The organism is Vibrio sp. CJQ_6, assembly GCF_043106745.1.
Taxonomy (GTDB): domain Bacteria; phylum Pseudomonadota; class Gammaproteobacteria; order Enterobacterales; family Vibrionaceae; genus Vibrio; species Vibrio furnissii.
The window spans coordinates 1-111,727 of record NZ_JBICMV010000007.1; the positions used below are offsets into that span (position 1 = coordinate 1).

Consider the following 111,727-nt stretch of genomic DNA (forward strand, 5'->3'; position numbering starts at 1 on the left):
ATCTATTGATTCGCAACAACAGTGGAATCAACGCAGTGAGAGCACCATTTCAGGTTCTGATATTTCCATATAAATTTAAAATTTCAGAACCTATCTTCTTGATTGCTTGCCGTACAGACAATGGTGAATGGCAGGCAATTTCTGGTGGTGGAGAAGATCAAGAGTCTTTGTTCGATGCCGCAAAAAGAGAATTGTATGAAGAGACGTCGTTAACAGGTAGTGACTGGGTTCAACTTGATTCTATGTGCATGTTACCTAGAGTGTTTTACTCTGGTCATGAAAAATGGAGCGATCACCCTTATGTGATACCAGAATACTCATTCTCAGTGCAGGTTTCGGGGGAGCCACAGTTATCTTCGGAACACACTGAATTCCGTTGGTGTAACGCAACTGAGGCGAGCGAACTTCTCAAGTATGATTCAAATCGAATAGCTTTATGGGAGTTAAGCGAACGACTTAAAGCCCATCAAATGAAGAATTAAAATCGAATCTGCCCCATTGTTTGTTATCACTGAAGTTAATTAACTTCTTTTGGATGAAAGTTTCCCTTACCTGTAGTTATCCGAGCGAGCGTCGTCGTGAGCTTTTTAAAATTATGCGTCATTTTGCAATCTAATACCCATTCCCTCTCATTAACCTTTTGATTGTAAATTGAACTGTAATTGGAAAGATTGCATGATGGGAGTATGAAAAACGGCTAAAAGCCGTTTAGAAAGCGTTATACCCCATTGGAGGATTAATACTTGAGTATTGGAAATGAATGGCTGATCTTCGAAGAAGACCACTTGCCTTTGAGAGATGAATTGATCGAAAGTGTTTCAACAATAATTCAGTTCAGTTTGCCTCAAGATTACGTTGAGTGCGTCAAGTATTATCACGGTGGACAACCGAAAAACGGAAGTTTGTCGATTGATGTCGATGGTTCATCTTGGGGTATTGGCTTTGGTGAATTATTAACTCTTGACCCGCTAGAAAGTTGCACAAACGTTATTTCATCACTTTCAAAGTTGCGCAAAATACACGGTATATCAAAGAACTACTTGCCAATCGCTATTGGTGCTGGAGGTGACTATCTTTGCTTAGACTATTCGTACAGTATTACTAATCCAACAGTGGTGTTTTGGTTTCATGAGCTTGAAGGGGAAGACGCAATATTTCCTGTTGCAGATACATTCACACAAGTATTGGATATGTTAAAGCCATATGATGAATAGGGTATAACAAACGACTATGGCCTCAACATATTTTTCCTAATCTGACAGAAAAGCTATAGCGCATCAGTTCTAAAACGTTTCTGTCGAGTAGACGACACTTGTTACCAAGTGCCGTCCCTCTAAGAACCGTACGTGCAACTTTCACTGCATACGGCTCAAGCCTCCACTAAGGCATCGCTTGATACCCAGCAACTCATAAAGCAGTTGGAACAGGCTCAACCCAAGAGTTACGTGCTTGCCTTTTTGACTTTCGTTTAGCCAAGTATTCTTGGTAATCGGGGTCATAAGGAGTCGCAGCACTTCGGATTTTCACATGTCGCTCTATTGGCACTTTCGCAATTTGGAACAGATTAAACTGACAATCCATATTCATGATCTTCTGCCAACCGTGAAATTGCCACTGGCCATGACGGTTGATGAAGTATTTAAGGGCGACCCAAGTTTTAGATTTTGTTGGGTGACGCCTTCTAGCCCAGTGCCATAGAGTTTGGAATAGTTTGTGGCCTACATATCCGAACACTTGCTTAGCAACGCAGTGGCGGTAGTAATTCGCCCATCCTCTAAGTTTCGGATTTATCAGTTTGATAAGATCATTAACGGGGATAGTTGCGTGCTTTTTGATAAGCTCACGTAGATTCCTCAAGAATAACAGAGTGTTAGACTTGCTCGGTTTAATGAACAGTTTCCCTTTGTACTTCCTATGGTTGAAGCCTAGAAAGTCAAAACCATCGTCAATATGAGTAATCTTCGTTTTCTCTTCGGATAGGGTTAACCCTCTTTCAGCCAAAAAGTCAGCAATCAACGGTTTGATATCGTTCGCTAGCACTTCCTTTGAAGAGCAAGTGACCACGAAATCGTCAGCGTAACCAATGAAGTTAGCCCTAGCTCCATTTCTGAGTGCTGTGGATCTTATGCGTTGCTCTAGCCCTGCGAGGGTCATTAGCATCAAGGTTGGGGATATTATCCCTCCTTGTGGTGTACCCTCATCGGTGTCGTAGAACAGGCCTTTATCCACAAAACCAGACTTTAGCCATTGCTCTAACATTCGTTTATCTACAGTGATATTGTCCATAAGCCATTGATGCCCGATTTTATCGAAGCAAGCTTTAATATCACCCTCAAGAACCCATTTTGCTGATTTCTTCAGAGCCAAGCATTTAAAGCACTGACTGATGGCGTCAGCGGTGCTGCGGTTTGGTCTGAATCCATAGCTGTTGAGGTCGGCTAGTGTTTCAGAAACAGGCTCTAGTGCAAGCAGGTGGAGCGCTTGTTGCGCTCTATCTATCATGCACGGAATACCTAGAGGTCTGAGTTTGCCATTCTTTTTGGGGATGTAGATACGTTTGAGTGGTTTTGCTTTGTAAGTCTTGCGACTCAGTTGATTCACTGCTTTCATGCGGCGCATATCTGTGTTCCAGATAACGCCATCTATTCCAGACGTTTTACTGCCTTTGTTTTGAGAGACTCGCTTAACAGCAAGCAGTTTTGCTGAGCGAGAATGAGTTAAGAGCCACTGTAAGGATTTAACCTTACCGTATTTCTTTTCTCTCGTTGCTTTTGCGATACGCATTTGAAGCTTTAATACGTGCGCTTCAGCGGATTTCCAGTCAATAGACTGCCACAGAGCACCGTTAGAAGATGCACTAATCTCTTTCGAGATCATCATTTGCTTTTCTCCTTAAATAAAGTTCTTCAAATTTTCTCGCAATGGGAGACCAGTCGGAAGTGGGCTCACTTTCGTGGTCAGGCACAAGCCTGTATCTGCATCATTACAATGCAGCTTTCGCTTTTTCCGACCTCCTATACCTGCATCACTATCGGTCGCAGAGACTTTCCCATAAGGAGTGATACAGGCTTACCGTGTTCCGTATGTCACGCAATATCAGGTTAGATGCCCGCTATGGTGCGGAGAGTTCAATGATCACGAAAGAGTACTGGACAACCTCTTTCCTACTCTCGTTGCCTTTTGGCTACAGCGTATTAACCACTTTCGCTGTTTCATCGTATGACGCACCTTAAACGGATTCACATTCGTTCATCATACTGACTACCTAGCACTTACCCAATTTGTGGTTATCAGGAGGATTGTCCTCTCACGATTTTAATCCCGATTGGCCAATGCCAACCTTCGTTACATTGTCAGACTCGCTACTTTATTCAGAGTCCTAGGTTCATCTGGTGATACAGATGGTTCACTCTTGAAGCGGTGAACAGCGCCTCATACGACTTCACGTCGCACGTCCAGAAACGTGCTAGCACGGATGCGCAAAAAGCGTTTTATACCGCAATTAAGTAGCCATGTACTATCATGGCACCTAAAGCATCAGATCGGGGGTATGAGCCAGTACAGCTCCGTTTCGTGGTGATTTCCTAGATGGTTTAAGAACTCTTTAACCATCTAAGAATAGATAAGAAATGTACTCCGCAACGCTCTACTGCAAGTCTCTCCTAATCTGCTCGGAAAAGGTTACAACTTTTCTTTTTTTATCAAAAGAGGTTGTCTTTGCGTCATTCTCAACGCAGAAAGCATCATAGTGACTATTTGTAAGCGTTGATGAAAGACACCTGACTTCTATGGTTACAACTCTTTGATCTCTTAAACAAAGTAATGACATAAGAGAGCTTCGTGCGTCATAAGTTATCAACTGATACCGATCAGCAATTAACGCCGCCCCAACCAATGCAGCTTCTTGATCACTAGATGGAATTGCAACAGATTCTTCACAGGTTATGGGAATTGATTGAAGCTGTAATCCATCAGCAAACTGAACAGTAAGATTGCAGAGAAGCCAACTTTGGATAGAGCCATCACTGGTTTTGATTGAACTTGCGTAACGTAAATAATCTGAATACGTTAAGCAAAGTCCTTGCTGTTCATGCGCCATACCGTTTTTTGTATGCGGGATAAAGTCGCTTTCATCAATTCCCATAGCGAGTTTAACCGATGACAGGCCCCCTAGCTTACGCAGAAGTGTTACTTCAGACTGTTCGAGGAGTTCTCGCTCATCGAGCGAGGGAGCGGCCTTAAGTTGACGTATGATGCTTTTAAACGCCATCAGGTCATTTTGAGTAAAGCCAATATTAAACATGGCTGAGTAGTCATAGTCTAGAGATTGCTCAGACTCTGCCAGTACTTCGATAATGCATGTGAGCTCAGAAAGTGACAGTGAAATCATAATACTTCCTCCAAAGTCAGCTTGTTGAGTGTCTCTAGCATCTTTGAGAGTTGCGCTTTTTTACCGTAGCGCCCAAAGGTCATGTTCGGGTTTGAGTGCCCGACAATATCCGCCACAAGATGCTCAGGTACATCTTGCATCTTGAGCTCATCAATAAAGGTATGCCGAAGGCTGTACGCAGTGGGACGAGCTTTAGGTTTCATACCAAGCTTGGTCTGAAGCTTACCAAACTGCGTTCGATACAATTTTGACCAATCATGGTCTTTACCTTGCGGTGTGTAGTTAAACAATGGCTTATCTGTATTTGAAGAACGAGATTCGACAAACTCGGCAAAGCCACACTCAAGCAAGTAAGGGTGGATTGGCACTGAGCGAACAGCTTGTTGATTCTTTAAGTGCTGTAACTGATAACGGTCTGAGATAGAAATAAAGGGAATAGCATCCTCAAGATGGACATTGCTGATATAAAGCTGGCACGGCTCCTGAGTGCGCATTCCCATAAAGAGCTGAAGATACGTTATCCACTTGAAGTCAGCCGTGTGCCCAAGAAATTCAGGTGAATGAAAAAAGCGTTTTAATTCTGCAACAGACCAGCGATGGCGCTCTTCACTGACATGCTTTGTTTTCTTGAACGATGGTTTAAGAGATTGTGCAGGGTTTTTCTCTAGGTAGTTCTTTGCATGTGCCCATGTGAGGAACTGTTTCGTTGCAGCAAAGTAGTCTTTGTTAGTCTTCGCTGAACGTCCTTCTGTTCGCAGAAAATCAATATATGCCAGCATAGAACCGCTATCAGGACAATCTATGAGGTTTGCATCTAAATAATCAAGAAAGTGGCTGATTCTTGTTGTGAGCTGGTGTGCGGTTAGCGCTGTAACATTCTCGTGGGTTTTCGTTTGAATGAACTCTCTGAGCCAGCCTCGAAAATCGTAATACTCATTTTTTGCGCTGTGTAATCCTACAGCATGCTGAGGTGTATCAAATACAGGTTGAGTAATTTGAGGAATAGGCAAACCATTTGAACGGTCATCATCGGGTGTTTCATACCCAGAACGGAGTGTCTCTATGATGGATTCAATTGCTGTTGAGCATAAAGCAATATCAAATGACTCATCTTGAGCTAAATCGATAAACAACCGCTTCAAGTGCGATGTCATTTCCAAATTGCGGACAATAGCCAGAGGGCGATTTTTCGTTTGGAGCGAAACTCTTCGCTCACTTGGATAGCCTAAGCTTCTTAAGGAAGAAGGGAAGATTACGCGGGTATAAAACACGCCTGAAGGATGTTTCAACAGGTACATATGTATCACCTTTATGTATCAGTGACTTTTGTACCGCAGAAATGAAAGAAGCTGTTGAAAATCAACAGCTTCGTTCAAAAAGTGGCGGAGAGATAGGGATTTGAACCCTAGGATAGCTATTAACCATCGCCGGTTTTCAAGACCGGTGCTTTCAACCACTCAGCCATCTCTCCGTAAGTGCGAAGAACTATACTCGCGGATAACCATGTTGTAAATACGTCATTGTGCTAACTGACTAGTCTATAACCATTTTTACGAATTTTGTTTTGAAAGCAAGGTTGGCGCGAGGCCGGTGGGGCTGAACACAACAAAAAGGCCGACGTCATCGTCGGCCTTGGCTTGGTTCTTTTGGGGCAGATTAACGCAGAATCATCTGCGCGCGTTCTGGACCCACTGAAATCATTTTCACGGGCACACCCATGAGCGCTTCAACACGCAGTACGTATTTTTGCGCTGCAACTGGCAAGCTTTCAAAGGTGCGACAACCGGTGATGTCTTCGCTCCAGCCTTCCATTTGTTCGTAAACTGGCGCAAGGGCAGACGTTTGTGGCCAAATTGGGTTTTCGCTATGGTCGCCGTCGTAGTTCACGCAGATTTTCAGATCTTGCATGCCGCTTAGGCAGTCCAGTTTAGTCAGTGCAACTTCTGTTGCAGCTTGTAGTTCAACGCCGTTACGTGTTGCCACTGCATCGAAATAACCCATATCACGTGGGCGACCGGTGACCGCGCCGTATTCATTCGCAGCTTCACGGAAGCTGTCTTGCTCTTCCATGGCGGTGATCAATGTGCCTGTACCGACAGAAGAGCTGAATGATTTGGCAACCGCAATGATGCGCTCTGGGCGAAGTGCTGGTAAACCACTACCCAAACCTGCGTATGCTGCTGTCACGTTTGAAGAAGTTGTCCATGGGTATTCACCGTAAACGAGGTCACGACCGGCGCCCAATTGTGCTTCAAACAGTAGGTTTTCGTCTTTCGCTTGCAGCGCTTTCAATGGCTCGCTGACGTTACAAATCGCATCGCGCCATGGGGCAGAAACTTCCAACAACCAGTCTGTCATTTCTTGTGCGGTTTGCGTAAATTCGAAAGTTGGGTAAAGCGCTTTTAATTGCGGCAGTTTCCAGTCCAGCATGAATTGAATACGTTCACGCAGTACTTCAGGTTGTTTCAACCAACCAACCAGAATCCCTTTCTTCATGACACGGTCACCGTATGCAGGTGCGATGCCTTGACGCGTTGAACCGTAAGCGCCATCACCAAGGCGTAATTCTTCTAGCGTATCTTCCAGTGCGTGAATAGGCAGACACAGCGTGGCGCGGTCAGAAATGCACAGGTTGACGTTCACGCCAGCTTCTTTGACTTCTGCGATTTCTTGAGACAGTGGCGCAGGGCTGATCACCATGCCAGGGCCAAGCACCGCAATACAGCCTGGGTTGAACACGCCGCTTGGCAGTTGGTGCAGTTTGAATGTACCAAAATCATTCACAACGGTATGACCGGCGTTATTACCGCCTTGGAAACGGATGCTGGCTGCGGCGCTATCTGCTAAATAGTCCACGATACGGCCTTTACCTTCATCACCCCAGTTAGCACCAACTACAACGATAGACGACATGTTTTGATCTCCTTAAAAGTTACCTTTTTATCCTATGGGGGGATCGGGAATAAGAAAAATTAATAATCATTATGAGCTTGATAAGGAATTCATATCGAGATAATTTGACCGCGTTCAATGATCACACCACCATTTTCGGCATCATAGATGGTTTAGGAGCGGATATGCTGGATCTCAACTGGCTCAACACGTTTGTCACGCTGGCTCGTTTGGAGCATTTTGGCAAGGCGGCCAACGAACTGCACATGACTCAGCCCAACGTGAGTTTGCACATCAAACAGCTGGAACAAAGTACGCGCGTCAAACTGATTGAACGTAATCCGTTTCGTCTGACGCAAGCGGGTGAACGCTTGTTGCAAAGTGCGCAAAATACATTGATGGAACTACAAAGCTGTCAGTCGGACCTCAATGCGATTAACGATTTGTGCCAAGGCACGCTCACGATTGCTGCGAGCGATATTATTTCGCGTTGGTTACTGATTGGGCCGTTTCAATCATTTAAAGCCGAGTTTCCCGGTATTGATTTAACGTTGCTGAACACCACATCGACACAGGCGTCAGATTCAGTGAAGAGTGCGAAAGCCGATCTCGGTTTTGTGATGGCGCAAAAGGAGAGTCAACCGCTGCATTTCACGGAGCTGAAACAGGTCACATGGTGCGCGTTAGGAAACGGCCTTGAAGCGTGGCAAAAAGGGGAGCAGGTCGATAACCTTGAAGCGCCGACATTGATTCTTCTGGGTCACGATACGCGAACGCGGGATTTGATGGATCCTGCGCTGCCTGATCTAAAACTGCCCAAGTATCGCATTATGGAAGTCGATAGTGTGGACGCACAGATTGATTGGGCAGAAGCCGGCTTTGGCATCGCGATTGTGCCTGACTTTTCGCTCCATCCGAAGCTCAACCTGCAATCGACGATCACGCCGTTGCCGACATTTCCTTCTGCTAGTTTGGGTTACATTGTGCGCCAAAACCAAGTGTTATCGAAAGCGATTAAGAAGTTACTGCGTTGGGTGGAAGAAGAAATTGTGCGCTCACCGCATGTTCAGTAAACCAGCGGGTACGCCTGTGTTGAGCGTGTCATTGACCAACAAAAATAAAGGGCAAAAAATGCCCATTTGGCCAATGTTTGCGCAGTTTTAGCCATCAAAATGCAGAACTTGGGTCGTTAACTGTGTCGAAACTTTGCACAAAAGAATGGTGTATTTACTCTAATTTGTGAAGTGCTAATAAAATAATGTTTTATTGCTAATATATTGATATATAAAAATAAATTAAGGTTGAGAATACGACTGTACGCCCGAAAGTGTTTGCGACTTACTGTGAAGTACTTCAAAATTAGGACATTAGCATTTCTTCTTAGTTAAGAATGAGGTTTTATGAAAGTCGCGGATCTATTTAAACATCGTGCAGAAAATCTTGTTAAACACGCTGAATTTAAGCAGTGGGTTTCTCCTGCTATGCGTGAATACTGGGACGAATTCTTAGGCAAAGCCAATAATCGCCAGCTGTTCACTTGGGTGAAAGATTTCCATCAGCCGGCAAATGAAGACGTACAAATCCCCGAGCCTATCGTGTTAAAACCCGAAGCGCAGGTGGTGTACGATGAATTGGTGCCACAAATTGGTGACGTGATCCATACCGGTGACTGGATTCTCGTTGATCAGGATCGTATTAACCAATTTGGTGCTGTCACGGAAGATATGCAATGGATTCACACTGACCCAGACAAAGCACAAGCTGAGTCACCATTTAAAACCACCGTCGCACACGGTTTTTTAACCTTGGCGTTACTGCCTAAGTTAACCGATAGCGTGGATGCGGATAACTCACTGTTCCCGACCGCAAAGCTGGTAGTGAACATTGGCCTCAACTCTGTACGTTTCCCTTATCCGGTGAAATCTGGCAGCCGAGTTCGTGCAGTGAGTACGTTGTCTAAAGTCACACCGATTAAGAAAGGCCTTGAGATTGAACGTGAAATCAAGGTGGAGATCGAAGGTGTTCGCCGCCCTGGGTGTGTTGTGGTCTCAGTGATTCAACTGCATTTTTAAGTGCGTCGAGCATTAAAAAAGGAGAGCATTGGCTCTCCTTTTTTGTGCCTGTTATTTGTATTCCCCAACGGGAATGTAGCCGTATTCAACGATCAATGCTTTCGCGCGTTCAGAATGCAGAAAGTCGAGGAAGGCTTTGGCTTCTTTGCTGGCTTTCTCGCTGTAATGCAACACCAAAAATGGGCGAGACAAAGCGTATTTGTGTTCGGCAATCGTTTTTGATGTCGCATCGATGCCCTCGAATTGGATCGCTTTGACCGATTTATCAACAGATCCTGTGGACACAAAACCGATGGCTTGCGAGTTGTGATTAATCAGCGTTTTGACCATGCTGTTGCTGTTCACCACCAAGTTGTTTGGACTGATATCAGACACCAAACGGTCTTTGATGATTTTGGTCAGCCCCAGTAGGCTTTCGAAACTGTAACGTGTGCCAGAAGAGGCTTCACGCGTAACCACTGCGATTTTTTGGTCGCTACCACCCACTTGTTTCCAGTTGGTGATGGTTCCTTTGTAAATCTCATACAACTGTTCACGCGATAAGTTATTGACAGGGTTGGCGCGGTTCACTATCACGGCGAGGCCATCGTAGGCGAGTAGGAAAGAGTTGAGCGATTCCTCCTCTTCATTTTCGGTGAGGTAACGTGAACTCATGGCGATTTGAGCAACGCCTTTTTTCAGCAATGTAATTCCGGCTGTGGAGCCAACACCTTGAACAGCGACGTAGCTGTCCGGATGAGTGGCATTGTATTCTTCGGCCAATACATCCATGATGCGAGCAACAGATGTAGAACCAGAGACATTAATCTCGCTCGCTTGCGCAAAAGAGGTCAAAAGTGAGAGTGAGCAAAGAGCAGCAAGCGCGACCCGTAGCATAAGTGAACTCCAAAATAGGTAATCGAACAAAGCATTATGTTATGTCGCTTAGATTACAATTTTGTGAATCGTCGTCTTGTGCAAGCTTGATAGTGTGAAATGCCTCCAGTTTAAACGGGATGGGTTATACTCAAAACACATTGAGATCATAGAAAATTCAGTTCTTTCAGGAGATACTGAGTCGGTTAGCTGGTTGAGAAAGACGTTGAGGGAGTTATGGCGGTCATTAGTTTACTGCAGCGTCAGATAGAGCGAAGAGCGGCACTGGTGTGCGACAATCGAAATCAGAGCTTGCCGGCTGAATTGGGTAAGTCCGGTTTTGAATCCATCGAAAATGGCGTCCAGTTTATGCAGAGCCACTTTAAGTTGGACTCTGCGCATTGCGATTACACCAGCCCAGTGGCGAAAGTGATCTGGGAAGAAGAGTCGAACTTGTGGGCGTTGTATGTGCCATCGGGTTCGGGCGAAACGCCGGAATGGGTTCCGTATCCGTATCTATCCAAAAGTGGTGATTTAACCGCGTTGATTCGAGAAGTGGAAAAGGACCCGAAAGCGTACTTTTGGTCTTGAGGGTTTACGAATCTATTTCAGGCAATAAAAAAGGCATTCATGATGAATGCCTTTTTTGATCGTGTCGCGCTTACGCTTGGCTTGGCTCTTGTGAAGCTTCTGGCGCTTTCGGCGCTTCGGCAAACACTTGCGTTGGTTTGGCCACGACACTGCGGTTTTCTTGGTTCACTTCGGTCAACACGACTTCCAGTGTGTCGCCCAGTTTGTAAACCACATTTTTATCGATAGACACCGTGCCATCTTCGCCGTTGCACTCGATACGTTCTTTGTTGTTGACAATCAATGCGCCAGGAATGAAGGCCATTGCGCCGTTCTCAAGCAAACGTACACGCATGCCGGCGCGGTTGATGTCGAAGATTTCCGCAGTAAAGCGTGTCTCTTTTGCTGGCTCTTCAGCCAGCGTGCGTGCATACAACCAGTCTGCGACGTTGCGTTCAGCAATCTTGTGGTGTTTACGATGCAAAGCCAACTCTTCGCCCACAGTTTCGTCTGGCTTTTGGACCGATTCTTTACCCAGAATGTGTGCTTTCAGCATTCGGTGGTTGATCATGTCGCCGTATTTACGAATCGGCGACGTCCACGTGGCGTAAACATCAAGGCCCATAGCGAAGTGTGGCAATGGTTGATTGCCGATTTCGCTGTAGCTTTGGCTCTTACGAATGCGGTTGTCCAAGTAAGATGTTTCTTGAGTCGATAACCAACGACGCAGCGCGGCGAAACCTTCTACGGTATTCACGCTCTCTTCGCTGCATTCCGCGCCATGCGAATTCATCAGCGCAACGATATCGGCAACTTTTTCTGGCTTAAAGCCTGCGTGTGTGTTGAATACGCCCGTGCCAAAGGCCGCTTGCAGTGTTTTACCGGCGCAGATATTCGCGGTGATCATCGATTCTTCAACCAAGCGATTTGCGGTGCGACGCGAGTCGGCATGAATTGCCACTACGTCGTTATCTTCGCTCAGTTCGAAACGGTAGTCGGGACGATCGGGGAAGACGACCGCGTGTGTTTCACGCCAGTTGGCACGCGCTTGAGAAAATTCGTAGAGGTCGCGTACCACTTGCGCGATTGCATCAGTCGGTTGCCAAGCGTCGCTTGAACCGGTTTCTAACCAATCGGATACGTGGTCGTAAACCAGACGCGCGTGCGATTTAATGTTGGCAGCAAAGAAACGAATGTCGTCGCCAATCACGCCATCTTTATCAACAGTGACGGTGCAGCACAGGGCAGGGCGAACTTCGTTTTCGATCAGCGAACAGAGTTCGTCAGCCAGATCGCGTGGCAGCATTGGAATATTGCGCCCCGGTAAATAGATAGTGAAGCCGCGCTCGCGCGCTACTTTGTCCATATCATCTTCTGGGGTGATGTAGGCGGTCGGGTCGGCGATAGCAATGGTCAGGGCGAAGCTGCCATCGTCTAGTTTTTTCGCGTATAGCGCATCGTCCATATCTTTGGTCGATTCACCATCGATGGTGACAAATGGGACATCTGTCAAATCGACACGCGTGAGATCAGCGTCGTCTTTTAATTCCCAATGTTCGATACCGGCCGGTTCGCAGTTTGGCAAATCGTTTTCTGCCAGCGTGACCCACCAAGGTGCAATCTTGTCATCGGCGTCAGTGATTTTCTCAGAAATCTCAGCAAAGAAGCCATTGTCGTCTTTCAGCGGGTGACGAGTCAGGTGAGCAACGACCCAGTCGCCGTCTTGAAAGTGTTCTGGATTCAAACCCTTTTTCGTTTTTGCCTTGATTGGCATCTTTTTCAATTGTGGGTGATCCGGTGCAACGTTCAGTTTGCCTTTGTGAAGTTTTACGCGGCCAATAAAACGTGTCAGAGATTGTTCGATTAGTTCTTGAGGTTCCGCTACTTCACGCTCTTTCTCTGTGCGGATGATGGCAACCACTTTGTCACCATGCATGCATTTTTTCATGTACGGTGGTGGAATAAAGAAGCTGGTTTTGCTGTCAACTTCGAGGAAACCAAATCCTTTATCGGTCGCTTTAATTTGACCTTCTTTTTTCGGCAGGTTTTCTTGAATCTGTTGCTTTAATTGGGCAAGTAGTGGGTTATCTTGAAACATCTTTTAATATCTGACTCGATTAACTGGGCACACTATAATCATTGGCTATGATTATTACTACCGGAAACGTGTATAGCAGTGCCAAATAGACCAGGCTAAATTGCTGATTAAATCAGCGAATTTCTTGGAAATAAGGTGTTTAGCACGTTATTGAGGCGGCATTTTATCACTACTGAGAAAAAATTGTGATGAATTTCAATTTTTTCTAGCTTTTTTTATGTGTTTAGGGAATAATCCGCCTCCCTTAGATGTCCCTAGTGGCTTGATGCTTTTTGATACTCGTCCGCATCTGAACGGATTCAGCAACTTTCTTGGATTAGTTGGAATGGTAAAGCACGTGGGACCTTGGTTATTCATTATTTTAGTGGGATCCCCATGCAAGAATCTGTCATTCAATTCAGTGACTTAGCACTTAACAGTGCCATCCTTTCTGCCCTAACCGATATGGGCTTCGTTTCTCCAACTCCAATTCAGGCTGCTGCAATTCCTCTTCTTCTGGAAGGCCGCGACGCACTAGGTAAAGCACAAACAGGTACGGGTAAAACTGCAGCGTTCTCGCTGCCACTACTGAACAAATTGGATTTGAATCAGTACAAACCGCAAGCAATCGTAATGGCTCCAACTCGCGAACTGGCTATCCAGGTTGCGGCAGAAGTTAAAAATCTGGGCCAAAACATTAAGGGCTTGAAAGTTCTAGAGATCTACGGTGGTGCATCTATCGTTGATCAAATGCGCGCTCTGAAATCTGGCGCACACATCGTTGTGGGTACACCAGGCCGCGTAAAAGACCTGATCAGCCGTGAACGTCTGCACCTAGACGAATGTCATACATTCGTACTGGATGAAGCAGATGAAATGCTGAAAATGGGCTTCGTTGACGACGTGACTTGGATCATGGAACAAGCACCAGAAACAGCACAACGCGTTCTGTTCTCTGCAACCATGCCACCGATGGTAAAAGACATCGTTGATCGTTTCCTACGTGATCCAGCACGCGTTGACGTTGCCGGTTCAAACCAAACTGTTGCGAAAGTAGAGCAGCAGTACTGGGTTGTAAAAGGCGTAGAGAAAGATGAAGCAATGGCTCGTCTTCTTGAAACTGAAGAAACGGATGCATCAATCGTATTCGTACGTACTCGTCAAGACACCGAGCGCCTAGCGGATTGGTTGTGTGCACGTGGCTTTAAAGCAGCGGCACTGCACGGTGATATTCCTCAGTCTCTGCGTGAGCGCACTGTTGATCACATCAAACAAGGTGTGATTGATATTCTGGTTGCGACTGACGTTGTGGCGCGTGGTCTTGATGTGCCACGTATCACGCACGTATTCAACTACGACATTCCGTTCGATGTAGAATCATACATTCACCGTATCGGTCGTACTGGCCGTGCTGGTCGTAAAGGTAAAGCGATCCTGTTGGTTCGTACTAACCAGATCCGCATGTTGCGTACCATCGAGCGTGTGACACGTTCTTCAATGGAAGAAATCCAACTTCCACACCGCGATAAAGTGGCTGAAGCACGTCTAAGCCAACTGGCGATTGAGCTGGAAGCTGAGAAAGAGCACGCTTCTCTAGAGAAATTTGCTGAGTTGGTTGAGAAACTGCAAGCGTCTCTGGAAATTGATGCAAACACGCTGGCTGCGATTCTGCTGAAACGTCAACAAGGCAAACGTCCTCTGTTCTACGTAGGTGAAGATCCAATGATCGAAGCTGTAGAGCGTGACAAACAGCGTCGTCGTGAACGTCGTGAAAACGGTGGTGATCGTCGTGATGGTCGTCGTGAATATACTGCAAACACAGACTGGGAAACTTACCAGCTGCAAGTAGGCCGTGATCAAGGCGTACAAGTGAAAGACATCGTTGGCGCACTCGCGAACGAACTGGGCCTGACAAAAGGTTCTATCGGCGCGATCAAACTGGCGCAAGGCCACACGTTTGTTCAGCTGCCTAAAACAATGTCTGCAGACGTGACTGGCAAACTACGCAAACTGCGTATTCGTCAGAAAGAAGTTGGCGCAGTTGTGTGTGACTTCGATGACTTCCGCGAATCACGTGGTCGTCGTGATGGCGGTAACCGTCGTGACGGTGGTTTCCGTGGCAACCGTGAAGGCGGAAACCGCGAAGGCGGCCGTCGTGAAGGTGGCTTCCGTGGTAACCGTGAAGGCGGTAGCCGCGAAGGTGGTGAACGTCGTTTCGACCGTAATCGTGGTGGCGATAACCGTGGTAACCACCGTGGTGAACGTGGTCACAGCCGTCGTCGCACTGAAGCATAATTTGCTTGTATCGCGATAAATAAAGAGAGCCCGCATTGTTGATGCGGGTTTTTTCTTTCTCTTGAAATATTCTTACTTTACATTCGTTATGTGAGCTAGGTACAATTCGTTCTCCGTCGATAATCCGGTATTCGTGTTACCGAGTGATCATCGACGGCTCACACTTAAATAAACTGAACATGTGTTGCTTAGTGTGCAACACCACTGTAAGGATATCTCATGCCTATTATTACTCTTCCTGACGGCAGTCAGCGTCAATTTGACAACCCAGTTTCTACTCTAGAAGTGGCACAATCTATCGGCCCTGGTTTGGCGAAAGCCACCATCGCAGGTCGTGTAGATGGTGTTCGTGTTGATGCGTGCGATCTGATCGAAAACGACGCAAGCCTTGAAATCATCACCGCGAAAGACGAAGTAGACGGTTTGGAAATTGTTCGTCACTCTTGTGCTCACTTGCTCGGTCATGCACTGAAGCAACTTTACCCACAAGCGAAAATGGCGATTGGTCCAACCATCGACAACGGCTTCTACTACGACATCGATCTTGAAGAATCTCTGTCACAAGATGACATTGAGAAAATCGAAGCTCGCATGAAAGAGCTGGCGAAAACCAAGTATCAGGTTGTTAAAAAGAAAGTCAGCTGGCAGGAAGCGCGTGACACATTTGAAGCGCGTCAAGAACCATACAAGATGGAAATCTTGGATCAAAACGTCGCTCGCGATGATCGTCCTGGTCTTTACCACCATGAAGAATACATCGACATGTGTCGTGGCCCGCACGTACCACACATGGGTTTCTGCCAACACTTCAAACTGTTGAATGTGGCAGGCGCATACTGGCGCGGCGACAGCAACAATAAGATGCTACAACGTATCTACGGTACAGCTTTCCACGATAAGAAAGCACTTCAAGCTCACCTGACTCGTCTGGAAGAAGCTGCGAAGCGTGACCACCGTAAGATCGGTAAGCAACTTGACCTGTTCCACATGCAGCAAGAAGCACCGGGTATGGTGTTCTGGCACCATAATGGCTGGTCTATCTTCCGTGATTTGGAAGTGTTCATTCGTCACAAACTGAATGAATACGGTTACCAAGAAGTGAAAGGTCCTCTGATGATGGATCGCGTTCTGTGGGAACGTTCAGGTCACTGGGACAAATACGCAGATGCGATGTTTACAACATCCTCTGAGAACCGCGATTACGCGATTAAGCCAATGAACTGTCCAGGTCACGTTCAGATCTTTAACCAAGGTCTGAAATCTTACCGTGATTTGCCGCTGCGTATGGCGGAGTTCGGTTCATGTCACCGTAACGAGCCATCAGGTTCTCTGCACGGTATCATGCGTGTTCGTGGCTTTACTCAAGACGATGCACACATCTTCTGTACTGAAGATCAAATTCAAGAAGAAGTCACATCATGCATCAAGATGGTGTACGACACATACACCACATTTGGTTTTGACAATATCGCAGTGAAACTGTCTACTCGCCCAGAAAAACGCGTAGGTAGTGATGAGATTTGGGACAAATCTGAAGAAGCACTGAAACACTCTCTGGAAGCGATGGGTATCGCATACGAAATCCAAGAAGGAGAGGGTGCATTCTACGGTCCTAAGATCGAATTCACACTGTATGACTGTTTGGACCGTGCATGGCAATGTGGTACTGTACAGCTCGATTTCAACCTGCCAACGCGCTTAGGCGCAACTTACGTCGGTGAAAACAACGAGCGTCTTGTACCTGTGATGATTCACCGTGCGATTTTAGGCTCACTCGAGCGTTTCATCGGTATTCTTATCGAAGAATACGCAGGTTTCTTCCCGACTTGGTTGGCTCCAGAGCAAGCAGTTGTCGTAAATATTACTGACAAACAAGCTGATTACGCTCAGGAAGTGGCTCAAAAGCTACAAAAATGTGGTATTAGAGCAAAAGCGGACTTGAGAAATGAGAAGATAGGCTTTAAAATCCGCGAACACACTCTAAAGCGTGTTCCGTATATGCTGGTTTGTGGCGACCAAGAAATGGAAGCCGGAGAAATCGCAGTACGTACACGTAAAGGTAAAGATCTTGGTAAGTTTAAACTGGATGACTTCGTATCGCATATCCAGACCGAGATTGCTAGCCGTAAGTTAAATCTGGAGGAATAAACTATTAAAGGCGGAAGACGTGGCCAAGTACCGGCCAAACAAAACCAGCACCGTTTGAACGGTGAAATTCGTGGCGTTCGTGAAGTTCGTTTAACAGGCGCTGATGGTGAATCTGTTGGTATCGTTTCGATCCAAGAAGCACTAGCAGCAGCCGAAGAAGCTGGTATGGATCTTGTCGAGATCAGCCCTAACGCCGAGCCACCAGTCTGTCGTGTGATGGACTATGGCAAATTCCTCTTCGAAAAGAGCAAAGCTGCTAAAGAGCAGAAGAAGAAGCAAAAGCAGATCCAGATTAAGGAAGTTAAATTCCGTCCTGGGACTGATATTGGAGACTATCAGGTAAAACTACGCAACCTGACTAGCTTCCTTGAAGAAGGCAACAAAGTGAAGGTAACAATTCGCTTCCGTGGCCGAGAGATGGCTCACCAAGACATCGGTGTTGACGTTCTGAATCGTTTGAAAGAAGACACAGTAGAATTTGCTGTTGTGGAATCTTTCCCAACGAAGATTGAAGGTCGCCAGATGATCATGGTTCTAGCCCCTAAGAAGAAGTAATTAACGGCTTGCAAGTAATCAACCTGGCCGAGTTACTTGAAGTAACGCGGTTGGGTTTATTCGCCCTAATTACGTTGTTTATTAAACTACTACAATGCGGAGTTATTCATCATGCCTAAGATGAAAAACAACAAAGGTGCTGCTAAGCGTTTCAAGAAAACTGCTGGTGGTTTTAAGTTCAAACACGCTACCAAACGTCACATCCTGACTAAGCGTACAACTAAGAACAAACGTCAACTACGTCCAAACTCAATTCTTCCTAAATGTGAAGTTGCGGGTATCGTTCGTTGTCTGCCATACGCTTAATTTGTTTTTAGTTTTTAATTCGTTTAGTTTAGGAGAAGCATAATGCCTCGCGTAAAACGTGGTGTACAAGCTCGTGCACGTCATAAGAAAGTTCTGAAACAAGCTAAAGGTTACTACGGTGCACGTTCACGTGTTTACCGCGTAGCTTTCCAAGCAGTTACCAAAGCTGGTCAATACGCTTACCGTGACCGTCGCGCTAAGAAACGTCAGTTCCGTCAACTGTGGATTGCACGTATCAACGCAGCATCTCGTCAAAATGGTCTATCTTACAGCCGTTTCATCAACGGTCTTAAGAAAGCATCTATCGAGATCGACCGTAAGATCCTGGCCGACATCGCAGTATTCGACAAAGCAGCATTTGCTGTTCTTGTAGAAAAAGCGAAAGCTGCTCTGTAATTAGCAGTTCAGGTTTAAGAGGAAGGAGAGCATATGCTCTCCTTTTTTCTTGCCTGCCATTTCCTCACACACATGTTTTTGGCCGCCTTGTCATGGGCCTTCGTGGTCATCGACGAATCTCGCTCCATTTCTCTATTTGCCCCATTGTTCTGTTCAAAGTCATGTCTTAAAGTGAGCCAACCCCACCTTCAGTTTTTCTGTGTTTGACCAACGTTTTCGTCCAACCGATTGCACATTCAACGCTCTCAAGATATATACGCTAGCAATAAAAATGGCCCCAAAATCAGGAGCCATAAACATGTGATAAATCGTGAAGCGTTATGCTTTGCTTTGGGGTGGAGCCGAGCGGCTTGCCCAGCGCATGCCTACAGCAATGACGAGAATCGTCACCACATAGAACACCAATTGAATTGCGGTTGGGCGGGCTTGATAACCGACTAAGATATGCAGCAATTGGCCCAGCATTGAACGCTCCGACAAAATCGCATTCGAATTCCACAGTGGTGCCTGCGCGGTGAGGATTCCTGCTTGCATCAAATAACCGGCTGCAGAAGCGGCTAGGCCTGCGGCTAAGAAAAGAATCATCCAGCCTGTGACTCGGAACAACCAACGTGTCGGAATGCGGAGTAACCCAAAATAGAGTAGGGAACCGGCAATCACACCGGCAATGACGCCCAATGCGCCGCCCGTTAGCATGGATAAACCGGAGTCACCTCCCGCGGCAATACCATACAGGAACAGAACCACTTCCGAGCCTTCACGCAGCACCGCTAATCCTGTTGCGACGGAAAGAAAATACAATGGCAGTGAGCCGTCGTTGATTTGCGAACTGACCTGTTTCAAATGGGCAACCAGCTCGCGTGCGTGTTTCGACATCCAGATGTTGTGCCAAGCGAGCATGAGAACTGCGGTGAGCAAGATCCCAGCGTTAAATAGCTCTTGGCCCATGCCTTCGAACGTCGATGCAATGGCGCCAGCAGAAAATGCGACGGTCAAAGCGCCAAACAAGCCGGCAGTGACACCACCGAAAATCCAACGCGTACGACCGGGTAAGCCTTTTGTTGCGGCCATCAGAATGGTCACAATCAATGCCGCTTCCAACACTTCACGAAAGACGATAATGGCTGAACTCAACATGAGTTGTCCTCGCTTATTTTACAATCAGTGAACCTTGAGCGGTGTCTTCATGGAACTCACCAAAGAATTCGAATTCGCCTGGGCCGAAAGGACCCACTAAGACGGTGATTTGGCTATTGCCCGCAACCACTTTTTCCGCGTGAAAATCTTCGCCTTCAAACTCTTCGGCCGTATCATCGAGGTTTTTAACGACCAGCTTGACCTGTTGATGCGCTGGAATTTCGAGGTGCGCCGGGTTGAACTGATGGTCTTTAATGGTGATTTCAAACGTTGGGGTATCAGCCAAAGCCGGTAGGCTCGCGCTCAGCAGAAGTGGGAGAAGAAGGAACTTTTTCATCAATGAATATCTCTGTTACATCAAATAAGAATGGTTATTATATTTATTGTTAGTAAATGTAACAAATGATTTAATTTAGTAAATGCATGGATAAGAGTATGGATGTGCTGAGTTGAATTCGCTGATGCCAATACTGGAGTGACGTGACGTGCACAATGTGTCGCTTTGTACTGATGCCTCGGCACTAGCGCTGTGGTTTGGTCGGGGCCGCTCTGTTTGAGTCAATGAATGTCGTTACGCCCGTTGGCCGCTCATAAAAGACATGAGGTGGACGCGCGGGATCTGTTAGACTGCCGCCTTGTCCCGTAGCATTGCGCTGCGGCTGATTTGACGATTGGAATAGAATTGATGAACCAAGCACAACCGAACAATCCATTGCATGGATTAACCCTTGAAAAAATCCTCACGCGTTTAGTCGAGCATTATGGTTGGAGCGGGTTGTATCGCGAAGTCCGTGTTAACTGTTTCGATAACGATCCATCAATCAAGTCGTCCTTGAAGTTTCTACGTAAAACGCAATGGGCCAGAGACAAAGTTGAAGCGTTGTACATCAATACGTTCTCCTGATCACGCCCCTGACCTGATTGGTTCAGGCGCGTTGTGGTCTGAATACGCACTTGGTGATGGGGTGGCTGAAAACGATGACACTTTGCCGCACAGTTAACGTTGTTGGCTCGTTTGCTTTGTTATGATGACGCCCCGCGACCCAATCTATTGGTTTGTCATGATTGAATCTATCTACCAACACATGTGGGACAACTTTTGTGACGCGATGCGTCATAACCGCTATGTCCAAGACCCTTATCTGACTCATCAAAGCGATACGCGCCGAGGCATAACGGCGTTGGCGTATTTGCACTCCAACAGTCAGTTTCATCACCGGCGGGTATCACATGATGAGTCACGACATTATCAGTTACGGCAGAATCGATTACGAAACGTGTCGCCACTTGAGTACCTGTCTTTAACGGCAAATATCGAGGCGTTTCTTGACCAAGTCAGAACGCTGGAACCTGAGCAGTATTATTATCCTCAAAATGAACTTCATATCACGCTGTTGTCGGTGATCTCTTGTGCAGCGGGCTTTCAGCTCGCCGATATTGACGTTGCCCGTTACGCTGCGGTTTTTCAACACGCCTTACGTGATATCGAACCCATCGACATTGAATTTCGTGGGGTGACCGCCTCGCCTGAATGCATTGTGATTCAAGGGTTTCCGCAAGGAAACGGGCTGAACGCCTTGCGCGAACGCCTTAAAGATGAACTCCAGCGTTCAGGGTTACCAACGACGGCTGACAGCCGCTACAAACTTGTGACGGCCCATGCGTCTGCTGTGCGTTTTCGCGCGCCTCTCAACGATACCGAGGCGTTGCTTCAACTTTGCCAGCGCTATCGTCACCATGTGTTCGGCCGAATGACACTGTCTGCGTGTGAATTGGTGTTTAACAATTGGTATCAACAGCGCTCCGTCACGCAATCACTCGCGCAGTGCGTGTTGCTGGCTCCCGTTGGCGCCGAAAAATAGAGCAATCAAACTGACGGAGCGATCCCATACGCTGGAATGACGTATTAAGAACGTTTGTAGCATCGGCCAACACGGGAGCCCAAGCGTGAATATCTTTATTTTGGATAACGACATCAAATTGTGCGCGCAATATCATTGCGACCAACATGTGGTGAAAATGATTCTTGAGAGCGTGCAATTGCTATGTACCGCTTTGAACAAGAAGGGATTTGAAACGCCTTATAAATCGACCCATATGAAACATCCGTGTGTATTGTGGGTTGAAGAGTCTTACGACAATTTCTTATGGTTAACGGAGTTAGTGCGCGAGCTGAACGCGGAATATCAGTTCCGGTATGATAAGTCAGCAGACCACAAATCCATGGCAGTATTAGCGCAGATACAGCAGCACACCTATCCGGCGTTGGGCTTGACTGAGTTTGCTCAAGCCATGCCGGATGAATACAAAATACCGGGTGATGCCGTTCATGCGTATCGACGATTCTATGCGGGAGAGAAAATGGGCTTTGCACGTTGGACCAAACGCGAGTTACCAGCGTGGTTGAGCGTGTAAATGCCCGGACTTGAGGAGCATGTTTACCAAAGCGCTAACGTCACGTGAACATTCACCGGACTTTCATTGGTTATAGTTTTCAATATCAAATATCGATATAAAACTCACTAGCGAGTCAGGTCCGATGAAAAACTATCTTTTAATTGCTGCTGTGTCTTTCACCCTGTTTGGCTGCCAACTCACGCGTGTTGAAGGGCGCGTTGATGACGTCGACGTGAAAGTCCATTCTGGTGATTCACACAGCAAGGATCGTGGTCATTTTTGCCCGCCAGGTCAGGCCAAAAAAGGCAACTGCTAAATTGATTTACTCTCAAAAAGCCAGCGTTGATCGTCTGGCTTTTTTTATGCGCAGGTGGCATGGTATCTCGATGAATTGCAACGCGAATATAACGTGATCAGGAAGTGAATATGCCAGTGACCATCACCACGACACCAACGGAAGCCGAAATAGAGATCATCCGAAATGGCTTACGTGAACACAATTTTCCTCATTTAGGCGATGTGTACCGTACCGATATTGCCTGTTTCACAGAAGATGAACACGGTGTCAAAACGGGAGGGCTTTATGGTGAAATTTTTGGCCATTGGCTGATGGTGAAGTTTCTTTGGGTCGACAAAAACGGCAAAGGTCGCGGACTGGGTAGCCAATTGTTGTTGCAAGCAGAAGCGTTTGCCCGTGAGAAAGGGTGCCACGCTTGTCTGCTGGATACATTCAGTTTTCAAGCCAAACCGTTTTATGAAAAGCTGGGTTACGAAGTGCAGATGATCCTACACGATCATCCGGTGTCCACTGAACGCTATTATCTGACCAAATCGCTGGTTTAATCGCCATGGCAAACACTGAGCCCGAATCGGCTGTTCCGTCTCCCTGTATCCGTAACTGTTGCCTAGATGATAACGATGTCTGTCTGGGCTGTTTTCGTACACTAGAAGAAATTTTGGCCTGGAACCGATCAAGCGAGCCTGAAAAGGCGGAGATTTTATTGCGCTGTGCTGCCAGGAAACGCGCCAAATTCAACCGCCGTTGAACTATGCCACTATGCGCTCAAGCCTTGCCGTGACTGGTCTGTCAACTGATGAACGCGGGATCGCTGGTCTATACTTACCGGGTACAAACAGGAGGTAAGTATGCCTAAATATGTTATTGAACGGGATCTTGCGGGGGCGGGTAGCCTGACGCAGGACGATCTCAGAGCCATTTCACAGAAATCATGTAACGTATTGGAAGTTTTGGGCCCGAGAATTCAGTGGGTTGAGAGCTACGTGACGCCGGATAAAGTGTATTGTGTGTATATTGCACCTGATGAAGCGCTGATTCGCAAGCATGCGGAGATGGGAGAGTTCCCGGTCAGTGCAATCTACCCGGTGAATGCGGTAATTGACCCTACCAGTGCGGAAGCCTGAAAAAAACAGCGACTCATGCAGTGTAATGAGTCGCTGCTATTGAATTATCCATGAAAACCTTACTCCTGCTGGTGTGTTCCGGTTTAGCGCTGATACCATGGATTCTCTAGAGAGTAACAAGTTCGTTGAGCGTAGAACTTGGTACTCTGTACATCGAGATTTGCAATCATTCCCCGAAGGCAATAAACCCACGTCATCATGAGTCGATGACGAGATTGTTGTTCTCATCTGTGTACAGGCATGCCTGATTACGTTGGATCAACTGAACGGCATACGAAGGCGACACAGCGTGTAGCTGGCCTTTCATATGAAGTGCTGGTGATTCCCAAGCATCATCTTTGTACATGCCGGTTTGTGTGTACTGAATCAATACTTTCATGGAACTTCCTTACATAATTATCATTATTCGCATTTTTAAAATATGGCGAGAATTTAAGTTGTGCATCTGTTAAAAATGAAACATTATTTTTACCAATTGGCCGTCGCTCATTTTTGTAGGGTGAGTAATGATGACGTGCTACACACTTTCTTTGGTGTTTGAGCTCCGCTTAAACATCGAAAATGCGCTTTAACCTTTATCGATAGGAAATACGTATGGACTACCCAATTGAAGCGTCTTGTCAGTGTGGACAGGTAAGCTACAAACTCTTTACTGCGCCCAAAAAAGTGATCGCGTGTCATTGTCAGGAGTGTCAGAAACTCTCGACGGCACCTTTTAGCGTGACCGCGATGGTTCCTGCAGATGCCATTGAATTTAGTGGCGAGATGAACAAATGGGGGCGAGTTGCGGCCAGCGGAAATCAAAATGACGGCTATTCGTGCCGCACCTGTGGGAATCGCATTTATCAAATCAACCCGGCGCAACCTGACCTTATCAAACTCAAGCTCAAACCGGTGGGTCTCAAAAACGATGCGTTGTTTGAACCCCAAGCTCATGTTTGGGTGAGTGAGAAGCTCAGTTGGGTCGTGCTCCCCGAAGGGGTTCCTGCGTTCGACAAGCAAGTATGAAGCAGGTTGGTTGGTTGACAACGGCGAGGTGAACCGGTCGGTTCACCCCAATGTATGTCGATTCAAAATCATGACCACCAATCCGACGATAAACAACGTTTGCGTTTCTGTCAGGCATCGCGCTCTCGATACCGTGCATTCACCAGACCTCGTTGTTTTTCTCACCTCATCTATGAGCAGTGACACTGCGCCCACGATCCGATTGAACGAGGCTCCCATGAATATCAAAGCATTTTCCGAACTCACGGGTTTGAGCGCCTACACGCTGCGCTATTACGAAAAAATCGGACTACTAAAAAATGTCCAGCGCACACCAAGTGGCCGACGTGTCTACACCACGAAAGAGGTTGAATGGGTGCGCTTTATTGTGCGTTTGAAAGAAACTGGAATGCCATTGAGTGACATTTTACGGTATGCAGAGCTACGCGCTTGTGGCACAGTAAGCCACTTTGAGCGCCAACACCTGTTGGAAGAGCATCGAAAACAGCTTAAAGCGCATCTTGATGTGCAGCTGAATCACCTGAAAGCGCTGGATACCAAAATTGAATGGTACAAAACGCAGGATGGCCATTGACTTAGAGTTGACTCTAACATGTAAGGTTCTTTTGTTGTCTACACAGGAGAATCAACATGGAACATACACGCTTTGCGGCCGGTTTGGCCAAGCTCAAAGAGATCGATGGTGAAGCTGGTCAGAAGGTGATGGAAAGCTTGCAGGACATCTGCCCGGATTTGGCGCGCTACACGGTTGAGTATCCGTTTGGTGATATTTATCGTCGTGACGGTTTGGATCTGCGGTCGCGTGAAATTGCCACAGTGGCGGCACTCACCGCCCTTGGGCATTGCACGCCGCAATTAAAGGTTCATCTGAATGCTGCATTAAATGTCGGATGTACCGAAGATGAGCTCAAGGAAGTGATTGTCCAGATGTCGGTTTACGCGGGTTTCCCGGCGGCGCTCAACGGCATGTTTGCGTTCAAGGACGTACTGGCGGAGCGAGCATCGCCTTCGTCCCAATAAGCAATATTTTGGTTCTAAGGAAGGAACAATGATTAAACAAGTTGGCCCAGCAACGATTCAGGAAAAGCACCGCGCGACGTGCCATTGTGGGACGGTAGAATTGGAACTTAGCTTACCGAATGGCATCGTGGATCCACGTCGCTGTGATTGTTCGATTTGTCGACGCAAAGGCGCGATTGTCGCGTCCGTCACTTTGGATGCAATACGCATTGTGAAAGGGCAGGAAGCGCTGCGTTTGTACCAGTTCAATACGAACACGGCCAAACACTATTTTTGCTCGGTGTGTGGTATCTATACGCATCATCAGCGCCGGTCTAATCCTCACCAATATGGGTACAATGTCGGTTGTTTGGACGGCGTCAATCCATTCGATTTAGGGGATGTTGTCACCAATGATGGTGTCAACCATCCTGCTGATCGCTAAGTCATCGCGGTGACCCACATTAAGCGTCACACGCATCTGTTGTAAAGGGACGACACAACTATGGATAGTCGAAGTGTTTTCGCATCACTGCTGGTGGTGCTGATTTGGGGACTCAATTTCTCTGTCATTAAATTTGGCCTAGACGAGTTGCCGCCGATTATGTTTTCGGGGTTACGCTTTCTCATTGTCGCGATTCCAGCGGTGTTTTTTATTCCGTTTCCGAAAACCTCGGTATGGAATGTCATTGGCGTGGGTGTATTTCTCGGCGTCCTTAAATTCAGTTTTTTGTTCGTCGCGATGAAAAGTGATGCTTCTGCTGGCATTTCATCTTTGCTACTGCAGGCGCAAGTGATCTTTACCGTCCTCCTGAGTGTCTTGCTGCTCAAAGAAAAAATCACCAAGGCGCAGTGTTTGGGGATCGCGATTGCGGCAATCGGATTTAGCCTGTTTTTCTTCGCTGCAAACGGCAACGTGACGATGACCGGCGTGACCATGATTTTGTGCGCAGCGCTGTTTTGGTCGATTTCCAACGTGATCATGAAGCGAATTAAAAACGTCAATCTGCTGCATTTTATGGTGTGGGCGAGCCTTGTACCGCCTTTGCCGCTGTTTGCTATTTCGTATCTTGTGGAAACACGTGACCCGTTGGCAGTATTGGCGGCAACCACGGCGCAATCCTGGTGGTCGGTGATCTATGTCGGCTACATTTCCACCTTGGTGGCCTTTGCGATTTGGGGATGGCTTCTCAACCATTATCCTTCGGCTTCGGTGACGCCTTTTGCGTTGCTGATCCCGGTCGTTGGCATGGTCAGTTCTAGCGTGCTACTAAATGAAACCATGAGCCATTTAGAAGTTTTAGGGGCGTTACTCATCTTATGCGGGTTATCGGTGTCGGTGCTGGGTGGCATCGTACTGAAAGCCGTTAAACGTGCAAACGCTCAATCGTTATCGAGCGAAAATAATTAAATATTGGGAGATTTAAAGTACACTTTCTTATTTTTTACTAGACTTAAAACGATGTCTTGTTTCGTATAGGAAATATGAAATAGAGGCACGTTTTTTCTGCCAAAATAATAATAGGACGGCGTTATTTTTATTATCTCTTGTCTTAAAAACAACATGAGTCAAACTTTCTGATAAGGATGTCAATTCAAAATGATATTTATTGTTTCAAATCAAAGTCTATCTACGCTATTGGACTACTCTTTAACCATGTCTTACAGAGATATCCTAGGAGATAGCATGAACATTAAATCAACTTTGCTCTTAGTGGTACTTTTACTTTCTTCTTCAATGGCTTGGGCTGCTAGTTTTACTGGTAACACCGCTGGAACGATTCAATTTCGTGGCGCAGTGAATGAGCCCACTTGCAATGTAACGACGAATGGAATACGTGACTTAACCGTGACGCCGAATGGTATTACGACGAAAGGTGAAGTTGCATATCGCTTGAACAATCATGATATAACCCAATTAACAATGGGGGTATCGGATTGTCACGGATATAAAAGAAATTCAGAAGGTGCTGATGCGTTAACAATAACTGCGCGGCAATCTCAATCCAATAATCTTGGGTATGTTGCCGGAACCGGAATGGTCGTCAGTTATGATGGAAAACACATTGTCACAATCGATTATGAATAATAGGAATTGAACGAGATATACATTTAATTTACTATCTCGGTGTATTGTTTAGCATGAGTTATTTATTCAGCTAATAAAAAAAGGAAGGCAGTCAGCCTTCCTTTTTTGTCTCAATTTTTTGTTTCAACGATTACAGCGCTGCAAGAATAGTTTCTGCTTTGCTGACTTCAAATGATTTTGGTGCTTCGACGTTCAATGTGGTGACGACGCCGTTGTCGATGATCATGGCGTAACGCTGTGAACGCACGCCGCCAAATCCAGCGGTGTCCATTTCCAGACCCAGTGCTTTGGTAAAGCTTGCATCGCCGTCCGCCAGCATCATCAACTCAGAGGCATTCTGTGCTTCGCCCCAAGATTTCATGACAAACGCGTCGTTGACTGCAACACATGCGATGATGTCGACGCCTTTGGCTTTCAGTTTATCGGCTTGAACGACGTAACCTGGCAAGTGCTCTTCTGAGCACGTTGGGGTGAAAGCACCAGGTACGGCAAACAGCACCACTTTTTTACCTGCAAACAGTTCGTTCACGTTGTGGTGAACCATACCGTCTTTTGTCAGTTGGCTGAGTGTTGCTTCTGGCAGGTGTTGTCCTTGCTTGATCATGATATTTCCTTCATTTGGATGGAAGTGTTTCCCCGTTCTAAATGATATAGCCACTGGCAGTGCGACGACGTGCCGCACCATGCCGATGTGTTGGGGGAGAGATGGAAGTCTTCTTACAGTCTAGTCTGAATTCATCAATCTAAAAACAGAGAAACATTGGGGATATTGTGATATTTCTTCGATCCTTGGTTGTATGCGCATGGAAGCGGCGCTATGTTGGTAACTCACTGACATAACGCGACTTATCACAAGGAGTGACCCATGCACGTCGACTATCAAACCGGGCGTCCAATCAGCGCTGATCAATTTATTACACTGCTCAATGAAACCACATTAGGGCCACGCCGACCAACGGACGATCGCGCGTGCATTGAAGGCATGTTGGCGCATGCGGATTTGCTTGTCACGGCGTGGATAGGTGAACGATTAGTGGGTGTTGCTCGTTCGGTGACGGATTTTTGCTATTGCTGCTATTTGTCGGATCTTGCCGTGTCGGAGCACATTCAAGCGCAGGGTATCGGCAAGCAGTTGATTGAGCATACGTTTGCCGCGCTAAAGCCCGGTTGCAAACTGATTTTGCTGGCGGCGCCTCAAGCGGTTGAGTATTACCCCAAGATTGGTTTCACTCAACATCACAGTGCATGGGTGATGTCGTCTGCTCAAGAACTGAAATAAAACGGAGGGACAACGTTCATCAACGAACGGTCTGTGAAGAACATGTACGTACCAACCCCAAAAGCGAATTATGACCCAATTGCTGAAGCGTGGCACCGACTCCGCACTCAACTGCCTCCGCCTGATCTCGCACTGTTTGAGTTATTTCGCTGCTATATTCCGCCACATGGCTGCATCTTGGATTTAGGGTGTGGCCATGGCGTGCCGATTGATACCATGATGAGCGCGCGTGGTTTTGAGGTAACTGGCGTGGATCGCTCCGAACGGTTGCTCGATCTTGCGCGTTCAGCCATGCCGCAACACCAATGGATTTGCAGCGAGTTGGAATCCTTTGAACCGACCGAACGCTATCATGGTGTGATTATCTGGGACAGCTTGTTTCATCTTTCGCGTCAGGAACACGTGCCACTGCTGCGCAAAGCGTTTCAAGCGCTTGAGCCGGATGGTGTGTTGATTCTATCGAGCGGTGGCAGCGACGATGATCTACCACCGTTTACGGATGTCATGCTCGGCCATGAGTTTTTTTACGATGCATTTCCTGTTGCCGTGCTGCTGCATCACTGCCGCAAAATAGGATTTCGTATTTTGCGCCATGAATTGGTCAATGAACCCGATGGCGGCCGCGATAAAGGGCGACTGGGCGTCGTGTTGCAAAAACCAGCCACGCCTTGATTGTTCGGTAGGCATGGGGCGGCCTAAAGTGTCCGTGGCTTCGCCTTTTCCCGCACACAGTCTCGGGAGGCTAAGGTAAAGATCATTCTGATGAAAGTGTTGTTTATTCGCTCTCAATCTGTTGGAGCGTCGTAAATTCCCCGCATCGTTTGCCGCAACCTGAGCATTCGGGGTTAATTTAACATCTTGCTTACGTTAGGATATTCGCCATGATTCACCGCGAAAGGACGCGAATATGTTGACGCTCCAGCCCATGTTGCCACAACACCTTGAACAAGTTGCCGAGTTGAAGGTGGCCGATGACCAACTCAAATTTGTCGGTACCATTGACGAGATTCTCGTTAATATCGACGACCAAATTCATCCTCACGTCTTGGTTGCCAATGGCAACGTGGTCGGTTTTTTCCTTATTGATACGACGTACAGCCTGCAATACGACTTTGCTGGTGCGCACAATCTTGGACTGCGTGCGTTTTTTGTGTCGCAACAGGCGCAAGGGAAGGGCTATGGCAAGCAAGCGGCGGCATGCATGAAAACGTATCTGCACAGCAGCTATCCGCAATTTTCGCGCGTTTATCTGACCGTCAATTGCAAAAATCCAGGAGCCCGTCACTGTTATCTTCACGGTGGTTTTGTCGATGACGGCGAATTGTATCTCGGCGGCGCTGCTGGCCCACAACACATCATGCATCTTGATCTATCATGAGAATCTCCACCGATTTTTCGCGTTTCTTCAATCACTTCCGTCGTCTGCGTATATACTTTTAATTCAACCATAAGGAGCGTGGCATGTATCAAAGTGTTCTGACGTTTTGGTTCAACGAACTAACCCCAGAGATGTGGTGGAAAAAAGAGGTGTCGCTTGATGATCAAGTGCGCGGTCGCTTTACGCCGCTGCATGAGCAGGCGGTAAAAGGGGAGCTATTTCATTGGCGACAATGTCCACAGGGGGCTTTGGCGGAAGTCATTGTTCTCGACCAATTCTCTCGCAACATGTTTCGAGACACGCCGAGAGCATTCGCTCAGGATCCACAAGCGCTCACTTTGGCGCAGTTTGCGATTGAAAAGGGTTTTCACAAGCAGCTCAACAAAACGGAGCAAGTTTTCCTCTATTTGCCATTCATGCACAGTGAATCGCGGTTGATCCACGCCGCCGCGATGGATCTTTACAGTGAATTGGGCGAGCAAGTGAATCTCGATTTTGAAATGCAGCACAAAGCGATCATTGAGCGTTTTGGCCGTTATCCCCATCGAAACGCCATTTTAGGCAGGCCATCGACTGAAGAAGAGCTGGCGTTTCTCAAACAGCCCAACTCCGCATTTTAGGTGACACCGCGATCGCAATCGGTTCTAGGAAAACAGAAGATTGCTACGCACAAACGAAGCTGGCGTACAGAGAATATAGCCCTGCGGCAATTTAACAAGCGTTCAGTGTGGTTGAGGAAGTGGCTTTTGCTGAACTGATGGGGGCGCGGAACGTACAAAGCGATATGGGTTCGTTCGAGAAGTCTCTCGATCATAAAAAATTACAGACGCTGAGCGAGTAAGGGATGCGTTGGGTTCGGCGCTCAATTAAGGAAAGGCAAACATGACCTCCATTTATCTATTTGATTGGGGTGATACCTTGATGGTGAACATGCCATCATATCAGGGAAAAATGTGTGATTGGCCGAGTGTGGAAGCTATGCCACAGGCGCTTGAAACCTTAAGAATGCTTAGCCAACACGCGCAGGTTTATGTCGCGACCAATGCTGATGATTCGACCGAAGCGGATATTCAACAGGCGTTTGCACGGGTGGGGTTAGATGACTTCATACAAGGTTATTTTTGCAAACAGACGTTGGGTTTTGCGAAAGGAACGCCCGAATTTTTTGCCACCATTCTTCATCATCTCAATGTGCGTGCTGACGCGATCACCATGGTCGGCGATACACTCGAAAAAGACATTTTGCCTGCGTTAGACGCTGGCATGCAGGCGGTTTGGTACAACCCGTCACATCAAATGGCCAGCAAGCCCTATTCAGGGGCGGTCATCCACTCATTGGCAGAACTCATTGAAGAGTAGGGATTCGCGATGCTAGGGAAAGACAATACGGGATTGATTGTGGTCGACATTCAGGGCAAGTTGGCGCAAATCGTTCATCAAAGCGAGGCATTGATCCGCAATGTTCGCGCGCTGATTCAAGGCGCGCAGGTGTTGGAACTCCCCATCATTTGGCTTGAGCAAAACGCGGCCAAATTGGGGCAAACGCATCCTGACTTGGCCGAATTGCTGTCGCGCAGCGCCCAACCGATTGAGAAGTTTCATTTCGGCGCGGGTAAAGAGCGCCTTTTTGTGGAAGCGATTCAACAGGCTGGCGCGACAAACTGGTTGGTGTGCGGCATCGAAACGCACATTTGTGTGTATCAAACGGTGTCGGGGCTACTCGCAGAAGGGTTGCATGTTGAAGTGGTACAGGATGCTGTTTCTTCGCGAAGTGAGGCGAATCTTGCCTTGGGGCTGAAGAAAATGGTTCACCAAGGCGCGCAGTTAACGTCGGTGGAAATGTGTTTGTATGAGCTGGTGGAGGATTGCCGCGCCGCAGAATTTAAACCGATTTTACAATTGATTAAGTGAAGCGCGCTGGTGAACATGATGCTTGACGGGATGGATGTTGCGATAAAGAATGTGACCTTCTTTTCGAAGTCATCAAGGACACATCAGCAATGGACATTGCAGTCGATAATCTACAAGAATCTGGCGTTATTCGTTTGTTGGAAGAGCATCTGGCGGACATGTACGCCACATCGCCTCCAGAAAGTGTACACGCGCTGGATGTTGAGGCACTGAAGCACCCATCGATTACATTTTGGGCCGCGAAAGATGATGGCGAAGTGCTTGGTTGCGTCGCGCTGAAAGAGTTGGACGCACAGCATGGAGAAATCAAATCGATGCGAACGGCATCTGCGGCGCGTCATCGCGGCGTGGCCTCGCAGCTGTTGTTACACTTGATCAACGAAGCCAAGGCGCGTGGATATCAAACGTTGAGTCTGGAAACTGGTTCTGAAACGTTTTTTCTGCCAGCGCGCACGCTGTATGAGAAAAACGGTTTTCGCTATTGCGAGCCTTTTGCCAATTACCAACCCGATCCCAACAGCAAATTTATGACCCGTGATCTGACCGAGCAATAAGGATAAGAAGGCTGCAACTCATGCGGCCTTTTTGTTAAGGTGCTGTATTCCTCGGACGCGCGTTTCCTCAATTCTCTCGTTGTACGCACTCAGCCGCGCCGGCTTGCCCGAGTGTGATAGGAGTTTTCATTGATGAGTCAATCCCATTTTTCCGGTCGTTATGAAGTGGAGCTGAAATATCGCATCGCTTCCAAAACACAGTTTCTTCATCAGCTCAGCCAGATGCCTCATGACGTGATGTTGGAAGACAATCTCGAACGTGATGATTATTTCGATACGCCGCAGCGCACGTTGCGTGAGCAACACAAAGCGTTGTGCATTCGTGACATGCAGCCATCAGGCATCCGTTTGTGGATCGTCAAAGGCCCGGGGGATGATTGTTGCCAGGCGACCAATATCACCGATGTGGATACGGCGAAAAATATGCTCATGACCATGGGGTATGAGTGCGTTCTGACAATGCAAAAGACGCGCAGTATCTATTTTGTCGGCGAGTTCCATATCACCGTGGATGTGTTGCCGGGAATTGGCGAGTTTGCTGAGTTTGCAATCATGACCGACGACGAAAGCGCACTTTCGATGTATCGCGCGCAATTGGTTGAGCTGGCTGCGCGGTTTGGTTTAGCAGAACAGGATCGAGAACATCGCGCGTATCGCACGCTGTTTGAACAGCATCAAACCCACATGTCCTAGCAAAAATAGAGGGACGAGTTTCAAGGACGAGTATGAATCAAGTCGTTATTGTCACCGGCGGAAGCCGAGGAATTGGTGCCGCAACGTCGCTGTTGCTGGCACAACAAGGATACGCGGTATGCGTGAACTATCGCGCCAATCGCGCCAGTGCCGACAAGGTGGTCGAAGCCATTACGCACGCGGGTGGCCGCGCTTTTGCCATGCAAGCGGATATTGCCAAAGAAGAGGATGTTGTCGCCTTGTTTACGGCGACACAGCAGCGTTTTGGGCCTGTGACCCATTTGGTCAATAACGCTGGCATCTTGGACAAACAGAGCCGTTTGGTGGAGATGAGCGTCGCGCGGTTTCGTCATGTGCTAGACACCAATGTCATCGGCTGTTTTCTCTGTTGCAGAGAAGCGCTCAAGCAAATGCCATCCGGTGGTGCAATTGTCAATGTGTCGTCTGCGGCCTCCCGCAGCGGTGCGCCGTTTGAATACATCGACTACGCAGCCTCAAAAGGGGCGATGGATGCTTTGACCAAAGGGTTGTCGCTCGAAGTTGCAGCGCAGGGCATTCGCGTGAACGCGGTGCGGCCGGGCTTTATCTATACCGAGATGCACGCCGATGGCGGTGAACCGGGACGCGTGGATCGCTTAGCGCCCAACATTCCGCTTCAGCGTGGTGGTACGCCGGAAGAAGTTGCCAACGCCATCGCATGGTTGTTGTCGGATGAAGCCTCGTACGTGACCGGCTCCTTTATTGATCTGGCGGGTGGACGTTAGTTGCCGAGTTGAACGGCCTGATAGGCGGCCAAAATTGGCGCCACTTTTTCAGGCGTGCTCTGCTGCATGCGCGCGTAATGCGCCAGCAACTTGGCATGATAGCGTTGAGCAACGTCGCGATATTCGTTGTTGGGTCGCCAAATTTGCGAGCCGACCATCGAGATTGGGTCATCTACTGGGCTGGCGCTGTTGACGGCCACGTGCAGCACTTCGTAGTAGCGTCGGTTATCTTCCAGCAGCGTTTCTGTGATGCACTGCGCGCCGAGTTGATGTAACTGCTGACGCAACGTGTAAACATGATGCACCGGACACAGCAAAAACTCGATGGCCGTGTTGGGGTGGTCGGTTGTCACGCGACTGACCAGCTCCGACATCAAATCACCGCCGACACCGGCAATGATCACTAAATGGGTTCCGGCATAATCAGACAACGGCAAGGCGCCGACATTTTGGCAGTGGGTTTGCCAGTGAAAACCGCTATCTAGTGGAAAATAGTGCTCCAGCCGCTGCTGCACCAATGCCATAAGATCGGGCACGATATCCACAAAATGCACATGAGTCTCTGTCATGCGTTGTAGCAATGTCATTCCCAAAAATCCGTGGTCACAGCAACAATCCCAAATGTGGTCATACTGTTGCGTCACAAGCTTTTCAATGGTCTGCAGGCGTTTACTCAGTTTCATTCATTCACAGCAAAGTCGTTCAAGAGGCGCTATTGTAGAGATTAGTGTGACGTTGGCGAAGTCATTTCTGCTCAAATCAAAAGGATGGTGACAAAGGAGGCCTACGTCGTGGCGATAACTGAGCGAATTGGTCCGCTGCGCTCGTACAAGCGGTTATCGTGAACATGGGAAGCGGAAGTTCAGGAGGCAAATGATGATCAACATTCGTGGCTTGGATCATGTGGTGCTGCGTACCACCAAGCTGGACCAAATGCTGCACTTTTATCAAACCTTACTTGGCTGCCAGTTGGAGCGCGAATTGGCGCAGGGGCTTACTCAGCTTCGCGCAGGCAACGCGTTGATCGACATTGTGACGGTGGACAGTGAACTCGGGCAATTGGGCGGCCAAGCGCCACAGCAAAATGGACGCAACGTCGATCATTTCTGTTTGCAGATCACGTCCGTCGATGAAACTGAACTGACGGCATTTCTCGACCGTCACCACATTCCCCATTCGGATTTCGCCGAACGTTATGGCGCGCAAGGTTTTGGTCGCTCGGTGTACCTTGATGACCCTGAAGGCAACGTCGTGGAGCTCAAACCCTATGTTGAAACAAGTGAAGCCAGTGCGGTAAACGCTCAGTGACCGATGCGCATTAATCAACGCGAAGCGTACGTTAAACGGGTTGCGGCCGAGTGAGTGGCACGTTATGTTGGTCATTCAATGCTAAACAAGGAAGTCAACGTCATGAGTCAGGAACTCAAATCCTCGTCGCAACGTGTGCAGGATTTTCTCTCTCGCCACGGTCAACAATTTGTGGTCAGGCAAATGCCGGCATCCACCCGCACCGCAGCCGAAGCGGCTGAAGCCGTTGGATGCAACATCGGGCAAATTGCCAAATCGCTCATTTTTAAAAACAAAGCGACCGGTGAACCGGTGTTGATCGTCGCCTCGGGTGCAAACATGGTGTGTACACGCAAAGTTGAACAAGCGACGGGCATCAAATTGAGCAAAGCGGACGCGGATTTTGTTCGCGAGAAAGTCGGGTACGCCATTGGTGGTGTGCCACCGGTCGCCCATCATGCGCAAGTGACGACCATTCTTGACCCATCACTCAAACAGTATGATGCAATTTGGGCGGCCGCTGGCACGCCGAACTCCTTGTTTGAACTACACTCAAACGAGTTGGAACAGCTCACTCAAGGGACTTGGGTCGAACTGGCCAAGTCGCCCCATATTCAGCAAGAGGAGGCGTGATGAGTGTGCAACGACACGGCATTTCGATTGGGTTAGACAGAATCGACGATCAGTTTTTCGTGGTCATCAAAGCGGTGGGAACCCTGACGCATCAAGACTATGAAATTATGACGCCGATGCTTGAGGCGGCGCTGGTCAAAGTGAATGAACCGAAGGTGAAAGTACTGTTTGATGCCACAGCGCTGCACGGCTGGGAACTGCGTGCAGCGTGGGATGATTTTAAGCTCGGCCTCAAATACGGTTCTGACTTCGATAAGATCGCGCTGTATGGTAAGCCCGGTTGGCAAGAGTTAGCGGCCAAGATTGGCAGTTGGTTTATCTCAGGCGACATTCGTTTTTTTGAAGATGAGGCGCAAGCACTTGCATGGTTGGCGTTGTGAATGCAAATTAGCCATGTTCAACCCCAAGCAAAGGGTAAATATTGAGTGAAATTTCAACATTTTTTAGGGTGTGCTTTTCTGGCGCTGATGGCGATGCCAGCATTCAGCGCCACGTTAGAAACGCCGCATTATGTCATCGAAGTGACGCCACAATGTGAAGAAGGTAATGTTTCTTGTGACAATGTCACTTACGTTGGGCGTGCAAAAGAGAGTGGTAAGCTGATTGCTCTGAAAGGCGAGACGCTGCACATGATGTGTCAAGATGGCAAAACGCCGTGTCGTTTTCTCGGCTATCACTTTGTGAACGGCAATACCGAATACCAAGTGTTGGAAAACGGTATTTTACGCGTGGTACAAAATGCCAAAGTGATTCTTGAAGAGAGAGGTCAATGGCAACACTAACACAGACGCTGGGCTTGAATGTTGAAGCGTTATTGGCGATTGCGCAGCGTAAAAACCGCATCGATCAATCCAGTGATTGGTTTCATGGCGCGCAAACGTATCTGACGGAAATACATTCAGAACTGCAAGAAGTGCAGGATGAGATTCCGCATCAACGGCGCTGCTTTTTGGAAGAAGAACTGGGGGATGTCTTGTGGGATTATCTCAATCTGTTGCTGTCGCTAGAGCAGGAGAGCGAGATTCAAATGGAAAGCGTGATTGCTCGTGCGTGTCAGAAATATGAGCAGCGCGTGGGAGCCATTGAACAGGGCATTTGTTGGGATGATGTCAAAGCGCAGCAGAAAATAACACTGCAAGCGGAACAGGATGCGTGGGATGCCAAGACAACGTCCGCCGTCGCTGCGACGGTGGAAAACCGCTAATGTAAGACGTTGCGAGTCATGATTGAATCACCGTTTTCTAACCCCTATTTTTTCAAAGCATTTTTTATCACGCTTTTTGATGAAGTATGTTTCTTTAAGCATTTCTCATTAGGCACTTCTCATTAAGCATAAGCACAGAAGCGTAACGAAGAGACACAAGGAATGTGTAAAAAGCAATTTTGGGTCAACCCCTATCAAACGGCGCATTTGACCAAAGTGAGTTGGCTCGAAGGCGATCAGGTCGAGCTGGAAGAAACCATTTTCTATGCTGAATCGGGCGGGCAAGAGAGCGATACGGGCACCATTGCCGGGATCACTGTACTCAAGGCTGAAAAACAAGGACGCACGATTCGTTACACGCTCGAGCAAACACCAGCTTTCTCCGTGGGCGAAGAAGTGTGGGTCAAGATTGATTGGCCGCGTCGCTATCAGCTCATGAAACTGCATTTTGCCGCCGAGTTGGTGCTGGAGCTGTTTTACCAGCAGTTTTCAAACGTTGAGAAAATTGGCGCGCATATTTCCCAAGATAAAAGCCGTATCGACTTCTATTGGCCGGAGAGTATTGCGCCGCTGTTGCCGAGTGTGACAGAGCAAGCCAATCACCTGATCGCACAAGATACGCCAATCCTCAGCGCCTTTTCCGATGAAGCTGAAGAGCGTCGCTATTGGCAAGTGGAAGGCTTTGCCAAAGTTCCGTGTGGCGGGACGCATCTCAAAAGTACCGGTGAAGTGGGGCCGATTCGCCTCAAACGTAAAAACATCGGTGGGGGCAAAGAACGCGTCGAAATCTATCTGACATAAAAACAAAATTCTCACATGATGATAATTTTGTTTTTACATCGTGTCGCATCCCCCTATAGTGAGGTCATACGAATTCAACGCTACTCGGTTATCAGGGATGAACCATGGTCGCTCTATTTTTTAAATGCCTACTTGGCGCATTCGCGGTGTTACTGATTGCGCTGTTGTCGAAAAGTAAAAGCTTTTTTATTTCCGGTTTGGTGCCGTTGTTTCCGACCTTTGCGCTGATCGCGCACTACATTGTCGGTACCGAGCGAACCATGGATGAACTGCGTGTTACGGCGTTGTTTGGATTGTATTCGTTGATCCCTTACGGCGCTTATTTGCTCTCGGTGTACTATTTCAGCTACAAATTTAATTTGGTGTGGACGCTCAGCTTAGCCACGCTGGTTTGGATTGCGTTCGCAGGCTTACTGCTGTTGAGCTGGAGTCGTTTCCATCCCAGCATGGCGTGAATGGGGCTGTCCCGCAGTCAATCGAAGAAGGAAGTCTCCATGGACGTGTTTGAGTGTGTGTCGTTTATGCTGGTCAACGATGGAAAAATCCTGCTGGAAAAGCGTTCAGCCAGCAAAACGCATGATCCCAATATGGTGGCGATTCCGGGCGGGCACATTGAGGTTGGTGAAAGCCAAACGGATGCTTTGCTCCGCGAGCTGGATGAAGAACTCGCGGTATTGCCACAACAATCAGTCTATCTCTGCTCGTTATATCACCCAACCGGAGAGTTGCAGTTGCTGCATTACTATGTGATTCCGCAATGGTGCGGCGAGATCGCCTGTCATGAAGCGGAAGCGGTGTTTTGGGCAGACATTGACCCAAGCGTCGTTGAAACGGATGCGGACCGATTGGCGATTCTGGAGTACCAACGCTTGTATGCCAGTGGCGTGTTGTCGCTGCTTTGATGCAGCGTGCGGTATAAATGAATTAACATGGCATCATTTTATGCGTATGGTTGAATGTACGCGCGTGAATGATTCACCGCATCACATCGGCCATGCTGGCCGAATGAACATTTGTTAGAACAGGCTGGAAAAGGAGTTTCCTATGTCACTCGAAACCTGGATGGTTTTTGCCTTGGCTGTGCTTATTCTCACGGCATCGCCGGGGCCAAGTTCGCTACTCTGTATGACCAAAGGTGTTGTGTCTGGCTGGCGACGGGCGTTTGCTACCGCGCTGGGCAGTTTGACGGCGATTACCGGCATCATGACCTTGTCATTCACCGGCCTTGGGGTGCTCATCGCTTCGTCAGAAGTGATCTTCAATGTTGTTAAATGGTTCGGTGCCGCTTACTTGGCTTACCTTGGCGTGAAAGCGCTGACGTCAAAGCAAAATCAATACGATATGGTCAATGGTGAAACGAACCAAGTTGCCGGTTACCGCGCGCATTATGTCAGCGGTTTTATTGTCGGTGCCAGTAATCCTAAAGCCATTCTGTTTTTCACCGCACTGTTTCCACAGTTCATTGACCCTCACGCAGCGTTGCTGACTCAATACCTTATTTTTGCCTCAACGTTCATGGTGATGGAGCTATCTTGGCTCTGTGTTTACGCGTATCTCGGGGCAAAATCTTCCACATGGATTCTGGCCAAAGGGCGCGCCAAACTGTTCAATCGCCTTACGGGTGGGGTGTTTGTTGGCGCCGGTGCGTGGCTCTCCACTGTTTCAAGAACCTAAATCGATAGGAGCAATGCATGTCGCAGTACGGCGCAACCGTGAAATGGCAACGTCAGCCAAGTGAAGTGTTTCATGACAACCAATACAGCCGAGGCCATGAATGGCAGTTTGATGGCGGCGTCACGGTGCCTGCTTCGGCATCACCTCATATTGTGCCGTTGCCCTTGTCGGTGGCAGCGAATGTCGACCCGGAAGAAGCGATGATTGCGGCATTGTCGAGTTGTCATATGTTGGTATTTTTGTCGATTGCGGCGAAAAAGCGTTATGTGGTCGAATCGTATGAAGATCAGGCCATCGGTACATTGGCGCCCAATCAAGAAGGCAAAACGGCACTCACCCAAGTGGTGTTGCGACCCAAAGTCATCTTCTCAGGAGAGAAGCAACCCAGCGTGGAGATGCTCGAAAAAATACATCATCAATCGCATGAAAACTGCTTCATCGCGAATTCGGTCAAAACCGAAGTCACCACGCAAATCGTGCTGTAACAGACAAGGAGTCATGATGCAGGTTTTACAAGCGACATCTTCGGATTTGGAGACAGTCTCCGAGTTGTTTGATGCGTACCGCCAGTTTTACCAACAATCTGCGAATCTGAATGCGGCTCGTGATTTTATTGCCAAGCGCTTGAGCGCGCAAGATTCGGTGATTTTTGTCGTGAGAGAGAGAAATGAACTGTTGGGATTTGCTCAGTTGTATCCTTCCTTTTCATCAGTGGCGATGAAACGCATGTGGTATCTGAACGATCTTTTTGTCGCAGCGGGCGCTCGCCGTCGGGGCGTGGCTGGGTTGTTGCTGACGCATATTCGTCATTACGCGATTGAAACCGATGCACTGACGGTGAAATTGGCCACTGCGGTTGAGAATGAACCGGCCAAAGCGCTGTATGAATCGCATGGTTATGTCAAAGTGACCGCGTTTGATCATTACACTCAACGCGTTCAATAGCGAATGAGTAAGGACTCAAGGATGAATATCGCCATTTACATTTATGACGAAGCGGAAGTGCTCGACTTTTCTGGTCCATTTGAAGTGCTGAGTACGGCGAAGCGTTTGGCTGACAACGATTGGCGTGTCTTTTTCGTGGCTCAGCACGACACGTTGGTGAACGCGCGCGGTGGCTATGGCGTCAATCCGCATTACTGCTTCCAGAATCATCCGCCAATTGATGTTTTGATTGTGGTAGGTGGCGTGCACACCGCGGAGTTGAACAAGCCCGAGGTGGTGGACTGGATCCGCGCCGTTGCACGTGACGCAAGCGAAGTGGCCTCGGTGTGTACGGGGGCCTTTCTGCTTGCCAAGGCCGGTGTAGTGACCGATCAATCGGTCACTACACATTGGGAAGATATTGCTGATTTAAAAGCGATGTTTCCAGCGCTAGATGTTCAGGCGCATGTACGTTGGGTGCGCAGTGGCAACATCACTACGTCGGCTGGCATTTCCGCAGGGATCGACATGAGCCTGTATTTGGTCTCGGTGCTCGACTCAATGGCATTGGCCGAGCGCACGGCGAACCAGATGGAATACGATTGGAACAAAACTCAACAATGAAGGATCGCTTTCGGTGAATTATGCTTGTTGAGAGAAAGTTTCGTCATGTGAACTGCTGTTAGAATGACGATAAAACGAGTCAGAGAGATGTGGTATGAAAAATAAAGCGTTACTGATTATTGATGTTCAGGAATCCCTTTTTGAGCCGGTGCCAAAGCCCTACGCGGCAAAAGATGTTGTGCACAACATCAACACGCTGAGTCATTGGGCAAGGGAGAAAGGCTATCCGGTGATCTTCATTCAACACGAAGAGCCAGAATACCCAGAGCTGAAATACGAGAGTGAAGGGTGGCAACTGCAACACGATTTGAACACCGAAGAGGGGGATCTGTTTGTGCGTAAAACCACGCCGGATTCGTTCCACCACACGGATTTACGTTGCTTGCTGGAAGAGCAGGATATCGATGAGTTGGTGATCTGCGGGTACGCTTCTGATTTTTGTGTGGACACCACCACACGTCGCGCTGCGGCATTGGGTTATGCGATTCAACTGGCGACGGATGCGCACACCACGCATGACAAGCCGCACGCCTCTGCCGAACTGATTCGTCATCACCATTCGTTTGTGCTGTCTCATATTTCCAGTTTCCGGGTGCCGATCAAGGCGATGACCACCCTAGAAATTTGCCAAAGTACAGACTAATTCAGGCGTCTTCGTCACTCACGCCGCGTCACGAAAGTGAGACGCTTAGCCTGTCAATGATTTGTCTCATCAATAAGTTGTTTGCAGGCTGGAGATTAAATCGATATGGTAGAAGTTTCTTAAGACAACAAGTTTGTTGCCGTTCTACATATTTCATTTCAGGATAAAAAATGAAGAAGATCCTTCCTGCGATTTTATCGACGTTAGTGCTTTGTTCCGCTTCTGCTGTTGCTCGTGATGATGTGGGCAATTACTCGATTCAAGATGCTTTAAACCAAGAGGTTGCCCAAACCAAATTGGGTGATGACGTTCAATTTTTCTTTGGTGATCAAGTGCATCCAGCGGTACTGAAAACGATGGGTGAGTTCAAAACCAACAAGAAAACCAACGCCTTTAACAAAAGCGATGAAGAAGCGTGCCAATGGGTCTTTCTCTCTGCCATGATCGCGCTGAAAGACCGCGCCATCAAAGAAGGTGGTAATGCTGTCGTTAACATCAAATCGAACTACAAAAATAATCTCACGTCCAGTGAAGATACTTTTCAATGTGGTGCTGGCGCTGTGATTGCTGGTGTCGCGCTCACGGGTGAAGTTGTCAAACTGTAACCCGATACGATTGCGAAAGGTGGAGCCCGAATTCGGGCTCTTTTTGTCACCCAAGGGGGTCTTTTGAAGTTAGTTGCGCCGCACCCGTGCTACGAATCTGCATTTCATATTTTCTATCAAGATTTTGTGCATCATGACCCGGAAAATTCGGCTTACTATGAGCCGAGTCAGCATGCATTTGCTCAATACGTTCAACGGCTCAATGATGAAGCACAAGGGATTGGATTGCCGACCGGATACGTGCCTTGCAATCATTTCTGGCTGGTGGATGATGCGCATCAAATCTTGGGGGCGATTCGTGTGCGGCACCATATAGAAAATGACTTTCTGCGTGTTGAATGCGGGCATATCGGTTATGACGTTGCTCCATCACAACGACGACAAGGGGTTGGTAGCCATATGCTATCGCTCGCGCTTCGCCAAGCACACGCCTTAGGGATTGAGCGGGCCTTGTTGGTCGCCGATTCAGACAACTGGGCTTCCAGAGGCGTCATCGAAAACAATGGCGGTGTATTTGAAAGCTTGGTTTGGGGAAAGGTCTTTGAGTGCGAATTGGCTCGGTATTGGATTGAAACCTCTGGTTCCGCACCCAACTGATGGATTGATTGACGACGAAGGAGAGGCTGCAATGGAGTATGTATGGGCGACTATTTTGTTTGCGATCGCCTCGTCGGTGACCCCCGGTCCCAACAACATCATGGTGATGACATCAGGGCTCAATTTTGGGGTGAAGAAGAGTTTGCCTTTGCTGACGGGCATCTGTGTTGGCTTTACCGTCATGTTACTGCTGGTCGGGTTGGGATTTGGCCAGTTGTTTGATCGTTTTCCGCTGTTGCACGTGGTGATTAAATGCGTTGGAACTGCTTACTTGCTCTATCTTGCGGTGTTGATTGCCCGCGCTTCGAATACCATTCAAACCGCTCCCCAAACCCAGCCGTTCGGCTTTCTTAAAGGTGCACTTTTTCAATGGGTGAATGCCAAAGCATGGGTTGTTGCAACCGGTGCAATTGCGGCGTTTACCACCGTTGGCGCTAACTTTGTAACTCAGAATCTCATGATTGCTGCGACGTTCTTTGTCGTCTCTTTTCCGTGCGTGGGGGTGTGGTTGTTGTTTGGGTCGCTGTTGAAAAAGTGGTTGCAATCACCAAAGCAAAGACAATGGTTTAACTGGGTCATGGCGGCGTTGCTCGTCGTTTCTGTGATGCCGGTTGTGAGAGAAATTGTGAATCAACTGACGGCGTAACACGCCAACGGAGAGATGCCTGCATGCAAGCCATCGGTGAACAAATTTGGATTGTGGACGGCGATGCCGTGCCTTTTTTTACCTTGCCTTATACCACGCGCATGACGGTGGTTAAACTCAGCAACGACCAACTCTGGATTCATAGCCCGATTCGACTGACGCCTGAGCTGCAACGCGCCATTGATGCTTTGGGCGATGTGGCATTCCTCATCGCGCCCAATCATCTGCATCATTTGTTCGTGCAGGATTGGCAGCTCGCTTATCCTCATGCGTTGACCTACGGCACGCACCAGGTGATCGCAAAACGTCCTGATTTACGCTTTGATGGCGTTTTGGATGCCCAGTTGGACAATCCGTGGGATTCGGACATTCATTACCTGCTGTTTACCGGTTCAAAGGTAATGCAAGAAGCGGTCTTTTTTCATCGTGCCAGTTCAACCCTCATCGTGACCGATCTGATTGAAAACTTTTCACCGCAAGCCTTTGGCGGCTGGAAGATGACCTTGGCAAAAGCAGCGGGCGTGGTGGCGCCATACGGCAAAATGCCGCTCGATTGGCGTTTGAGTTTCACGTTCCACAAACGTGAGGCCAAGCAGCACCTTGAGACCATGCTCGCGTGGCAACCGGAGCAAATTGTGATGGCGCATGGTGAATGGATTACTGCGAATGGCTGCGCGTTTTTAAGCCGTTCATTTCATTGGTTGCAATAACGTCAGGCACACTCAGGGAGGTTCACGATGCAAAATAAACTCAGCCCAGCGATGCAAACATTGCTTTGCGAGCTGGAGCAAAAAGGGGCAGACAATGACGCGACTCAAACGGATCGCCAATTCAAATACCTCAATATCACGCGTGATACCGGCGAATTGCTCTATTGGTTGGTCAAAAGCGGTGGGGTAAAGCGTGTTCTCGAACTCGGCACGTCAAACGGCTATTCCACGTTGTGGCTGGCTGCCGCGCTGCCGAATGATGGGCAGATCTTTACGATTGAGCGCAGCGAACACAAGGTGGCGGAAGCACAAGCTAATTTCGCACGAGCTGGTGTTGAGCATGTCATCGACATCTTGGTGGGCGATGTGCTTGAGCAAATCCACAACGTGCCACACGAGCTTGATTTGGTGTTTATGGATACACAGCGCAGCGTCTATCTTCAATTGATTGCACCGGTGCTGGCGCGCTTAAAACCGGGAGGCGTGATTGTGGTGGATAATGCCATTTCACATGCCAGCGAAATCGAATCCTTCGTCGATTATTTTGAGCAACGGAATGAATTTACCACCAGTTTGCTTACCGTTGGCAAAGGGGAATACCTGATCCACAAATCGGCCGATGTATCACCGCATAAACCGATGCAGGTTGAACACGAGCAGATCCGATAACGATCATCTGCTGATCATGACAACGCCAATCTCCACCCTCCAATCATAGGGCGTAGGGCGACACAAACGGATATATGATGATGAAAATCGCGATTCTAGACGACTATCAAGATGTCGTGCGTGAGCTGAAAACCTTCCAACAATTGGCGGGTTATGAGGTGACGGTGTTTAATCACACGTTTGAGAGTGAAGAGGCGCTGGCTTTGGCGTTAGCGCCATTTGATGCTGTGGTGTTGATCCGCGAACGAACGGTGATCACTGAATCGCTGCTTGCGCGTTGTCCGAACTTAAAACTCATCAGTCAAACGGGCAAAGTGAGCAATCATATTGATGTTGCGTTGTGCCACCGATACAACGTTGAAGTGGCGGAAGGGGTTGGCTCGCCAACGGCGCCCGCGGAGCTGTGTTGGTCGCTGATCATGGCGGCTTCGCGTCATCTGCCGCAGTACATCACTCAGTTGCAACAAGGCCATTGGCAACACAATGGGAACTTGGGATTGGGACGGGTGCTCGCAGGGCAGACGCTTGGACTTTGGGGCTACGGCAAGATCGGCCAAATGATCGCACAATACGCCAAAGTGTTTGGCATGCAGGTTCTGGTGTGGGGCAGTGAGACGTCATGCGCGCTGGCGGGTGAACACGGATTTGTGGCAGCAGAGAGCCAAGCGGCGTTCTTTGCGCAATCAGATGTCATTTCGCTCCATTTGCGACTCAATGAGGCAACTCGGGGCATTGTGACGTATTCGGATCTCGCGCGAATGAAACCCAATGCACTGTTTGTGAATACCAGCCGCGCTGAGCTGGTGGCACCCGATGCGTTGTATCGTGCAATGACCGAGTGTCCAACTCGGCAAGCCGCGGTGGATGTCTACGAACAAGAGCCATGTGATGCCACGATTCAACCTTTGATCGCGCTCAGCAATGTTCTGTGTACGCCCCATTTAGGGTACGTGGAGCGTGAAAGTTACGAGCTCTATTTCAAGCATGCGTTTGCGAACGTGATTGCGTTTGCTCAAGGGCAACCCACCAATCTGGTCGCACACTCGTGATCAACCTAACAACCTAGGCAACATCGTGAGGATCGGTCTGGCGGCGTTCATGTCGCCATTGACCTGCGCTGTCACGATCGCCCCTTCCTTCAATACGCACACCGTGTCCAACAAATCGGTTTGACACGCTTGTTCGTCTGTCAGGCAGTGACGCACGATACTTCTAACCTTGGCTTTATGCGCTTGGCAATACGCTGCGAGGGTGGGGTTGTCGTCGCGGTATTCGACAGCGGTATTGATAAAAAAACAGCCGCGAAACGGTTGCAGCGCTGGAACATCGTCGTGAAACCAGCGATCAAGCGCGTGAAACAAGCCTTGCAACGCTTCGATACCCGGGCGCAAATGGGTGACTTCGTGACGTAGCCAATCAAGAAAAATAGTATCTCGGTACTGCAAAGCAGCCAATACCAACTCGTCTTTGCTGCTGAAGTGGTGATAGAGCGTTTTTTTCGCAATGCCCGATTGTTTCAATACTTCGTTAATCCCAATCGCTCGAATGCCATGTTGGTAAAACAGCATCAATGCGGTTTGAATTAACTGTTCACGTTTATCACTCATGCTTTGCTCCTGTGTCGACAAAATTGATGTTGACACAGGTAGACAGACTTGTCTATTTTAATTGGGTAGACAGAGTGGTCTACCAACAAGGAGAAACAGAATGAATCATTTGAAGTCCGCTTTATTGGCAGGGTGTGCGGCGACGTGCGCCATCGGGTTACTTTCGTATGCGGATGCATGGAGCAGTGCGGGTTTGTGGTTGATGGCGCCATTCGGAGCCACGGCTGTGTTGGTGTTTGGCGTGCCAGACAGCCCGCTAGCGCAGCCGAAAAATGTGATTTTTGGTCACTTGATTACCGCGACTGTCGGATTGGCGTTCGTGCATGGATTGCCAGTGGAGCCGTGGAGTTTGGCATTGGCGACGGGGCTTGCCATCAGTTTAATGCTCGCCACCAAAACGACGCATCCGCCTGCGGGGGCGAATCCGCTGCTCATCATGCTCACTGCGCAAAGTTGGTCGTTTTTGATCACACCGGTATTGATTGGCGCGGTCGTCATCGTGCTGTGCGGTCAATTGAATCAAGCGTGCAACCGAAAATGGTTGGCTGCCCGTCAAAGCCGTGCTTAAACAGCGCAGTCACCGGGTATGGCCAGCCGGTGACTGACGTTTCTTGCGCCGTTGCAGGTCATCCAAGGGGAATTGAAGGCGGTTGATGACTAACTCACGCCCAAAACGTAGAATAATTATCATATATTCTTCGTTTGATAATTTATTGTTATGGTGAGTGCATGTTGAATCCTAACTGGTTGATGACGTTTAAAACGTTGATTGAAACCGGCCACTTTACTCAAACCGCTGACAAATTGTTTATGACGCAGCCAGGCGTGAGTCAGCACGTTCGCAAGTTGGAAGAGGCGTGTGGACACGCGTTGATCAAACGCATCAATAAGACGTTTGAAATCACCGAGCAAGGACGGTTGGTGTACGAATATGCCTGCCAGCAAGCGCAAAGCGAGCGGAATCTGTTGCTTCAATTGGGTGAAGATGATCCCTTTTCTGGGCGCTACAAGTTGGCGTGTTCCGGTGCGATGGCGTTAACGCTATACCCGCAACTGCTCGATATTCAACAGCGTCATCGCGGCTTGTCGATTGAAGTGGAGGCGGCGCCGAATCAACGCATTATGCGTCAGGTCGAAAGCGGTGAGGCGGATGTCGGTATCGTGACGCACGTACCTAATCAAAGTTTGTTGCAAGTGGAAGAGATAGGCCAAGAGCCGCTGTTCATTGTGGTGCCCAAAGCGTATGAACAAACGCCGAACCTTGCAGAAACGCTGTTGGAACTCGGGTTAGTGAGTCATCCCGATGCGGAGCATTATTTGTCACTGTACTTGTCTCGTTGTGATGACGAGCAGTTGCGACAAGTCGATACTGCCAAGCTTCACGTGAGTAGCTACGTCAATCAGATTAACCAGATTTTGGTGCCAGTGGCGCGAGGCCTTGGCTTTACGTTATTGCCTAAATCTGCCGTGAGTAGCTTTGTGGATGCAGACCGTATCGCTGTTATCCAGCGCGAGACGCAGGTGTATGAAACACTGTATCTGATTCACAAACGCCATCGCGTTTTGCCGCAACGGACCACGTATCTTAATCAGGCGTTAAAAAGCTTGCTGTCACCGTGCTTGAGAGACTCGGAGCCAGCATAGTTGTGCCATCGCGATGCAATGTTGCGCTGTTCGGCGTAGAATGACGACGCTGTCTCGCGTCGCCATTGTTCATGCCATGGATAACAGACGCCCATTCTCACCATTGTCTAAGCGGCGGCGCAATCGTTGCCGGTAGTATTAACAAGAGCGAATCATGTTCAAACGATCTTCTATCACCAATCTGGGGCAGATCCTTGTGGTTGCTGCGATGGGTTCCTTGGCTGCACAGTGCTTTACCTTGCCGCTAACGGGGCTATTTTTATCTGCTTTTGTCGTGATTCTTTTGCGAAAGCGGTTTAACCATGCGTTGCGTATTCCACAAACCTTATTGATGTTTATCCAAGTCGTGTTGGGCATCAGTGTTGGTGCGACGATCTCGATTGCCGAGTTAGCTCACACCATCAGCTTGCCGGTCATTTTGGGGTTGATCGTGTGCCTCATGCTGCAAACTGGCGGCAGTTTTTGGTGGTTGCATAAGCGCGAAAAGTGGAGTCCATTTGAATCGCTATTAGCGGCAGTGCCGGGCGCAATGGCAGCCATTCTGGTGATCAGTGAATCGGAGAGTAAACCGTCACCGAAAGTGGTCTATGCCCATTCGGTACGTTTAATCATCTTGATTGTTCTGGCCGGGGTCATCTCTAGCAATACCGCTGAGGTCGTCAAAGAGAGTGTTGCGCTGAATTTGGAACAATGGAGCGTGCTGGCCGGGATTGTGGCCATCAGTATGGTGAGTGGCAAACTCTCGGTACGTTTCGGCGTGCCTGCGCCTTATATGATTGCTTCCTTGGTGATTGCAGCTGCGTGTAATGGCATCATGGCGCCGGTGACATTAGCGGTTCCAGTGTGGTTGGTGCTGTTTTCTACCGCGCTGCTGGGTGTGTTGATCGGTGCTCGTTTGGCGGAAACCACGTTGCGAGAAGCCGTCTCTTATTCAAAAGCAGGTGTGATGGTGACATTCATTGGCATGTTGGTGGCTGTGATTACGTCTTATATTGCGTCGATTGCGCTGGGGATGCCTTGGTTGGTGATGTTGCTATCTTGGGTGCCGGGCAGCGTGGAAGCCATGACGGCTGTGGCATTGCTGTTAGGGCTGGAGCCTGCGTTTGTGATGGTTAATCACGCGATCCGTTTATTGTTGCTCTATACGTTGCCTGCGTTGCTGAAAAACCAGCTTGAGGCGCTTCGTGACAGCGGACATTAATCGGCTGAGCTATCACACCTCACATAACTAATCCACAGACTAAAAAAGCCCCGCTCAATGAGCGGGGCTTTTGGTGTGCGAAATGCTTGAGCTTATGCCAGCAGTTCTTTGGCTGTGTTCACGACGTTTTCAGTGGTGAAGCCGAACAGTTTGAACAGCTCGCCAGCCGGTGCAGATTCGCCGAAGCTGGTCATACCTATGATGCGGCCACCAAAGCCAACGTACTTGTACCAGAAGTCGGCAATGCCAGCTTCGATCGCGATACGAGCAGTTACGTCTGCTGGGAGTACGGATTCACGGTAAGCGGCGTCTTGTTTGTCGAATGCATCGGTCGATGGCATCGACACCACGCGCACTTGCTTGCCTTCGGCAGTCAGTTGCGCTGCAGCTTCCACCGCCAGCTCTACTTCAGAGCCAGTGGCAATCAGGATCAGTTCAGGTTTGCCTGCGCAATCTTTCAGGATGTAGCCACCTTTGGTGATGTTCGCCAGTTGCTCGGCATCACGAGGTTGCTGCGCAAGGTTTTGACGCGAGAAGATCAGCGCAGTTGGCGCGTCTTTACGTTCAATTGCCAGTTTCCAAGCCACGGCTGATTCAACTTGGTCACATGGACGCCATGTGTTCATGTTTGGCGTCAGGCGCAGAGAAGCGATTTGCTCAACCGGTTGGTGCGTTGGGCCATCTTCACCCAGACCAATCGAGTCGTGCGTGTAGACTTGGATGTTCTGAATCTTCATCAGCGCAGCCATACGCATTGCGTTACGCGCGTATTCCATGAACATCAGGAACGTCGCACCGTAAGGCACGAAACCGCCGTGCAGCGCGATACCGTTCATGATGGCGGTCATACCAAATTCACGCACGCCGTAGTGGATGTAGTTGCCTGAGAAGTCGCTTGCTTCCAGCGATTTCGAGCCAGACCACATGGTCAGGTTTGACGGTGCAAGGTCGGCAGAGCCACCCATGAATTCTGGCAGCAGTTTACCAAATGCTTCCAGTGCGTTTTGCGATGCTTTGCGTGATGCAATGTTTGCTGGGTTCGCTTGCAGTTCAGCAATGATCGCGCTGCTGGCTTCTTCCCAGTTAGCTGGCAGTTCACCGGCTACGCGGCGTTGGTATTCTGCAGCTTCTGCTGGGTAAGCAGCTGCGTAAGCAGCAAATTTCTCATCCCATGCTGATTCTTTGGCTGCGCCAGCTTCTTTGGCATCCCACTCTGCGTAGATGTCGGCAGGGATTTCAAAGGGTGCGTATTCCCAACCCAAGAATTCACGCGCGGCTTTGATTTCGTCAGCGCCCAGAGGAGCACCGTGACAATCGTGTGAACCGGCTTTGTTTGGTGAGCCGAAACCGATGATGGTTTTGGTACAGATCAGCGTTGGACGCGGGTCTGCTTTTGCTGCTTCAATCGCTGCGTTGATGGCGTCTGAATCGTGACCGTCAACTGCAGGAATCACATGCCAACCGTAGGCTTCAAAGCGTTTTGGTGTATCGTCTGAGAACCAGCCTTCTACGTGACCGTCGATCGAGATGCCGTTGTCATCCCAGAATGCGATCAGTTTGCCAAGGCCCAGTGTGCCAGCCAGAGAACACGCTTCGTGTGAGATACCTTCCATCAGACAGCCGTCACCCATGAACACATAAGTGAAGTGGTCAACGATGTCGTGGCCCGGTTTGTTGAATTGTGCTGCCAGTGCTTTTTCAGCAATCGCCATACCCACAGCATTGGTGATGCCTTGGCCCAGCGGGCCTGTGGTGGTTTCGATGCCCGGCGCGTAACCGTATTCTGGGTGACCTGGGGTTTTTGAGTGCAGTTGACGGAAGTTTTTCAGGTCGTCAATCGACAGATCGTAACCGCTCAGGTGCAGCAATGAGTAAATCAGCATCGAGCCGTGGCCGTTCGACAGCACGAAACGGTCGCGGTCTGACCATTTTGGGTTCTGTGGGTTGTGGTTCAAGTGACTGCGCCAAAGTACTTCAGCGATGTCAGCCATACCCATTGGGGCACCCGGGTGGCCAGAGTTAGCTTTTTGTACACCGTCCATGCTCAGTGCACGGATTGCGTTAGCCAGTTGTTTGCGGTTCATAATAGATTCCGTAGTCGTTAGGATTTAAAAATGAATAGTCGAAAATAAATCGGGGAAGCGGGCGCTTCCCCTTGAATTTGATTTCCCTGCACGGGAAGTTGTCGAGCGATTAAAGTTTCGCTGCGATCATGGTTTCCAGTTTGCCTTGGTCTACTGCGAAGTTACGGATACCTTCTGCCAGTTTTTCTACCGCCATTGCATCTTGGTTGTGTTCCCACAGGAATTCAGAGTGAGTCATCGCTGCTGGACGTTCTTGTGTACCTTTCGAATCAACAAGTTTCTCAACCACGTCGCCTTCAGCCGCTTCTAGCTCAGCCAGTAGTGATGGCGCGATAGTCAGGCGGTCACAGCCAGCCAGTTCTAGGATCTCGCCGATGTTACGGAAGCTTGCGCCCATTACTACAGTTTTGTAACCGTGTTGTTTGTAGTAGTTGTAGATTTTAGACACAGACAGTACGCCTGGATCTTCTTGCGCTTCGAAGTCACGACCTTCTTTTGCTTTGTACCAGTCCATGATACGACCAACGAATGGTGAAATCAGGAACACGCCTGCTTCAGCACAAGCACGCGCTTGGGCGAAAGAGAACAGCAGAGTCAGGTTACAGTTGATGCCTTCTTTTTCCAGCACTTCCGCTGCGCGGATGCCTTCCCAAGTAGAAGCCAGTTTGATCAGGATGCGGTCGTTTGAGATGCCTGCATCGTTGTACATTTTGATCAGTTTGCGAGCTTTAACGATGCTGCCTTCAGTATCGTAAGACAAACGTGCATCAACTTCAGTCGAGATACGGCCTGGGATGGTGGTCAGAATTTCTTTACCGATGTTCACTGCCAGCATGTCACACGCTTCTTGAACTTGTTCTGCTTTGTCGCTGGTTTGTGATTTCGCGTATTCGATCGCTTGATCGATCAGTGGGGCATATTCTGCAATTTGAGCGGCTTTAAGAATTAGAGAAGGGTTGGTTGTTGCATCTTCTGGCTGGTATTTTTTGATCGCGTCAATTTCACCAGTATCAGCCACAACAGTTGTTAGTTTACGTAGTTGCTCTAATTTGTTGCTCATTTCGATCGTCCTATTCTTTGGGCTAGGCCAGCGATTCGCTGGGCATTTGCATGCAGGTTAGATAAGCGAATTGCCATGAGATGGCAAGCCTACTTATGACTAACACAATGTTTTTCAGCGACCGAGCAACTGTAGCGAACATTTGCTCGTTCGTTGAGTAAATGATGCATCCATATTTATCCTATCTATGCTGAAAGTCAATCGTGATTTGCCCTTTCTGCCGACTTTTACCCACTAATTTTATCTGATGCCAGCCAAGGCAAATAAAGAAACGTTTGCCTAAGTCTTACCGCACTTTGACAGGCAAAAATATCAGCGAGAATCGTAGTGAGAAAATGTATTGGTTGTGAGCAAATGTTGCATTCATTTGGCGCTATAACATATGCTACGTCAATGAGCAGATGCTCAGTATCCGATACCATGCTGAGCAACGTAATGATTGAGAGCGTGACATGAGCGGTTCGAACCAAGATATTTCGGTGGAAAACACCGATTTGCTGACGGAGATTTCCGTTGCCTACTATCAAGATGGGGCAACCCAAGAAGAGATCTCGAAGAAGTTTGCGATTTCGCGTGCCAAAGTGGGGCGCATGCTGAAACAGGCGCGTGATGAGGGCATTGTCGAGATCACCGTGAAATACCACCCGGTGTTCAGTGCCAAGATTGAACAGCGTTTGATCGAGCGCTTTGGTGTGAAGCGGGCGTTGGTGGCGCTAGACCAGCCCAACGAAGAGTTGCAGCGCCAACAAGTGTCGGGATTGGTGTCGAATTACCTTTCCAGCACATTAAAGAATGGCATGGTGGTGAGCATCGGCCAAGGGCGCAACGTGTCTTCGGTGGCGCATCATGTGGGCGTGATTACGCCGCGTGATTGTAAGTTCGTGTGCAGCATCGGCGGCATTCACCCTCGCGGGGGGATGTTTAACGCCGACCACATTTGTCGTCAGATGGCGAAGAAGTACGGTGGTACCTCCGAAACCTTGTACGCCCCAGCGTATGCCGAGAACCGCGCGCAGAAACTGGCTTTCATGCAAAACGCCACCGTCAAGCAAACGCTCGATCTGGCGCGCAAAGCAGACATCGCCTTGGTCGGCATTGGTGATATGAGTGAAAACAGCTACATGGTCGATTTGGGCTGGTTTACGCCGGATGAAGTGGTGCAGTCGCGTCTTAAGCAAGGCGTGGTCGGCGATTTCGCCGGGTACGATTTCTTTAATGTGCATGGCGAGATTGCTAACACCGTGATGAGCGATCGCGTGATTGGTTTGGGCATTGAAGAGTTTCGCCGCATCGCCGAAGTGATCGCGATTGCGGCCGAGAACAGTAAGCCGTTGGCACTGCTTGGTGCACTGCGCACTGGCGCCATCGATGTGATAGCGACCAGCGTGACCAACGCGCTGACGGTGCTCAACTTAGATGAACAGATGCGTGATACTCAATAGTGTGCTGCTATATTCGTCGCGAAATGAAAAGGCCACATGAACGTGGCCTTTTTGCTGTTTGAGAAGTTACTTCTCAATCGGTAAGTCGTGGCGCTGACCCCATTCCGTCCAAGAACCATCGTAGACGGCCAGATTCTGGTAGCCGCAGAGGGTGGCAGCGAGTAATACGATGCAGGCGGTGACACCGGAGCCGCAACTGAACAGATACTCATCGGCTGGACGAATGAGCGCTTGTTGCAAAATTGGTTTCAGCTCCGTTGGTGATTTCATCTGATGACCGTTCATCAGCTCCGCAAACGGCAGACAACATGCACCGGGAATATGACCGCTGCGAATTCCCGGGCGAGGTTCGGCCACTTGTGCCAGAAAACGGGCTTTGGATCGCGCATCGACAGTCAGGCTGCTGTCGTCATCGATTTTGCTTAACACGTAGTTCGCATCGACAAAGAAACGCGGGTCGAGCGTACCGGCAAAGTGACCGGGCGCGTATGAATCATCGTAACTCTGGGTGACAGTGTAACCTTGGGCTTTCCATTCAGTCAGCCCGCCATCGAGAATGTAGACGTCATTGTGTCCAAAGGCCTTGAACATCCACCATGCGCGAGGCGACGCAAATGTGCCGCTGTTGTCGTACACCACAATAATGGAATCTTGGTGGAGTCCCAGTTGCTGCGCCAGTTCATTAAAGCGCGCTTCCGTGGGCATCATGTGGGGAAGGTCGCATTCAGTGTCGCAAAACACGCTGTCGTAATCGAAACGGCGCGCGCCGGGAATCTTATTGACTTTGTCCTTTTCGGTTTCGCTCGGAATTTGAAAATCAATGCTGGCGTCGAGCACGACTAAGCGTGGATCGTTTTGTTTTTCTGCGAGCCAAGCTGGGGTAACTAATGGCGACATTCCACTTCATCCTGTATTGGGTGTGATGAGTTACGTTACTCAATTCTGGCAAAGAATCCAAATAAAAACAGGCGCTTCATTGCGCCTGTCGATTAGGAGTGACACACCGGACAAGTGGGCAGCTTCATCAGCTTCATTTCACGCCAAGACATGCTCATGGCATCTAACATCAGAATTTTACCGCGAATCGGTGCGCCGTAATTGGCCAGCACTTTGATCGCTTCCATCGCTTGCACGGCGCCAATGATGCCGACCACGGGCGCCATCACGCCAGCTTCGACGCAGCTTAACGCAGCGTTGCCAAACAGGGCGCTCAGGCACTGGTAACAGGGTTCGTCTTCGCTTTGGTAAGTAAACACGCTCACTTGGCCTTCCATACGAATCGCTGCGCCGGAAACCAATGGAGTTTTGGTTTTAAAGCACAAGCGGTTCAACTGATTACGCGTGTCGACGTTGTCCGAAGCGTCCAGCACTAAAGCATGTTGTTCAATCAGGGCTTCCAATTCGTCGTCGCTCAGGCGCTTGGCGACGGTTTCAATGGTAATGTGCGGGTTGAGTTCTTGCAGCGATTGGGCCGCTGATACCACTTTCAACTGACCGATATTGGCATCATGGTGCAATACCTGACGCTGCAGATTGGAGAGCTCCACGGTGTCATAATCAATCAGCGTGATTTGACCCACGCCCGCTGTGGCCAGATATTGGCTGGACGCGCAGCCCAAGCCGCCTGCACCGAGGATCAATACGGCACTCTGTTTCAGCGCTTCCTGACCATCAAAATCAAACTGTTTGAGAATGATTTGACGGTTGTAACGCAGCATTTCTGAGTCGCTGAGAATATCCACACGAACTCCTAGTATAAAGTTGCGTTAAAAAGCTGGATGTTGACCGTTTCGCCAGCTTCGACTCGGCCGCGTTCGCGTTCGAGCACCACAAAGCAGTTCGCCAAGCTCATCGAGCGGAATGCGCCAGAGCTTTGGTTCCCAGTGGTTTCAACCACGAACTGACCGTTTTCGATGCGGTAAATGCCGCGTTGGTAATCGGTGCGTCCCGGGGCTTTCTTGAAGGTGGTGCGGGTGATGGCCGGAATTGACTCTGGCGCTGTCCATTCGGTGTGCCCCGACAGTTTTGCAAGCATCGGTTGCACCAGAACGTACATGGTCAGAACCGCGGAGACTGGGTTACCCGGCAGGCCGCAGAACCAAGCGTTTTCCAGTTCGCCAAATGCGAACGGTTTACCCGGTTTAATCGCCAGTTTCCAGAAGCCGATTTGACCCAGTTGTTCCAGAATATCTTTGGTGTAGTCTGCTTCGCCCACGCTCACGCCGCCGGAAGTGACCACCACATCCGCCAAGCTTTGGGCTTTCTCAAACGTGGCTTTTAACGTCTCTGGGCAGTCAGGAATGATGCCGAGATCAATGGCTTCGCAGCCGAAGTTTTCAATCAGCGGTTTAATACCGTAACGGTTGCTGTCGTAGATCTGACCGGCATCCAGCGGTTGACCCAGCGGCTTCAACTCGTCACCGGTTGAGAAAAATGCCACTTTCGGCTTGCGATAAACGGTCACATTGGCCACGCCAAGTGTGGCGATCATCGGAATGTCACGGGGTGTGAGGCGCGCGCCTTGACTCAACACCACATCGCCTTGGTAAATGTCGTCACCGGTCGGACGAATGTTGTCATTCGGTTTGATGTCGGTGTGGCTGAAGGTGACGCCTTGTTCCGACACCGTGGCTTGCTCTTGCATGATCACCGCATCGCAACCGTCCGGAATTTTTGCCCCGGTCATAATGCGCACACAGCTCATGGCTGGCCATTCACCGTCAAAGGGTTGGCCAGCAAACGATTTGCCCGCGACCGGCAGTGGCGCTTGGGTTGCCAATTCGGCGCGGCGCACGGCATAGCCATCCATCGCGGAGTTATCAAACGGCGGCACGTTAATCGGAGAGAGAATATCTTCAGCAAGGACAAAACCGAGTGCGTCGGCAAGGGGAAGCGTCAGTGTGGTTTGAATCGGAGTGATGCGCGAGAGCATTTTGTCTAGCGCGTCTTCAATTGGCATTAAGCCGGGAGCGTCACAACAGCCCATGATGAAATCCTATGGTCTTCATTTTTGAGGATACTTTAGCACACAAAGCCCAGTGGCAATAATGTCCACCGATAAAATATGGGTGTAATTATTAAAAAATCCGAGTATCCTTGTCAGCCATCCGAAAGGGTTAATATGAGGTAAAGTAATGTCAGGTTTGAGCGAATCCGCGAAGTTAGTAAAAGATGCGCTGGAACGTCGTGGTTTGGAAACGCCAATGCAACCAAACACGATCAGTCGAGATGAGAAAAAAGAACGCATTGAACACCATATGCGTGAAATTCTGACTCTCTTAGGACTGGACCTCACTGACGATAGCCTTGAAGAAACCCCGCACCGAATCTCGAAGATGTACGTCGATGAGATCTTCTCTGGTCTGGATTACCACAACTTCCCGAAAATCACGGTCATCGAAAACAAGATGAACGTGAGCGAAATGGTGCGTGTGAAAGACATTACCGTGACCAGTACCTGTGAGCACCACTTGGTGACTATCGATGGGAAAGCGGCGGTGGCGTATATTCCGCGTGGCAAAATTATCGGCCTGTCGAAAATTAACCGCATTGTGCGCTTTTTTGCGCAGCGCCCACAGGTGCAAGAGCGTATGACGCAACAAATTCTGGTTGCGCTGCAAACCCTGTTGGAATCAGAAGACGTGGCCGTCACCATCGATGCGACTCACTACTGCGTGAAATCACGCGGTGTGATGGATGCAACCAGCGAAACCACAACCACGGCGCTTGGTGGCATTTTTAAGTCCAACCCCGCAACCCGCGCTGAATTTCTGCACGGCTTGCGGTAAGTACACAAATATTCAATGAAAAAGGACATCCTCGGATGTCCTTTTTTGTCTCTGATAGTCAAGCGAATGGCACTTTTTACGCTTTACTAGCCTGTGGCATCAGCAGCATGTCATGACCTTCCTGCATCGAGCTTTCATCGTGTGTCGCTTTGAAGTAGAGAAAACCAAGGGCAAATAACCCGACAAAGATCAGCGTCAGCAGGAAGTTGTAATACACCATCGCAACCAGAGCAAGTACCGCTAGACCCAGAGCAAGCGCTGGAGCAAATGGATAGAGCGGGGCGCGGAACGGACGTTCCAGTGCTGGTTCGGTGCGACGCAGTTTAAATAGCGCCAACATAGACACGATGTACATCACGATGGCGCCAAACACCGCCATCGTCACGATGTTGGCAGTCAGTGGCTGCCCGCCAATCACAATCAGGTTGTCAGAGAAGATGGCCGCGATACCCACCACGCCGCCCGCCAGAATCGCCCAATGCGGTGTTTGATAACGTTGGTTGACGGCAGCGAGTGATTTTGGCAGAAAGCCTGCACGCGCCAACGCGTAAATCTGACGAGAATACCCCATGATGATGCCGTGGAATGACGCGATCAGGCCAAACAATCCCAGCCACACCAGCATATGCAACCAGCCACTTGATTCGCCGACAATCATTTTCATGGCTTGTGGCAATGGGTCGTTGATGTTGGACAGTTCACGCCAATCACCAGCGCCACCCGCAAAGAACATCACGCCCACGGCCAGCACCACCAGCGTTAAAATACCGGCGATAAACGCCACCGGAATCGTGCGTTTCGGATCTTTGGCTTCTTCCGCCGCCATCGACGCGCCTTCAATGGCGAGGAAAAACCAGATGGCAAAAGGAATCGCCGCAAAGATGCCGGAAATTGCTTCGCCAGAGAAGACATCGCTGCCAGCCCAACCGTTCGCGGCAAAGTTTGCCATAGAGAAACCGGGGGAGACGACGCCCATAAAGACCAGCAGTTCGACGATAGCAAGAATGGTGACCAAAAGTTCGAACGTCGCGGCAATGCTTACCCCAACAAGGTTGAGTCCCATAAAGACCACGTAAGCAACCACGGCCACCAATTTCGGGTCGAGCGTCGGAAACTGAACATTGAGATATGCCCCGATGGCCATAGCGATGGCGGGCGGCGCAAACACAAATTCAACCAAGGTGGCAAAACCTGCGACATAGCCGCCTAACGGACCAAAGGCGCGATACGCATAAGCGAATGGGCCGCCTGCGTGGGGGATGGACGTCGACAGCTCGGTAAAACTGAAAATGAACGCGGTGTACATGGTGGCAATGATCAGGGTGGTGATCAAAAAGCCGAGCGTCCCAGCCTGCGCCCAACCGTAACTCCAGCCGAAGTATTCGCCCGAAATGACCAGCCCGACGGCAATGCCCCATAAGTGAAATTTTCCAAGGGTCCGTTTCAGAACCGGTTTGCTGCTATTTTCCATCATAACAATCCTTAGTAATGTCCTTAAAATCTAATCAGTGGTTAATGAAAATTGGTTTGCTTGAATCGGTTGATTCAACTGTGCGTCGTCAGAACGATCTTTCAGTCCGACGCCGGTGAGTTTGAGCCGGCGTGACTCCGCCAGCAGATAGAAGCATTTCATCGCTGCCGCGTGATAAGGCAGACCTTGTGGGCGCACATTGGAAATACAGTTGCGTAGTGAATCTTCGGTACCGCGCTGTGGGTGCCAGGTCAGATACAGCCCCAAGCTATCGGGGGAACTTAACCCCGGGCGTTCGCCCACCAGCACCAGTACCTCGCGTGCGTTGATTGCTTCACCCACGTCATCACCAACCGCCACGCGTCCTTGATGCACGATGCTCAATGGCGCGATACGCCAATCATGTCGTTGGTCGGCATGGAGCTGCGTGATTAAGGCGTCGATAAAGGGCGCCGCGTGATGACTGATTGCGTAAGACGACAAACCATCGGCAATGACAATCGCCAAATCGTACGGGCTTGGCGTGCTATCGCTGTGCTGCTTCAAACGTTCAATCGAGGCATCATCGAGCTTGCGGCCCAAATCGGGCCGTTGCAGATACGTGAGGCGATCACTGGCTTGGCTATGTAGCGAAAATGCGGGCAGATAGGGCACAATGGCTGATTTTTTCGCCAAGGCGTCAACTAGATCCGCTTCGTCGAGCGGCACATGCACCGCATCCATCGCTTGTGCGTGCGAGAGCTGAAAACGCAATAGCTCTTGGGTCGGAATGCTGGTTCCTACGCGGCCAATCCCAATACGTGCTTGGGTAAACTGGCGCAGCTTGTGCCATGGATCCTCATGGATCAACGCGGAAGTCGGCGCCTTACTCATACGGCCTCCTGAATGAGTCGCAGTGGCTGGCTAAAATGTGGCGACAAATCGTCGGCGAGTTGCTTGCGTCCATCCTGATGGAAGATTTCCATTCTCTTCAGCCAGCTTTCAAATTCTGGCGCAGGGCGAGAACCCAACACTTGGCGGGCATAGAGCGCGTCATGAAACGAGGTGGTCTGGTAATTGAGCATGATGTCATCGGAGCCCGGAATGCCCATGATGAACGAACACTCGGCGACGCCGAGCAGCGTCAGCAGATTGTCCATGTCGTTTTGATCGGCGTACGCGTGGTTGGTGTAGCAGATGTCACACCCCATCGGCAGGCCAAGCAGTTTCCCGCAGAAGTGATCTTCCAGCCCGGCGCGGGTGATCTGCTTGCCGTCAAACAGATATTCTGGGCCGATGAAACCGACCACGGTGTTAACCAGTAACGGTTTGAACTTGCGCGCCAGCGCATAGGCGCGCACTTCGCAGGTTTGTTGGTCGACGTTGTGATGGCCGTTGGCCGACAACGCGCTGCCTTGGCCGGTTTCGAAATACATCACATTGTTGCCGACGGTGCCGCGATTGAGGCTCAGCGCGGCATCATAGGCTTCGGCAATCACATTCAGGTTGATACCGAACCCTTGATTGGTCGCTTCGGTGCCGCCGATAGATTGAAACACTAAATCGACCGGCGCGCCTTTCTCAATCGCTTCGACCGTGTTCGTCACATGGGTCAGGACGCACGATTGAGTCGGAATGTCATAATGCTGAATCACGTCATCCATCAGTTTCATGAGCTGAATCGCCTGGCTTACGCTGTCGGTAGCCGGGTTGATGCCAATCACAGCATCGCCGTTGCCATACATCAGGCCATCAAAAATCGATGCCGCAATGCCGCTCATGTCATCGGTCGGATGATTGGGTTGCAAACGGGTGGATAAGCGGCCGGGCAGACCGATGGTGTTACGAAATGCGGTGGTCACCTGACACTTCTTCGCCACTAGAATTAGATCCTGATTGCGCATGATTTTGCTGACTGCCGCGGCCATTTCGGGCGTGATGCCAGCGCAAACCCGTGCCAATTCAATATGGGTGGTGGTTTCTTGCAGCAGCCAGTTACGAAAATCGCCAACCGTGAGATGCGCAATCTCCAAGAATGCACGAGCATCATGCTCATCGATGATCAAACGAGTAATTTCGTCGTCCTCGTACGGAATCAAGGTGTCGTTGAGGAAGGTTGTGAGGGGGAGATCTGCCAATATCATCTGCGCGATCACGCGCTCTTCCGCCGATGTGGCGGCTACCCCCGCCAATTGGTCGCCGGAGCGCAGCGGCGATGCCTTCGCCATCACTTCTTTCAAAGAAGCAAACTGGTAGGTCTGACTGCCTAATTGATATCGGTAGCGTGAACTCATGATGCCTCTCAATCTTTACCGTTGTGCGGTGTGGGTTTGCTCAGGGCTGTGCGGCCTGAACATTGCAATTTGTCTTGGTATACCTGTTGCAAACAAGATTGTGAAAACAGTGCGAAAACTGTTCCGCGAGCATGACGGAAATAGGCAAAGTTAAATAAGCCAATAAAAACAGTGAGATAAAAGAGGTTGTGCATAATGCTGGTGCAAGAGGGTGAAAATGAATTTGGTTCAATTGCTTCATGAAGGGAATTCATGCGCACCAACGAGGTGCAAACAGTACAGTTTTGATGTCAACCAGCAGGCACAAAGCCTAAGTGCTTGGGAACAAAAGTATAATCAACACGGTGCAGGGCAATTTAATGGGTATCTGGATGAAATAAAGTTGCCCGGTTTGCACCTGTTTGAGGAGTACACCAGTCGCGCCGTTCATCAGGAATGTTGCGTGAATCCCAATGCGGTTTGGATTGGTTTTTCGATGAACAGCCAACGGCCTAAAGTAAATGGTCTGCAAGCTGAAACGCATCAATTGATGATTCGTCCGGCGCAGGAGTCGTTCGAATTGGCGACGCCTCAGGATTTTCATATTTTTGGCATTGTGATCGACCGTGAGCTGCTGTTGAACGGAATGCAATTTGGCAGCCAGGAGCAATGGGAAAATACCCAGTGGGAAACGGCCACATTGGTTGAAAACAATGTGCCGCAGCACGGTTGCTGGTCGCTGGTGGACTTGATTCGAGACGCGCTGAGTCCGCAGTCGATACTTGGACAAAAGCTACTTGAAGAGAGCGCCGCCCAAGCGCATTTGCACGGCATGTTACTTACAGCGGTGATGGATCGTCTGAGTGTGTTTCAAGTCTCGACTGAACGTGAACCGCGCAGTTACCATACTCGGCGTCAGGCGTTGCGGCGCCTGTATCAATACATTGAACAGAACGGCGACTATCCGTTAAGTATCAGCGATATGTGCGCGATCGCCTGTGTCAGCCAACGCACGTTGCAGAACTGTTTTGAACAAGAGCTTGGGGTGAGTCCGGCGATGTTTTTGCGTGAGTGCCGTTTGAATGCGGTGCGGCGGGTATTACTGGACCAATCGCAGCAGCGGGCGATCTGCGACGTCGCACTAGGCTTTGGCTTCTATCACATCGGCACGTTTAATCATTATTACAAGTTGCTATTTGGTGAAACGCCCAGTCAAACACGCGACCGGGCGCTTAGGTATCAACAGGCTGCGGTAGTCAATCCATTTGTCACCACATCACGTTCAGTATTTATTTGAACAGTTTCAAGTATTCCCCATAGCCTTGGGCTTGCATCTCCGCTTTCGGTACAAATCTCATTGCAGCGGAGTTCATACAATAGCGCAACCCCGTTGGCGCAGGGCCGTCATTAAACACATGGCCCAAGTGGGATTGACCAAAGCGGCTGCGCACTTCGGTGCGAGTGTAAAACAGGGTGTTATCGTCTTTGGTCACGATATACGCTGGATTAATCGGTTGGGTAAAGCTGGGCCAACCCGTGCCGGATTTATATTTGTCGGTAGACGAAAACAGCGGCTCGCCGGAAACGATATCGACATAAATGCCTTCCGCTTTGTTATCCCAATACTCGTTTTTGAACGCGTGCTCGGTGCCTTCTTCTTGCGTGACGTAGTACTGTAAATCCGTCAGTTTGGCACGAATCTCTTTATCCGATGGGCGAGTGTAAGTTTTCGCATTGCGAATGCCTTTGCTTTCATCGATGATTTGGCGCAGCGTTTTGGGGTGTTCAACGCGATCTTCACCAAAAATCGTATCTAAGTACTGATCGCGGCCAGAGGCGTAGCGATAGTATTTGTAGCGCAGGGCGCTCTTTTTGTAGAAATCTTGATGGTACTCTTCCGCAGGCCAGAACTGCTTAAAGGCGATGAGTTCAGTTTTCAGTGGCTTTTTGAAAATACCAGATTCGTCGATCGCTTTCATAAAGCGTTCAGAAATCTGTTTTTGCTGTGCGTTATGATAAAAAATCGCCGGGCGATATTGGTTCCCTCGATCAACAAATGAACCTTGATCGTCGGTGGGGTCGATATGGCGGAAGAAATGGTCCAACACCTGTTCATAGCTGACTTTGTCGGCGTCATACGTGACCTGAATCGATTCAATGTGACCGGTGGAACCTGACGAGACTTGCTTATAAGTCGGATTATCGACATGGCCACCGGAATACCCTGAGACAACGGCAATCACGCCGGCGAGTTTTTCCATGTCAGATTCAGTACACCAAAAACAGCCACCGGCCAGTGTTGCGACTTCTTCATGACTGGCGTGTTTGCTGGTGGCAGACGTGTCTGCTTGGGAGAAAAACGATACAGAAAGTGGTACGGCGACCAGTAAGGCAAACAAAAATAACGTAATGCGTTTCATGGCGGTTCTTACTCGTTTTGTTGAACGGATATACGAAAAGAACGGCACACGGTCGGAAAAATTTCAAATCGAATGCAAAGAAAAAAGCTTCGCGGTGGCGAAGCTTTTCAATGGGGTGATGTGGCCCGAGTGTTTAACTTAACCCGATGATGCGGCCTTGATCGTCGATATCCAGCCCCATAAACGCCGGTTTCTCGGGCAGCCCCGGCATGGTCATCACGTTGCCGCATAACGCATACACAAATTCCGCGCCTGCGCAGAGCTTCAGCTCGCGAATGGGAACATCAAATCCGCTGGGCGCACCCTTGTGCGCCGAATCTGTGGTGATCGACAGCGGCGTTTTTGCCAGACATACCGAAAGATGACCAAAGCCTTTTGCTTGCAGGTCATCAAGCTGAGCTTGCGCTTTGTCGCTCAAGGTGATGGAGCCTGCGCCGTAGCCCTTTATTGCGACCGCTTTGAGTTTCTCAAGCAACGGGGCGTCGGGTGCATACAGCGGCGTAAAGTGTGCGGGTTTACTGCACTGCGTGACCACGTGTTCGGCCAGTTCGCGTGTGCCTTCTCCACCTTTGGCGAATCCTTCCGACAGGGCCACCAGCACATCGTTGGGCAGCGCTTCAATCATCTGTTTGAGCTGCGCTAGCTCTTCATCACTATCCTGCGGAAAGCGGTTAATCGCCACGACCGCAGGAATGCCGTATTTGTTGACGTTGTTGATGTGCCATTTGAGGTTTTCAAAGCCCGCGATTAAAGCGTCACGGTCGGGTGTAAACAGGCTTTCAGGGACCGGTTGCCCTGGGCGCAGATCATAATGGCCGGAGTTGGCTTTCAAGCCGCGCAATGTTGCAACGATGACTGCGCAATCAGGCGTTTTGCCCGACGCGCTGGCTTTGATGTTACACGCTTTTTCAAAGCCCATATCAGAGCCGAAACCACCTTCTGTCACGGTGTAGTCAGCGAGGCGTGTGGCGATGTCATCAGCAATGATGGAAGAGTTGCCGTGCGCGATGTTGGCAAACGGGCCGGCGTGAATCAGCGTCGGTACGCCTTCCAGAGTTTGCATTAAGGTGGGTTGAATTGCCTCTTTCATGCTGACGGCCATGGCGCCCGCAACTTTCAGATCTTCGGTGGTCACCGGTTGACCATCTAAGTTGTAGCCGACCACGATGTTGCCGATGCGGCGACGCAAGTCTGTGAGATCTTTTGCCAGTGCAAGAATCGCCATCAATTCCGAAGCGGCCGAGATATCAAAGCCGTCTTCACGCTCGTAACCGTTGATGGTTTTGCCGGCTTCATTGCGTCCGACCGTGACCATGCGCAGCGCGCGATCGTTGTGATCCATCACGCGCTTCCAGACAATGCGTTTGGGGTCAAGACGCAGGGCAGGCATGCCTGTTCTTGCTGCAAAATCGTCATACCCGTGGCGCTGCTCGTGGTAGATGCGCGCATCAATCGCGGCGGCGGCGAGGTTATGCGCGGCCGTCACGGCATGAATATCGCCGGTTAAGTGCAGATTCAGCTCTTCCATCGGTGCAACCTGCGAATAACCGCCACCGGCAGCGCCCCCTTTGACGCCGAAAATCGGCCCCATCGACGGCTGACGAATACAGGCCATCACCGAATGTTGTAAACGAGCCAGCCCCTGCGCCAGACCAATCGTGGTGACGGTTTTACCTTCGCCCAGCGGCGTTGGTGTGATGGCGGTGACCAAAATGAATTTTCCGGCAGGTTGATCGTGTAGGCGGTCGAGGCAGTGAAGCGAGACTTTGGCTTTATAACGGCCTTGGCTTTGGAACTCTTCAGGGAGCAGTCCGGCTTGGTGGGCGATCTGCTCAATAGCAGTCAACGGCGTGGAGCGACAAATTTCGATATCTGGCAGCATAAAACCCTCATCATGGCGATGAAACTGGTTGGGAAAACGTTTGCGTCGCGATAATAGCTTTAAATATGAGCTTGTAAAGGGGAATTATCGAGACGATTGTTTTGCAAGGCCGGAATTCTAAACCATTCCTGATGTTGATCAAACGTCTGCAACGGAATTTGCTGGGGAAGGGTGTAAAGAAAACAGGCGCTGAGCGTCAGCGCCTGTGTGGGATTAGGCAAGCTTGATTAACGCTGCGACAAGGCGATCAATGCCCGCTGCGGCTTGAGAGATGTTTTCAGCCAGCATGTACGCGGGAGTGGACAGGACGTTGTGTTTTTGGTCGAACACAAAGTCGTCGACCGGGCAGGTGACGTGTTCGCCGCCCATTTTACGGAAAGCGCTGGCGGTGTCTGGATCGCTGCCGATGGTGCCTTCCACACCATGTTCGTAAATCATGGGAATGATGGTGGGCGCAATGCAAAGGTATGCCGCAGGTTTACCCGCTTGTGCGAAGGCACGACACGCCGTGGCAACGTGGGTGTTGATACTGCATTCAGACCCTTTGAGCGCAAAATCGGTGAGGTTTTTCGCTGCGCCAAAACCACCCGGTAGCAGCAGCGCATCGTAATCGTCCACTTTGAGTTTAGCCACATCTTCAATGTGACCACGGGCAATCCGAGCGGCTTCTACCAACACGTTGCGTTTCTCATCCGTGGCTTCGCCGGTGAGGTGGTTGACCACGTGCATTTGATCAATGTTGGGCGCGAAACAGTGCCAAGTGGCACCGTGTTTTTCAATCGCGTGGAGGGCAAGCACCGATTCATGAATTTCGGCGCCATCGAATACACCACATCCACTCAATATCACAGCTACTTTTTTCATCGGTCGGTTCCTTAATCGTCTAAACGGCGGCGTCTTTCTTGCGCTTTCGGCCTGATTCTGCAGGTGATGTTTGCTTATCTTCTAAGTCTAGTTGAGGTGATGATTCATGTTGTTGTTCGTCGTCGCGAATTTCATCATCCGTTTCGGGATAATGCTTCACCACGAAAGGCATCAGCATGACTGAGGAAGGCAAGAAGTGTTTCATCGATGACTCCGACGTTGGGGAAAACACCCGTTATAAGCCCAGCATGAGCCTCGGTCTTTGCGCTAAATCACTGTCCTTTCGGGTTTTCTGAGATTGACGGCTCAGAAGATGCCTTGATCCCAATACGGCTGATCGGTGCCCAGTTTTTCGCTAATGAACTCCATAAAAGCGCGCACTTTATGCGGCAGATGTTTGCGTTCGGGAAACACGGCGTAAATTGCGTGCTCGGGCAGCGGGTAATCGGTCATGATGGCGTGCAGCTTACCAGCGCGAATGTCTTTGCTCACCAAAAAAGTTGGCAGTTGGCCGATGCCCAATCCATCAAGCAGGGCGCGGCGAATCGCTTCGCTGTTGTTGACGCTGAGGTTCCCGGTTGGAATCACTTTGAAATCCGACCCGTTTTGGGTGAAGGTCCATTCGCTGCCCCCTCGAAAGTAGGAGTACACCAAGCAGTTGTGTTGCAGTAAATCCGCAGGTTTCTGCGGTGCAGGGTGCCGGCTGAGATAATCAGGTGAGCAGCACAACACGCTACGACAGCGCACTAATCGTTTGGCAACGAGGTTAGAGACCGGCAAATGGCCGATACGAATGGCGAGGTCAAAGCCGCCTTGCACTAAATCGACCATCTGATCTTCCAATTGCAGATCGATTTCGACTTTCGGGTAGCGGGTGAGAAACTCGGCAATCAGCGTCGCGACATGCAACACGCCAAACGACATGGGCGCTGTGATCTTCAGTTTACCTTGGGGTTCACCTTGTAGTTCAGTGACCGCGTCACTGCCTTGCTGTGCAAAGCTCAGCGCTTGGGACACATGGTAATAATAGCGTTCACCCGCTTCAGTGAGGCTCAGTTTACGCGTGGTGCGGTTGAGCAGGCGAATGCCCAACTCATCTTCAAGTTGCGTCACGCGTTTGCTCACGGCAGACTTGGTGATGCTGAGTTTCTCGGCGGCGCTGGAGAAGCTGCCGCATTCTACGACGGCAACGAAAATCGGAATGGCGGCAAATGTGTTATCCATCATTGTTGAGATATTCTTAACAAAAAGTTTCCATTCACAGAGATTAACATCTCACGGAAAACAATCTAGACTGAGCGCGACATTTTGAGGAAACCAACATGAAGTACGATTGGATCTTATTTGACGCTGACGAGACCCTGTTTCATTTCGATGCCTTTCAAGGGATGCAGCTGATGTTCGCGCGCAAAGGCGTGGATTTTACTGAACAAGACTTTCACCACTACCAACAGGTCAACAAGCCGTTGTGGGTGGATTATCAAAACGGCACCATTACCGCGGCCGAGCTCAAGCACATTCGCTTTGAGTCTTGGGCACAAAAACTGGAAACGACCACTGCAGAGCTCAACAGCGCGTTTTTGAGCGCAATGGCGGACATTTGCACCTTGCTGCCCGGTGCCAAAGAGCTGATGGAAGCCCTCAAAGGCAAAGCCAAATTGGGCATTATCACCAATGGGTTTACGGAATTGCAGGATGTGCGTTTGACCAAAACGGGCATGAAAGACTATTTCGACCACATTGTGATCTCGGAAGAAGTCGGCATTGCGAAACCGGACGCAGGGATTTTCGCTCATGCGATGGCGGTGATGGGCAACCCGGAAAAAGCGCGTGTGTTGATGGTGGGGGACAACCCGCATTCAGACATTTTGGGTGGGCTGAATTTTGGGATTGAAACATGCTGGTTGAATGTACATCAGCAGCCAAAACCCGAAGGTATCGATGCGCATTATGAAGTGCGTTCACTGCATGAATTGAAAGAGATTTTGATTGCTTAAATCGCTCCTGGTGCAAAGCGAACACTTTGCACCGGATTCCCGCTGTTAACGGTTGAAATCGCCTTCACGTTCAGGCTGATACACCACTTCGATAATCTCAATGGTCTTCTCAGCGCCGCCAGGCATTGGCCATGTTAACGTTTGACCTGCCGCCAACCCCAGCAATGCGCTGCCGACAGGGGCAAAAATCGAAATATCGTCACTATTTTTCACTTCGTGTGGGTAGACCAAATTCTTCTGAATGATCTCGTCTTTTCCGGTGAACTTAAAACGCACCGTTGAGTTCATGCTCACGACATTGTCTGGCATGTCCTGCGGTTCGTTGATGGTTGCTCGGTCGAGTTCATCTTCCAGCTTTTCCAATTCGGGTGACAGTTTGGGCATCTTCTCCAGCAGAGCGCTGATGCGGTCCATGTCCAGAGTTGAAACCACGATGGTATGGTGATTCGGCATTTATTTTCTCCAAAAAGAAATACCGCCCTGACAGGTCAGGGCGGCATAAAACCAACAAGGGTTATCGAATTCATAAGGTGGTAGCTCAAACCTTAGTCTTTGTAATTTAAGAATTCAATCGATATGCACACAGTTTTTAAGTAATAAATTGTGTATGTTTGTAAATAGTGATGTTCTTTTATCCACCCCTTCAGCCCCCCCCGAGCAGAGTGAAGAAAAAGGTGATCCTTGGCTTGATCTTCGTTCTGAGTACTGACTACGCTTTACTTGAGGTCGTGTGAGCGCCCTCAGGAGCTTTGCATCAAACCAATGACTATTCAGCAAAGTGACGGCTAGGCGAAATACGTGCTGCTCGGTGGACAGGGCAGGATGAGTATGGGTTTAACATGGCTATTTCAGGCAAAATTTCAGAATGGAATGACGCAAAAGGGTACGGCTTTATCACCGTCGATAACTATCGCGGCAAAATCTTCTTTCACATTTCCGATGTGCAAGGTCACGGCCGGCGGCCAAAAATCAACGAAGCGGTTCACTTCAAATTGGCAAAAGAGTCCAACGGCTCTTTGCGTGCGATCGACATTGAACGACCGATGGTTTACGGGTTATCTCTCGCTTTGTCAGTGTGGTTCATCACCGTCCTTTTTGCCAGTATTTATCTGGTGAACTACCCGCCAATCATTGTGCTGTTTTACATTCTGATCAGCGCCATCACCTATGTCGTGTATGCGTTTGATAAAAGCGCCATGCTCAACAATGAATGGCGCATTTCGGAATGGTTGTTGCACGCGTTGTCGTTACTGGGAGGCTGGCCGGGCGCGTTGATGGCACAGGCCTTTTTGCGTTTCAAAACGTTAGAACAGCCATTTCGAATGATTTTTTGGCTGACGGCACTGGCGAACTTTTCCGTGTTTTTGTACACCTTAACTGGGCACGGTGCCGACACGCTCGCGCAGCTGATCGTGCGTTTGCAAGTGTTCTAAGCATAAAGTCTGCGCTTCACATCAACGCGGTTATGGAAACAAAAAACGGGCCAAGGCCCGTTTTTTTAGGGGCGTTCACCCGCGAGTAATCGGCGTTCGATATCCGCAACCACGGCCGGAAAATCGGCGATGGTGTCAATCAAGTAATGGGGGTTGGCTTGTGAGAGTTTGTCGCGAGCGCGAACGCGGGCGGCGTTGAGTGTGGCTTCGTCGGCAGACAGATACGCTTGTTCGGTGAGTCCCGCTTCGTTGCCCGACAGCAGCAATCCGACCGTCCACATACCGGCGTTGTGGCCTTCATCAATGCCGGGCACCGCATCATCGACTTTGATGCAGGCGCGCACATCCGTCACGCCAAGTTCAATCACATTTTTGAGTGCCATGAACGGCGCCGGCCGGCCCCCTTGCGGTAGATCATCGGTTGCGACCACATAATCTGGCTGATAACCGTGTGCCTCTGCTGCTGGGATCAACACATCCATCACCTGACGCGGATAGCCGGAGCAAGAGCCGATTTTGATGCCACGTTGCTTAAGCGCGTTCACCACTTCAATCGCGTGTGGAATCGGCGCGGCGTGATCCGCCACTTTGGCAATTTGCAGCGGCATAAACGCGGCGTAAATGGCATCGATGTCCGCGCTGCTCATGGCGCGGCCCATTTGCTGCTCCCAGCGTTGCGCGACGTCTGGCAACCGGCCAACGGCCTGAATGTGATCCCATTTGCCCAATCCCATGGGCACGCGGGCTTCATCGAGTGAAATTTCAAAATCAAAACCTTGCTGAAAGGCTTCGACGAAAATCGTTGTCGGGGCGAAAGATCCGAAGTCGACAATGGTGCCAGCCCAGTCAAAAATAACGGCTTGAATTGGTGAATGCATGATGGTTTCCTTAAACGGTTTGCTTTATGAACGGTTTGCTTTACGAATGCTTGATGGCGTAGCCAAATGTGGCGCTGATTTCTTGGAGTGCGGATTCGAAGATCGCGAGTGCGTCATCAAGTTCAGCACGCTCGATGACCAGCGGAGGGCTGAGTTGAATCACATTCCCCTGCGACACCTTAAAACTCAATCCGTGGTTGAGGCAGTGATAGAGCACCGCTTCGGCTTCATCGTACGCACGCTGTTTGCTGGTTGGGTCTTGTACCAGCTCCACGCCCCACAATAAGCCGATGCCGCGGACATCGCCGATCAACGCATAACGTTGCTTCATCGCGTGTAGGCGTTGGTGCAAATAGTGGCTGTCGCGTTGTACTTTGCTCAGTAGTTGTTGCTGCTCGATGACTTCGATGGTGGCGAGCGCAGCGGCGCAGCCCAGCGGGCTTTTTTCGTGTGTGTAGTGCCCCAATGACACCGCAGCAGCGGTGTTGTATTGGTCTTTGGTGATCAGCGCCGCCATGGGCATGATGCCGCCGCCCAAACCTTTGCCGATGCACAGGATGTCCGGTTCGATATCAAATGCCTGATGGGTGAACCAGTGGCCGCTGCGTCCCATGCCGTTGGGAATGTCGTCAATGATGAGCAACACGCCGTGTTTGTCGCAGATTTCACGCACGCGCTTCCAGTACGCGCGGCTGGGCACTTGCACGTCGGTATTGCGTACCGCTTCAGCGATAAACGCGCCAACGCCGCCTTCTTTTTCAATCACATATTCCAAGTAGTCGGCGTAGTGAACGTCGCTGCCGTCTTCGCGAGGGAAAGCGCCACGGTAGCTCACCGCTGGGGGAATGCGCTCGACGCCCGCCAGCAACGGCCCCATGTTGTGGCGAAAACAGGCTTCGCCGCCAACAGAAATGGCATCCAGTGACGCGCCGTGAAACGCATCCCACAGCGACACGACTTTAAAGTTCTGTGTGACATGGCGAGCGAGTTTCAGCGCCATGCCAATCACCGAGGTGCCACCGGGGGCAAATAGCACGCGATTGAGTTCACCGCCGCAAATCTCAGTCAGTTTTTCGGCGCATGCCACCGCAATCGGATTGGTAAATCGGCGCGGCGAGAAGGCCAAGGTTTGCATTTGCTGAGTCACTTTTTCAACCACATGCGGGTGGCTATATCCCAATTGATGCACGTTGTTGCCATGAAAATCGAGATAGCGTTTGCCAGCCAAGTCGTCTAGGTACACATCGCGCGCGGTACTCAGCGCGTTGAGGCACGGCGTCGACATCGCCTGATGAAGAAACACATTCGCATCACGCTCAAGCAGCGAGCGCGTGTCGGGGTGTTGCAGGTTGCGGCCCCATTGCTCGCGTGCGGGCGTGGTGTTGATGTCGCCCTCGCTACGCCAATGAGTTTCCGGTTTCGCGTGGCTCATGAGGCAACGTTCCAGTACATGGCGTTTTGCACGGCTTCAATTAGGCGCTCAATGTCGTGCGGGTGAACATCCCCGATATTGCCAATGCGAAAACAGTCGGCATGGCTCACTTTCCCCGGATAGATCACAAACCCTTGTGCTTTTAAGCGCTGATAGAATTCGGCAAATTGGTAGTCCGGATGCGTGGGGGAATAGAATGAGGTGATGATGGGTGAGTGCAGCGACACATCGAGTAGAGGCGTAAAGCCAAGAGATTGCATGCCGCGCACCAGCGTGGTTTGGTTGGTTTGATAACGCTGATGACGCGCAGCGATGCCGCCTTCTTGTTCTAGTTCAAGTAGTGCCTGATAAAACGCGCGCACGGTGTGAGTTGGCGATGTAAAGCGCCATTTGCCGTGGTTTTTCTCCATGCATTGCCATTGGTCGTACAGATCGAGGCTCAGCGAACGGGCTTGGCCTTGGCATTGTTCCAGTTCACTCTGCTTGGCAATCACAAATCCAAACCCCGGCACGCCTTGAATGCATTTGTTGGCCGAGCTGATCATAAAGTCGATTCCGAGATCGCCGATATCCATCGGAATGCCACCAAAGCTCGACATCGCATCCACAATCACGGTTTTGCCGTATCTTTTTGCCAGCGCGACGACCTCCGCGATGGGATTCAACATGCCGGTGGTGGTTTCACAATGCACGATGGCCACATGGGTAATGGTGGTATCTTGCTGAAGGCACGTTTCGATGTGTTCAAGAGACGGTTGCGCAGTTTCACCGGGTGAGACGATGGCACAATCAATGTGCAGGTATGCTGCAATCTGCGCGATTCGGGCGCCGTACGCACCATTATCAACGACCAGCAGCTTGCCGTGTTGGCCTAAGGTGCTGCCGATGGTGGCTTCGACCGACGCGGTGCCGCTGCCTTGCATTAACACTGAGGTGTATCCGCTGTGACGGGTTGCCAACGCCACCAATTTTTGGCGAATCACTTCCACAATGTCTTTGTTGTATTCGTCATCCCACGTACACCAGTCTTTTAACATGGCTTCGCGCACAGTTTCTGTGGTTGAAAGGGGACCAGGGGTGAGCAGCAAGTAGTCGTTTTTCATGTGAACTCCGTTTTGGACTATACCAATAATTTAACGCTACTCTAGCAAGGAAAAATCGCTTCGGTAAAGGCAACCAACGCGGATTTCATAAAACTTTCACATCTTCCGTCACGACTATACGGATCGCCATACCACGAATGTAAGTATGAAATGCTCACAAAAATGCCAAATGAACGTCATTGAATCGTCACATAACAGGATTAGCGTAGAAAATAAATCTGGTACATACCAAATTAACTACAACTTGGAGATAACGATGAAAACCCGTTTTATGAAAGGAACTCTGGCTTCACTGGTCGCGTTATTTGCGGCGCAAGCATACGCAGCGCAAGAGGTGACGGTGTATACCGCGTTCGAAACCGACATTTTGGCGAAATACAAAACTGCGTTTGAAAAAGAGAACCCAGATATCGAAATTAAGTGGGTGCGTGATTCGACCGGTATCATGACGGCCAAGCTATTAGCTGAAAAATCAAACCCACGCGCCGAAGTGGTTTGGGGGCTGGCGGGTTCGTCGATGGCACTGCTGAAAAACGAAGGCATTTTGAAGCCATACACGCCGAAAGGTGCGAATGAACTGCGCGCTAACCTGAACGATCCGCAAGGTCAGCAGGCGTGGTACGGCAATGACGCGTTCTTCAATGCAGTGTGTTTCAACGAAGCGGTTGCCAAACAGTTGAATCTGCCAAAACCACAAAGTTGGGAAGATCTGACCAAGCCTGTTTATAAGGGCCACATCGCGATGCCAAACCCTGCGTCTTCGGGCACAGGTTATATGCAGGTGTCGGCTTGGCTGCAAAACATGGGTGAAGATAAAGGCTGGAACTACATGCAGCGTCTGGATCAAAACATCGCGCATTACACCCATTCGGGTTCAAAACCGTGCGTTCAAGCGGGCATGGGTGAAGTGGCGATTGGCATTTCCATGGCAAGTCGCGGCGCGAAGTTGAAAACGCAAGGCGCGCCACTGGATGTCATCATTCCTCAAGGCATCGGCTGGGAATCGGAAGCGGTGGGTTTGGTGAAAGCATCGGACGCAGCAAAACGCGTGGTGGACTGGTCTATCTCCAAAGCAGCCAACGAACTGTACATTGATATGTATCCGGTCGTGGGCCATAAAGATGTCAGCAAAACCGTGGCGAACTACCCGAACGTTGAAAAAGCGATGGCGAAGATGGACTTTGCGCAGATGGGCAACGAGCGCGCACGCGTGCTGAAAACTTGGTCTGAGAAGTTTGATGCGAAGTCTGAACCCAAATCTTAATGGGTTCGTCAACGCATGATTGAGGAGGCTTTGGCCTCCTTTTTTCGTTTTTTGCGTCATGTTGTACGGCAATCTTTTGGCTGAATAATCAACTGACACATTCCTGTCATCTCACGTCTATAAAATCGTCACCACAGTGTCACATAGGGATTCTATATTTGGACTATACCAAATTAAGGATCTTGTTATGACCTCACAGCCTTATTTAGAAATTCACAACGTCATCAAACAGTTTGGCCAGTTTACGGCGCTCAAAGGTATCGACCTTCACATTCAGCAAGGAGAGTTTGTCTGCTTTCTTGGCCCCTCGGGCTGTGGCAAAACCACATTGCTGCGTGCCATTGCCGGATTAGACTTACCCACGTCGGGCGCCATTTTCCAAAACCAGCACGAGATGACCTTTTTGCCGCCTGAAAAGCGTGATTTCGGCATCGTCTTCCAATCTTACGCGCTGTTTCCAAATTTAACTGTGCAAGAAAACATTGCTATCGGCCTGAAAAATCAGGGACTCTCGACGCGCGAGGCATTAGAAAAAGTCGATGAGTGGCTGGACACCATCGGTTTACCAACTTCAGGGCAAAAATTCCCCAATCAACTGTCCGGCGGCCAGCAACAACGTGTCGCGCTGGCGCGAGCATTGGCGCTGTCGCCCGGCTTATTGCTACTGGATGAACCTTTGTCGGCGCTGGATGCCAAAGTTCGCGCCCATCTGCGCGATGAAATTTGCCGCCTGCAACGTAAGCTTGGGATCACCACCATTATGGTGACGCACGATCAGGACGAAGCGTTAACCATGGCCGACCGAATTGTGGTGATGAACCACGGCGTTATTGAGCAGGTTGGCTCGCCTCAAGAGATCTACCAGCAACCGGCCAGCCGATTTGTGGCGCAGTTTGTTGGTCACATGAATTTCATTCCCGCGTCGATGACCACGCCGCTACAAATGCGCGTTGCCGAGTCGCTGATCAGCTTGCCTGCGATTGGCAATGCCAGTGTGCAGCAGGGCGATCACTTTGAACTGGCTGTGCGGCCAGAGCAGTTGGCGTTTGTGGAACGCAATAGCAATGCCATGCCGGTGAAGATTATATCGCTGGAATTTCTGGGTGCATTTTATCGTATTGAGTGCCGTTTTCAGGATGAACCGTCGTTGCCTGCGGTGCATGTGGATCTCTCGGTGCAACAAGTCGTCGATAGCGCGATCCAAGCCGGTGATGTGCGTCATTTGGCGATTCGCGACACCGTGGTTCAGGTCTATCCAACCCGCATGACAACGCGCGATGCTGCCTAAGGTGAGAAAGTGAAAGCTATGATTTTATCCAACGCAACCACAGCCACATCAAGTCGCTGGTGGCAACGCATCAGTCGCGACAACTTGATTTTGGGCGTGACACTGACCGCGCTCTTGTTGTTTATGTGGCTATTCATTTTGATGCCGTTGTGGGCCATGTTGGTCAAATCGGTACAAAACCGCGCCGGTGAGTATGTCGGCTTGGCAAACTTTGCGACGTATTTCTCCTCCAACGCTTTGTGGCAGTCGATGGGCAATACGTTCACCGTCGGTGTGCTGGTAACGGTGGTGGTGTCGACGTTGGCATTTGGTTATGCCTACGCGTTAAGCCGTTCGTGTATGCCGATGAAGGGGCTGTTTCAAGTGCTGGGCAGCGCGCCGATTTTGGCGCCTTCGTTATTGCCCGCGATCAGCCTGATTTTTCTGTTTGGCAATCAGGGCATCTTCAAGTCTTGGCTGGGCGGTGAATCGGTGTATGGACTGATGGGGATTAGCCTTGGGTTGATCTTCTGGACCTTTCCCCATGCTTTGATGATTTTAAATACCTCGCTGCGCACGTCTGACGCGCGTTTATACGAAGCGGCGCGCGCGCTGAAAACGCCCGGTTGGAAAACCTTTCTGGTTGTGACGTTGCCCGCCGCCAAGTACGGTTTGATCAGCACGCTCATCGTGGTGTTTACACTGGTGGTGTGTGACTTTGGGGTGCCGAAAGTCATCGGCGGGAGTTACAACGTGTTGGCCACCGACATCTTCAAACAGGTGGTGGGGCAACAAAATTTTGCCATGGGTGCAGTCACCAGCTTGTTGCTGTTGCTTCCTGCGGCGTTGGCGTTTATCGCCGATCGTTGGGTGCAAAAAAAGCAAAAGAACTTGTTTGATACCCGCTCCGTCGCGTATGTTCCGAGCCCAAATCGCGTGCGTGATTCACTGTGCTTTCTCTATTGTCTGACGGTGTGCGGCGCGATTGTGCTGGTGTTGGGCATGGCGGTATACGGTTCATTGGTGACGTTCTGGCCTTGGAACAAAGCGCTGACGCTTAATAACTACAACTTTGCGGAGATGAGCACCTACGGCTGGAGCCCATATTTCAATTCACTGATTCTGGCGACCTTTACCGCATTGATTGGTACGGTGGTGATTTTTCTTGGTGCGTATGGCATCGAAAAAGGCCGCGCCTTTGCGCCAGTGCGCCAACTGATGCAGATGCTGAGTGTGGTGCCGATGGCGGTGCCGGGCATGGTGCTGGGGTTGGGGTACATTTTTTATTTTAACGATGCGGCCAATCCGCTCAGTGTGCTGTACGGCACCATGGCATTTTTGGTGGTGAACACCATCGTGCATTACTACACCGTGGGGCACATGACGGCGCTGACCGCCCTTAAACAACTGCCAGGGGAAATTGAAGCGACGGCGGCATCGATTAAACTGCCACAATATCACTTGCTGTTTAAAGTGACGCTACCGGTGTGCTTGCCTGCGGTACTGGATATCGCTAGCTATCTGTTTATTAATGCATTGACCACCACTTCTGCGGTAGTATTTCTTTACTCAACAGACACCATCCCGGCATCGGTCTCGGTATTGAATATGGACGATGCAGGGCAAACGGGCGCTGCAGCGGCAATGGCCGTGATGATCATGGGCTCAGCGGCAGGGGCGAAAGTCGTGCATCTGGTGACCGAAAGGCTGCTGAGCAAGCGCACCCAAGCTTGGCGCAAACGCTAAGCGCTAAGCCCAAAGTTCAAGGTTCAAAGCCCAATGACCGCGATTGAGTGATAAACGAGTAATAAGGAATCACGTGCAATACGTAAAAATTAAAGATGCCATCGTGGAGCAAATCGACGCGGGCATGCTCACCCCAAGACAGAAATTACCCGCTGAGCGAAAGTTGGCTGAGTCGTTCGATACCACGCGCGTCACGCTGCGCGAAGCGCTGTCGCTGTTGGAAGCGGAAGGGAAAATTTACCGAGAAGATCGCCGCGGCTGGTTTATCTCACCAGAGACGCTGCGTTACGATCCGTCCCAAACGCTCAATTTCACCAACATGGCATTGGCGCAAAATCGCCAACCGAACACGGAACTCTTGAGCGCCAAAGCGGTGATTGCCAACAAGCAGGCGACCAAGTTACTGAACCTCAAACCATTTTCAGATGTGTATCGCGTCGATCGAGTGCGGTATCTGGAAAATCGTCCTGTGGTGTATGTGACCAACTACATTCGTCCGGAACTGTTTCCCAATTTGCTTGATTTCGATTTGTCGAATTCACTGACGGATATCTATCGCGAGCACTTTGGCACCCAGTATCAAACCATTCGTTATCGCATCACGACCAGTTCCTTATTGGGCGAAACTGCGCAGGCGCTGCGGGCCACCGCGGGCACCCCCGCCATGGTGGTGGAGCGTGTGAACTACAACCAAAATGGCGACTTGATTGACTGCGACATTGAGTATTGGCGTCATGATGCGATCAGCATTGAATCGGTCGCGCAGTTGAGCCGTTAAAAACAAAACGAACAAGTCTGAAGGCTCCGCACGGAGCCTTTTTCTTCGAAGTAAGGAAGCTGCCATGGACGTCTTGGCGATAGGGTTAGTGGTTTTTTCAGCCGTGCTGCACGCAGGCTGGAACATTCTGGGTAAAAGTCACGCCGGTTCAGGTGTCGCCTTTACCATGGCGGCCAGCCTCTCGGCGTGTTTGTTGCTGACGCCGTATCTCATTTGGTATCTCGTGACCGTTGGCTGGACAACGCTACCCCCGGCATTTTGGGGCTTGCTGCTCATCAGCGGCTTGGCGCAGATGGTCTATCTGGTGGGGCTGATCGTGGCGTATAAACACGCCGATGTGGGCGTGATTTACCCCATTGCACGCGCACTGCCGGTGATGATGGTCGGCGCGCTCAGCATGTGGCTTGGCCACACCTTAACGCAATTCCAATGGCTTGGTTTTGTACTCATCACGTTGGGATGCATGCTGGTGCCGCTCACGGGGTTTCGTCAGTTTACGCCGCGCTCGTACTTCAATGTCGGGGTGTTGTGGGCCTTGGTGGCGGCACTTGGCACGACGGGCTATTCCGTGATTGATAAAGAGGCACTGCTTTTACTGACTCAAGCCGCAGGCGAAGTGCTGGGCAACTCCTACAGCGCGGTTTTCTATCTGGGGGTTCAATTCTGGGCCATGGTGCTGCCGGTGATTTTGTGGTGTGTGGTGACGGGCAACCGTAAAGAGCTGCAGCGCGCGTGGCAAATCCGTAAAGCAGCGAGTATGGCCGGAGTGATGATGGCGTCGACCTACGGATTGGTGCTGTTTGCCATGACCATGACCGACAATGTCAGCTTAGTCGTGGCGCTGCGCCAAATCAGTATCGTGATGGGCTTGTTTATGGGCGTGTGGTTTCTGGCAGAGAAATGGCACTACACGCGCGGCGCGGGCGTGGTGTTGATCCTCTCCGGGATCGTTTTGACACTGGGCAAAGTATAAACGTCCTCAAAGCGCGTATTCAAACAGTGATTCCTGCCAGCCACCGATTGGAAATGTGCGCAAAGTAATAGGGACGTATTCTCATTTGTGATAGCCTCTGCGCTTCAGCTCAGATTCAATAGGTGAATCCCTCATGAAAATATTCAGCAACTTCGACAGCGGCAGCATTCACGTTGTCAGCGCGGACAACAAAGACGATATTCAACTGAAGATCCCGAATGACAACATGTCGGAGTTTTATCAGTGGTTCCACTTCCGTCTCGAAACACAAGCCGAAGCATCGCACACCATCAAACTGCTCGACTTGGCCAAATCGGCGTATCCGGAAGGCTGGCAAGGCTACGATGTGGTGGCATCTTACGACCGTGAAGAATGGTTCCGCATTCCGTCTGAATTTGATGGTGACACCCTGACATTCACGGTGATCCCTGAGCGCAGCTCTATCTATTTCGCGTATTTTGCGCCGTACAGCTACGATCGTCACCTTGATCTGCTGCACATGGCGCAAAGCGCGCACTATTGCCAGTTGGAAACGCTGGGTCATACACTCGACGGCAACGACATGAGCTTGCTGACGTTTGGTGAGCCAGATGAAGGCAAAAAGAAAATCTGGGTGATTGCACGCCAGCACCCAGGTGAAACCATGGCCGAATGGTTTGTGGAAGGGATGATTCAGCGTCTGTTGGACGACAACGACACCGTGGCGCGCGCATTGTTGGAAAAAGCGGTGCTGTACGTGGTGCCGAACATGAACCCGGATGGCGGGGTGCGTGGTCACCTGCGCACCAATGCGGTCGGCGTGAACCTCAACCGCGAATGGCAAACGCCATCGATGGAAAAGAGCCCGGAAGTTTACTTGGTGCGTGAGCGCATGCTGCAAACTGGCGTCGACATGTTCCTTGATATCCATGGGGATGAAGCGATTCCATACAACTTTGTGGCTGGTTCTGAAGGCATTCCTGCTTACAATGAAGAACTGGCGGCACTAGAAACGGCATTCAAACAAGCACTACTGACGATTACGCCAGAGTTTCAAGATGACATCGGCTACGACAAAGACGAAGCGGGCAAAGCGAACTTGACGGTGGGCTCGAATTGGGTTGCTGAGCAATTTCACTGCCTGTCTTACACCGTCGAAATGCCATTTAAAGATCACAACAATCATCCGGATCCGCTGTACGGATGGTCGCCAGAACGCAGTGTGCTATTTGGTCAGGACATGCTGGCAGCCGTTCTCGCTGTATCAGATAAGATCTAATTCAAGCCAAATGTTGATATCGAAAGCCAGCGCCATGTTGCTGGCTTTTTTGTCTTTGTTGCTGACATCAACAGGAAGCAGACATAAAAATTAATCGGTAGCAGACATAAAAAATGGCCCGAAGGCCATTGAGGGGGGAAGTGTTGTGACACTTCTTAAGGTTCGGTTGCCTAGCTGTTGGCTTCTGCGTCTTCGCGTTTAATTACTTTGTGACCATCTTCGCTGACGCCGTTTTTCCAGTAGCTGCTGATGTAGATGTGTTCGCGGTCAATCTCTTTCTCATTGCGGAAGTATTGACGCAGCGCGCGCATCGATTCAAATTCACACGCACACCACACCGAACATTGTCCATCAAGCCAAGGCTGCGCTTTCACCGCTTCAACTAACGGCGTGCCAACACTCCAAATGACCTTGACGCCAGCCGGTGCGTTGAGTACTTGCTTGTCGTCTTCATCGTCGATTTCAATCACTGCGTAACCTTGCGTGTCGGCGCTTAAGTTTTCAAGCGTGACGGACAGTGCAGGCAGGGCAGTCATGTCGGCTGCCATAAAGATCCAATCTGCTTCGGTATTGAGGCCTTGGCTCTTCCCTGGGCCACCGATCGAAATGGTATCGCCCACTTGAACTTGCTCGGCCCAGCGCGCTGCAAAGCCGCACGATTGGTCTTCTGTAATGTGGCGCACAAAGTCGACCACAATGCTGTTGGTTTGTGGGTCAAACTGACGAATGGTGTAGGTGCGCATCAGGGGGCGAGCCTCATCGCCGAGTGTGCTGATATCCGTGCCGCCATCCGGCGTAAACAGCAGTTTGATGTAGCCGCCTTCACTCTCTTTACCAAAGTGAGCGATGGTATCGCCTTGCAACGTGATGCGTTGGAAATGCTTAGAAATGGTTTGGGAATCTGTGACGGTTAGAGCATGGAAGCTTCGTTTTTGTGGTTTATTTTGCATAGTAGCTCATCAATGTAACGACTTTATATTGGCTGTAACCTTAACGTTAATTGCTGACTTCGGCAATGATAATTGTTGTCATTTACCTAAATTTACACTTAACACCAAATGACCCATTAACAATCGATATATGACCCATATCGTTTCCATCATTGAATACAATGACACAGCGACTCAACAAGAATTATCTCACTGTGCGCTCGCCAACACGCTGAATATGTTGCACTATCTCAAGGTCTCTACGCCCTCAACGCCTGAAAGGAAGGAAATCGAAGCTATGCAACACTCGCTGATTCTGGTGCTCGGAAAACGTTTGGTGAACAACCAGTTAACTGCGGAAGGAGAAAGCCGCGTCCAAGCGCTGGTGGCATGGCTTGCCGCGAAGCAGTTCGCTCATCCAATCATTGGGTTTTGCGGGGGATGTACCGACGGGCAGCAGGTGTCAGAAGCGTCTGCTATGGCTGAAGCCTTTATTCAGCAAAGCCAAAAACACGGTTTGAACCCGAATGAGATGACGCTGGTGTTGGAGCAAGCATCAACCAATACCATTGAGAACATCGAATGTATGGCGCAAACCCTGAGGGAACAAGGGATCTTTGCCGCAGGCAGTGAGATTGATGTCATTTTTGCCTCGAACGATTATCACCTCAAACGCATTTTTGAAATTCAACGTTTAATGGATGAGCAAGGGTTACTGCGTGTGCTCAAGCAGCGCTGTGCGGCACAAGGATTGACGCTTCATATCGATCCGCAGCTTGAGCATCACATTTTGGCACCGTATCCCCACTGCAGCGATCGCGCGGCGCTGTTTTTATTGATGGACGAAATCACCACCTATCGTGTGTATCTCGAAGGGGTGGTTCGTGGTGTGTTTCAGCGCCCACTCGCCCAGGTTCGTGAGGTGCCGTTCAGCATTGCGGAGAACGCCATCAGCTTGGCACAAACGGTGTGCCAGCAACGTGGCGAACGCCCTGAGGTATTAACTGCGCTGTTTGATATCGAGCGCGCGATGTTAGCCACCACCCCCGATGCATCGGCAGATGTGGTGCAGGATGCCTTAAGCACGTTGCATCACAACTTAACCGCTCTCAATCGTCACTTTGACCCCGAGCAGTTGCCTCGAACAACTGTTTAAGGTGTGATCAAGGTTTCAGCTTGTCGAAATTACCCCTTTTGTGACTATTTTCAAATTTGTCAAAAGCGGGATGCTGTCTAGAATTATTTCATGAGGCACTTTGATCTTGGTGCCAAATTTTGACCTTGTTTTTGGTTTCCGCATTGTTTTCACGCGGCAGTGGTGCATGCATTTTAGGGGATCAGCCCATGACAGAGAAACAGTATCGATTGGTGACACGCAGCGATTTCGACGGGCTTGTGTGCGCCGTATTACTTAAAAAACTTCAACTCATCAACGACATCAAGTTCGTCCACCCCAAAGACATGCAAGACGGGAAGGTGGAGGTGACGCAGAGTGACATTGTCACGAATTTGCCGTATGTCGGCGATGCTTTCTTGGTGTTTGATCACCATCATTCTGAAACACTGCGCAATGCCGGTGAACGCCATAATCACATTATCGACCCTGACGCGCCATCGGCGGCACGGGTGGTGTGGGAATATTATGGGGGGCTGGACGTGTTTCCCGACCAATGGTTGGAAATGATGGAAGCGGTCGACAAAGGGGATTCTGCGCAGTTTAGCCGCGATGAAGTGTTGGATTCGACAGGCTGGAACCTGCTCAATTTTTTGATGGATGCACGTACCGGGCTGGGGCGGTTCCGCGATTTCCGCATCTCCAATTACAACCTGATGATGGACTTGATCGACTATTGCGCCAATCACACGATTGACCAGATCTTGTCGCTGCCGGATGTGCAAGAGCGCATTGGCTTGTATCGCGACCATGAAAACTTGTTCAAAGAGCAAATTCAACGCTGCGCGCGCATTCACGATAACTTGGTGCTGCTTGATTTGACCTATGAAGAGGTGATTTACGCGGGCAACCGCTTTATGGTGTATGCGCTGTTTCCGCAATGCAATATTTCGATCCATAAGATGTGGGGCTTTCAAAAGCAGAACATCGTGTTTGCCACCGGAAAATCAATTTTTGATCGCAGCTCGCGCACCAATATTGGTGAATTGATGCTGCAATACGGCGGCGGTGGTCATGCAGCGGCGGGAACGTGTCAAATTCCGGTCGAGAAAGCCGAACAGGTGGAGCGCGAATTGATTTTGCAGATCACCAAAGATGGTTAAGCGATCATCAATCCATCATTGGCATGAATGCGAATGATGAAAAAAGCCTGCTGCGGCAGGTTTTTTTATGCCTCACTTTGATAAAGTAAGCGCCGAAATTTCTAGAGGGACGCCATATGAGACATTTACATATTGCTACGCATCCGGAAGTGGGGCCACTGAGTCAACACCATATTCTGCAACGCAAAGCCGCACGGGCCATTGTTCTGGATGGCGAAGAGATTCTGATGCTCTATACCGAGCGCTATCACGATTACACCTTGCCGGGCGGCGGCGTGGATGAGCACGAAGACATCCTGCAAGGGTTGGTGCGCGAACTACGAGAAGAGACGGGCGCGCAAAACATTCACAACATCAAAGCCTTTGGCCTCTATGATGAGTTTCGTCCTTGGTACAAGGATGATGCGGACATCCTACACATGGTGTCGTACTGTTTTACCTGCAAAGTGGACCGTGAATTGGGGGAGACCAATTACGAAACTTATGAGATCAATAACGGCATGAAACCGGTTTGGATCAACATTCGTGACGCGATTGCGCACAACGAACAGACCATGGCAAACAGTGACAAAAAAGGCATGAGCATTGAACGCGAAACCTTCTTGCTGCGTTTAATTGCCAAAGAACTGCTCTGATTTTCCCCGCTTTACCCCCATCAACTGCTGAAATCTTTGAACTATGCCGCCGCTTGGCGTGTCTATAAGGTTTCAGCAGTTTCGTAATCGATAAATTTCTCTATACTTACCCAAGTAGCTGAATTATTAATAAGAAATGTACCCGTAGAACCGAGGTGACGATGCGTTGCGCTGTCGGTTCAGTGACGGGAACAAAACCGATGACTTCTCCATCTTGCCAGATTTGTCGCTGAGTCTTGAATTGGCCGCACGGTGGAGCAGCACGACGTTAAGTAGAAGGATTCTTTCATGGGCAAAATCAAACCAATCGCGTTGGGTGTGGCACTCTCTGTCTTTAGCCACGTTTCTCTCGCCAACGTCATCGAAACCACCAGTCTGGTCGGTTTTGGTCAAGCCAAGTACCCCGATAACTTCACTCACTTTGACTACGTGAATCCCGATGCGCCGAAATACGGCAAAGTCACCTACGGTCAGGTGGGCACGTACGATAACTTTAACCGTTACGCCTCACGTGGTGTGGCGGCCGCAGCCAGCGGCGAACTCTACGATTCATTGATGTTTTCGCCCTCTGATGAAATTGACTCTTACTACCCGCTGATTGCAGAAAAAGTACGCTATTCCGACGATTACACTTGGCTTGAGCTAGACATCAACCCGAAAGCCCGTTTTCAAGATGGTGTCCCTATTACGGCGCACGATGTGGAATTTACCTTCAACAAGTTCATGACCGAAGGCGTACCGCAATATCGCGTGTATTACAAAGAGATCAAATCGGTGAAGGCGCTGAACGATAAAACCGTGCGCATCGAAATGAGTGAGCCGAACCGAGATAAACTCTTTAGCTTTGCGCAGCAAACGCGTGTGCTGCCCGAGCATTTCTGGAAAGACAAAAGCTTGTCTGAGCCGCTGAATCAACCACCGGTCGGCAGCGGTCCATACCGAGTCGCGGATTTCAAACCGGGGCAGAGTATCACCTACACACTTGATGATAACTATTGGGCAAAATCGCTGCCTGTCAATGTGGGGCGCAATAACTTCAAACAAGTGCAATACGATTATTACCGCGACGACACCGTCATGCTTGAAGCGTTTAAGGCGGGCGAGTTTGATATTCGCCAAGAGAGTCAGGCCAAGTTCTGGGCAACGTCTTATACGGGGGTCAACTTTAACAATGGCTTTATCAAAAAAGAAGAGATCCCTCACAACGCACCTGCCGCCACGCAAGGGTTTGTGTTCAATATTCAACGTCCGGTGTTTAGTGATGTACGCGTGCGTGAAGCGCTGAACTACGCGATGGACTTTGAATGGATGAACAAAAACATGTTCTACAGCCAGTACACGCGCACGCGCAGCTATTTCCAAAACACCGAATACGAAGCCAAAGGATTACCTGATAAAGCAGAGCTTGCGGTGCTGGATCCGGTCAAAGATAAGATTCCGCCGCGCGTATTTACCACCGAGTTCCAGCCACCGGTGACCGATGGCAGCGGGCGTATTCGTCCGCAGATGCGTGAAGCGTTTAAGCTGCTGAAAGAGGCGGGTTGGGAGCTGAAAAATAAAGTGATGACCAACGTCCAAACCGGTGAGCCGATGACGTTTGAACTGCTGATTTACAGCCCAACCTCCGAGCGTATTGCAATTCCACTGCAAAAGAACCTCAAGTTGATGGGGATCGACATGAAGATTCGTACCGTCGACACCACTCAATACATCAAGCGCCTGCGTGATCGCGATTTCGACATGGTGTCGTCGGCTTATTCTGCTAATCCGTTCCCAAGCCCGAACCTGATGATTGTGTGGAACTCACACTACATCGATTCGACGTACAACACGGCTGGCGTGACCGACCCCGTCATTGATGAATTGACCTTGCAGATTGCGCAGCATCAAGAGGATCCAGAGCAACTAAAATCGCTCGGTAAAGCGTTGGACCGCATTCTGCAATGGAATTTCTACATCATCCCGCAGTGGTATACCAGCATGTACCGCGTTGCCACATGGGATAAGTTTGAACGCCCGGCTGAAATGCCAACCTACGATTTGGGCATTGATACCTGGTGGATCTCACAAGAGAAAGCCCAGAAGTTACCAGAAAAACGTCGCTAAGAGGCAGTTATGGCAGCGTATATTCTTCGCCGTTTGTTGTTGGTGATCCCAACGCTGTGGGCGATCATCACCATTAACTTCTTTATCATTCAGATTGCGCCTGGTGGCCCGGTTGAACAGGCCATCGCCAATCTGGAAGGGCATTCCAACGGCATCATGGAACGCTTTTCGGGCGGTGGTCAGGAAGTCGATATGTCGAAAATCGACAACGGCAGCCCGTCGGGTTACAAAGGTTCGCGTGGGTTGGATCCCGAAGTGGTCGAGGCGATCAAACGTCAGTTCGGGTTTGATAAGCCACTGCATGAACGCTACTTCGACATGCTCAAAAACTACGTGACGTTTAACTTCGGTGAAAGCTTGTTTCGCGGTGGGAACGTCATTGATTTGATTGTCGAGCGCCTGCCGGTCTCTATTTCCCTTGGGTTGTGGAGCACGCTCATCATTTACCTGATTTCGATTCCACTCGGCATCATGAAGGCGATTCATCACGGCTCGCGCTTTGATGTGTGGTCGAGTGCGATGGTGATTGTCGGGTATGCGATTCCCGGTTTCTTGTTTGCCATCATTCTGATCATTGTGTTTGCCAGCGGGAACTACTTCAGTTGGTTTCCGCTGCGCGGTTTGGTGTCGGACAACTTCGCGCAGCTGAACTGGTATCAACAGATCATCGATTATTTCTGGCATCTGGCGCTGCCGATTTTCGCCATGGTGATTGGCGGTTTTGCGACCTTGAGTATGCTGACAAAGAACTCGTTTCTGGATGAAATCAACAAGCAATACGTTGTGACCGCGCGCGCCAAAGGGCTCGACGAGCGTCAAATTCTGTATAAGCACGTGTTTCGTAACGCCATGTTAATCATCATTGCTGGTTTTCCGAGTGCGTTTATCAGCATCTTCTTCACCGGTTCGATGTTGATTGAAGTGATGTTTTCGCTCGAAGGCATTGGCCTGCTTGGCTTTGAATCGACCATTCAACGTGATTATCCGGTGGTGTTTAGTTCGCTGTATATCATGACGTTATTGGGCTTGTTGCTCGGCATTATTTCGGATCTCACCTACACCTGGGTTGATCCGCGCATTGATTTTGAGGCCCGTTAAATGGCGCTGTTAAAGAAGAAAGTGAATCCGCTGAATGCCGCGCGCTGGCAGCGGTTTAAATCGAATCGGCGCGGCTTTTATTCGTTGTGGATTTTTGCCCTGCTGTTTTTCATCAGCTTGTTTGCCGAAGGCATCGCCAATGACAAACCGCTGTTTATTTCCTATGACCATCACTGGTATTTCCCGGTGATGGAGCAGTACGCGGAAACCCGTTTTGGCGGCGAGTTTGAAACCGAAGCCGATTACACCGATCCATACGTCGTCGACCTGATTGAAGAGAAAGGGTACATCATTTGGGCGCCAATCCGGTTTAGCTACGACACCATTAACTATGACATCGTTGGTTCTGTTCCTTCGCCCCCCGATGCCGTGAACTGGTTAGGGACCGATGACAAAGGGCGCGATGTGCTAGCACGCATCATCTATGGTTTTCGTATTTCGGTGTTGTTTGGTTTTGTGTTGACCATCGTCTCGTCGTTCATTGGTGTGGTGGTCGGTGCGACGCAAGGCTATTACGGCGGTTGGCTGGATCTGTTTGGCCAACGCTTTATCGAGGTTTGGTCTGGCATGCCAACGCTGTTCTTGTTGATCATTTTGTCGAGCTTTGTTGAGCCCAATTTTTGGTGGTTGCTGGGCATCATGGTGCTCTTTAGTTGGATGAGCTTGGTGGGCGTGGTGCGCGCCGAGTTTCTGCGTTGTCGTAACTTTGATTATGTTCGCGCTGCGCAAGCGATGGGCGTGAGTGATTCCCGCATCATTCTGCGCCACATGTTGCCGAACGCGATGGTCGCCTCATTGACGATGATGCCGTTTATTCTGTCCGGTTCGGTGACCACGCTGACCTCGCTTGATTTCCTCGGTTTCGGTTTGCCCGTGGGGTCACCGTCGCTGGGGGAACTGTTGGCACAAGGGAAGGCGAATTTGCAGGCGCCTTGGCTTGGCATCTCGGCTTTTGTCGTTTTGTCGTTGATGTTGACGTTGTTGGTTTTCGTTGGTGAAGCGGTTCGCGATGCGTTTGACCCACATTTGCAAAGGAGAGGCTAATGAGCGACACATTACTCACGATTGACAACCTCTCGGTCGGTTTTGGGCGCGCTGGCGCGATTGAACCGGTGACGCATCAAGTGTCGTTATCGATTCGAAAAGGGGAAACATTGGCGCTGGTGGGCGAAAGTGGTTCAGGAAAATCGGTGACGGCGAACGCGATATTGAAATTGCTACCTAAAGGTTCGGCGCATTATCTGACCGGGAAAATCGATTTTGCAGGCACTGACACGCTGGCATGCTCTGAGCGTCAACTGCGCGGCATTCGCGGTGGCCGAATTGGCATGATCTTCCAAGAGCCGATGGTGTCACTCAATCCGCTGCACAAAATTGGCAAACAGTTGGTGGAAACCTTGGCAATTCATCGCGGTATGCGCCAGAAAAAAGCAGAATCGCTGGCCATCAGTTGGTTGGAAAAGGTGGGCATTCGTAACGCCCACATCAAGATTAACGCCTATCCGCATGAACTTTCTGGCGGTGAGCGGCAGCGTGTGATGATTGCGATGGCGCTGATCAACGAACCTGAGCTGCTGATTGCTGACGAGCCGACCACCGCGCTCGACGTGTCGGTGCAGGCGCAAATTCTCGATTTGCTCAAATCACTGCAACACGAATTGGGCATGGCAATGCTGTTTATCACGCACGATCTCAGTATTGTGCGCCGGATTGCTGACCGTGTCGCGGTGATGCAAGATGGGCGTTTGATTGAAGAGAACGAATGCAAAGCGTTGTTTGCGTCGCCGCAGCATCCTTATACCAAACTGCTGATTGAATCGGACCCGCGGGGTTTGCCTGTTGCTGCCGATCATCAAAGCCCAGTGTTACTGAAAACTGATCGATTAAAAGTGTGGTTTCCCATCACTGGCGGCTTATTTAAGCGTACCGTGAGTCACATCAAAGCCGTGACCGACATGCAGTTTGAGCTGCGCCAAGGTCACTCTATTGGTTTGGTTGGCGAGAGTGGTTCGGGGAAATCCACCACTGGCATGGCGATTCTGAAACTGGTGCACTCAGAAGGCGTGATTGATTACGCAGGGCAGGACATTCAGCAACTTGATCGCAAAGGCATGTTACCGTATCGCAGCAAAATGCAGGTGGTGTTTCAAGACCCATTCTCAGCGTTGAATCCAAGAATGTCGGTTGCTCAGGTGATTGGTGAAGGGCTGCATGTGCACACCGATTTCAGCGATGAACAGATTGATGACGCGATTTGTGAGGCGATGCGCGAAGTGGATTTGGATCCCGAGACGCGTCATCGCTATCCGAATGAGTTTTCTGGTGGCCAGCGCCAGCGCATTGCAATTGCCCGCGCATTAGTGCTCAAACCCGAATTTATTTTGCTGGATGAGCCGACCTCGTCGCTGGATCGCACGGTGCAAGCGCAAGTGTTGGATCTTTTAAAATCACTGCAAGAGAAATATGGCCTGACCTATCTGTTTATCAGCCACGATCTGAATGTGGTGAAATCACTGTGCCATTACACCATCGTGATGAAGCAAGGGCAGATTGTCGAGCAGGGCGCGACGCAAACCCTGTTCCAGCATCCTAATCACCCTTATACCCAAGAGTTGGTGCGACTCTCGTCGTTCTAATGCTTCGTTGTTCCGGACCCTTGTGTTCAGCCAAAGAAAAGCCCGGTTAATCCGGGCTTTTTGCTGCATGTGACATCAGGTTGACTTGGAGTGAATGGTCAACTCGGTAAAACCGGTGTGCGCATCGTACTCGCGATCAAACGCCAAATCCGGATAGTCGTGCACAATCAACTCCGCTGTGGTGTTGACGAGATTGCCGTCCAGCAAATGACCGCCCAAAACCTTGCCTTGTGAATCAGCGACTGCAATGTGCAGGTGCAGATGTTGCGGCGTTAAGGTGCCCATCAGCGAGACAATTTCAAACGGCGCTTGCAGCGATAATATTGAGGTGCTGTCGGCGAGGCGAATGTTCAGGTGCGATAAACAGCCCACGCATGAGGCAATCGAACCCGCTGTTATACCGTGCGCCTGCACCAATGCCATGATCGATTGTTTTAAATCTGCGCCTTGTGTGAGGCGTGTGGCCCGCACTTTTACCATCTGAATGCCCCTTGGATTGATGAGATTGAATCAGTTGAGTCGAATTAATTGAAGTAGCGCGGCAGCCGCTTGATCCAAGTCGTCAAAGCGTTTGGCTTTACCCAGCACGCGGATGCCTTGTAGTTGGGTTAGGATCAATTGGGCAAGCGCCTTAGGCGCGATAGCAGGGGAGATCTGTTGGTCGCGCTGCGCATTGTCGATGGCATGAGCGAGTAGTGCAAGCAGCTCATCAAACAGCATTTGTCCTTTATCCAACACCTTGTCGTCATGGCCTGCGTGTTCAACCAGCGCGTTTTGAATGAAGCAGCCGCAACTGCGTTTGCGTTGTAGCGCGGCGAACTGATTGAGGAATGCCTCAATGGCGCTTAGCGACGCACCATCTTCTCGTAACGCGCTCAATCCCGGCAAGGACACGGTGTTGAGGTATTGATCCAACGCTTCGTAGTAAAGGTTCTGTTTATCGCCAAAGGTGTTGTAGAGGCTGAAGCGGTTGATTTGCAGTGCATCCACCAAATCGGAAATCGCCGTATTGGCGTAGCCGCGCTGCCAGAACAACTCCATGGCCTGAGTCAGTTTCTCATCGCGGTCAAAATTACATTTTCGAGCCATGGATTATTCCCTACAAATTCATTCTTGACTGATCGTTTAGTTAACAGGTAGAGTCTAACCTAAACGATCGTTCTGAAAAAGAGATAAAAGGGAAGTTTTATGAAGCTATACGAAACTGCCGTCACGCCAAGTTGCCGTCGCGTCAGCATTTTTCTTAAAGAGCTGGGTGTGGAAGTTGATCGCGTTGCAATGAATGTACGCGACGGGGAAAATTTGACGGATGCGTTCAAAAATAAGAGCGTAAATGGCAAAGTTCCGATGTTAGAACTGGATGATGGCACGACCTTGTGCGAAAGTGTCGCCATCTGCCGATACTTCGATGAATCGACGCCCAATGAACTGCATTTATTTGGCCGTAGCGCATTGGATAAAGCGCAAGTCGAAATGTGGCATCGCGTGACCGAATTCCAAGGGTTGTATGCGGGTTTTCAGGCGTTTCGTAATCTGTCTGGCATCTACAAAGACCGAGAACAGTGTGTGTTTGCGTGGGGCGAAGAGAGCAAAGCGCGTGTCGCCAGTTTTCTGCCGCAATTGGATGCGCGTCTCGCGGTATCAACCTATGTGGCAACTGAATACTTCACGACTGTAGATATCACGGCATTTATCTTTATCGGTTTTGCCGAAAAGGCGTTGGAACTCAATCCGTTAGCGCAATACCCAAATATCGCGCGCTGGTTTGAGCAAATTCAACAACGTCCAGCCTTTCAGTAATCTTCTGTCAGAGGTTGTAAGTCGTGTCCTACGGCTTATGACCTTGATCAATGAAACACCGTTTTAAGTCTGAACTTTATATCAGAATAGTCCTACATTCAAAGAAAATATCCTGTAAATACAGTGCATTAGTCTTTTTGTTTATGGGTGCCCACATTTGACATTCTTTCCGTAAATTCTATTCTTGCGCCGTCTGCCAGTTACAACATCGAGACGGAAGTGAAACAACTACTTATCTCCTTAATCATCTCTGCTTTTTCAAGTTCAGCATATTGTTTGAGTATGCCTGCGCTTGCGTTTTCTGCTGGGCAGACGGGAGCGAATTCACTGACCGTGGCGATGTTACAACATCAATTGGATGGACAAGACCCCTTAAAAGACATCAATACCGATTACATTGAAGCATTAGCGCGCGAGATCGGGTTTACGCCCAAGTACAAGCTGTTTTCGGACATGGCGTCGCTTGAGCGAGCTATCGAGAGCCAAAAAGCGGATGTCGCCGTCGGCGTTTTTGCAGGTGATCGCAGTCATTTGGTTTACAGTGAGCCGCTCTATGCCAGCTCGACCGCCGTGTGGTATCGCAACCAGAACCTTAGCCATTGGGCGCCCGATTCATTGACCTGGGGCTGCATCAAAGGTGCGGTGTATTGCGACCAACTGGCCGACATGGGCTTTTCACACGTCATCGAAGTGCCAGATTTCATTAGCCTGTCGAATGACCTAGAAGATGGCAAAATTGATGCGGTGCTAGAAAGCTACAGCTCGTTGCTGACATCGGTCAAACATCCGCTGAATACCTTGGGTCAGATTGACCTGCCTGCGTGGGGCAAACCACAGCAGGTGCGTATCGCGGCGTCTTCTCATTTCAAAGCGTTGGTTGAAGAAATCGACAACGTTCTCAGTCGTCAGGGCGATCAGTCGCTAATACGTTCGTCGAACCCTTATCACCAAGTGGATGGCGCTGAATTACAAAGACGCCGGCCTGAAACCCATTCGTTATTCCGCGTGGAACGACGCGTACCCGCTGTTTTATCGCAATCGTGATGGCCATTACGGTGGCTACCTGAACGACATGTTGAAACTGATTGAAGCAAGAACCGCGTTCAACTTCGATTACGTACCAGCAACCGAGGGGTTAGGCCCTGTCGAGATGCTGAAATATGGCGAGATTGACGTGTTACCGATGGTGGTCAAAGGCGTAAACAATCCGAGCTGGATGTATGTGACCGACACCATGATGTCGATCACGTATAACCTCATCGAACTACCGGGCGTGAAGAAAGCGGACGACGCAGAGGTCGGCGTGCTGTTTTCAGACAGCCCGACGTATCAATATGTGAAAGATCAAGTATTTGGTGCGCATTTGGCGACGTACACCAGCGTGATCTCGCTGATTCACGATCTGGAAGATGGCAAGCTTACTGGCGCGTACATTCGCCACGACATCCTTGAATACCTGCTGTCGCAGCGCGGGGAAGACCGCTTCGTGGTGCACAAAGGCAAAGACAAGGTGATCGAAATCGCGATGGCGATTCGCGGCGACAACACTGAACTCAAAGGCATTTTGGCAGGCATGCTGGCCTCGGTGGATGCCAACGACATCATGCGTCTGCAAAACAGCTACAGCCCATTCAACATCGTGTATGGAGTGGATAAATCGCTGGTGGTAACCGGCTCAGCCATTCTGACATCTGTTTTGATGCTGCTAGGGTTCATCGGGTTTCTTTGGAGCAAAAACCTGAAACTGAAAGTGTCGATTCAAGAGCGCGATGCACTGCACAGCAAAGAGCAGTTGGCACTGTTGCAACACGTCATTAATGGGTTACCTAATCGAATTTTTATTCATGACGCAAACTATCAATTGCTGCTGACCAATTGTCAGGGCGCAGGGCCGGGAGCATGTTCACCGTGCAGCATGCGCGCCGATGCAGCGAATGCGGCGTGTTTGGTTGAAAACGTGGCCGAGTTTAATACGGTTCTACAAGGGCAAACGGTGACACGACATGACGTCGATGTGACAGATTGTCCAAGCGGTATGAACACCGTGAATTATCGTCGCACGCAGCTACGAGGCGGGGAGAATGATGAGAAATTCATTCTGACCGTGGTGAACGACATTTCGGCGCAAAAAGAGCAAGAGCGTCATCTGCGTCAGGCAAAGAATGTGGCGCAAAAAGCAGTGCTGTCTCGCGAACGGTTCTTGGCCAGCATGAGCCACGAATTGAGAACGCCGATTGCAGGCATGGTGGGCTTGCTGGAGATGCTGAAAATTCGTGAAACCAATGAAGACACACGACTGATTCTTAATAACGTCATGTCATCGGCGCATCACTTGCACCTGTTGGTCAACGATATTCTCGATTTCTCGAAACTCGAAGCGCAGCAACTCGAACTTGATTCGGTGAAGTGTTACTTGCTGCATGAGATTGGCGAGTTATTGCGTGTGCACTGTACGGCGGCGCGCGAAAAATCACTGGATTTTCACGTGAACTGGACACCGGGCCGAGTGAAGACCGTTATCGTCGATTCGCTCCGCCTGCGTCAGATCATTAATAATTTGCTCTCAAATGCGATCAAATTTACCCAGTCAGGTTTTGTCAGTGTCGATATCGATGTGACAGAGCGTGACATGGTGATGAATATCAGTGACTCCGGCGAGGGCATGTCTCCTGAATTTCTAAAAACTGTCTTCGATCCCTTTGTTCAGGCTGACTCCACGATTGCACGCCGATACGGTGGCACAGGCTTGGGGCTGGCGATTGTGCATGACCTCGTGAAAGTCATGAAAGGGGACATCACCATCGACAGTGAACAAGGAAAAGGCACCAGTATTCAGGTGACCATTCCGATTCAAGTGGAAAGCTATTTTAAAGCACCGTTGTCAGAGACGCCTGTGCACTACCACGGAAGCCATCCTTTGATTGAACAGTGGCTTCACGCGTGGGGTGTGAAAGCAGAGAACAATGCGTCATCAGGCGGTATTGATGTGTATGACGACGGACAAACCGTGTCGAACGATCGTCCTCGTGATATGACGGTGATCCTGCGCAACAACATGAATGGATTCAGTTTACGTGCCAACAATGTGGTCGAACTGAGCGTGAGCCCATTCTTCCCCGATTTACTACGGAATGTCCTCAAAAATGTCTCTGACAATGAACCCGACGAAGAGGTCGTAACCGGCCAATTGGTCGGCCATATCCTTGTCGCCGAGGACAACCCGATTAACCAACTGGTGATTAGCCGTCAATTGGCGTCTTTTGGCCTGAGTGTGGAGGTGGTGAGCAATGGTCAAGAAGCGTATGACCAAATCAAAAATCACCCTGACCACTTCGATTTACTCCTGACGGATTGTCACATGCCGGTGATGGACGGGTATCAATTGGCAAGTTTAGTGCGCGACCATTTCCCGCAGTTTTCCAACAAAGCCATTATTGGCTGTACTGCGGAAGACTCCCGTGTCGCCAACGAACGTGCATTGCTTTCCGGCTTCGACACGGTGCTTTACAAGCCGTACGGGCTAAATCGCTTATATCAAATTTTGGCGGAATTTCTGCCCAATCGCAGTGACGAGAGCGAATCAAGCTGGTGGCAAGCCTATGAGCCTCAAGACGCGAAAATGTTAGTTGAGGTTTTTATTAGCAGTATGCAAGACGACTTGGGTTCATTGCTGTCCCAACGCATGGATCCCAAACAAGTCAAAAGCTTAGCCCACCGCATTAAAGGTGGCGCGGGCACCGTTGGGGAGCACGACATTCGTTTGGCTGCAGAGCACTTAGAACAGTGCGCGAGCCGTGGTGCTCAAGCGTACGAGACTGAATTGGACCAACTGGTTCAGATTATGACATCGGCGATTCATCGCGCGGAGGAGTGGCTTCATGAACATTGATTCTGCATCTCAACTGGTTTTAGTCGTTGATGATTGCCAACTTCATTGTGGTGTCCTCAAGGTGGTGATTAGCCAACTTGGCGTCACTCAAATTCATGTGACTCACAATGGCCGTGACGCGCTGACGCTGTGCGAAAAATTCAATTTCGACTTGATCATTTGTGATCTGGAAATGCCGGAAATGGATGGCTTGGCGCTGCTGAGTGAATTAGCGGAGCGTCAGTATACCGGACGGTTGTGTTTGCTGAGCGGACATGACGAAAACATCCTTAAACTGGCAGCGATGATGTGCCAGCAACTGGGACTGGATCTGGTGGCATCGCTACCCAAACCGGTCACATCGGAGTGCCTGAAATCGGTGTTACAAACCGTAGGCTCCCCAAACACCGAAAAATATTGCCCCAAAACGCTGCCCTCGCTATTTGTTGACGATTTGGATGAGGCATTTGAGCTCGGGCATTTGCGCAATGTGTATCAGCCGCAATGCCGTTTCAAAAATGGTGTGGCTGGTGGCTATGAAGCGCTTATTCGTTGGTATCACCCGGAATATGGCGTGTTAACACCGTATTTGCTGTTGCCACTGATCGAGCAAGCCAATTGGCATAACCGCTTGTTCTTTTATGTGTTGCAGCAAGCGCTGAATGATTTTTCGAAAGCGAAGTTTCTCGGAACGGTATCGGTGAACGCAACCCATACAAATTTTGCTGACCCCCAATTTGCAAAACGCGTGTTGGAATGCTGTCGCGAGCGTGGATTTAATCCCAGTCGCCTGATTATCGAACTAACAGAAATGGAAGTTTATCAATATGACTCGGTCATGGTGGAGAACTTTGCCCGTTTGAGACTCAACGGTGTAGAGCTGGCCATTGACGATTTCGGTGCCGGTTATTCATCGCTGCTGAAATTGGCGGATTTACCGTTTACCGAGATGAAGATTGACCGCGCACTGATTGTGTCTAGCCATAAAGACACACGGAAACGCGCGATACTGAATGTCATCGTGAGAATGGCAAAACAACTAAACATGCGTCTTGTTGCGGAAGGCGTTGAGGATAGTGATACATGGAGGTTTTTGAACCTGCTGGGCATCGACCTATGTCAGGGCTATTACACTGGGAAGCCGCGTCCCATTGAGCATTTTAATGGTAGTGAATTAAGTCATGTATAAAACAACAAAATCTGGTCTTACTGGTTTGGTTCTTGATGACCACCCTTTGGTATGTATGGCGATGAAGCAGATTCTAGACCGCAATCCCCGTTTTACGGAAGTGCTGGTGGAAAGTGATCCTTTCGTTGGAGTTAAAAAACTGCGCCAAACACAAGTAGATTTTCTGATTTTGGATGTCAATCTGGTTAAGCTGGACGGTTTCGAAGTGCTACGCCGGCTGAAACTGCAAGGATTCACAGGTAAGACATTATTTGTATCAGCGAGTGAAAGCCGTTTGTATTCTGAAACCGCAATGCGCGTCGGCGCGGATGGCTACATCAGTAAATCTGAGGATTTATCGATCTTACAAGATGCCGTGGAGTGCATTCTAAATGGTTATAGCTTTTTCAAAGTGACCACCGATACGAAATCCATGGATGTTGAACTGTCGAAACAAGAACTCGCGGTGTTCCGTTTTCTTGTCGATGGTAAAAGTAATAAAGAGATCGCAGAAATATTATCGCTCAGCCCCAAAACGATCAGTACGTATAAAAGCCGTATTCTTGATAAATATCAGGTGAATTCGATTGTTGAACTGATGAGTTTGAATGATAGCGTTATTAACTGAGTTTAGTCATGAAAGACATCAACCGTAAGTATCTTTCAGATATTATAATTCATAGCTTTACGATTAGCCTGGTGGCTTATTTAGTGACTCTGATTATATTTTCAGAGTCCTATTTAGACCGTCGTAATCATGAGTTTGAAAATTTTGTCAATGTGATGGAACAGTACAAACAAACGCTGTTCCTAACCAGCCGTATATTGGAAAATAAAATCCAAGAAACCGACTCGATTAAAAAAACCGATTTAAGTGCATTGAAAGATATTGAAAACCGCAAATACAATCTTCATAAGAATCTTAAACCGACCAACATTGATATTGAATTAGCAAACGAATTTCAATTTCTTGTCTCCACGATGCCGGCCATTTTGCCTCAGGTGGATGTCATGTATTACCGGTCCTATTTGAGCGATATGACATCGTCGGACAAAGACGAAGTGTCGATCGTCAAAGAGTGTGGTAGCGATTACGTGTGCACGATCAATGCGCCTGAACGCCGGTTATCAGACCGGATTTTGGTCTCACGTGTTTATCACAAAAAGGATTCGGATAATCTCTATGTCACGATTTCTAGCCCAGTGTTTTTACACAATTTAATTGTGGGTGATTTAAATATTGACGTGGGCCTTACCCGATTTTTCGATTTGAGCCAGTTAGGAATCAGTTCGCATGTTTTAAATGCGGTCACTTTCAACGAGTTGACTTACGGCAACTCGTTGATGGACCATATTGCGTCGACCAAAGAATATATCGCGGACAATTCAACGGTTTATGTGTATAAAGTGCCATTTGTCTGGATCGTTTTCCGACTCATGTGGTTGTTTGTTGTGATGTGGGTGGGCGTTGCTTACGTCATCTACCTGTTCCGAACACTCAAAATGAACAGGAGCAAACTGTTTGAAGTAGAGTCAAACGTGAAACTGGATGATTTGACCGGTCTGCTCAACCGAAATGTGCTCAAAGATCAGAAATTTGCGGAAGATCTCAAATCTTTTGGCGCCGCGATCATGGCCATTGATGGGAATAAACTCAAACAAATCAACGACACATACGGCCACCATGTGGGAGACGACGCGATCAAGCAGATTGCTTATGGTATGCGCCAAGTCTTTCGCGAGAACGATTATCTGATTCGAACGGGTGGGGATGAGTTTGTGGCAGTGCTGCCCGGATGTAATCTGGATAACGCAATTATTCTGGCTGAACGTTTGAAAGAAGCGGTCATGGGCACCACGTTTTCGTCATATAAATTAAATGTCAGTATTTCTGTAGGCATCACACTATTAATGAACTCTGAAACATTTGAAGAAGCGTTAAAACGCGCTGACTCTAATTTGTACTCTGAAAAACAATCTAATCCAATACATGCACAAGTGAGCGTTGTGTAAGGGAAGCTATGAATCTGACACCGCAATTATTAAAAGATATTAAAGTACTCGTGGCCGATGATTCCCCTTTGGTATTGTCTAATATTCGACTATTACTGAGAGAGATGGGTTTTGTTTCTGAGAACATATTTACTGCCAAAGATTCAAAAACATTAATTAAGTTATTGGGTGAGGAGACGATCGAGCTCATTATTTGCGACTACAATTTTGGTGATGACCTGAATGGGAAGCAGATTTTTGAGGAGATTGAATACCTCGACCTTGTTCCACCTTGGTGCACATTTATTATGTTGACCGGGGAAAAGCAAATGGAACGCGTCCGTTCGATTGTTGATTTGGAACCCGACGAATACATCGTTAAACCGTATTCGGTGTTTCTGGTTAAAAATCGAATCTTACGCGCGTTCGCGCGCAAACTGGTGCTACGTGAACTCTACGAGTTGGATGGCTCGAAAGATTATGATGATATTCAGCGCGCATTTGAGTTTGCAGAACAAACGCACCCACAATACAGCTCATTTTTGAAACGCCTGCAGGGCAGCACTTACATCAAGAATGGCTTTGTCGAAGAGGCCAAAACCTTATATGAGCAAAGTTTGAATGAGCAACTCACCATGTGGGCGATTTCGGGCTTTGTTTCTGCCTGCCTGATTTTAGGTGACTACGACAACGCTGCCAAATACATCGCCTTGTGGGATCGCTACAAATTCAATCGCAGCCCCGTTCTGCATGAATGCATGGCCAAGTTGTGTTTGCTCAAAGGGCAGAAAGTCAATGCGCTGAATGAAATCAAATCGGCGTATGATAAAGCGCAGAACATGGACAGGCTTCAGAACTTTGCGCGCGTGTGTGAGTTAAATGGTCAATTCGATAAGGCGCACGAGCTGTTTTCGCAGTATCGCATGATGGCTCAGCGTACGTATCGGGATAGTCTGGTGAACCATGTGCCGGTGATTCGTAATGCGTTATTGAGCATTCAAGAACTCAACGAACAATCGCTACGCACTCTGCGTAACATCAAGCAGGACATGAAACGCTTAGAAGGGCATGAAGAGGTGCTGCCTGAATTGCCGGAATATCTGAACTTGTTTGACATGCATTACGACCTGAATTCTGGCAGTTATAAACTGTTTCGCACCAAGCTGTATCACACGGCCAAGCGCTTTCCGAGTTTTAGTCTTGAGTTGCAACTGTACTGCGCGCAGCTCGCATTGCTGGGGCAACAGGTGGATTTATGTCGATCATTATTGGCAAAAATTCCGGTTCAGCCGATTGATCAAACGGAGTTTGCCTATCTGGTCACTCGCACGCAGCTCCAAGTTTTAAACGAGCAGTGCCAGGCGGAAACCAATCGTTTGGATAACGTGCGACACTCCTGGAGCACGCTGAACGAAGACAACCGGATTCAGGGCATTGAGATGGCGTTTACGCAGTATCAAGAGCGCCGACAGTGCCCAAGAATGGCGGTAACGATGCTCAAAGCGATGGAGTTTGGTTTTCCGGTGTCTCTATCGGCAGTGAGCATTCGTAAGTTGATCTTTGAATGTGAGCAGGTTGTGCAAGAGTCATTTGTGTTTAGTCGAGAAGAACGTGCGGATGTGTATCAATCCGCAAATACCGTCAAGAAGCTGTTTAATGATCGTTTGGCGAACGCTGCGCTCTAGCATGTTCGCGATTAAGCTGCAATTTTGGCTTGATTAATCAGCTCGATGACTGATTTCACACCGTATTTAGTAAGAATGCGTGTTTTATACGTGCTGACCGTTTTGCTGCTGATCGACAGCAGTTCCGAGATCTTTTTGTTGGTCATCCCGGCCAGCAAATAGTGGTACACCACGGTTTCTCGCTTAGACAGCTCTGTGCCATCTCTTTCTTTGTTGCGGCTTTCATGTTTAAACACATTGTAGCCGCGCATCACGCTGGTGATTGCTTCCTGAATCACGGGCAGTTCTTCACTTTTCAACAGATAGCCATTCGCACCCAGCTTATGGGTTGCGTTCGAATACATGGCTTTATCGATTGCGCTGATAAACAAAATTTTTCCGGTAAAGCCTTTTGCTCGCAGGCGACGCAAAATGTCGAGCCCGCTGGCATCATATGCTTCGACTTCAAGTAGAACAAAGTTTACTGGGACTTGGCTCACCACGCGATACGCTTCTGCAGCGGACGTCGCAAAGTGAATGTGTTGGAACAAGTTCGTGGATTTCACGATATCTTCAAGAGCGTGCTGCTCTAGGGGATACGGATTGACGATAAGTGCGCGGTTTATAACGTTAGGCATATTAGACTATCCTAGTTATGTTTTCTGATTATGATTGATATGGCACTCCTTCCATTAAACAAAATATTATCCGTGTGCATGCATAGTAATTGGTGAATTGATAAATGAAAAGTCTTGTATATAAGAATTATGTAATTTAGCTACAAATTAGCGAAAACGTTTGTCTGAACGCAAATCGTTCAACGCAAAGGATTACGTTTATTAATCATCGACTGCACGTTACACTAGCGCCAAATGTTGTTGAGACACCGAAATGAATGAATTTGAAACCCCACAGTGGGACGATGAAGAAGTTGAAATTGAAGCGATTGGCATCGAAGTTGATGCTCAGCCGGTTGAATTGTACAAAGTATTAAAGATTGCGAACGTGGTCAGCGGTGGCGGTGAGGCGAAGTATGCCATTGCGGAAGGCTACGTTGCTGTCAATGGTGAGCTTGAAATGCGCAAGCGCCGTAAGCTTTATGATGGCGATTTAGTGGAATTCAACGAAGAGTACTACTTGATTATCTGCGATGCGCCCGTCACTGAAGTGGCAGAGAAGCCCAAAGCGGCCACGCCGCCTGCAGCAAAGAAAGCTTCCGCACCAAAGAAAGCGGCATCACAGAAAGCATCGGCATCTAAGAAAAACGCGCCGAGCAAAAAGTCCAAGAGCCAATCGTCAACCGGGAAACAATCGAACCACAAATTGTCCCAGTCCGCTCGCAAAGACCCCAAAGCGAAAGGGGCGTCGCAATCGAATGGACAAGATGACACGCCAAAGCACGAGAAGGGCGGTCGCAACGCAATCAGCTTCTTCTAAGCTGCATGCCCGTGACGATCGATATTGTGACGATCAATATTTGATGGTGAACGATAGAAACGTGTAAACGCAGAAAAGAGCTGAAAGGCTCTTTTTTTTCGCCAAGATGAAGGATTTGAGGTAATGCGTATTACCTTGCTTGTAGGGTAATTCTGATAATTTGGTAACACTTGATTGAGAACAATAATTGAATGTGGCGAAGCTTTAAGCTGCGCCCTCTTAAACGGTCTGCCCGTACGTTGTGGCCGTTTTGTATGATCTCAACTTAAGGCATCGAATGAAATTTCAACACAAAATTGTAGCCGCTTCTTCTTTGTTGCTGCTGGTGACCGTCGGACTGATGAGTACCCAACAGTACTTTTTAGTCAAAAAGGAAATGACTTCGCAATACGAACGTAGTGTGAATGAAATTGTGGGGGGGGTGAAAAACACAACCCAGGAAATCTTGGATGCCAAACAATTGTTAGTTAATTACAGCGTCTCGTTGATGGAGCAAAACTTCGACAAAGACGCGATCCTCAATGTGCTGATGCAACCGCAAATCACTCGCACGTTCGGTATTGCGGGCGCTGCATTTGAAGCTGACGGCAGTTATATTTTTAATAACAACAGTCTTAAATTGCCAGCGGCATGGGATCCGAGAACGCGTCCTTGGTATCGCTTGGCGAAACGTGAAAACCGCTTGGTTTTTACAGAACCGTACTTGAATTTAGAAACCCAAGACATGGTGGCATCCATTGCTGTGCCGTTGCGCCAGCAAGGCCATTTTGTCGGCGTAGCCGTGTTTGACATGAATTTGTCGAGCTTGGCTGAGATGATCAACAACGTGGATCTGTTCGGAGCCGGTTACGTGTTCCTTGTGTCGTCGAATGGGATGACCGTGACTCATCCTGAGCAGCAGTACACTGGGCGTCCGATGTCTGAATTTCTGGGTGGCGTCGATGTCACGCAAAATGTGCGTCACGTCATGCTTGACCACGTCAGTCACACGCTAGATTTCAGCAAAATTGAAGGCCATGATTGGTACGTCGGTGCGATTCTGAATGAGCAAATTGCTTATCAACCCGTGCGTGCATTATTGAGCCGCTCACTTTGGTTTGCCGTGTTGGCGGTTGTCGTCAGCATGGGATGTTTGATGATGGTGTTGCGTGCGCTGATGAAGCCGCTTGCTCAAGTGAATGATGCGATTGAGAACGTCGCATCGGGCGAAGGGGACTTGACGCAACGTCTTCCTACCGATACTGATCAGGAATTTGCTGAACTGGCAAACAGCTTCAACTTGTTTACCGCGGATCTGCAAAAACGCATTCAAGATACACAGTTGATTGCGCAAGACATTCTGAGTGGCGCACGTATCTCTTCGGAAAACAGCGAGAAAACCGAAACGTCCATTCATTCGCAATTGATCGAACTGGAACAACTGGCGACGGCGATGAATCAAATGACGTCGACCGCGCAGGATGTAGCGAGCAACGCCCAGAACGCAGCAACATCTGCCCGAGAAGCGAAACAAGCGGCGGAACACGGATCAAGTGTCGTGGTCGCCACCACTGAATCGATTGATGAGTTATCTTGCCGTATTGATTCTGCAGTGAACGAAGCGCAGCAATTGGCGATTGCCGCCAATAACATTGAATCGATTTTGAAAGTGATCAGCGATATTTCTGACCAAACCAACTTGCTGGCACTGAATGCGGCGATTGAAGCGGCACGTGCCGGTGAATCTGGCCGCGGCTTTGCGGTGGTTGCCGATGAAGTCCGTTCGCTGGCGCAACGGACACAGCACTCAACGCTGGAAATTCAAGACATGATCTCGCAACTGCAATCAGGCAGCAGCGCGGTGTCTGATGCGATGCGATTGAGCAAAGTGACGGCGGAATCTGCGGTGAAACATGCGCATGAAGCCAATGCGGAAATCAAACGCATTCAGGGGGCGATCATGCAAATCAACGACATGAACACCCAAATCGCCGCGGCGGCGGAAGAGCAAAGCTCGGTGGCGGAAGAGATCAATAACAACACTTACCGAATTAAAGATTTGTCGTCGCAGATTGTGGTCGGTTCGCAAGATGTGCGCACCGCAATGAAGTCGCAGATGGAAAGCATCCATCAACAAGAAGACATTCTGAGCAAATTCAAAGTTTGAGTGCTGCGCTGAACAGAAAAAAAGCCCCGAAATTCGGGGCTTTTTGCGTTTTGATAGCGAGCGTTTCACTCAACGATTAGTTGTCGGTGACTGCGCGGGCCATGGCAGGGCGAGCCAATGCACACAGGCCGCTTGCCAGTGCGAGAACCACGGCAGTCGGAACAATCCACCCCGCGTAGTAGGTGTACAGCGGTAAGTATTGGCTCAACACCGCGTCAACGTTGGCAGGCATACTTCCCAAAATATGCAGTGCGTCTAAACCACCAAAAACCAAGGCGGTTGCGACCGTTGCCAACACGCCTGACATCGACACCATGCGTTGCAATGGCGCAATAAACAGCAGGGCAATCGCAATCGGGTGCAGTGCGACAACTGCTGGCAACGTAATCGCCAATAGTTGTTCCAAGCCGATGTTGGCGACCAAAGCTGAGATGACCATCGTCACCAAAACGCTGTTGCGGTACGACACGTTCGTAAACGTACGGCTGTAGAATTCACTGCCCGCTGTCGTTACACCGATGACTGTTGTCAAACAAGCCAAGACCATCACGGCGCCGAGTAACAGTGTGCCAAAGACGCCGAAGTGCTCAGTGGTAAACGTGGTTAAAATGTCACCGCCATTGGTGAATTCACCGCTGCTGGTTGCGCCGATGTAAGCCAAGGCAATATAAACCAGCGCCATCGCAACGGCGTACATCAACGCGGCAATTAAGGTGTACTTGGTGATGGCTTTAGGGTTGTTCACGCCCATGCTTTTAATGGCGCGGAAGATCACCCAACCAAAACCGATGGAACCCAATGCATCCATGGTCATGTACCCTTGCGTCACCCCTTCAGCAAACGCCCCTTTGACATAAGCGCCTGTCGCGGCCGACACACCTTCATTAGGGAAGAATAGGGCAGCCATCGCCATTACAATCAGAATCGTTAACAGTGCAGGCGTTAAGAACTTACCCAAGTTGTCGACCAATTTCCCCGGATACAGCGAGAACAGCACCGCAACCACGCAAAAGACAATCGAAAATGGCACGAGCGCGTGGTCGCCAAAAAATGGGCTGAAACCGAATTGGTACGCCACGGTAATTGCACGGGGAATCACAAACGCAGGACCAATGACGATGAACACCATGATCCAGAATGCAGTGGCTAAGCGGCGCGGCAGCACGGCTGTGAGGTTATCTGATCCGCCGACCAGAGCGACGATCACCAACGCGAAGGCGGGTAAACCGACACCGGCTAATAGGAAGCCAGCCATGCCTTGAAACAGATGTTCACCGGCTTGATAGCCCAAAAACGGGGGAAAGATAAGGTTGCCGGCGCCTAAATACATGGCGAAGGTCATAAAGCCCAAAGCGGCGATGTTGCGTGCACTTAACATAGTCTTCCTCAAAGATGTCAGCTTTGAAGTTTCCAGCAAGTGAGTAGTTGAAGACTCTGCCAGTTACTTCTCACTGACAGAAAAATAAAATAGCCTGTCAGCCCCGGTTGAGTTCCAGAGAGAGCAGGAGGAGTAGGTCGGCTGCGATCACTTGTCGGCGACGGTGCTGCGAACAAATTGTGGATGCGATGACTGACATACAAAATCCTGACTGACAGAAAAAATCGGGAGGTGAATCCGCCCTGTGTGAAACTGTTATAAACGGATGCCCTATAACATGGCAACCCTTTAATCAGTGAATGGTGGATATTTCTGTTTTTGAGTATTTCAATGGAGTGATCATCTAGAAAACAAACTTTGAAACAAAATGAACCACTTAACATTATTGCAATACAGTGTGTTTTTTGGTCAGGTGATTTCGTTGTTATGTCGGCGCGCAGAGCCGCGAGGGATGAAAAAGGGAGCCATCAGGCTCCCTTCGTTAACGCCAGTCGTCATCCATAAAGGTGCGACCTTCAAGTGAATAGGGGTCTTCGTCAAACGGATGCTCTATTTTGCCTCGTAGGCGTTCGAGCTTTTGCTCCAGCATGTTGACGGTCTCGTAGTCCCCTTCAGAGCAAGCGATGTAAATTTGTTGCTCCAATGCATCAATGTTTTCTCGAATGTTCATCTCGCACCTCCTGATGACTAAACGTGAAGTTGAGCGTTTTTATCGATTCTCAAATCTCGTTTTTATCGATTCTCAAATCTATTGTAGTCAAGCAGACCAAATTCGATAGGTTGATCGTGTCGATACCAAGCGTGAACCTGATCGCTGAACGGCCAGAATTGCGGTGAACTGCGGCGAATCGCGAATCGATCCAATAGCTTGACGTAATCGTCTTCACTGTCGAGGGTTTGCAAACGTTCAACCAATTCCGGAATGTCCTGCTCTTTGAGATTTAGGTACGCAGCCGGATAGCTTCCGATCACCCCGCGAACGATCGTGAGATCATCGTTTTTATAGTCCCGATTGTTCTCTTCATCAAACAAACTCGAGATATTGGTGTGCGCATTTTTGTGCAGCAACGTGAACAGTTGAGGTTGTCCTTGATCCGATTCGATCATGATCATGAGGATTTGCGGAATCGCACGCAGGCCCTCGCCTTTGATTCGGCTGATACTGGCCAGCGCCTGCTCATGTGCTGGCGTGAAACCGGTATCCACGATGTCGTAGCGCGGCGTCAGAATGGGGGAAACATGCTCACGCAGTTTATCAAACAGCTCTGATTTGTAATCGGTGGTTTGATAGTGCACTTGCGTGGGTTGGTCGAACGGTTTCACGTTACGCAGCAGATAATCAGAAAACTGCGGGCTTTGATCCGCATACCAGCTCGACATCTCTTTGTGGCGCACATCGCGCGGCAGCAAGGCGACAAAGTTACTTTCACCTTCCATACGCAAGAAGTCCATGAACATGCGGGTAATCAGCTGATGACCGAAGTTACCGTATACATCGAATCCGGCCACCAGCAGGTAATGAATGCGCTCTAGGAGCGCGTAATCGATCACCCAAGCGGTTTTCGGCTTTTCGCCCACTAAGCCTTGTACCACGGAGGCACTGTCGAAATGGCGGAAAATCGTCAGTGCCGCGCTGTGATTGGTGCCATTACCATCCCAAATCACGTCTGTGGAAAGATGCGTTCCGTTTTTGAACCAGCGGTTGGTGAATTCAGATTTGGCCTCTAGATAGCGCGCCTGCTGCTTCGAAAAGCGTACCCAGTTGCTCAGCGGCAGCGTATTGCTCTCCAGTTCGCCGGGCAGTTTGAGGTTTTCGGCCTGTGAATGATAGAACTCGTTCACTTCGGGCAAATCAGCTTTATCGGGATCAAGGAAGAACACCCAGAAGCGATCGTTGATCACATTCAACGCCAACTGGCCACGACAGACTGGCCCTTTGATGTACGCCATGATGGTGTTTTGTGCGTTATCGAGCATGAACTTAAAGCGGGCTTTGACCGGCAGCTCAATGAAAGCGGTCATCGGGTTGGCTGACACTTGTGGATCGTAGCTTGGTAATGCATCAACCGCGTATGGGGCATCGATAAACCACGCTTTCCAATCGTGCATCCGCTTCATGTTGAGCGCAAACGGCATGTGCGTCTTATCGACGATTGTGCCTTGTTCTGGAATCAGGCGATAGTACACGCGATCAACGCCAGGATCATCGTATGGACGGCGCGTGGTAATGCGTTGCACAGGCTCGCCGGGTGGCGTTGCCGAGCGCACCATGCTAAAGAAGCGTGGTCGACCATCGTCGGTCTTGATGTCCGAAAAATAGAGGTGCGACAGGAATAAATGCTCATAGATGTAGCGCGATGCGAGGCGGTTTTTCAATGCATCGGCATTAAACAGCGCTTCATATCGATTCACCAACGACTGCTCTTCTAGTGTTAACGGTACGTGTTCGTTCATCACGGCACCATTTTCAAGCCACGTCATCAGCGTGTTGTATTCGCCTTTCGCTAAGTTTGGCATACCAAAGGGCATGCCCCAGTTCGGGTAGTTATGTTTGTATGATTCGTACTCTTCAATCGTGATGCACTGTTGCTCACGATCCGTCGAGAAATCAAAGCCTTCCAATTGATCTTGTTGCGGCAATGGATGCGCTTCTTTCTGTGCTAACAAGCGCGCCATTAACCCTGCTTGCAGGTTGGCTTCTGGCGTTTGGTCGCGTTCATTCAGTACCGGATGAAAATTGAACTCGCGCCACTCTTCAGTCAGCTGGGCGTCTTCAAACAGGCGAGTGGGCGTTGCCGCGGTCAAACGGGTACCTTGGTAGACCATGTCTTTGCTACCGCCCCGATCGATGCCTTCCACCGAGGACATTTTTAACTGACACGGCGCATCATAACAGGCGTGACACACCACGCAGCGTTTGTCGATAATGGGTTTGACTTGGTCGAGAAAGAAGTGGGCTTGTGCAGATGCGATCGGCGCTTGACGATCGCGAACCTCAGCTTTACCAAAGATCTGGTCATAGTTCAGACCCGCGAGAACGGCACAACCCGAGAAGAGGGTGACCAAACCAACAACGAATAATTTACGGAACTTCATTCAGTTATCTTATTGATTAAATTTGCCCTAATTAAAGCAAAGAGCATCGCAGATCACCATCTTTTAGGTGGAATGATTCACGTAACAGACGGAAAAAGGCACGTTTAAGCGGGTAAATTGCGCCATCCAACGCCACTGATTGTCTTGTAATTTATCGCCCGGGCCTTTGACTTCTATCCATTCAAATTGCCCGTCTTTGAACACAATCAAATCGGGCATGCCGTTGCGATAGAGTTTGAGGTCGCTCAATTGAACGCGAAACAGCTCGGCGAGCAGTAACCTTGGCAGCGCTTGGTCGGTTAACGTAAACAAGGTTTCATCACAGTCGGCCCACAACACGAATGGGTTTGCGAAGGCGTATTTTTCTTGCCAGCGTGCCCATAACGGTGCAACGCCACTGCGCGCCAATTGTTCAAAGGCGGCTTGAATCCATGGTTCGCGTTTGGCGATGAAATCGTCGTGATACAAATCCAGCGGTGCGTGTTGATAGCGGTTGAGAAAAGCGCCTTCCACTGGTGCGAATATCGCGTCCCAAAAACAGAGGCCGAAGAGGGTATTGAGAAACTGATTTTCCAAGTAATAGACCTGATACCCCTGTTGCTCGAAGTGAGATTTCACCGCAAGTTCGACCCGCTGCTGAGATAAATCCAGCGTAAGATGCCGCGTTTGATGGTTCGGCTTGGCGCTGCGAGGCACGGTTTGACCTTGTAAACGCAACACGCGCTGCTTGAGCTTTTCGGCCACTTCAAATTCGGAATGGTTACGTGGCTGCGACAACATATTCGTGACAATGTCACTCATGGCATCCACACGTTGCAGCTTATCCAGAATTCGCGCTTGTCGTTCACGAGTGGGCATGACTTCGGTTTGGCGATAGAGCGCCAAGGCAGCGTCAAACGCATTGTGCCGTTCGTAATCGCGCGCTAACTGATTCATGACATGCTGACGCTTTCGCTCCACATAAGGGTGGTCACAAGCGCTTGGTAGCAACGTCACCCAATCGTCTAGCTCGGAGGGCGTCGGTTTGGGACAGGTTTCGTAATGCGCTTGAATGTGGGTTAAGCGTCGCAGGACATCCACTTGGTCGCGATGCTGAAAGAAGCGGCGTTCGCGGCTGAGTTGATAGTCTTCGAATTGATTCAGGCCAAGGTCGTCGAGTACAAACTGTGAAAAATCTTGATGTGTGTTGGCAAAAAATAGGATCAACAACAGTGCAATCATTTCGCCTTGATTGAGATAGATGACTGTAAACGGCAGTGATACCGGCTGAGTGGGTGGCTCGTCTTGCAGCGCGGCAATCAGGGCCTCTTTTTTCAACTGCTTGGGCAGGTGGGGATAACTGGTTAGGAGCTCAGCTTTGGTCAGTAGCTCACGGGCTAACGTTGCCGCATCGATGTCTGGGTTCAACACCACAAAACCGCTCTCGGACAACTCTTGGCACGCTTGGGCTTGATGGCGGATTTCCCGATATTCAGTTTTGTCACTGCGAAACCAATTGCCTTTGCGTGATAACAAGCGAACCAGCAGACACTGCGCATCGTGGGACAGGCGATCAAAATCGTGCAACCAGCGCTGCTCATCACTGTGCAATAAATCAAAATACCACTCTGTCGCATGAGCGGTCAGCTTCTTAAAGTTCGTCAGGTAATAGTCGTCGGGCAAAACGGGCAGTGTGGGCATGAAGTCTCTGTTGTTCGGCATTGCGCTTAAGGGGTCAGTCATCATAGCGCGTCAGAAGAAGAAGTTCAGCGTGAAATGAGTCGATGGTCTTTGATTTGAACGATTGAAGGTGAGGGCGGTGAACGCCGCACTTTTCATCACCAACACGTTGCATTTGTTCTCAAAGCCGAACCACGGTTCAAAAAAACACGATTTTCGTGGAAAAACCAAACACATGTATGCCGATGGTCTACCTTGAATAAGGGACACAACAACAAAATCAGTGGTGAAGGATATGAAACGTAAATCGTTAGTGATGGCAATGGCTGTCGGCTTAGGCATTAGCTCTTTAACCGGTTGTATGGGACAAATGGCAACAACGGGTCTTGTGACCAAGTTTAACTTAGAAGTGGTGGATAACCGCTACGGTCGTGAAGGCCTGTTCTTGTTACTCTCGCCTGTGTACGGTATTGCCTCAATTGTCGACCTCTTTATCGTCAATGCCGTGGAGTTCTGGACCGGTACCAACCCCATCTCAGGCAAATCACCTGCAGTGGTGGATAAACCGGCTGATACCATGTTAAAAGTGAACGACAAATTGGATAGCTCGTTGACGGAGACGCCACTCGGTAATCACTCCACCATCAAAGACACCCAATGGAAACAGATTGACGAACACACCATTGAGATGGATGTGACCTACCTCGATGGCACACAAGAAACACTGCGCGGTCAGAAAATGGAAGCGGGCGTGGCGTTTTATGTGAATAACGAATACGTCACGACGGTT

At 49.6% G+C, this 111,727-nt stretch carries 119 protein-coding genes and 1 tRNA gene (1 of these 120 cut by a window edge); 82 read left to right on the top strand and 38 right to left on the bottom strand.

Features of this window, described 5'->3' with window-relative positions; all coding sequences use genetic code 11:
* Window positions 1–35: 35 nt before the first annotated feature.
* Both ACF8PK_RS00600 and ACF8PK_RS00605 read left to right on the top strand, forming a co-directional pair.
* Window positions 36–482, top strand: a complete 447-nt coding sequence (locus ACF8PK_RS00600; protein WP_114867254.1) for an NUDIX pyrophosphatase — start codon at window positions 36–38, stop codon at window positions 480–482.
* Between the two features lie 261 nt (window positions 483–743).
* On the top strand, window positions 744–1,214 hold the full coding sequence (locus ACF8PK_RS00605) for an SMI1/KNR4 family protein (RefSeq protein WP_392439526.1): 471 nt from the start codon (window positions 744–746) through the stop codon (window positions 1,212–1,214).
* A gap of 193 nt (window positions 1,215–1,407) precedes the next feature.
* Here ACF8PK_RS00605 and ltrA read toward each other — a convergent pair whose 3' ends face one another.
* From ltrA to ACF8PK_RS00630, 5 genes are all read right to left on the bottom strand, one after another.
* Window positions 1,408–2,880, bottom strand: a complete 1,473-nt coding sequence (gene ltrA / locus ACF8PK_RS00610; protein ID WP_392439528.1) for a group II intron reverse transcriptase/maturase — start codon at window positions 2,878–2,880, stop codon at window positions 1,408–1,410.
* A gap of 766 nt (window positions 2,881–3,646) precedes the next feature.
* Window positions 3,647–4,390 carry a hypothetical protein gene (locus ACF8PK_RS00615; protein WP_392439530.1) on the bottom strand — a complete coding sequence of 248 codons (744 nt, stop codon included), beginning with the start codon at window positions 4,388–4,390 and terminating at the stop codon, window positions 3,647–3,649.
* Window positions 4,387–5,688 carry a tyrosine-type recombinase/integrase gene (locus ACF8PK_RS00620; RefSeq protein WP_392439533.1) on the bottom strand — a complete coding sequence of 434 codons (1,302 nt, stop codon included), beginning with the start codon at window positions 5,686–5,688 and terminating at the stop codon, window positions 4,387–4,389. The genes ACF8PK_RS00615 and ACF8PK_RS00620 overlap by 4 nt, the downstream gene beginning before the upstream one ends.
* An 82-nt stretch (window positions 5,689–5,770) precedes the next feature.
* A tRNA-Ser gene (locus ACF8PK_RS00625) sits at window positions 5,771–5,861 on the bottom strand.
* Window positions 5,862–6,046: 185 nt separating this feature from the next.
* Window positions 6,047–7,303, bottom strand: a complete 1,257-nt coding sequence (locus ACF8PK_RS00630) for an adenylosuccinate synthetase (protein WP_014257177.1) — start codon at window positions 7,301–7,303, stop codon at window positions 6,047–6,049.
* Between the two features lie 164 nt (window positions 7,304–7,467).
* On the opposite strand from ACF8PK_RS00630, the gene ACF8PK_RS00635 reads away from it, so the two are divergent.
* Window positions 7,468–8,355 carry a LysR family transcriptional regulator gene (locus ACF8PK_RS00635; RefSeq protein ID WP_004727965.1) on the top strand — a complete coding sequence of 296 codons (888 nt, stop codon included), beginning with the start codon at window positions 7,468–7,470 and terminating at the stop codon, window positions 8,353–8,355.
* A gap of 327 nt (window positions 8,356–8,682) precedes the next feature.
* On the top strand, window positions 8,683–9,354 hold the full coding sequence (locus ACF8PK_RS00640; RefSeq protein WP_392439536.1) for a MaoC family dehydratase: 672 nt from the start codon (window positions 8,683–8,685) through the stop codon (window positions 9,352–9,354).
* 51 nt (window positions 9,355–9,405) lie between these two features.
* Here ACF8PK_RS00640 and ACF8PK_RS00645 read toward each other — a convergent pair whose 3' ends face one another.
* Complete coding sequence (locus ACF8PK_RS00645) at window positions 9,406–10,230, bottom strand: phosphate ABC transporter substrate-binding protein (protein ID WP_392439538.1); 825 nt, start codon at window positions 10,228–10,230, stop codon at window positions 9,406–9,408.
* A 216-nt stretch (window positions 10,231–10,446) separates the two neighbouring features.
* Here ACF8PK_RS00645 and ACF8PK_RS00650 point away from each other — a divergent pair, with 216 nt between their 5' ends.
* Window positions 10,447–10,800 carry a DUF3024 domain-containing protein gene (locus ACF8PK_RS00650; protein WP_014257180.1) on the top strand — a complete coding sequence of 118 codons (354 nt, stop codon included), beginning with the start codon at window positions 10,447–10,449 and terminating at the stop codon, window positions 10,798–10,800.
* A gap of 70 nt (window positions 10,801–10,870) precedes the next feature.
* Here the strand turns inward: ACF8PK_RS00650 and rnb are convergent, their stop codons facing one another.
* Window positions 10,871–12,877 carry an exoribonuclease II gene (gene rnb / locus ACF8PK_RS00655; RefSeq protein WP_392439541.1) on the bottom strand — a complete coding sequence of 669 codons (2,007 nt, stop codon included), beginning with the start codon at window positions 12,875–12,877 and terminating at the stop codon, window positions 10,871–10,873.
* Between the two features lie 375 nt (window positions 12,878–13,252).
* Between rnb and ACF8PK_RS00660 the strand changes: the two genes are divergently transcribed.
* The 5 genes from ACF8PK_RS00660 to rplT all read left to right on the top strand — a co-directional run bounded on the left by ACF8PK_RS00660 (window position 13,253) and on the right by rplT (window position 18,556).
* Complete coding sequence (locus tag ACF8PK_RS00660; protein ID WP_014257182.1) at window positions 13,253–15,151, top strand: DEAD/DEAH box helicase; 1,899 nt, start codon at window positions 13,253–13,255, stop codon at window positions 15,149–15,151.
* Window positions 15,152–15,370: 219 nt separating this feature from the next.
* Window positions 15,371–17,299, top strand: a complete 1,929-nt coding sequence (gene thrS, locus ACF8PK_RS00665) for a threonine--tRNA ligase (protein ID WP_014257183.1) — start codon at window positions 15,371–15,373, stop codon at window positions 17,297–17,299.
* A 3-nt stretch (window positions 17,300–17,302) separates the two neighbouring features.
* Entirely contained in the window at window positions 17,303–17,854 is a 552-nt protein-coding gene (gene infC, locus ACF8PK_RS00670) for a translation initiation factor IF-3 (RefSeq protein WP_081454227.1), read from the top strand.
* A gap of 111 nt (window positions 17,855–17,965) precedes the next feature.
* Window positions 17,966–18,160 (top strand): 50S ribosomal protein L35, encoded by a 195-nt coding sequence (rpmI, locus tag ACF8PK_RS00675; RefSeq protein ID WP_004727973.1) that lies wholly within the window; start codon window positions 17,966–17,968, stop codon window positions 18,158–18,160.
* A 42-nt stretch (window positions 18,161–18,202) separates the two neighbouring features.
* Complete coding sequence (gene rplT, locus ACF8PK_RS00680) at window positions 18,203–18,556, top strand: 50S ribosomal protein L20 (protein ID WP_004727974.1); 354 nt, start codon at window positions 18,203–18,205, stop codon at window positions 18,554–18,556.
* 318 nt (window positions 18,557–18,874) lie between these two features.
* Here the strand turns inward: rplT and ACF8PK_RS00685 are convergent, their stop codons facing one another.
* Together ACF8PK_RS00685 and ACF8PK_RS00690 are read right to left on the bottom strand one after the other, a co-directional pair.
* Entirely contained in the window at window positions 18,875–19,693 is an 819-nt protein-coding gene (locus ACF8PK_RS00685; RefSeq protein WP_392439545.1) for an FTR1 family protein, read from the bottom strand.
* Between the two features lie 13 nt (window positions 19,694–19,706).
* Window positions 19,707–20,030 (bottom strand): cupredoxin domain-containing protein, encoded by a 324-nt coding sequence (locus tag ACF8PK_RS00690; protein ID WP_014257186.1) that lies wholly within the window; start codon window positions 20,028–20,030, stop codon window positions 19,707–19,709.
* A gap of 348 nt (window positions 20,031–20,378) precedes the next feature.
* Between ACF8PK_RS00690 and ACF8PK_RS00695 the strand changes: the two genes are divergently transcribed.
* The 7 genes from ACF8PK_RS00695 to ACF8PK_RS00725 all read left to right on the top strand — a co-directional run bounded on the left by ACF8PK_RS00695 (window position 20,379) and on the right by ACF8PK_RS00725 (window position 23,512).
* Complete coding sequence (locus tag ACF8PK_RS00695; protein ID WP_004727977.1) at window positions 20,379–20,597, top strand: VF530 family DNA-binding protein; 219 nt, start codon at window positions 20,379–20,381, stop codon at window positions 20,595–20,597.
* Between the two features lie 157 nt (window positions 20,598–20,754).
* Entirely contained in the window at window positions 20,755–21,555 is an 801-nt protein-coding gene (locus ACF8PK_RS00700) for a 2'-5' RNA ligase family protein (protein ID WP_392439548.1), read from the top strand.
* Between the two features lie 85 nt (window positions 21,556–21,640).
* On the top strand, window positions 21,641–22,108 hold the full coding sequence (locus ACF8PK_RS00705) for a pyrimidine dimer DNA glycosylase/endonuclease V (protein ID WP_004727979.1): 468 nt from the start codon (window positions 21,641–21,643) through the stop codon (window positions 22,106–22,108).
* 124 nt (window positions 22,109–22,232) lie between these two features.
* Complete coding sequence (locus ACF8PK_RS00710; protein ID WP_004727980.1) at window positions 22,233–22,406, top strand: hypothetical protein; 174 nt, start codon at window positions 22,233–22,235, stop codon at window positions 22,404–22,406.
* 110 nt (window positions 22,407–22,516) lie between these two features.
* Complete coding sequence (locus ACF8PK_RS00715) at window positions 22,517–22,933, top strand: GNAT family N-acetyltransferase (RefSeq protein ID WP_014257189.1); 417 nt, start codon at window positions 22,517–22,519, stop codon at window positions 22,931–22,933.
* A 5-nt stretch (window positions 22,934–22,938) separates the two neighbouring features.
* Complete coding sequence (locus tag ACF8PK_RS00720) at window positions 22,939–23,136, top strand: DUF1289 domain-containing protein (RefSeq protein ID WP_082469539.1); 198 nt, start codon at window positions 22,939–22,941, stop codon at window positions 23,134–23,136.
* Window positions 23,137–23,236: 100 nt separating this feature from the next.
* Window positions 23,237–23,512 carry a DUF4242 domain-containing protein gene (locus tag ACF8PK_RS00725; RefSeq protein WP_032080379.1) on the top strand — a complete coding sequence of 92 codons (276 nt, stop codon included), beginning with the start codon at window positions 23,237–23,239 and terminating at the stop codon, window positions 23,510–23,512.
* Window positions 23,513–23,708: 196 nt separating this feature from the next.
* Here the strand turns inward: ACF8PK_RS00725 and ACF8PK_RS00730 are convergent, their stop codons facing one another.
* Window positions 23,709–23,891, bottom strand: coding sequence for a hypothetical protein (locus tag ACF8PK_RS00730; RefSeq protein WP_004727983.1), 183 nt, complete (start codon window positions 23,889–23,891; stop codon window positions 23,709–23,711).
* A gap of 215 nt (window positions 23,892–24,106) precedes the next feature.
* On the opposite strand from ACF8PK_RS00730, the gene ACF8PK_RS00735 reads away from it, so the two are divergent.
* From ACF8PK_RS00735 to ACF8PK_RS00760, 6 genes are all read left to right on the top strand, one after another.
* A complete protein-coding gene (locus ACF8PK_RS00735; RefSeq protein ID WP_392439553.1) occupies window positions 24,107–24,520 on the top strand; it encodes a GFA family protein in 414 nt (137 codons plus the stop codon).
* Window positions 24,521–24,737: 217 nt separating this feature from the next.
* A complete protein-coding gene (locus tag ACF8PK_RS00740) occupies window positions 24,738–25,094 on the top strand; it encodes a MerR family transcriptional regulator (protein WP_004727985.1) in 357 nt (118 codons plus the stop codon).
* A gap of 56 nt (window positions 25,095–25,150) precedes the next feature.
* The gene (locus tag ACF8PK_RS00745; protein WP_004727987.1) at window positions 25,151–25,540 is read left to right on the top strand and encodes a carboxymuconolactone decarboxylase family protein; all 390 of its coding nucleotides are present in this window, start codon (window positions 25,151–25,153) and stop codon (window positions 25,538–25,540) included.
* A 28-nt stretch (window positions 25,541–25,568) separates the two neighbouring features.
* The gene (locus tag ACF8PK_RS00750; RefSeq protein WP_238772625.1) at window positions 25,569–25,964 is read left to right on the top strand and encodes a GFA family protein; all 396 of its coding nucleotides are present in this window, start codon (window positions 25,569–25,571) and stop codon (window positions 25,962–25,964) included.
* A gap of 60 nt (window positions 25,965–26,024) precedes the next feature.
* On the top strand, window positions 26,025–26,930 hold the full coding sequence (locus ACF8PK_RS00755) for an EamA family transporter (protein WP_055466976.1): 906 nt from the start codon (window positions 26,025–26,027) through the stop codon (window positions 26,928–26,930).
* A gap of 276 nt (window positions 26,931–27,206) precedes the next feature.
* A complete protein-coding gene (locus tag ACF8PK_RS00760; protein WP_049781836.1) occupies window positions 27,207–27,608 on the top strand; it encodes a hypothetical protein in 402 nt (133 codons plus the stop codon).
* Between the two features lie 130 nt (window positions 27,609–27,738).
* Here the strand turns inward: ACF8PK_RS00760 and ACF8PK_RS00765 are convergent, their stop codons facing one another.
* Window positions 27,739–28,212, bottom strand: a complete 474-nt coding sequence (locus tag ACF8PK_RS00765) for a peroxiredoxin (RefSeq protein WP_392439557.1) — start codon at window positions 28,210–28,212, stop codon at window positions 27,739–27,741.
* Window positions 28,213–28,473: 261 nt separating this feature from the next.
* Here ACF8PK_RS00765 and ACF8PK_RS00770 point away from each other — a divergent pair, with 261 nt between their 5' ends.
* The 9 genes from ACF8PK_RS00770 (at window position 28,474) to ACF8PK_RS00810 (ending at window position 34,187) form a co-directional block, all read left to right on the top strand.
* Window positions 28,474–28,887 (top strand): GNAT family N-acetyltransferase, encoded by a 414-nt coding sequence (locus ACF8PK_RS00770; RefSeq protein WP_014257196.1) that lies wholly within the window; start codon window positions 28,474–28,476, stop codon window positions 28,885–28,887.
* A gap of 42 nt (window positions 28,888–28,929) precedes the next feature.
* Window positions 28,930–29,559 carry a class I SAM-dependent methyltransferase gene (locus tag ACF8PK_RS00775; RefSeq protein ID WP_392439560.1) on the top strand — a complete coding sequence of 210 codons (630 nt, stop codon included), beginning with the start codon at window positions 28,930–28,932 and terminating at the stop codon, window positions 29,557–29,559.
* 235 nt (window positions 29,560–29,794) lie between these two features.
* Window positions 29,795–30,265, top strand: a complete 471-nt coding sequence (locus ACF8PK_RS00780) for a GNAT family N-acetyltransferase (RefSeq protein ID WP_014257198.1) — start codon at window positions 29,795–29,797, stop codon at window positions 30,263–30,265.
* 83 nt (window positions 30,266–30,348) lie between these two features.
* The gene (locus tag ACF8PK_RS00785; RefSeq protein WP_392439563.1) at window positions 30,349–30,885 is read left to right on the top strand and encodes a DUF924 family protein; all 537 of its coding nucleotides are present in this window, start codon (window positions 30,349–30,351) and stop codon (window positions 30,883–30,885) included.
* Between the two features lie 262 nt (window positions 30,886–31,147).
* Window positions 31,148–31,624, top strand: coding sequence for an HAD family hydrolase (locus ACF8PK_RS00790; protein WP_154179948.1), 477 nt, complete (start codon window positions 31,148–31,150; stop codon window positions 31,622–31,624).
* A 9-nt stretch (window positions 31,625–31,633) separates the two neighbouring features.
* Window positions 31,634–32,176, top strand: coding sequence for an isochorismatase family protein (locus tag ACF8PK_RS00795; protein ID WP_232659582.1), 543 nt, complete (start codon window positions 31,634–31,636; stop codon window positions 32,174–32,176).
* A 71-nt stretch (window positions 32,177–32,247) separates the two neighbouring features.
* Complete coding sequence (locus ACF8PK_RS00800) at window positions 32,248–32,730, top strand: GNAT family N-acetyltransferase (protein WP_260678193.1); 483 nt, start codon at window positions 32,248–32,250, stop codon at window positions 32,728–32,730.
* Between the two features lie 132 nt (window positions 32,731–32,862).
* Window positions 32,863–33,423, top strand: a complete 561-nt coding sequence (gene cyaB / locus ACF8PK_RS00805; RefSeq protein WP_392439567.1) for a class IV adenylate cyclase — start codon at window positions 32,863–32,865, stop codon at window positions 33,421–33,423.
* A gap of 32 nt (window positions 33,424–33,455) precedes the next feature.
* Window positions 33,456–34,187 carry a glucose 1-dehydrogenase gene (locus ACF8PK_RS00810; RefSeq protein ID WP_392439570.1) on the top strand — a complete coding sequence of 244 codons (732 nt, stop codon included), beginning with the start codon at window positions 33,456–33,458 and terminating at the stop codon, window positions 34,185–34,187.
* Here ACF8PK_RS00810 and ACF8PK_RS00815 read toward each other — a convergent pair.
* Window positions 34,184–34,870, bottom strand: a complete 687-nt coding sequence (locus tag ACF8PK_RS00815) for a tRNA (adenine(22)-N(1))-methyltransferase (RefSeq protein WP_392439573.1) — start codon at window positions 34,868–34,870, stop codon at window positions 34,184–34,186. The genes ACF8PK_RS00810 and ACF8PK_RS00815 overlap by 4 nt on opposite strands.
* A 193-nt stretch (window positions 34,871–35,063) precedes the next feature.
* Here ACF8PK_RS00815 and ACF8PK_RS00820 point away from each other — a divergent pair, with 193 nt between their 5' ends.
* The 19 genes from ACF8PK_RS00820 (at window position 35,064) to ACF8PK_RS00910 (ending at window position 46,253) form a co-directional block, all read left to right on the top strand.
* Entirely contained in the window at window positions 35,064–35,495 is a 432-nt protein-coding gene (locus ACF8PK_RS00820; protein ID WP_392439900.1) for a VOC family protein, read from the top strand.
* 102 nt (window positions 35,496–35,597) lie between these two features.
* A complete protein-coding gene (locus tag ACF8PK_RS00825) occupies window positions 35,598–36,107 on the top strand; it encodes a YbaK/EbsC family protein (RefSeq protein WP_055466987.1) in 510 nt (169 codons plus the stop codon).
* Window positions 36,107–36,487 (top strand): STAS/SEC14 domain-containing protein, encoded by a 381-nt coding sequence (locus ACF8PK_RS00830; protein ID WP_014257207.1) that lies wholly within the window; start codon window positions 36,107–36,109, stop codon window positions 36,485–36,487. The genes ACF8PK_RS00825 and ACF8PK_RS00830 overlap by 1 nt, the downstream gene beginning before the upstream one ends.
* 45 nt (window positions 36,488–36,532) lie before the next feature.
* The gene (locus ACF8PK_RS00835) at window positions 36,533–36,889 is read left to right on the top strand and encodes a hypothetical protein (RefSeq protein ID WP_275725192.1); all 357 of its coding nucleotides are present in this window, start codon (window positions 36,533–36,535) and stop codon (window positions 36,887–36,889) included.
* Window positions 36,877–37,311, top strand: a complete 435-nt coding sequence (locus ACF8PK_RS00840) for a MazG nucleotide pyrophosphohydrolase domain-containing protein (protein ID WP_392439575.1) — start codon at window positions 36,877–36,879, stop codon at window positions 37,309–37,311. Before ACF8PK_RS00835 ends, ACF8PK_RS00840 begins: the two co-directional genes overlap by 13 nt.
* Window positions 37,312–37,473: 162 nt before the next feature.
* A complete protein-coding gene (locus ACF8PK_RS00845) occupies window positions 37,474–38,112 on the top strand; it encodes an alanyl-tRNA editing protein (protein ID WP_004728008.1) in 639 nt (212 codons plus the stop codon).
* 104 nt (window positions 38,113–38,216) lie between these two features.
* A complete protein-coding gene (locus ACF8PK_RS00850; RefSeq protein ID WP_004728009.1) occupies window positions 38,217–38,567 on the top strand; it encodes a GlpM family protein in 351 nt (116 codons plus the stop codon).
* A gap of 39 nt (window positions 38,568–38,606) precedes the next feature.
* Complete coding sequence (locus tag ACF8PK_RS00855) at window positions 38,607–39,014, top strand: NUDIX domain-containing protein (RefSeq protein WP_392439578.1); 408 nt, start codon at window positions 38,607–38,609, stop codon at window positions 39,012–39,014.
* Between the two features lie 142 nt (window positions 39,015–39,156).
* Window positions 39,157–39,786 (top strand): LysE family translocator, encoded by a 630-nt coding sequence (locus tag ACF8PK_RS00860; protein ID WP_392439580.1) that lies wholly within the window; start codon window positions 39,157–39,159, stop codon window positions 39,784–39,786.
* Window positions 39,787–39,803: 17 nt separating this feature from the next.
* Entirely contained in the window at window positions 39,804–40,271 is a 468-nt protein-coding gene (locus tag ACF8PK_RS00865) for an OsmC family protein (protein WP_392439582.1), read from the top strand.
* Between the two features lie 16 nt (window positions 40,272–40,287).
* A complete protein-coding gene (locus ACF8PK_RS00870) occupies window positions 40,288–40,731 on the top strand; it encodes a GNAT family N-acetyltransferase (RefSeq protein WP_392439902.1) in 444 nt (147 codons plus the stop codon).
* Window positions 40,732–40,752: 21 nt separating this feature from the next.
* Window positions 40,753–41,334 carry a DJ-1/PfpI family protein gene (locus tag ACF8PK_RS00875; RefSeq protein ID WP_154179939.1) on the top strand — a complete coding sequence of 194 codons (582 nt, stop codon included), beginning with the start codon at window positions 40,753–40,755 and terminating at the stop codon, window positions 41,332–41,334.
* Window positions 41,335–41,428: 94 nt separating this feature from the next.
* Complete coding sequence (locus ACF8PK_RS00880; protein WP_004728015.1) at window positions 41,429–41,977, top strand: cysteine hydrolase family protein; 549 nt, start codon at window positions 41,429–41,431, stop codon at window positions 41,975–41,977.
* Window positions 41,978–42,147: 170 nt separating this feature from the next.
* Window positions 42,148–42,582 (top strand): excinuclease, encoded by a 435-nt coding sequence (locus ACF8PK_RS00885; protein ID WP_158141947.1) that lies wholly within the window; start codon window positions 42,148–42,150, stop codon window positions 42,580–42,582.
* 63 nt (window positions 42,583–42,645) lie between these two features.
* Window positions 42,646–43,179: a GNAT family N-acetyltransferase gene (locus ACF8PK_RS00890; RefSeq protein WP_038152099.1), complete on the top strand. Its 534-nt coding sequence runs from the start codon at window positions 42,646–42,648 to the stop codon at window positions 43,177–43,179.
* A gap of 31 nt (window positions 43,180–43,210) precedes the next feature.
* Window positions 43,211–43,825: a LysE family translocator gene (locus ACF8PK_RS00895; RefSeq protein ID WP_014257217.1), complete on the top strand. Its 615-nt coding sequence runs from the start codon at window positions 43,211–43,213 to the stop codon at window positions 43,823–43,825.
* A gap of 23 nt (window positions 43,826–43,848) precedes the next feature.
* Window positions 43,849–44,535 carry a DUF4336 domain-containing protein gene (locus ACF8PK_RS00900; RefSeq protein WP_392439586.1) on the top strand — a complete coding sequence of 229 codons (687 nt, stop codon included), beginning with the start codon at window positions 43,849–43,851 and terminating at the stop codon, window positions 44,533–44,535.
* A 27-nt stretch (window positions 44,536–44,562) separates the two neighbouring features.
* Window positions 44,563–45,204, top strand: coding sequence for an O-methyltransferase (locus ACF8PK_RS00905; RefSeq protein ID WP_392439588.1), 642 nt, complete (start codon window positions 44,563–44,565; stop codon window positions 45,202–45,204).
* Window positions 45,205–45,284: 80 nt separating this feature from the next.
* Window positions 45,285–46,253 carry a D-2-hydroxyacid dehydrogenase family protein gene (locus tag ACF8PK_RS00910; protein ID WP_392439904.1) on the top strand — a complete coding sequence of 323 codons (969 nt, stop codon included), beginning with the start codon at window positions 45,285–45,287 and terminating at the stop codon, window positions 46,251–46,253.
* Here ACF8PK_RS00910 and ACF8PK_RS00915 read toward each other — a convergent pair whose 3' ends face one another.
* Window positions 46,254–46,811 carry a TetR/AcrR family transcriptional regulator gene (locus ACF8PK_RS00915; RefSeq protein WP_392439590.1) on the bottom strand — a complete coding sequence of 186 codons (558 nt, stop codon included), beginning with the start codon at window positions 46,809–46,811 and terminating at the stop codon, window positions 46,254–46,256.
* Window positions 46,812–46,911: 100 nt separating this feature from the next.
* On the opposite strand from ACF8PK_RS00915, the gene ACF8PK_RS00920 reads away from it, so the two are divergent.
* The 3 genes from ACF8PK_RS00920 (at window position 46,912) to ACF8PK_RS00930 (ending at window position 49,656) form a co-directional block, all read left to right on the top strand.
* Window positions 46,912–47,379, top strand: coding sequence for an HPP family protein (locus ACF8PK_RS00920; RefSeq protein ID WP_004728023.1), 468 nt, complete (start codon window positions 46,912–46,914; stop codon window positions 47,377–47,379).
* Between the two features lie 161 nt (window positions 47,380–47,540).
* Window positions 47,541–48,455 (top strand): LysR family transcriptional regulator, encoded by a 915-nt coding sequence (locus tag ACF8PK_RS00925; RefSeq protein ID WP_392439593.1) that lies wholly within the window; start codon window positions 47,541–47,543, stop codon window positions 48,453–48,455.
* Between the two features lie 154 nt (window positions 48,456–48,609).
* On the top strand, window positions 48,610–49,656 hold the full coding sequence (locus ACF8PK_RS00930) for an AbrB family transcriptional regulator (RefSeq protein WP_014257224.1): 1,047 nt from the start codon (window positions 48,610–48,612) through the stop codon (window positions 49,654–49,656).
* Window positions 49,657–49,748: 92 nt separating this feature from the next.
* Here the strand turns inward: ACF8PK_RS00930 and tkt are convergent, their stop codons facing one another.
* Both tkt and tal read right to left on the bottom strand, forming a co-directional pair.
* Entirely contained in the window at window positions 49,749–51,740 is a 1,992-nt protein-coding gene (tkt, locus tag ACF8PK_RS00935) for a transketolase (RefSeq protein WP_286213076.1), read from the bottom strand.
* A gap of 109 nt (window positions 51,741–51,849) precedes the next feature.
* Window positions 51,850–52,800, bottom strand: a complete 951-nt coding sequence (gene tal, locus ACF8PK_RS00940) for a transaldolase (protein ID WP_014257226.1) — start codon at window positions 52,798–52,800, stop codon at window positions 51,850–51,852.
* A gap of 452 nt (window positions 52,801–53,252) precedes the next feature.
* On the opposite strand from tal, the gene ACF8PK_RS00945 reads away from it, so the two are divergent.
* Entirely contained in the window at window positions 53,253–54,242 is a 990-nt protein-coding gene (locus ACF8PK_RS00945; RefSeq protein WP_143680407.1) for a sugar-binding transcriptional regulator, read from the top strand.
* Window positions 54,243–54,308: 66 nt separating this feature from the next.
* Here the strand turns inward: ACF8PK_RS00945 and ACF8PK_RS00950 are convergent, their stop codons facing one another.
* The 3 genes from ACF8PK_RS00950 to moeA all read right to left on the bottom strand — a co-directional run bounded on the left by ACF8PK_RS00950 (window position 54,309) and on the right by moeA (window position 57,228).
* Window positions 54,309–55,139: a sulfurtransferase gene (locus ACF8PK_RS00950; protein ID WP_158141942.1), complete on the bottom strand. Its 831-nt coding sequence runs from the start codon at window positions 55,137–55,139 to the stop codon at window positions 54,309–54,311.
* A gap of 92 nt (window positions 55,140–55,231) precedes the next feature.
* Window positions 55,232–55,984 (bottom strand): molybdopterin-synthase adenylyltransferase MoeB, encoded by a 753-nt coding sequence (moeB, locus tag ACF8PK_RS00955; protein ID WP_392439600.1) that lies wholly within the window; start codon window positions 55,982–55,984, stop codon window positions 55,232–55,234.
* Window positions 55,985–55,992: 8 nt separating this feature from the next.
* Entirely contained in the window at window positions 55,993–57,228 is a 1,236-nt protein-coding gene (gene moeA, locus ACF8PK_RS00960) for a molybdopterin molybdotransferase MoeA (protein ID WP_392439602.1), read from the bottom strand.
* A gap of 148 nt (window positions 57,229–57,376) precedes the next feature.
* On the opposite strand from moeA, the gene folE reads away from it, so the two are divergent.
* Entirely contained in the window at window positions 57,377–58,030 is a 654-nt protein-coding gene (gene folE, locus ACF8PK_RS00965; protein WP_038152105.1) for a GTP cyclohydrolase I FolE, read from the top strand.
* 76 nt (window positions 58,031–58,106) lie between these two features.
* Here the strand turns inward: folE and eat are convergent, their stop codons facing one another.
* Genes eat through ACF8PK_RS00980 form a run of 3 tightly spaced genes read right to left on the bottom strand, consistent with a single transcriptional unit; the run spans window position 58,107 to window position 61,774 of the window.
* Window positions 58,107–59,504 (bottom strand): ethanolamine permease, encoded by a 1,398-nt coding sequence (gene eat, locus ACF8PK_RS00970; RefSeq protein ID WP_392439605.1) that lies wholly within the window; start codon window positions 59,502–59,504, stop codon window positions 58,107–58,109.
* 27 nt (window positions 59,505–59,531) lie between these two features.
* Window positions 59,532–60,374: an ethanolamine ammonia-lyase subunit EutC gene (gene eutC / locus ACF8PK_RS00975; protein WP_392439607.1), complete on the bottom strand. Its 843-nt coding sequence runs from the start codon at window positions 60,372–60,374 to the stop codon at window positions 59,532–59,534.
* Window positions 60,371–61,774 (bottom strand): ethanolamine ammonia-lyase subunit EutB, encoded by a 1,404-nt coding sequence (locus tag ACF8PK_RS00980; protein ID WP_392439609.1) that lies wholly within the window; start codon window positions 61,772–61,774, stop codon window positions 60,371–60,373. The genes eutC and ACF8PK_RS00980 overlap by 4 nt, the downstream gene beginning before the upstream one ends.
* A 217-nt stretch (window positions 61,775–61,991) precedes the next feature.
* Here ACF8PK_RS00980 and ACF8PK_RS00985 point away from each other — a divergent pair, with 217 nt between their 5' ends.
* Window positions 61,992–63,050, top strand: a complete 1,059-nt coding sequence (locus ACF8PK_RS00985) for a helix-turn-helix domain-containing protein (protein ID WP_392439611.1) — start codon at window positions 61,992–61,994, stop codon at window positions 63,048–63,050.
* Here ACF8PK_RS00985 and msrB read toward each other — a convergent pair.
* The 5 genes from msrB to ACF8PK_RS01010 all read right to left on the bottom strand — a co-directional run bounded on the left by msrB (window position 63,043) and on the right by ACF8PK_RS01010 (window position 68,143).
* A complete protein-coding gene (msrB, locus tag ACF8PK_RS00990; protein ID WP_392439613.1) occupies window positions 63,043–64,173 on the bottom strand; it encodes a peptide-methionine (R)-S-oxide reductase MsrB in 1,131 nt (376 codons plus the stop codon). The two genes, ACF8PK_RS00985 and msrB, sit on opposite strands and share 8 nt — an antisense overlap.
* Window positions 64,174–64,306: 133 nt before the next feature.
* Window positions 64,307–66,055 (bottom strand): formate--tetrahydrofolate ligase, encoded by a 1,749-nt coding sequence (locus ACF8PK_RS00995; RefSeq protein WP_392439615.1) that lies wholly within the window; start codon window positions 66,053–66,055, stop codon window positions 64,307–64,309.
* A 213-nt stretch (window positions 66,056–66,268) separates the two neighbouring features.
* Entirely contained in the window at window positions 66,269–66,919 is a 651-nt protein-coding gene (elbB, locus tag ACF8PK_RS01000) for an isoprenoid biosynthesis glyoxalase ElbB (RefSeq protein WP_055465329.1), read from the bottom strand.
* A gap of 19 nt (window positions 66,920–66,938) precedes the next feature.
* On the bottom strand, window positions 66,939–67,124 hold the full coding sequence (locus ACF8PK_RS01005; RefSeq protein ID WP_014257238.1) for a hypothetical protein: 186 nt from the start codon (window positions 67,122–67,124) through the stop codon (window positions 66,939–66,941).
* A 101-nt stretch (window positions 67,125–67,225) separates the two neighbouring features.
* Window positions 67,226–68,143, bottom strand: a complete 918-nt coding sequence (locus ACF8PK_RS01010; RefSeq protein WP_197278149.1) for a LysR family transcriptional regulator — start codon at window positions 68,141–68,143, stop codon at window positions 67,226–67,228.
* A 98-nt stretch (window positions 68,144–68,241) separates the two neighbouring features.
* On the opposite strand from ACF8PK_RS01010, the gene yjjG reads away from it, so the two are divergent.
* Window positions 68,242–68,916, top strand: a complete 675-nt coding sequence (yjjG, locus tag ACF8PK_RS01015; protein ID WP_143680414.1) for a pyrimidine 5'-nucleotidase — start codon at window positions 68,242–68,244, stop codon at window positions 68,914–68,916.
* A 45-nt stretch (window positions 68,917–68,961) separates the two neighbouring features.
* Here the strand turns inward: yjjG and rnk are convergent, their stop codons facing one another.
* Complete coding sequence (gene rnk / locus ACF8PK_RS01020; protein ID WP_004728045.1) at window positions 68,962–69,369, bottom strand: nucleoside diphosphate kinase regulator; 408 nt, start codon at window positions 69,367–69,369, stop codon at window positions 68,962–68,964.
* 386 nt (window positions 69,370–69,755) lie between these two features.
* Between rnk and ACF8PK_RS01025 the strand changes: the two genes are divergently transcribed.
* Window positions 69,756–70,349, top strand: a complete 594-nt coding sequence (locus ACF8PK_RS01025; protein ID WP_014257241.1) for a cold shock and DUF1294 domain-containing protein — start codon at window positions 69,756–69,758, stop codon at window positions 70,347–70,349.
* A 65-nt stretch (window positions 70,350–70,414) separates the two neighbouring features.
* On the opposite strand, the gene phnX is transcribed toward ACF8PK_RS01025, so the two are convergent.
* Genes phnX through phnW form a run of 3 tightly spaced genes read right to left on the bottom strand, consistent with a single transcriptional unit; the run spans window position 70,415 to window position 73,762 of the window.
* Window positions 70,415–71,230: a phosphonoacetaldehyde hydrolase gene (phnX, locus tag ACF8PK_RS01030; protein ID WP_392439906.1), complete on the bottom strand. Its 816-nt coding sequence runs from the start codon at window positions 71,228–71,230 to the stop codon at window positions 70,415–70,417.
* Between the two features lie 37 nt (window positions 71,231–71,267).
* Window positions 71,268–72,659 carry an aspartate aminotransferase family protein gene (locus ACF8PK_RS01035; RefSeq protein WP_392439620.1) on the bottom strand — a complete coding sequence of 464 codons (1,392 nt, stop codon included), beginning with the start codon at window positions 72,657–72,659 and terminating at the stop codon, window positions 71,268–71,270.
* Window positions 72,656–73,762: a 2-aminoethylphosphonate--pyruvate transaminase gene (gene phnW, locus ACF8PK_RS01040; RefSeq protein WP_392439623.1), complete on the bottom strand. Its 1,107-nt coding sequence runs from the start codon at window positions 73,760–73,762 to the stop codon at window positions 72,656–72,658. Before phnW ends, ACF8PK_RS01035 begins: the two co-directional genes overlap by 4 nt.
* A 256-nt stretch (window positions 73,763–74,018) precedes the next feature.
* On the opposite strand from phnW, the gene ACF8PK_RS01045 reads away from it, so the two are divergent.
* The 6 genes from ACF8PK_RS01045 to ACF8PK_RS01070 all read left to right on the top strand — a co-directional run bounded on the left by ACF8PK_RS01045 (window position 74,019) and on the right by ACF8PK_RS01070 (window position 81,048).
* On the top strand, window positions 74,019–75,026 hold the full coding sequence (locus tag ACF8PK_RS01045; RefSeq protein WP_014257245.1) for a putative 2-aminoethylphosphonate ABC transporter substrate-binding protein: 1,008 nt from the start codon (window positions 74,019–74,021) through the stop codon (window positions 75,024–75,026).
* 187 nt (window positions 75,027–75,213) lie between these two features.
* Window positions 75,214–76,314: a putative 2-aminoethylphosphonate ABC transporter ATP-binding protein gene (locus ACF8PK_RS01050; protein ID WP_392439626.1), complete on the top strand. Its 1,101-nt coding sequence runs from the start codon at window positions 75,214–75,216 to the stop codon at window positions 76,312–76,314.
* Window positions 76,315–76,332: 18 nt separating this feature from the next.
* Window positions 76,333–78,039: a putative 2-aminoethylphosphonate ABC transporter permease subunit gene (locus tag ACF8PK_RS01055; RefSeq protein WP_392439908.1), complete on the top strand. Its 1,707-nt coding sequence runs from the start codon at window positions 76,333–76,335 to the stop codon at window positions 78,037–78,039.
* A 73-nt stretch (window positions 78,040–78,112) separates the two neighbouring features.
* Window positions 78,113–78,817 carry a phosphonate utilization transcriptional regulator PhnR gene (gene phnR / locus ACF8PK_RS01060; protein ID WP_004728053.1) on the top strand — a complete coding sequence of 235 codons (705 nt, stop codon included), beginning with the start codon at window positions 78,113–78,115 and terminating at the stop codon, window positions 78,815–78,817.
* A 64-nt stretch (window positions 78,818–78,881) separates the two neighbouring features.
* Entirely contained in the window at window positions 78,882–79,790 is a 909-nt protein-coding gene (locus tag ACF8PK_RS01065) for an EamA family transporter (RefSeq protein ID WP_392439629.1), read from the top strand.
* A 133-nt stretch (window positions 79,791–79,923) separates the two neighbouring features.
* A complete protein-coding gene (locus ACF8PK_RS01070) occupies window positions 79,924–81,048 on the top strand; it encodes a M14-type cytosolic carboxypeptidase (protein WP_143680423.1) in 1,125 nt (374 codons plus the stop codon).
* A 170-nt stretch (window positions 81,049–81,218) separates the two neighbouring features.
* On the opposite strand, the gene ACF8PK_RS01075 is transcribed toward ACF8PK_RS01070, so the two are convergent.
* Window positions 81,219–81,998, bottom strand: coding sequence for a siderophore-interacting protein (locus tag ACF8PK_RS01075; RefSeq protein ID WP_392439632.1), 780 nt, complete (start codon window positions 81,996–81,998; stop codon window positions 81,219–81,221).
* 277 nt (window positions 81,999–82,275) lie between these two features.
* Here ACF8PK_RS01075 and ACF8PK_RS01080 point away from each other — a divergent pair, with 277 nt between their 5' ends.
* The 7 genes from ACF8PK_RS01080 to ACF8PK_RS01110 all read left to right on the top strand — a co-directional run bounded on the left by ACF8PK_RS01080 (window position 82,276) and on the right by ACF8PK_RS01110 (window position 90,729).
* Window positions 82,276–83,133 (top strand): YdcF family protein, encoded by an 858-nt coding sequence (locus ACF8PK_RS01080; RefSeq protein ID WP_392439635.1) that lies wholly within the window; start codon window positions 82,276–82,278, stop codon window positions 83,131–83,133.
* Between the two features lie 188 nt (window positions 83,134–83,321).
* A complete protein-coding gene (locus ACF8PK_RS01085) occupies window positions 83,322–84,254 on the top strand; it encodes an exopolyphosphatase (RefSeq protein ID WP_392439638.1) in 933 nt (310 codons plus the stop codon).
* A 116-nt stretch (window positions 84,255–84,370) separates the two neighbouring features.
* Window positions 84,371–84,889, top strand: a complete 519-nt coding sequence (locus ACF8PK_RS01090; RefSeq protein ID WP_004728059.1) for an NUDIX hydrolase — start codon at window positions 84,371–84,373, stop codon at window positions 84,887–84,889.
* A 288-nt stretch (window positions 84,890–85,177) separates the two neighbouring features.
* Window positions 85,178–86,995 carry an extracellular solute-binding protein gene (locus ACF8PK_RS01095; protein ID WP_158108640.1) on the top strand — a complete coding sequence of 606 codons (1,818 nt, stop codon included), beginning with the start codon at window positions 85,178–85,180 and terminating at the stop codon, window positions 86,993–86,995.
* 9 nt (window positions 86,996–87,004) lie between these two features.
* Window positions 87,005–88,093 carry a microcin C ABC transporter permease YejB gene (locus tag ACF8PK_RS01100; RefSeq protein WP_004728061.1) on the top strand — a complete coding sequence of 363 codons (1,089 nt, stop codon included), beginning with the start codon at window positions 87,005–87,007 and terminating at the stop codon, window positions 88,091–88,093.
* Window positions 88,094–89,137: an ABC transporter permease gene (locus tag ACF8PK_RS01105; protein ID WP_004728062.1), complete on the top strand. Its 1,044-nt coding sequence runs from the start codon at window positions 88,094–88,096 to the stop codon at window positions 89,135–89,137.
* Window positions 89,137–90,729, top strand: a complete 1,593-nt coding sequence (locus ACF8PK_RS01110; protein ID WP_158141926.1) for an ABC transporter ATP-binding protein — start codon at window positions 89,137–89,139, stop codon at window positions 90,727–90,729. The genes ACF8PK_RS01105 and ACF8PK_RS01110 overlap by 1 nt, the downstream gene beginning before the upstream one ends.
* A gap of 75 nt (window positions 90,730–90,804) precedes the next feature.
* Here the strand turns inward: ACF8PK_RS01110 and ACF8PK_RS01115 are convergent, their stop codons facing one another.
* Together ACF8PK_RS01115 and ACF8PK_RS01120 are read right to left on the bottom strand one after the other, a co-directional pair.
* Window positions 90,805–91,209 carry a PPC domain-containing DNA-binding protein gene (locus tag ACF8PK_RS01115; protein ID WP_392439643.1) on the bottom strand — a complete coding sequence of 135 codons (405 nt, stop codon included), beginning with the start codon at window positions 91,207–91,209 and terminating at the stop codon, window positions 90,805–90,807.
* Window positions 91,210–91,239: 30 nt separating this feature from the next.
* Complete coding sequence (locus tag ACF8PK_RS01120; protein WP_392439646.1) at window positions 91,240–91,818, bottom strand: TetR/AcrR family transcriptional regulator; 579 nt, start codon at window positions 91,816–91,818, stop codon at window positions 91,240–91,242.
* A gap of 99 nt (window positions 91,819–91,917) precedes the next feature.
* On the opposite strand from ACF8PK_RS01120, the gene ACF8PK_RS01125 reads away from it, so the two are divergent.
* From ACF8PK_RS01125 to ACF8PK_RS01155, 7 genes are all read left to right on the top strand, one after another.
* Window positions 91,918–92,529, top strand: a complete 612-nt coding sequence (locus tag ACF8PK_RS01125) for a glutathione S-transferase family protein (RefSeq protein ID WP_392439649.1) — start codon at window positions 91,918–91,920, stop codon at window positions 92,527–92,529.
* Between the two features lie 219 nt (window positions 92,530–92,748).
* A complete protein-coding gene (locus ACF8PK_RS01130) occupies window positions 92,749–93,573 on the top strand; it encodes a hypothetical protein (RefSeq protein WP_392439652.1) in 825 nt (274 codons plus the stop codon).
* Entirely contained in the window at window positions 93,485–96,418 is a 2,934-nt protein-coding gene (locus ACF8PK_RS01135) for an ATP-binding protein (protein WP_392439655.1), read from the top strand. Before ACF8PK_RS01130 ends, ACF8PK_RS01135 begins: the two co-directional genes overlap by 89 nt.
* The gene (locus ACF8PK_RS01140; RefSeq protein WP_392439657.1) at window positions 96,408–97,586 is read left to right on the top strand and encodes an EAL domain-containing protein; all 1,179 of its coding nucleotides are present in this window, start codon (window positions 96,408–96,410) and stop codon (window positions 97,584–97,586) included. Before ACF8PK_RS01135 ends, ACF8PK_RS01140 begins: the two co-directional genes overlap by 11 nt.
* Window positions 97,579–98,193: a response regulator transcription factor gene (locus ACF8PK_RS01145; RefSeq protein ID WP_014257260.1), complete on the top strand. Its 615-nt coding sequence runs from the start codon at window positions 97,579–97,581 to the stop codon at window positions 98,191–98,193. The genes ACF8PK_RS01140 and ACF8PK_RS01145 overlap by 8 nt, the downstream gene beginning before the upstream one ends.
* Before the next feature lie 8 nt (window positions 98,194–98,201).
* Window positions 98,202–99,578 (top strand): GGDEF domain-containing protein, encoded by a 1,377-nt coding sequence (locus tag ACF8PK_RS01150; protein ID WP_275725228.1) that lies wholly within the window; start codon window positions 98,202–98,204, stop codon window positions 99,576–99,578.
* An 8-nt stretch (window positions 99,579–99,586) separates the two neighbouring features.
* Window positions 99,587–101,242: a response regulator gene (locus ACF8PK_RS01155; RefSeq protein WP_392439661.1), complete on the top strand. Its 1,656-nt coding sequence runs from the start codon at window positions 99,587–99,589 to the stop codon at window positions 101,240–101,242.
* Between the two features lie 11 nt (window positions 101,243–101,253).
* Here the strand turns inward: ACF8PK_RS01155 and ACF8PK_RS01160 are convergent, their stop codons facing one another.
* Complete coding sequence (locus ACF8PK_RS01160; RefSeq protein WP_004728072.1) at window positions 101,254–101,859, bottom strand: response regulator transcription factor; 606 nt, start codon at window positions 101,857–101,859, stop codon at window positions 101,254–101,256.
* A gap of 253 nt (window positions 101,860–102,112) precedes the next feature.
* Between ACF8PK_RS01160 and ACF8PK_RS01165 the strand changes: the two genes are divergently transcribed.
* Both ACF8PK_RS01165 and ACF8PK_RS01170 read left to right on the top strand, forming a co-directional pair.
* Window positions 102,113–102,658 (top strand): RNA-binding S4 domain-containing protein, encoded by a 546-nt coding sequence (locus ACF8PK_RS01165; protein WP_238824754.1) that lies wholly within the window; start codon window positions 102,113–102,115, stop codon window positions 102,656–102,658.
* A gap of 277 nt (window positions 102,659–102,935) precedes the next feature.
* Window positions 102,936–104,804: a methyl-accepting chemotaxis protein gene (locus ACF8PK_RS01170; RefSeq protein ID WP_392439666.1), complete on the top strand. Its 1,869-nt coding sequence runs from the start codon at window positions 102,936–102,938 to the stop codon at window positions 104,802–104,804.
* Window positions 104,805–104,880: 76 nt separating this feature from the next.
* Here ACF8PK_RS01170 and brnQ read toward each other — a convergent pair whose 3' ends face one another.
* The 4 genes from brnQ to ACF8PK_RS01190 all read right to left on the bottom strand — a co-directional run bounded on the left by brnQ (window position 104,881) and on the right by ACF8PK_RS01190 (window position 110,958).
* The gene (gene brnQ, locus ACF8PK_RS01175) at window positions 104,881–106,182 is read right to left on the bottom strand and encodes a branched-chain amino acid transport system II carrier protein (RefSeq protein WP_172562999.1); all 1,302 of its coding nucleotides are present in this window, start codon (window positions 106,180–106,182) and stop codon (window positions 104,881–104,883) included.
* Between the two features lie 481 nt (window positions 106,183–106,663).
* Complete coding sequence (locus ACF8PK_RS01180) at window positions 106,664–106,852, bottom strand: hypothetical protein (protein WP_004728076.1); 189 nt, start codon at window positions 106,850–106,852, stop codon at window positions 106,664–106,666.
* 62 nt (window positions 106,853–106,914) lie between these two features.
* Window positions 106,915–109,278 (bottom strand): fatty acid cis/trans isomerase, encoded by a 2,364-nt coding sequence (locus tag ACF8PK_RS01185; protein ID WP_392439670.1) that lies wholly within the window; start codon window positions 109,276–109,278, stop codon window positions 106,915–106,917.
* A gap of 63 nt (window positions 109,279–109,341) precedes the next feature.
* Window positions 109,342–110,958 carry a VRR-NUC domain-containing protein gene (locus tag ACF8PK_RS01190; protein WP_392439672.1) on the bottom strand — a complete coding sequence of 539 codons (1,617 nt, stop codon included), beginning with the start codon at window positions 110,956–110,958 and terminating at the stop codon, window positions 109,342–109,344.
* Window positions 110,959–111,232: 274 nt separating this feature from the next.
* Between ACF8PK_RS01190 and ACF8PK_RS01195 the strand changes: the two genes are divergently transcribed.
* On the top strand, window positions 111,233–111,727 hold the 5' portion of the coding sequence (locus tag ACF8PK_RS01195; protein ID WP_238820196.1) for a DUF3332 domain-containing protein. 48 nt of this gene lie beyond the right edge of the window; the window shows 495 of its 543 coding nt (coding positions 1–495); it begins with the start codon at window positions 111,233–111,235; the stop codon falls past the right edge of the window.

Excerpts from the sequence above, each read along its gene's own strand:
- ltrA (WP_392439528.1), bottom strand. The coding sequence starts at position 2,880 with ATGATGATCTCGAAAGAGATTAGTGCATCTTCTAACGGTGCTCTGTGG.
- ACF8PK_RS00615 (WP_392439530.1), bottom strand. The coding sequence starts at position 4,390 with ATGATTTCACTGTCACTTTCTGAGCTCACATGCATTATCGAAGTACTG.
- ACF8PK_RS00620 (WP_392439533.1), bottom strand. The coding sequence starts at position 5,688 with ATGTACCTGTTGAAACATCCTTCAGGCGTGTTTTATACCCGCGTAATC.
- ACF8PK_RS00630 (WP_014257177.1), bottom strand. The coding sequence starts at position 7,303 with ATGTCGTCTATCGTTGTAGTTGGTGCTAACTGGGGTGATGAAGGTAAA.
- ACF8PK_RS00635 (WP_004727965.1), top strand. The coding sequence starts at position 7,468 with ATGCTGGATCTCAACTGGCTCAACACGTTTGTCACGCTGGCTCGTTTG.
- ACF8PK_RS00640 (WP_392439536.1), top strand. The coding sequence starts at position 8,683 with ATGAAAGTCGCGGATCTATTTAAACATCGTGCAGAAAATCTTGTTAAA.
- ACF8PK_RS00645 (WP_392439538.1), bottom strand. The coding sequence starts at position 10,230 with ATGCTACGGGTCGCGCTTGCTGCTCTTTGCTCACTCTCACTTTTGACC.
- ACF8PK_RS00650 (WP_014257180.1), top strand. The coding sequence starts at position 10,447 with ATGGCGGTCATTAGTTTACTGCAGCGTCAGATAGAGCGAAGAGCGGCA.
- rnb (WP_392439541.1), bottom strand. The coding sequence starts at position 12,877 with ATGTTTCAAGATAACCCACTACTTGCCCAATTAAAGCAACAGATTCAA.
- ACF8PK_RS00660 (WP_014257182.1), top strand. The coding sequence starts at position 13,253 with ATGCAAGAATCTGTCATTCAATTCAGTGACTTAGCACTTAACAGTGCC.
- thrS (WP_014257183.1), top strand. The coding sequence starts at position 15,371 with ATGCCTATTATTACTCTTCCTGACGGCAGTCAGCGTCAATTTGACAAC.
- rpmI (WP_004727973.1), top strand. The coding sequence starts at position 17,966 with ATGCCTAAGATGAAAAACAACAAAGGTGCTGCTAAGCGTTTCAAGAAA.
- rplT (WP_004727974.1), top strand. The coding sequence starts at position 18,203 with ATGCCTCGCGTAAAACGTGGTGTACAAGCTCGTGCACGTCATAAGAAA.
- ACF8PK_RS00685 (WP_392439545.1), bottom strand. The coding sequence starts at position 19,693 with ATGTTGAGTTCAGCCATTATCGTCTTTCGTGAAGTGTTGGAAGCGGCA.
- ACF8PK_RS00690 (WP_014257186.1), bottom strand. The coding sequence starts at position 20,030 with ATGAAAAAGTTCCTTCTTCTCCCACTTCTGCTGAGCGCGAGCCTACCG.
- ACF8PK_RS00695 (WP_004727977.1), top strand. The coding sequence starts at position 20,379 with ATGAACCAAGCACAACCGAACAATCCATTGCATGGATTAACCCTTGAA.
- ACF8PK_RS00700 (WP_392439548.1), top strand. The coding sequence starts at position 20,755 with ATGATTGAATCTATCTACCAACACATGTGGGACAACTTTTGTGACGCG.
- ACF8PK_RS00710 (WP_004727980.1), top strand. The coding sequence starts at position 22,233 with ATGAAAAACTATCTTTTAATTGCTGCTGTGTCTTTCACCCTGTTTGGC.
- ACF8PK_RS00715 (WP_014257189.1), top strand. The coding sequence starts at position 22,517 with ATGCCAGTGACCATCACCACGACACCAACGGAAGCCGAAATAGAGATC.
- ACF8PK_RS00720 (WP_082469539.1), top strand. The coding sequence starts at position 22,939 with ATGGCAAACACTGAGCCCGAATCGGCTGTTCCGTCTCCCTGTATCCGT.
- ACF8PK_RS00725 (WP_032080379.1), top strand. The coding sequence starts at position 23,237 with ATGCCTAAATATGTTATTGAACGGGATCTTGCGGGGGCGGGTAGCCTG.
- ACF8PK_RS00730 (WP_004727983.1), bottom strand. The coding sequence starts at position 23,891 with ATGAAAGTATTGATTCAGTACACACAAACCGGCATGTACAAAGATGAT.
- ACF8PK_RS00735 (WP_392439553.1), top strand. The coding sequence starts at position 24,107 with ATGGACTACCCAATTGAAGCGTCTTGTCAGTGTGGACAGGTAAGCTAC.
- ACF8PK_RS00740 (WP_004727985.1), top strand. The coding sequence starts at position 24,738 with ATGAATATCAAAGCATTTTCCGAACTCACGGGTTTGAGCGCCTACACG.
- ACF8PK_RS00745 (WP_004727987.1), top strand. The coding sequence starts at position 25,151 with ATGGAACATACACGCTTTGCGGCCGGTTTGGCCAAGCTCAAAGAGATC.
- ACF8PK_RS00750 (WP_238772625.1), top strand. The coding sequence starts at position 25,569 with ATGATTAAACAAGTTGGCCCAGCAACGATTCAGGAAAAGCACCGCGCG.
- ACF8PK_RS00755 (WP_055466976.1), top strand. The coding sequence starts at position 26,025 with ATGGATAGTCGAAGTGTTTTCGCATCACTGCTGGTGGTGCTGATTTGG.
- ACF8PK_RS00760 (WP_049781836.1), top strand. The coding sequence starts at position 27,207 with ATGAACATTAAATCAACTTTGCTCTTAGTGGTACTTTTACTTTCTTCT.
- ACF8PK_RS00765 (WP_392439557.1), bottom strand. The coding sequence starts at position 28,212 with ATGATCAAGCAAGGACAACACCTGCCAGAAGCAACACTCAGCCAACTG.
- ACF8PK_RS00770 (WP_014257196.1), top strand. The coding sequence starts at position 28,474 with ATGCACGTCGACTATCAAACCGGGCGTCCAATCAGCGCTGATCAATTT.
- ACF8PK_RS00775 (WP_392439560.1), top strand. The coding sequence starts at position 28,930 with ATGTACGTACCAACCCCAAAAGCGAATTATGACCCAATTGCTGAAGCG.
- ACF8PK_RS00780 (WP_014257198.1), top strand. The coding sequence starts at position 29,795 with ATGTTGACGCTCCAGCCCATGTTGCCACAACACCTTGAACAAGTTGCC.
- ACF8PK_RS00785 (WP_392439563.1), top strand. The coding sequence starts at position 30,349 with ATGTATCAAAGTGTTCTGACGTTTTGGTTCAACGAACTAACCCCAGAG.
- ACF8PK_RS00790 (WP_154179948.1), top strand. The coding sequence starts at position 31,148 with ATGACCTCCATTTATCTATTTGATTGGGGTGATACCTTGATGGTGAAC.
- ACF8PK_RS00795 (WP_232659582.1), top strand. The coding sequence starts at position 31,634 with ATGCTAGGGAAAGACAATACGGGATTGATTGTGGTCGACATTCAGGGC.
- cyaB (WP_392439567.1), top strand. The coding sequence starts at position 32,863 with ATGAGTCAATCCCATTTTTCCGGTCGTTATGAAGTGGAGCTGAAATAT.
- ACF8PK_RS00810 (WP_392439570.1), top strand. The coding sequence starts at position 33,456 with ATGAATCAAGTCGTTATTGTCACCGGCGGAAGCCGAGGAATTGGTGCC.
- ACF8PK_RS00815 (WP_392439573.1), bottom strand. The coding sequence starts at position 34,870 with ATGAAACTGAGTAAACGCCTGCAGACCATTGAAAAGCTTGTGACGCAA.
- ACF8PK_RS00820 (WP_392439900.1), top strand. The coding sequence starts at position 35,064 with ATGATCAACATTCGTGGCTTGGATCATGTGGTGCTGCGTACCACCAAG.
- ACF8PK_RS00825 (WP_055466987.1), top strand. The coding sequence starts at position 35,598 with ATGAGTCAGGAACTCAAATCCTCGTCGCAACGTGTGCAGGATTTTCTC.
- ACF8PK_RS00830 (WP_014257207.1), top strand. The coding sequence starts at position 36,107 with ATGAGTGTGCAACGACACGGCATTTCGATTGGGTTAGACAGAATCGAC.
- ACF8PK_RS00840 (WP_392439575.1), top strand. The coding sequence starts at position 36,877 with ATGGCAACACTAACACAGACGCTGGGCTTGAATGTTGAAGCGTTATTG.
- ACF8PK_RS00845 (WP_004728008.1), top strand. The coding sequence starts at position 37,474 with ATGTGTAAAAAGCAATTTTGGGTCAACCCCTATCAAACGGCGCATTTG.
- ACF8PK_RS00850 (WP_004728009.1), top strand. The coding sequence starts at position 38,217 with ATGGTCGCTCTATTTTTTAAATGCCTACTTGGCGCATTCGCGGTGTTA.
- ACF8PK_RS00855 (WP_392439578.1), top strand. The coding sequence starts at position 38,607 with ATGGACGTGTTTGAGTGTGTGTCGTTTATGCTGGTCAACGATGGAAAA.
- ACF8PK_RS00860 (WP_392439580.1), top strand. The coding sequence starts at position 39,157 with ATGTCACTCGAAACCTGGATGGTTTTTGCCTTGGCTGTGCTTATTCTC.
- ACF8PK_RS00865 (WP_392439582.1), top strand. The coding sequence starts at position 39,804 with ATGTCGCAGTACGGCGCAACCGTGAAATGGCAACGTCAGCCAAGTGAA.
- ACF8PK_RS00870 (WP_392439902.1), top strand. The coding sequence starts at position 40,288 with ATGCAGGTTTTACAAGCGACATCTTCGGATTTGGAGACAGTCTCCGAG.
- ACF8PK_RS00875 (WP_154179939.1), top strand. The coding sequence starts at position 40,753 with ATGAATATCGCCATTTACATTTATGACGAAGCGGAAGTGCTCGACTTT.
- ACF8PK_RS00880 (WP_004728015.1), top strand. The coding sequence starts at position 41,429 with ATGAAAAATAAAGCGTTACTGATTATTGATGTTCAGGAATCCCTTTTT.
- ACF8PK_RS00885 (WP_158141947.1), top strand. The coding sequence starts at position 42,148 with ATGAAGAAGATCCTTCCTGCGATTTTATCGACGTTAGTGCTTTGTTCC.
- ACF8PK_RS00895 (WP_014257217.1), top strand. The coding sequence starts at position 43,211 with ATGGAGTATGTATGGGCGACTATTTTGTTTGCGATCGCCTCGTCGGTG.
- ACF8PK_RS00900 (WP_392439586.1), top strand. The coding sequence starts at position 43,849 with ATGCAAGCCATCGGTGAACAAATTTGGATTGTGGACGGCGATGCCGTG.
- ACF8PK_RS00905 (WP_392439588.1), top strand. The coding sequence starts at position 44,563 with ATGCAAAATAAACTCAGCCCAGCGATGCAAACATTGCTTTGCGAGCTG.
- ACF8PK_RS00910 (WP_392439904.1), top strand. The coding sequence starts at position 45,285 with ATGAAAATCGCGATTCTAGACGACTATCAAGATGTCGTGCGTGAGCTG.
- ACF8PK_RS00915 (WP_392439590.1), bottom strand. The coding sequence starts at position 46,811 with ATGAGTGATAAACGTGAACAGTTAATTCAAACCGCATTGATGCTGTTT.
- ACF8PK_RS00920 (WP_004728023.1), top strand. The coding sequence starts at position 46,912 with ATGAATCATTTGAAGTCCGCTTTATTGGCAGGGTGTGCGGCGACGTGC.
- ACF8PK_RS00925 (WP_392439593.1), top strand. The coding sequence starts at position 47,541 with ATGTTGAATCCTAACTGGTTGATGACGTTTAAAACGTTGATTGAAACC.
- ACF8PK_RS00930 (WP_014257224.1), top strand. The coding sequence starts at position 48,610 with ATGTTCAAACGATCTTCTATCACCAATCTGGGGCAGATCCTTGTGGTT.
- tkt (WP_286213076.1), bottom strand. The coding sequence starts at position 51,740 with ATGAACCGCAAACAACTGGCTAACGCAATCCGTGCACTGAGCATGGAC.
- tal (WP_014257226.1), bottom strand. The coding sequence starts at position 52,800 with ATGAGCAACAAATTAGAGCAACTACGTAAACTAACAACTGTTGTGGCT.
- ACF8PK_RS00945 (WP_143680407.1), top strand. The coding sequence starts at position 53,253 with ATGAGCGGTTCGAACCAAGATATTTCGGTGGAAAACACCGATTTGCTG.
- ACF8PK_RS00950 (WP_158141942.1), bottom strand. The coding sequence starts at position 55,139 with ATGTCGCCATTAGTTACCCCAGCTTGGCTCGCAGAAAAACAAAACGAT.
- moeA (WP_392439602.1), bottom strand. The coding sequence starts at position 57,228 with ATGGGCTGTTGTGACGCTCCCGGCTTAATGCCAATTGAAGACGCGCTA.
- folE (WP_038152105.1), top strand. The coding sequence starts at position 57,377 with ATGTCAGGTTTGAGCGAATCCGCGAAGTTAGTAAAAGATGCGCTGGAA.
- eat (WP_392439605.1), bottom strand. The coding sequence starts at position 59,504 with ATGATGGAAAATAGCAGCAAACCGGTTCTGAAACGGACCCTTGGAAAA.
- eutC (WP_392439607.1), bottom strand. The coding sequence starts at position 60,374 with ATGAGTAAGGCGCCGACTTCCGCGTTGATCCATGAGGATCCATGGCAC.
- ACF8PK_RS00980 (WP_392439609.1), bottom strand. The coding sequence starts at position 61,774 with ATGAGTTCACGCTACCGATATCAATTAGGCAGTCAGACCTACCAGTTT.
- ACF8PK_RS00985 (WP_392439611.1), top strand. The coding sequence starts at position 61,992 with ATGAATTTGGTTCAATTGCTTCATGAAGGGAATTCATGCGCACCAACG.
- msrB (WP_392439613.1), bottom strand. The coding sequence starts at position 64,173 with ATGAAACGCATTACGTTATTTTTGTTTGCCTTACTGGTCGCCGTACCA.
- ACF8PK_RS00995 (WP_392439615.1), bottom strand. The coding sequence starts at position 66,055 with ATGCTGCCAGATATCGAAATTTGTCGCTCCACGCCGTTGACTGCTATT.
- elbB (WP_055465329.1), bottom strand. The coding sequence starts at position 66,919 with ATGAAAAAAGTAGCTGTGATATTGAGTGGATGTGGTGTATTCGATGGC.
- ACF8PK_RS01005 (WP_014257238.1), bottom strand. The coding sequence starts at position 67,124 with ATGAAACACTTCTTGCCTTCCTCAGTCATGCTGATGCCTTTCGTGGTG.
- ACF8PK_RS01010 (WP_197278149.1), bottom strand. The coding sequence starts at position 68,143 with ATGGATAACACATTTGCCGCCATTCCGATTTTCGTTGCCGTCGTAGAA.
- yjjG (WP_143680414.1), top strand. The coding sequence starts at position 68,242 with ATGAAGTACGATTGGATCTTATTTGACGCTGACGAGACCCTGTTTCAT.
- rnk (WP_004728045.1), bottom strand. The coding sequence starts at position 69,369 with ATGCCGAATCACCATACCATCGTGGTTTCAACTCTGGACATGGACCGC.
- ACF8PK_RS01025 (WP_014257241.1), top strand. The coding sequence starts at position 69,756 with ATGGCTATTTCAGGCAAAATTTCAGAATGGAATGACGCAAAAGGGTAC.
- ACF8PK_RS01035 (WP_392439620.1), bottom strand. The coding sequence starts at position 72,659 with ATGAGCCACGCGAAACCGGAAACTCATTGGCGTAGCGAGGGCGACATC.
- phnW (WP_392439623.1), bottom strand. The coding sequence starts at position 73,762 with ATGAAAAACGACTACTTGCTGCTCACCCCTGGTCCCCTTTCAACCACA.
- ACF8PK_RS01045 (WP_014257245.1), top strand. The coding sequence starts at position 74,019 with ATGAAAACCCGTTTTATGAAAGGAACTCTGGCTTCACTGGTCGCGTTA.
- ACF8PK_RS01050 (WP_392439626.1), top strand. The coding sequence starts at position 75,214 with ATGACCTCACAGCCTTATTTAGAAATTCACAACGTCATCAAACAGTTT.
- ACF8PK_RS01055 (WP_392439908.1), top strand. The coding sequence starts at position 76,333 with ATGATTTTATCCAACGCAACCACAGCCACATCAAGTCGCTGGTGGCAA.
- ACF8PK_RS01065 (WP_392439629.1), top strand. The coding sequence starts at position 78,882 with ATGGACGTCTTGGCGATAGGGTTAGTGGTTTTTTCAGCCGTGCTGCAC.
- ACF8PK_RS01070 (WP_143680423.1), top strand. The coding sequence starts at position 79,924 with ATGAAAATATTCAGCAACTTCGACAGCGGCAGCATTCACGTTGTCAGC.
- ACF8PK_RS01075 (WP_392439632.1), bottom strand. The coding sequence starts at position 81,998 with ATGCAAAATAAACCACAAAAACGAAGCTTCCATGCTCTAACCGTCACA.
- ACF8PK_RS01080 (WP_392439635.1), top strand. The coding sequence starts at position 82,276 with ATGCAACACTCGCTGATTCTGGTGCTCGGAAAACGTTTGGTGAACAAC.
- ACF8PK_RS01085 (WP_392439638.1), top strand. The coding sequence starts at position 83,322 with ATGACAGAGAAACAGTATCGATTGGTGACACGCAGCGATTTCGACGGG.
- ACF8PK_RS01090 (WP_004728059.1), top strand. The coding sequence starts at position 84,371 with ATGAGACATTTACATATTGCTACGCATCCGGAAGTGGGGCCACTGAGT.
- ACF8PK_RS01095 (WP_158108640.1), top strand. The coding sequence starts at position 85,178 with ATGGGCAAAATCAAACCAATCGCGTTGGGTGTGGCACTCTCTGTCTTT.
- ACF8PK_RS01100 (WP_004728061.1), top strand. The coding sequence starts at position 87,005 with ATGGCAGCGTATATTCTTCGCCGTTTGTTGTTGGTGATCCCAACGCTG.
- ACF8PK_RS01105 (WP_004728062.1), top strand. The coding sequence starts at position 88,094 with ATGGCGCTGTTAAAGAAGAAAGTGAATCCGCTGAATGCCGCGCGCTGG.
- ACF8PK_RS01110 (WP_158141926.1), top strand. The coding sequence starts at position 89,137 with ATGAGCGACACATTACTCACGATTGACAACCTCTCGGTCGGTTTTGGG.
- ACF8PK_RS01115 (WP_392439643.1), bottom strand. The coding sequence starts at position 91,209 with ATGGTAAAAGTGCGGGCCACACGCCTCACACAAGGCGCAGATTTAAAA.
- ACF8PK_RS01120 (WP_392439646.1), bottom strand. The coding sequence starts at position 91,818 with ATGGCTCGAAAATGTAATTTTGACCGCGATGAGAAACTGACTCAGGCC.
- ACF8PK_RS01125 (WP_392439649.1), top strand. The coding sequence starts at position 91,918 with ATGAAGCTATACGAAACTGCCGTCACGCCAAGTTGCCGTCGCGTCAGC.
- ACF8PK_RS01135 (WP_392439655.1), top strand. The coding sequence starts at position 93,485 with ATGGCGCTGAATTACAAAGACGCCGGCCTGAAACCCATTCGTTATTCC.
- ACF8PK_RS01140 (WP_392439657.1), top strand. The coding sequence starts at position 96,408 with ATGAACATTGATTCTGCATCTCAACTGGTTTTAGTCGTTGATGATTGC.
- ACF8PK_RS01145 (WP_014257260.1), top strand. The coding sequence starts at position 97,579 with ATGTATAAAACAACAAAATCTGGTCTTACTGGTTTGGTTCTTGATGAC.
- ACF8PK_RS01150 (WP_275725228.1), top strand. The coding sequence starts at position 98,202 with ATGAAAGACATCAACCGTAAGTATCTTTCAGATATTATAATTCATAGC.
- ACF8PK_RS01155 (WP_392439661.1), top strand. The coding sequence starts at position 99,587 with ATGAATCTGACACCGCAATTATTAAAAGATATTAAAGTACTCGTGGCC.
- ACF8PK_RS01160 (WP_004728072.1), bottom strand. The coding sequence starts at position 101,859 with ATGCCTAACGTTATAAACCGCGCACTTATCGTCAATCCGTATCCCCTA.
- ACF8PK_RS01165 (WP_238824754.1), top strand. The coding sequence starts at position 102,113 with ATGAATGAATTTGAAACCCCACAGTGGGACGATGAAGAAGTTGAAATT.
- ACF8PK_RS01170 (WP_392439666.1), top strand. The coding sequence starts at position 102,936 with ATGAAATTTCAACACAAAATTGTAGCCGCTTCTTCTTTGTTGCTGCTG.
- brnQ (WP_172562999.1), bottom strand. The coding sequence starts at position 106,182 with ATGTTAAGTGCACGCAACATCGCCGCTTTGGGCTTTATGACCTTCGCC.
- ACF8PK_RS01180 (WP_004728076.1), bottom strand. The coding sequence starts at position 106,852 with ATGAACATTCGAGAAAACATTGATGCATTGGAGCAACAAATTTACATC.
- ACF8PK_RS01185 (WP_392439670.1), bottom strand. The coding sequence starts at position 109,278 with ATGAAGTTCCGTAAATTATTCGTTGTTGGTTTGGTCACCCTCTTCTCG.
- ACF8PK_RS01190 (WP_392439672.1), bottom strand. The coding sequence starts at position 110,958 with ATGCCCACACTGCCCGTTTTGCCCGACGACTATTACCTGACGAACTTT.